This is a genomic window from Shewanella sp. HL-SH8 (genome assembly GCF_051165765.1).
GTDB lineage: Bacteria > Pseudomonadota > Gammaproteobacteria > Enterobacterales > Shewanellaceae > Shewanella > Shewanella glacialimarina.
The window spans coordinates 1997057-2112399 of record NZ_CP195039.1 but is presented as its reverse complement, the minus strand read 5'-3'; the positions used below and the strand labels follow the sequence as shown (position 1 = coordinate 2112399).

Sequence of the window (115343 nt, the reverse complement as noted above, 5' to 3'; positions counted from 1 at the left end):
AGCAATTGTCGAATCAGCACAGTTGTTTAGTGTTGCATAATATTGTGCTGACTAATCCAATGGCAGAAGACATAGGTAGCCACCCTTTTGCGGTGAGTGCTGAAGCGTCATGTCAAATCACAGTCGATCACAATCAATTAATTGAACAACTTAGCCAGCTTAATGCTATCGGTCAGCCCGGTGATAACACGCCAATGATCATCGAATTTAACCGACTGTATCTGAATAAATACTATGTGTTCGAAACTCTGGTTGCCCTTAAATTACGCCAACTTGCCAGTATTAATATACTTGCCGACAACCCATTACTGCCTGGCTATTTAGATGATTTATTCCCACCACAAATCCATAATAGCCATCAATTCGATTGGCAAAAAATAGCCACAGCAACCGCGCTAACCAAAGCGCTTGCCGTCATTACTGGCGGCCCGGGTACCGGTAAAACCACCACAGTCACCAAGTTACTCTTGCTATTACTGACTCAGCAGAATATGACCATTCGATTAGTGGCCCCAACAGGTAAAGCGGCAGCTAGACTGAGTGAATCAATCAAAGCCTCGAAAAATCGTTTAAGACAAAGCTTAACCGCAAATCAGCAACCTCAAGCACTATTGACCGCATTAGAGGCGATACCCGAAGAAGCCGCTACGTTGCACCGTTTACTCGGTGTCATACCGCATTCCCATCAATTTAGGCATAACAAAGACAATCCATTGCGACTTGATTTGCTGGTCATTGATGAAGCATCAATGGTCGACTTACCTATGATGAACAAAATATTAAGCGCACTGCCGGACAACGCCAGGTTAATTTTATTAGGCGATCAAGATCAATTAGCCTCGGTTGAGGCCGGAGCCGTGTTAGCTGATATTTGCCAGGGGCTAAAACAAACTGCACAAACTGCAAAAGCTGACATTAACGTTGGCATCAAAGCAGATCAAACCAATCTGGCGCCTTGGCGTATGCATTATAGTCAGCAGCAAGCTGACAACATTAAACGGCTCACTGGGCAAGATGTAAGTCAGTTTATTGATACCCTTGACGATAACAATACTCAAAATAATTCTGACTCGCATAATACTAACAGTCAGTTTGGCGACAGCTTATGTATGTTGATGCATAGCCATAGATTTAAGGGTGATGCGGGTATTGGTCAGCTGGCAAACGCGGTTAATGACGCGAATGTCAGCCATATCCGTCAAGTGTGGCAGCACGGTTATGCTGAACTGAACTGGTTTGAGCATCAAACCCATTCCAATAAAATTAGCGCCAATCAAATCAGTGCTAATCAAGACAACACTGGCAAACAACAGTTATTAGCCTTGTCCGTCAGCGCTTATCAGCCCTATTTACAGATGATTCAATTCAACCAGAATGTGTTTAATAACAATGTTGCTAATACGCCTGTTTATGGCGCTGAACAAATTATTGAGCAATATAATCAGTATCGTATGCTGTGCGCCATGCGCGCATCTGAGTACGGTGTCGATGGGATGAATATCGCGATTACTGACAGTTTGCGCCAGGCTAAACTTATTCAACCAAAGCAAGAGTTTTACCTTGGGCGACCAATCATAATTCAAAACAATGATTACAATTTAGGCCTGTTTAACGGTGATATTGGCCTGATTTTACAGGACCAGCAAAACCCGGCTCGGTTAATGGCACACTTTATCCAAGCTGATGGCAATTTATTAAAAGTGTTACCCGCAAGACTCCCTAAACATGATACCTGCTTTGCCATGACGGTACATAAATCCCAGGGCAGTGAGTTTGATCAAGTCAGCTTTGTGCTGCCGCCAAGGCCAAGTGTAGCGCAGTGGCAACTGCTGACCAAAGAGTTGGTATATACCGCAATTACTCGGGCAAAAAATCATTTCTATTGTTTAGGCAGTACCGCAGTATTTGAGCGAGCAGCAAAACAAGTCACCACCCGAGCATCAGGGTTAGCGCTGCGTTTATGGAATATCGACTAATGTTGAAATACCATTAATAAAGCCGGTTTAACTAGGGTCTATTTAGCTAAAGTGCCTCTTGTTTAAGTTGAGTATGCTTTACCTTAAATAACCTCTAAAAAAATTAACATTGATGTTATTTAAAACTGAAATATTGTTAACCTCCACTTGCCATGACCCAGTGTGGATCTTTATCATAAGCAGGTCATTTCAGGGCGCATTCATCTAGCCCAATTTTATTCATTTTTAGGAGCAAGCATGCCAAAAATTAATCTGCTACTGTTATGTGGCGGTGGCGGCGCAGAACACGATATTTCATTAATGTCGGTTAAGTTTTTTGAGTCATCACTGGCTAAGTCAGATAAATTCTCGGTACTACGTTTAGAGCTAGATAAGCACGGACATTACAAAAACCAAACCGGTGATGTATGTGAGCTAACTAACCGCCGTGAAGTGCGTTTCGAAGATGATGCTATTGCAGCATGGCCTGTGGATTATGTTATTCCTTGTATTCATGGTTACCCTGCTGAAACCGGCGATATTCAATCTTATTTTAACTTAATTCAGTTACCCTACTTTGGCTGCGAATCAGAAGCATCGAGTAATTGTTTTAACAAAATCACCGCAAAAATGTGGTTTAGTGCTTTAGGTGTACCTAATACGCCGTATATTTTCCTGCATCAATATGATGATGACGCGATAGCCCAAACTACTGCAGCGTTTGATAAATGGGGATCGTTATTTATTAAAGCAGCATCTCAAGGGTCATCTGTCGGCTGTTATAAAGTCGATGATAAAACTGACATTGCCAACATATTAAAAGAGGCGTTTAGCTATTCACCCTATGTGATTGTCGAGCAAACGATAGTTGCCAGAGAGCTGGAAGTGGCCGTCTATGAATACCAAGGTGAAATCGTGGCGACAAAACCGGGCGAAATTGTCTGCGACAGTAATAACTTTTATACTTTCGATGAAAAGTATGCCACTAACAGCAAGGCTAAAACCTTTATCGAAGCTATTAATGTCCCCGATGAGATTAGCGAACAAATTCGCGCTTATGCCATAAAAGCCTTTAAAGGGATGAAACTACGTCATTTATCGCGTATTGACTTCTTCTTAACCGCTGACAATCAAATTCTATTGAATGAAATTAATACCTTTCCGGGTTTAACGCCTATTTCAATGTTCCCTAAGATGCTTGAGCATCATGGCCATGATTTTAGTATCTATTTGACTGACATCATTGATTCACAGCTGAAAAGTTAATTGTACGCATTCTTAAAAGGCAATCTGCTTAGGTTGCCTTTTATAACTCCAAACCGTACTTTCTATTCAATTGCGCCATATAACCACTTCTATACAAAAATAGTAGTGCATCATTTAACAATTTCTGGGTTGATTCTAGTAAATCGTAATGGCAAGCCATGGCTCTAATTGAAGTATAAAAAATCAATTCAGGTTCAATGAATGCTAGGCCTTCATTTTTCATTAATGCTTTAGCACTGACGATATCCGCAGCCCAAAAATTAATACGCCCACGTTCAAGCTTCTTAATATTTAATCTATCATTATTAGTTAATTCAACTTCATAGCCTGAATTGATCAGATACTCGCCTATGCCGCTGCCCAGAAAGCTGCCAATACTTGAGGATTTAGCATCACTGAGGGTAATAAGTGGATCGAGCAGAGGTTTACGGCTAAACAAACCATATCGAGACAGCATCACTGGACCTATCCAACTAAAATGCGTTTCACGTTGCTGATTTCTTTCAATCGGGAGTACACAGGTATTTTTATCCGATGCAGCCATCGCCATACCCCGTTTGAGTGGATAAAATAATACTTCATATTCCATACCTGCTTGGTTAAATAAAGCCTCAATAAGCTCGATTACCAAACCTTGTTTTTTGTCCTCATTTTGCGATGCAAAGGGAACTTCTGAATAGGTAATAATGGTCAGCTTTTCCGCTTTCAAATAATTTGAAAACAGCACAACCAATAAGACTACTTGTAATATTAAGCCTTTAATGCCAAACAAGAATAGCCTCCTCATAGGGTAAGGTACGCCCTTGTTCTTCCGTTAGTATTTCACTTTTGGGTGAACCCGGCTGAGATAGCCAATATTCTGCGGGTTGGCTTGCATTCATTTTGGGAGCACATTGGATATTAACCATCGATAACTCAAGCTGGGACAAATGCTTATCCATACGTTCAGCTAATGCATCTAGACCTTGTTTTGAAGTGTATGTGCCATTGACAATTTGACTAATATATTGCCACCAGAACCCTGCCATATTAGCGTAATCGGGAACATTTGTTCCTGTAGGAGTCCAAACATTTCGGGCTTTACTGCGATAAAATTCAACCAACCCACCAAGATAAGGTGCTTTTTGGGTCATGACTTTTGATTCAATATCCGACAATCTAATTGGCGTTAAGCCTTTAAGCGTCTTTTTCAGTGATACTGATTTTGACACCACAAACTGGGCATACAGCCAAGCGGCTAATTGCTGTTGCTTGGGGGTATTTTTCAAAAATGTCCAGGAGCCTGTATCTTGATAGCCTGACTTCATGCCTTTTTGCCAATATTTACCCACAGGAGAGGGAGCCACTTTCCATTTAGGTATACCATCTTGATCAACTATATCTAAACCAGGATCTGTTAAGTCTCCGACAAAAGCGGTATACCAAAATATTTGTTGAGCAACCTGCCCCGTTGCAAGCCATCTACCCGCCTCTGAAAAGGTTAAGCGCTTAGCTTCTTCAGGGGCATATTCCAGCCATGATACAAATTTATCAATAGCATATATAGCCGCTGGGCTATTAAGCGCGCCACCACGTTCAACACTTGCCCCGACAGGCTGGCATCCTTCAACTCTAATCCCCCATTCATCCACTGGCATACCATTTGGCAAGCCAATATCCCCAACGCCCGCCATTGACAGCCAGGCGTCGGATATTCGCCAACCTAATGACGGATCTGTCGCGGCATAATCCATGTGACCATAGACTTTTGTGCCATTGATTGAGCGAATGTCTTCACTAAAAAAACGGGCGATATCTTCATAAGCTTGCCAATTTTGAGGCACTCCTAATTGATAACCATAATTTTTTTTGAATAAAGCTTTGTAGGTTGGATTTTCGAACCAATCACTACGATACCAATACAAATTAGCAAATTGTTGATCCGGCAACTGATAGATCACACCATCAGGGCCTGTAGTGAACTGTAAACCAATAAAATCGTTAAGGTCCAAAGTAGGTAAGGCATATTTCCCAGAATCTGATAATAACAATTCATTAATGGGCGTAACTTGACCACTGCGAAAGTGGCTACCAATAAGGTCACTATCATTAATATAGGCATCATATAAATTTAACCCTGTCATCAGTTGAGCCGACAGTTTTTTAATCACATCATCTTCGCCCGTTAACTCATGGATAACATGGATACCGGTTAATTGATAGAATGCTTTGGCCAGTACTTCAGATTCATATATATGGGTATTTATACGCTCAGATACGACTCGAATAGTCATACCTTTAAAGGGTATGGATTGAGTGGCAAACCAGGCTAACTCTTGCCGCTGTTGCTGCGGGCTTAGGGTTGTAGGTTGTAATTCATCGATAATCCAATCCGGGATTACGATGGGAATAGATTCGATAGATAAATGTGTCGCGGTTACAACTGAATTTGAGTCTAATTCAGTTTGAGCAAATGACTCAGCTGTGAACGTAGTCCACAACAAGCCAATTAAAATAGCCGCATTCAACACTGATATTTTCACACCGATAATATCTCCTTCGAGAATACAAAAAATATCCCTATCAATATGATGATTGACAATTTCTCTTGGTAAATTGGTATTAATTTATCATAGCTTATTAAAAATATAATGGGTTGCTATCTAACTAGTTTTTACTGATTAAAGTAAAAAAAGACCAGCAAGCTGGTCTTTTATGATGATGTATTAGCCTTAACGGTTAGAAACCTTCTACACCCGCCATATCAGGTAATTGGTGTGCAATCCCCTTATGACAATCGATACAGGTTTTCTCACCGCTTGCCAATGACGTTGAATGCATTTGTGACGCACGCTTTGATTGACGAGTAAAGTCCATATAATCAAAGTTATGACAGTTACGACATTCAAGTGAGTCATTTGCCTTCAGACGAGCCCACTCATTTTCAGCTAGGTGACGGCGTTTCGCCTCAAACTTTTCACGGGTGTTAATTGTACCAAACACCTTGCCCCACACTTCTTTTGAAGCTTGCATTTTACGGGCAATTTTATCGGTCCAGTTATGCGGAACATGACAATCAGGACAAGTTGCACGCACACCACTTCGGTTCGTGAAGTGAATCGTGCTTTGTAATTCCTGATAGACGTTATTCTCCATCTCATGACAACCGATACAGAATTTCTCTGTGTTGGTCACCTCAAGCGCAGTGTTAAAACCACCCCAGAAAATTACCCCTGCTACAAATCCACCTAATGTCAGAAACCCAAGGCTGTAATGAACGCTCGGACGGTTTAGTACCTTCCAAACAACTTTTAGCTTTTCAAACAAATTAGCCAACATAGTCACTCCTAATGCTTAGCAGGTGCTGTAGCATCCATTAGATGATCGAGGTCGACAAAGTCATTTTCGACCAATAGTTTGGCATCTAATTGAATCACATGACACTGGGTACAGTTATAACGTCTTGGAGAAAGCTCAGCCAAGAAGTTGTTATCTCTGTCCATGTAGTGAGTCACGCTAACCATAGGTGCTTGAGAGTGGCCAGTGCTATTGCGAGCATGGCACTGCATACACTTATTGACCTTTAAATCTAATTGGTAACCATCAATCTTGTGAGGGATCAAAGGTGGCTGCATTGGATAATTACGCATTTGCTTTAAATCAGTATTAAGCACTTGCTGCATTGCTGGCGGTATTGGTTCGATATTAATTGGCGCCAAACGTAAGGTATCAATCTGGTCTTCAGGCACACTGGTCGCCAGTACGCTGAATGATAAACCTAAAATCGCAACCATTGACGCAACTTTGATAATGTTCATGTGTCTTCCCCTTATGCCTTCATAATCTTAATGGCACACTTTTTAAAGTCTGTTTGCTTAGATATTGGATCGGTAGCATCTAAGGTCACTTTATTAATCAGTTGACTTGCATCAAACCAAGGTACAAACACTAAGCCAACAGGTGGCTTATTACGACCACGAGTTTCTACACGTGTCTTAATTTCGCCTCGACGCGAGATGACTTTAATTTCATCACCACGGCGCAAACCACGTTTTTTAGCATCTTCAGGATGCATAAAACACACTGCATCAGGGAAAGCTTTATAAAGCTCTGGTACACGCTGAGTCATTGAACCTGAATGCCAATGTTCAAGCACTCGACCCGTTGATAGCCAAAGGTCGAACTCTTCATCTGGGGCTTCCGCTGCGGGTTCATAAGGTAATGCGAAAATAACCGCTTTACCGTCTGGTTTACCATAGAATTCAAAGCCTTTGCCAGCTTTGACATACGGATCTGAACCTTCACGGAAACGCCATTTGGTTTCTTTACCATCAACCACAGGCCAACGAAGACCGTGCTCTTTATGATATGTGTCAAAATCAGCTAAATCATGACCATGGCCACGACCAAAGGTAGCATATTCTTCAAACAGCCCTTTTTGAACATAGAAACCAAACGCTTCATTTTCATCATTGAGGAATTTAGGATCTGCATCAGCAAGTGGGAATTTTTCGACATTGCCATTTTGATACAAGACTTCATATAAAGTCTTACCTTTAAACTGCGGATTTGCTGCCAATACCGCTTCAGGCCACACTTCGTCAGTGGTGAAGTATTTAGAAAACTCCATTAACTGCCATAAATCGGACTTAGATTCACCCGGTGCTTTGACCATTTGATGCCAGAACTGGGTACGGCGCTCTGCATTTCCGTAAGCGCCTTCTTTCTCAACCCACATAGCTGTAGGTAAAATCATGTCTGCAGCTTGGGTGGTCACTGTTGGATAGGCATCTGACACCACGATAAAGTTATCTGGGTTACGGTAACCCGGTAAGCCTTCTTCGTTTATATTAGGGCCAGCCTGCATGTTATTGTTAACTTGGACCCAGTAACAATTTAGATCGCCATCTTTAAGGCGGCGGCTTTGCTCAACGGCATGAAACCCAGGTTTTTCTGGAATAATACCACTTGGGATTTTCCAAATGTTTTCAGCAATTTTTCTGTGCTCTGGGTTAGTCACAACCATATCAGCAGGTAAGCGGTGCGAGAAAGTGCCCACTTCACGTGCAGTACCACAAGCTGAAGGCTGGCCAGTAAGAGAGAATGGACTGTTACCAGGAGTAGAAATTTTACCCACAAGTAAGTGAATGTTGTACATCAAGTTATTACACCAAACACCACGAGTGTGTTGGTTAAAGCCCATGGTCCAAAATGAGGTCACTTTAATTTTAGGATCAGCATACAGCTCGGCAAGCTCAAGCAGTTTGTGCTCAGGTACACCCGATAATTTACTGACCGATGTCACATCGTAGTCAGCAACAAACTTTTTAAACTGTTCAAAATCGATTGGGGTTGAATCGTTTGCGGTATCTGCGTTTTTAGACTTCATCTGGGTAGGATGAGTCGCACGTAGGCCATAACCAATGTCAGTGGTGCCTTTACGGAAATTGACATGCTTATTAACGAAATCCCAGTTGACCTTGTCATTTTGGATAATGTAATTAGCAATGAAGTTAAGAATAGCCAAATCTGTCTGCGGGTTAAACACCATTGGCAAATCAGCTAAATCAAATGATCTGTGCTCAAAGGTCGATAATACCGCGACTTTTACATGGGGCGCGCTTAAACGACGATCTGTCACTCGAGTCCAAAGGATCGGGTGCATTTCTGCCATGTTAGAGCCCCATAATACGAACGCGTCAGCCGCTTCCATATCATCGTAACAACCCATTGGTTCATCAATACCAAAGGTACGCATAAAACCAGCAACAGCAGAAGCCATGCAGTGACGTGCGTTAGGGTCGATGTTGTTGGTACCAAAGCCAGCTTTCATTAGCTTAACGGCGGCATAACCTTCCCAAACAGTCCATTGACCAGAACCAAACATGCCAACAGCAGTAGGTCCTTTTGCCTTAATGGTTGCTTTCCACTTTTGTGCCATTGTTTCAAAAGCCGTACTCCAGCTAACGGGAGTAAACTCACCGTGCTTGTCATACTTGCCATCGGTCATACGTAACATAGGCGAAGTTAAGCGGTCACGGCCGTACATAATTTTGGATAGAAAATAACCTTTAACACAGCTTAAACCACGGTTAACTTCACTATTCGCATCACCATGTGTCGCAACGACTTTACCATCACGGGTTGCAACCATCACAGAGCAACCTGTACCACAGAAACGGCAAGGGGCTTTATTCCACTCAAGTTTGGTTTGTTCTGAACTGGTAATGAGGTTACTTGCAGCTGCAGGTAATGCTAATCCAGCGACACTCGCTGCTGCCATTGCGGCATTAGCTTTCATAAAATCACGTCTATTCATTTTCATATCTCACCCTCTTCAAGCTCTTCACTTTGGTGGTAAACCATGGTCGCTGTTAACACGCCGGGTAATGCATTAATTGTCGAAATATCATCCATTAATGATTTTTGGCTTGTACCTTCAATCACCACAACAAGCTTGACGTCATTGTTTGCTGAAAGCTCTGCGTTTTTGATTGCCATAATTTTTTGTCTAACGTCAGCCATTTTGTCTGGATGTACTTGGACAATTAGACTGGTTACGTGAAGTTCATTGCTCATTAATCACACTCACATGTTTATTTTTAATTTTTATATTAACCAACGCCTGGTGGGCCCGTTAAAATTTGGCTAAACCAGATGCTAAAGCCTAGTGCACTGACAAGCAGGACCGATAAAATAGGTGCAAGGAAGACCGTCAAGAAGATAAAAATTTTCAATTCGAGACTTTTTTCACTTTTAGTGTCTTTACTCATGGAGCCTCCAAGAGTGGTTGGAATGGGGACTTAATCAATAAGTCATTGTCATCATTTTGCTTTACGTAAATGTTACCGCTAAACCGTTTACAATCTATATACTCACAAATTGGTAAACATGTGTTTACTTGATCTAGATCATTAAAATAGACAAACTATTAGCAACTCTCAGTTTCTAAACACAAACATCGACTAAATAGACAGAATTCCAATGACAGAACCACGTGTTTAAGCGTAGCTTAATTTAGCTTTATCGCTACCACCGAAGGGTGATTTAGCTCTGATAGATAGTAAAAATGTGAGCTGTATTTGAAAACAGCGTTGGGGGAATCGCTTACTAATGTGAATAAGCCCTCGATTGAATGTCAATTATCAATTGAATCTTAAAGGGGATCAAAATTGTCATCAGCAAGGTCGTTAACACTCTCAACGACAAGGTGTTAAGAGTGTACGTGGAAGTTATTATGGAAGTCGTTGTAGAAATGGTAGTAAGGATTAGGCCATTGAGTAACGCAGCACTTTTAACGATTTTTGCTCGTCAATATCAGCAAAAATATCAGGATTAGCAATACGCTCCACATAGTGTAATTGTGGTGCAGTCTCACTCACTTGCTGCATTAAAAAATCACAGCCTAATTCCGGTGCATTTAAACACAATAACACCTCACCATCTGCTGCGAGTAAGCTTGGTAAGCGTTTCAATAAGCGCTCATAATCCTTGGTCGCCACAAAACTGCCCTTTTGGTTACTTGGAGGGTCAGCAACAATCAAGTCATAGGGACCCAATTTAGTCAGCTTACCCCAGGATTTGAAAATATCATGACCAAGATACCGTACACCTTGTGGTAAATTATTCAGTACATGATTTTGTTTACCTATACTGAGGGCACCTTTGCTCATATCCATATTAACCACTTCATCCGCGCCACCAAGTAATGCCGCGACCGAAAAACCACAGGTATAAGCGAATAGATTTAATACTTTTTTGCCTTTCGCATGCTGCTGTACCCAGCGTCGGCCATTTGCCATATCTAAGAATAACCCATGATTTTGTCCACGCATGATATGGACATTAAACAAGGCGCCCTGCTCTGTTACCACATGATTATCTGGCACACTGCCACAAACCAGCTCTGTCACAGTTTGTCCGCCACTTCGGTGTTGAAATACCAAATTCAACTCTTTACTGTCAGCTTGCTGATGATACTGTTCGGTGATGGCCGTAAACAAGGCTTGCTGTTCTGGCTCATCCAATGATTTAAAGCTGGTCAGCAGTAGCACGGGAGGATACCAATCGAGACACAGGTGTTCTTCACCTTGGAATAAACCACCACGGCCATGAAACACCCGCTGAACTTCATTATCAAAAGTAAATTGACTCAAGGCTGTTATTAATCCAGACATAAATATACTGTATTCTCTTATCTTTTTATTTTAAATTGGATTCATTTTGGCTATTAACATTTTAATATTAAAAGTATATTAGCTTATTGATATCGTTTTAGTAGGGCTATTTGGCCGTACTTATATAGTGGTAAATATGAGTGACTCAGTTAGAAACATTAGCTCTTTTGACTTGGTTCATCATCTGTATCATCCAGCTTATTCACCGCAGCGATTGATTCACCCTCCACATTGTCAACTTCTACTTCTTCGCTACTGGCTTGTGCCTCAGAGTCTAATTCGGTCATTTTATCTTCTGCATCGTCGACATTGTCTGCTAATAAAATAGCTAACCACATACCCGACTGACTCGATTCCATGCCAATTTTAACCACCATGGTCAGTGGGACTGATAATAACATCCCAACAGAGCCCAATAACCATCCCCAAAAGATTAATGACAGGAAAACCACTAAGGTTGATAAGCCTAAACCTTTCCCCATAAACTTAGGCTCAATCACATTACCCATCACCATATTGGTGCCAAAGTAAAGTAATCCTGTTGCCCCTGCCGCGCCGGGACCAAACTGAATAAAAGCCAATAGCACAGCAGGGATAGCGGCAATAATAGACCCTATGTTAGGAATGTAATTAAACAAAAAAGCGATAACGGCCCATAACAATGCATAATCAACACCTATAATCGATAAGCCAATGCCGACAATCACACCTGTTGCTAAACTGACTAACGTCTTAATCATCATGTATTGATTAACTGAATTTAAAAATTTATCGATTTGCTTTAAACGCATATCAGGATCATCTAGCGCCAGATGGAATTTTTTAGGCATGTCTTGTGCTTCGAACAACATAAATACAATGGTCAAAATGATTAAGAATAAATTAGCCATCACATTACCCACACCAGAAAGCATATTAGTGGTCATGCTTAGGGCCATACCGGGATCAAAATACTCTAATACTTTATCTCGGGAGATATTAATATTAAACGACTGGAGTTTATCGAGCACCCATGCAAACTGCTCTATTAATTGGGCACGATAAACTGGCATTTGCTTTGAAAATTCATTCACTGAACTGCCGACTAGACTTGCTAGCCATAAACCAATTAGCACAATGAATAACATCAGCAGCATCACAGCTAGCGCTTTAGGAATTTTGAACCGACACATTAACGTAATAGCAGGATTACAAATCATTGCTAAAAATGCCGATAACACAAAAGGCACTACAATAGGACTGGCCGTTTTAATGCCCGCAAGAATAATCACTACGCATGCCATTACAATGAAACTGCGAACCGCCATAGACGATTGATGTATACCCTTCATAGAAGAAAAATCCTTGTTGCTACCGAAGTGCTAAATTAGTTATGTTAAGCTTACTCATTGAAAAATCTTTATTACTAGAAAAATATTATGAAACCAGAAACCGCTATTATACGCATTAAAAATCTTCGTTTACGTACCTATATCGGCATTAAAGAAGATGAAATTCAAAACCAACAAGATGTCATCATTAATGTCATCATTCATTACTGTGCAGACAAAGCTCGCAATAGTGATAACCTAGCAGACGCTCTCAATTATCGCACTATAACAAAAAAAATCATTGCCTTAATTGAAAACAATCGTTTCTTATTACTGGAAAACTTGACCAACCAGACCCTAGAAATAGCCAGTGAGCATCATTGGGTTGAGTTTGCTAGTGTTGAAATTGACAAGCCACATGCGCTTAGATTTGCCGACTCAGTATCAATGGAGCTTTGTTATCAAAAGCCTACTTAACAGTATTGAGCACGTTTGGTATTGATCAACTCAAGATTATAATGCGTATGTTACTGTATACTGCATTTAAAATTATTGGCTAGAGTGGCATATGAATATACTAATCACTGGTGCAACCGGCTTTGTTGGCAAACATTTGGTTGCCAAACTGGCTGAACATAAATTAACTGTCCTCTCCCGCGACATTAATCAAGCCGCAAAAGTATTAGGCACCCATCATACTTTTATTGAAGACATTAGCCAGCGGAGCCATTTAGATAACTTCGATGCGGTAATCAATTTAGCTGGCGAACCGATTGTGGCAAAACGCTGGACTAAAAACCAGAAGATCCGCATTTGCCATAGCCGTTGGGATATTACTCAAAAGCTAAGTCAATTAATCGCTTCAAGCCAACGCCCCCCAACAACATTCATTAGTGCTTCAGCTATCGGTTATTACGGCAGACAAGGCCAGGAACCAGTTGACGAACATAGCCAATTTCATGATGAGTTTAGTCATCAAATATGTCAAAAATGGGAACAACTGGCCCTTGAAGCAGACTCATCAACCACTCGAGTATGCATACCTCGCATTGGTATAGTGCTGGGTAAAAATGGCGGTGCATTAAGCAAGATGTTACCCCCATTCAAATTAGGCCTAGGTGGCCCAATTGGGAAAGGCAAACAAGGAATGAGCTGGATACACCAGGATGATTTAGTGGCATTAATTATGTGGATGTTGACGACCCCAACAACACGGGGAATTTACAACGCCACAGCCCCAAATCCTGTTAGTAACGCCGAATTTTCATCTGCCTTGGGCAAAGCATTAAATCGCCCAGCAAAAATTATCGCCCCACCTCTAGCGTTAAGATTAGCCATGGGAGAAATGTCAGAATTACTCACAGAAGGTCAATATGTACTGCCAACCCGTGCGTTGTCAGAAGGATTTACATTCAAGTTCACCGATGTAAATTCAGCATTAGCGGCCATAGCCTAATACCTGTGGCACCCGCTAACTAACATTGTTGCCAAGCTTATCTGTTTAATGCAGGTAAGCGAACAATTTATCCTAAAGCTTACATTAGCGATTTAATTAAACGAATAATGTTTTGATAACGTGTTGCCAGTACACGATGTTGCTTATTCACTAAATATAATGGCTCAAAAACGATTAATGCTTGTCCATCCTTATTTTTTGCTATTTGAATATCTCCCTGTTGCACAAAACTTCTTACCGCAAACTCAGGTAATACAGTAAAGCCAAGTCCGTTAGCGGCGGGTAATAATATTTGATTAAGCTGATTAACATAACCTTTTGTTTTTATTGTCATAGTCGATTCGGCTTGAAAAAAAGCAGCCTTTAATTGATGCCAATAATAATGGGCATCAGGATGCTCTATCATCCCAAGCAGGGTTAATGACTCAAAGTTGATATTAGGTTGATACGGTTTTCCTGCCACCATTTTAGGTAATACCAAACACAAAGACTGAAGACCTATCTCTGTACTCATTAGCTCAGGTTGCACCACATTTTGAGTAACAATACCTAAATCTAATTGATTGGCTAAAACACTTTCAATAATTCGTTTGTTAGGACCCGCTTCCAAATACATGCGTAAATCAGGGTGATTTTGTTGCTCTTTGAGCAAGTAAGGGTATAGCAAAGACGCCATTGAGCCAGAGCAGCCTATTTTACACTCGCCTGAAAAGGGCGTATCGACAGCTAAATTGTCAAGTAATGCCTGCTGCTGGCTTTGCATTAAGCACGCATAATGATAAACGGCTAGACCGGCCTCAGTCAGTTCAAATCGTTTACCTATCCGATTAATCAATGCACTACCCACCTGCTGTTCAAGCTTTTTAATATGTTGGCTCACTCCGGGTTGAGTCATAAAAAGCTTTTCCGCCGTTTGGGTAAAATGCCCAAGCTCAACTAAAGAGATAAACGTGGTTAACCACTGTTGATTTAACATTCCATCACCTCCTATTCATAACACCAGATAACTCACATATAGCGCTGTTTAAACATCCAACAAAAAATAATAACAAAACATTATCATAATTAGTATTTATGATAATTTTTAAATGAAGTTATTTTTAAATACACTAACCTCATTGAAACAAAACATCCGTAACAGTAGAGGTTTTTATGACAAACAATTATCCACGAAGTTTTTCACACATTGGTATCTCAGTGCCCGACATCAAGGCGGCGGTAAAATTCTATACTGAGGTGTTAGGTTGGTATTTAATTATGGAACCCACAGAAATTATTGAAGATGACAGTGCTATTGGTGAAATGTGTACCGATGTGTTTGGTGCTGGCTGGAAATCATTTAAGATTGCCCATATGTCTACCGGTGACCGAATTGGCGTAGAACTGTTTCAATTCAATAATCAGGAAAACCCAGAAAATAACTTTGAGTACTGGAAAACAGGAATATTTCACTTCTGTGTTCAAGACCCTGATGTTGAAGGTTTAGCAGAGAAAATTGTTGCCGCTGGCGGTAAAAAACGTATGAAAGCGCCCCGTTACTATTACCCTGGTGAAAAACCATACCGGATGATTTATATGGAAGACCCATTTGGTAATATCTTAGAAATTTACAGCCACAGCTATGAGTTACATTATGCCAGTGGTGCTTATAATAAGTAGGTTTATCTAGAAATTGAGATCAAAAAAGCTCAAGCCATCACGGCTTGAGCTTTTTATTATTACCACCATTTCGTGATTGAAATTGTGGTAATGGACTCGTATTAGAACGGCATTTTCATGCCTGGTGGTAATTGCATACCGCCAGTCACTTCAGCCATTTTAGTTTTCTGATTTTCTTCAACACGACGAACGGCATCATTACATGCTGCTGCAATTAAATCTTCCAGCATTTCTTTATCGTCTTCCATCAAACTTGGATCAATTTCAACACGACGCACATTGTGTGCACCTGTCATGGTGATTTTAACTAAACCCGCGCCAGACTCGCCAACAACTTCCATACGGGCAATTTCTTCCTGCACTTTAGCCATTTTGTCTTGCATCATTTGGGCTTGCTTCATTAAGTTGCCCATGCCGCCTTTTCCAAACATAATCTTTTCTCTTTCTCTATTAAATAATCTGAGTTATAGCAAGTCGCCAAAATTAACCTGATTTTACTGAAATTAATCAGATTAGCAAACGGGTTAATATAAATTTGCGAACTTGCTAACCTATTAAAAGCTAGGTTTAACACTTAATGGTTATTGTCAAATGTCACTATATCTAAGCTATGAATTGTATAACAAGTGAATTTTTGCCCATGAAAGGACTTACCCAAGTAATGCGGGAATTTGTTCCGCCACGGTATTAAGCTGCTCTGGTGGATACACCACTGAATCATCGTCTAATTGAGCTGCAAGCTGATCTATCATCCACTTTACACTGTCATCTGTCAGTATCGATTGCTTAGCTTGTAATACTAATTCATGGTGAAAACGTTTACGTAACTCTAGCGGTGTTTCCCGCTGTGCATCTTGGCCAATATCAATATTCACTTGAATATCTTGTTGTAAAAACGCCGATAACCCAGCTTGTAATTGGCCAATAGCAATATCTGCACACAGATGTTTTTGATCCGGTTTTAGGGTCAGTTGTATCGGGTTTGATACCTCTTTACACAAAGAGTTCACCCCAAGCTGTCTAACGCGCCCACCAACTTTAACTTGTACCATGACTTGATACCAATGTAAATCGACAGTATGTCCAGTAATTTTATGGCCGATAACTGTAGGGTAACCAATAGCAGGTGTCGTTTCAGCCACAGGTTCAACTTGTACATGCTGCTGAGTATCTACATCCGCCATTTCGACATGATTAGTTATCGTATCATTGGAATCAATACCAACAGGTGTCTTATGCTGCTCAAGTGATGGTTCAGTTGGCACAGACGATATAGCTGGCTCTGAAGGTAAACTTAAAGGCTCACTTTGCGATAATCTTGACTGGACTTTTTCTGCCAGCTCTTCATCTGTTGGTGCTTCCCAAGGTGGCCTGTCATAAACGGTATCAGCTTGATGGGCGTGAGTGTTTTGAGTTGGTATAGTTGTTGTCGCTGGAGAAGTAGACTCTGCTATGACAGTTTGCGGCTCTTCATCTTGGGCCAATGATTGCTGCGGTGCTATTTTATCATTACTTTTAAGCTCAAGGGTGCTAACACTGCCCAGCTTAGATTGCTTAGCTTGCTGTTTATCTGCGGCTTTTTTATGTGAAGCATCGACTTCATCCTGCGCTTTATGGGCAATAACTTCAGCCAATAAAGTGTCTCTACTGGCTAATACGAGATCGAGAATGTCATCTAATGGGTCATCATCCAACTCAACCAATCCATCGGTATTGTTTATTATGCCATCATGTTGCTGAACTGATGAACTGACGGATGGATCTAATTGTTCACTATCAGCTATAAGCCCTTTTGTTGGCTGAAGCGGAGTAAGTGATGCATCTCCAGCAGAGTGCTGATTATAAGCAAGATAATCTTCATAGTCGCTATTATCTTGACCGTCATCGTCACCGTATTGAATATCACTATAGTCACCATAGTCGGTGGTAGAATATTGATCATTTGATTGATCGCTTGACTGGTTATTATCAATAAATTCAGGCTCAGCTGCAGCCGTAATAGTGAGTTCCGTTTCAGATTGAAGGCTTATGTCAGTCTGACTATCACTTTCACTGTCAATTATCTTGGTAGCAGTGCTATTGCTAGCAAAGCCCATACTTTCAGCCTGATTAAGCACCATGGCCTGCTGGGCAATTAATTCTGCCGCCGCATCATCTTCATTATCAACGACAGCCTTATCGTCAAGGTCATCTTGAGGTTGAGGTTGAGGTTGAGGTTGAGAGTGCGAATGAACAGCTAACGGCGTGCCTTGCTCAGCCACTTTTTTAGTATCACTGGCTTGAGCACTAATATTTTCAATACTGGCGTGTTCTAAACTAGTGATCTCAATACCCGTCGCTTCTTCAGTATCAGCGACTAAAGGTTGTTGAATAACATTTTCAGTTGCGAACTTTGGGCGAGTCTCTATGACCTCTTGCGATGTTAACGCGGCCTCAGTCAAATCGACTTTAGCAGCTGTGTCAGTCACCCAGCGTTTAGTCTGTTTTTCTGGCACAAATGCAACTGCGCGCAATAAAGCCATCTCTAAACCTGATTTTGGATCTGGGGCAAAAGGTAAGTCTTTGCGTCCAGCCAGTAACATTTGATAGTAGAGCTGAATTTGCTCAGCGGATATTTGCTGGGCAAAAGCCAAGATCTGTTCGCTGTATAAAGATGACTGCGCCGCTGCTGGAGCAAATTGAGTCAAGGTGATTTGATGCAGTAATTCCAATAAGCTGCGCAGTACTTCTTGCGCATCAGCACCAAATGCTAACACCTTTGAAACGGTTTGCATTAAAGGTTCAATATCGGCATCACACAGGGCTTTTAACAGTGCAATAACTTGCTGCTGGTCAATACTGCCCAACATGGTTTGTACCTGTTGATGCATCACTTGGCCAGAACCAAAGGCAATGGCCTGATCGGTCAAACTTAATGCATCACGCATACTGCCATTGGCTGCTTTAGCTAATAACGTCAGCGCCTGGTTTTCAAAGGGTAATTGCTCTTGGGTTAAAACAAAATCTAACTGTTTGGCAATTTCTTCTTGGGATAAGCTTTTTAAATTGAACTGCAAACAACGTGACAGCACGGTAACAGGTAACTTTTGCGGGTCAGTTGTCGCTAATAGGAATTTTACGTGTTCGGGAGGCTCTTCTAAGGTTTTAAGCAAGGCATTAAAACTGCTACGAGAAAGCATATGAACTTCATCGATTAAGTAGACTTTATAGCGGCCACGTGAAGGACGATATTGGACGTTATCTAATAATTCTCGGGTGTCATCTACTTTGGTTCGTGAAGCAGCATCCACCTCAATTAAATCGACAAATCGACCTTGAGCGATTTCTTCACAACTTGAACATACGCCACAAGGATTTGCCGTCACGCCTTGCTCACAGTTTAAGCCTTTGGCAAACAGGCGCGCTAAACTGGTTTTGCCGACCCCACGGGTGCCGGTAAATAAATAGGCATGATGTAAACGTTGCTGACTTAATGCGTTAGTCAGCGCTAATAACACATGCGCTTGACCGACCATTTGTTCAAATTTGGCAGGGCGCCATTTACGGGCTAACACCTGATAAGACATGCAATTCCCCAAGCTAAAAAGTTCGGGAATTGATCCCGCTAATTATGCCAAACAATAACATGCAAAACAGCCACAGGCTATTGTTTGGCGGCTATTAGCTGGCTTTATCAACAATTCAATCCTTGTTAATAAAGCTGCTTACTCACCTTCAAACTCACATAAGCTTAATACTTCTATGCCCATGCCTTTTAAGCGTGCTTCGCCACCAATTTCAGGTAATGAAATAACAAAGGCTGCATGTTTAACTTCACCACCTAATTGGCGGATTAGCTTAACCGTTGCTTCAATTGTGCCACCTGTGGCTAATAAATCATCAATCACTAACACTTTGTCATCGGCATTTATCGCATCAATATGAATTTCTAAAGTGTCTTTGCCGTATTCTAGTTGATAACTTTGGCTGATGGTCTCGCGCGGTAATTTACCAGGCTTACGCACCGGCACAAAACCGATACCGAGCTCAAGCGCTAAAGGTGCGCCAAATAAGAAACCGCGTGCTTCAGTGCCTACCACCTTGGTAAAACCTTTAGATTGATAATGTGCAACTAATAAAGCAATAGTGGCTTTGTAAGCTTCAGCATTTTCTAAAAGGCTGGTGACATCGCGAAACATGATGCCCGCTTTAGGGTAATCAGGAATGGTTTTAATGCTTTGCTTAATCAGCGCTAAACTGTCTTTATTCATCATAATGAGAACTCTTTAAATGTGATTGCAATAAAAAAGCCCCACTGGGGACTATTTTAATTATAGAAGCGATCTTAAGCCTGTTGTCTATGGCTTGCAACTGTTGTGCAATTATTCTGTTAACTCTGGGATCTGCCACAAATAAAGCAACAAACCACACAACATACAAAACAGCATCGCTTTCACCCAAATAATGGGCACTATAGTGATACTTAACGCAAAACTTAATGTGGTCATTATCATCGCGCGGCGCTTTAAAGATTTATCCATTGCCCGCTTAGTTTGCCAATTATGTAATGCTTCAGAAAACCAAGGGTGTGTCATTAACCATAGGTGCAGTTTGTCACTTGAACGCGCAAAAAAAAATGCAGCCAATAGGATAAAAGGCACTGTTGGCAATACAGGCAGGATAATACCGATGATGCCAAGTATTAAACTAAGTAGTCCTACGCAAAGATATAAGCCGCGCTTTAGTATCATACTTAGTCACCCTAAAATAAAAAACCACTCTACATGAGTGGCTCTGGTCTTGCTGGTTATTATAACCTAATGTCTGGTCTAAATTAAGCCAGATATTTTTAACCAAGTTAATGTGGCTGGCAGTGTCGGAATAAGTAAAACAGCAATAAAACCAATTAAATAAAAAATGTTGAATGGATCTTTAAACGGCTCGCTCATGATATTTCCTTCGGCAAAAGAACTTGGTTATGTTTGACCTGTGTTCCAGTTAACATATCGCGTTATATATTACGCAAAAAACGTGAACAGGATCACAACGGCGGCATTTTACTGGGAATCATTGACAATAAAAACCTTAAATATTTTATGGCCTTTATTGTCAATATTATCGACTGGTAACGACAATGCCTTTTTCAACCATTTGCGACAACAATTGCACACATCCATTGGTCAATACCTCGGTTTGCATCTGTGGGTATTGCTCTGTTAACCAAGTGACTATTTCAGCTAATGTGAAGTTCTGCTGTTGCTGATTTTTCCCTGTTAAATCGGTACGCTGTGCAACTAATGCTAATACCTGTGCGGTTAATGGGTTCAACTGTAAGAATGCCACCTCATCGTCAAGGTCACGGTAAACACAAAAATATTGCGGTTGCTCAGGCGGTTCAACTGGCTGATAATCTACACTAATATGTTGCACATCAAATTGGTATTGCGCCACTTTTGCACAGGCTGATATTTGCAACGGGCAAGTCGCTAACTGTTCAATGGTTAATGCTTGCTGTGTTAGGCTAGCTTGAGTGGTGGCAACCACTAATTCTAACCATTCATAATGCGCCAACTCTAATAGAAAAATCGGGTCAGTCGGTTTTAATTGATACTGCTGTAAAAACGCTAAAAACTCGCCTGCTATTTCAATAAATATCGGCGTGTGACAATCATGCTCAACAAAAAACTGTTGTACTAACGCAAGCCAGTTTGATTCATGGTACAGAGTTTTTACAACCGGAAATGCGCTAGAAATAAAGCCATTAATATTATTAAAGAATAACTCACGGTAAATCGTCATACGTCTTGGCTCAATACCTTCAGGTAATGGCTGGCTAGGATCACGTATATAGTTCATAAAGCCCTGTTGAATGGCAGTAAATTCCATTAGGCTTTCCTCACTGTTAGTGCAGCTGTTGCTTGCTGTTGAAATGTATGTATTTGGTTGATTTCTTGCAATAATATTTCTGTCGGCGGTATATTAAAATCACGTTCTAACAAGGTGGGTTTGACTCCATGAATGCGATAACACTCCTGCAATAATGCCCATACAGGATCGATAATATCTGCCCCATGAGTATCAACCATTAAGTCAATATCTTCTTGATAATGTCCCGCAATATGCAAGTAGGCGATACGTTCTGTAGGCATAGCTGCTAAAAATGCATTAGCGTCATATTGATGATTAACGGAATTAACATAAATGTTATTCACATCGAGCAACAGTTTACAATCAGCCTCAGCCAGCACAGCATTAACAAACGCTAGCTCGGTCATCTGCGCGCCCGGAGCGGCATAAAAAGACACGTTTTCAACAATAAAAGGTCGCTCTAAAATATCTTCAACTTGCTTTATACGTTTGGCAGTGTGGATAACCGCCTCTTCGGTAAACGGTATTGGCATTAAATCGTACATATGCCCAGCCCCAGAACAATAACTTAAATGTTCTGAGTAAATTTCAATCTTATGTGAGTCCAAAAAGGTTTTAATATTTCTGACAAACTCAGTATCAAGCTGTGCTGGGCTGCCAATCGACAACGAGAGCCCATGACAAAAGAAGGGATGACGTTCGGTAAGCTGTTTGAATTGGCGCGCATATTTGCCGCCTAAGGTCATCCAGTTTTCTGGTGCCACTTCAAAAAACTCTATCGCTTTAGGAGTAAGCTGACAGAACTCGTCCAACATTTCCCGCCTAAGACCTAAACCTACCATTGCATTAGGCATTATTTGATGGGCAGCAGACATAGACAAATCCTTACAACAAAGTACTTATTTACAATAAACATAAGGCCTGAAAACAGGCCTTATTTGGAGAATAATTGTTTAGATAAATTTGTGGTTATTTGTTACCACCACACTTACCTTCACCACATTTACCTTCTTTGGCTTTTTCAGCAGTTTTTTTCATGTCGCCGCCACACTTGCCTTCGCCACATTTACCTTCAACTGCTTTTTCAGCACTTTTTTTCATGTCGCCGCCGCACTTGCCTTCGCCACATTTACCTTCGGCTGCTTTTTCAGCGCTTTTTTTCATGTCGCCGCCGCACTTGCCTTCACCACATTTACCTTCAGCCGCTTTTTCAGCTGTTTTTTTCATGTCAGCGCCGCATTTACCTTCACCACATTTACCTTCGCCACCATCTAATTGGTAACCTTGGGTCAGTTGCTCGAATCCAAATGGGTTTGCTTGTGCTTCTGTTGCCATGCCAGCACTCATTACTACTGCGCCTAAAGCCACTGCTAAGGTAGTTTGCTTAATTGAGTTCATGTTTTGATTCCTTGTAAATAAATTTTGAATGATGACCAACATCATTGCTGGCTTGCATATAAAGACCTAGCGACTAAATAATAAATTTCAAAAAATTTAAAATAATTTTAACTTGATCAACATTTGCCATTCCTAAAGCTGTTAGGAATTAACAAAGCTGCTTAATCATAGAGCATATCCTGATGGTTTCAATACGTTTTTAAAATTTAAGCTTAAGCCAGTAAAACTAACACTGGCATCATCCGAGTTTCAGGTTAAAATGACGCCCTTTATTTTTAACCTGTGAGAATGCTGTGCGACTTGTATTAGCGCCGATGGAAGGCGTAGTTGATGATTTGATGCGCGATATTTTATCCACTATTAACCCTTTTGATTTAGTGGTTACCGAATTTGTGCGTGTGGTGGATCAACTATTACCTGAAAAAGTCTACTATAAGCTATGCCCTGAACTGCACAATAATGGTTTAACACCTAACGGTACACCGGTAAGAGTGCAATTACTCGGTCAACATCCTGAGTGGATGGCTGAGAATGCTGTTCGTGCGGTTGAACTTGGCTCCCGTGGTGTAGATGTTAACTTTGGCTGCCCAGCAAAAATTGTTAACAAAAATAAAGGTGGCGCTGTCTTACTTCAATACCCTGATAGTCTTCATAATATTGTAAAAGCCATGCGCAAAGCCGTACCAGCTGAACAGCCGGTTACCGCTAAAATTCGTTTAGGTTACGAAGATAAGTCACTGTTTATGGAAAATGCTCTAGCCATATATGAAGCAGGTGCGAGTGAAATAGCCATCCATGCCCGCAGTAAAGTTGATGGATACAAGCCACCTGCTTATTGGGAATACATCACTGAAGTTAAAAAACGCTTGCCTATACCTGTTATTGCCAATGGCGAGATATGGAATGAAGCCGATGCAAAACGCTGTATGGAAGTGACTGGCTGTAGCGACATTATGATTGGCCGCGGCGCAATTTCATTGCCTAATTTAGGGGCGTGTATCAAAAATGGTAGCCAACCTTATACTTGGGCTGAAACCTTAGATTTACTGCTCGGTTATACCGATAAACAATTGAGTGGTAAAAAAGCAGATTACTTGCCTGCACGGATTAAACAATGGTTTTGTTATTTGAATAGACAATACCCACAAGCAGATGATTTATTTCGTGAATTAAGAGTATTTAAAACCGCCGATGAAATTGTATCTGTGTTAAACAAAGCACAACACGAACTCAATTAGATATTGGTTACTTTTCTCCTACCAACCTTTTGGGTAATTGTCTTTGTCGCATGTGTAGATTAACAAAATTTAATCCACACATGCTGTTTGATGGCTAAAATCTGACTCAGAATTGATCTTCATCATAACTCAGGATTTTCTAGCCCGTAAAATGGCATGCTATATTGATTATCTCTAATAAAGGTTATGTGGTGAAAAATCAGGACATTCGAGCGCAATTATCAAAAATTGAGATAGCGCTTAGATCAGAAATTGGTCTTGGGCTTATTCAGCAGCATCTTGCAGATCTGCAGCTCAATATTATTCAGCAAATGGATTTATCTAACCTTATTGATTATCTTAGCGAATTAAAGCTTACCGATTGTGGCTCATTTGAGCGCCTAATGCGCTTAGACGCCGCATTATGCCAACTTGATTTAGGCTTATATGGTTTATGTTCAGATTGTGAATCAGAAATAGAAGCATCACGCTTACAAAGCGATCCCACTGAACAACGCTGTAGTATCTGCGCCTCCCGTTATAATCAGGAACATCGACATGAATTGCGTTTAAATCATTAATACTAAGGTTATGCCCCAAATTTAATCACTTAACAATATCCCTGATTTAACTAACAACAGTCTGATTAAGTGCCCGAAAGGTTGATTAATACCGCTTAACTTCCAACAATTAATAACAAAAAACCTCCATTAACGGAGGTTTAATTAATATTAATCACAGTGTCATTCACTGTAAATGAACTGACTATTTAATAAGGCGACTCACTTCATGTTAGGCACTGAATTTAGCATTATTCTGGCTAAATTATCAAAACGCGCTTCTCTTTGTGCAAGGTCGTTATTCGGTTCACTAAACCCTTGAGCTAACACTCGCCAAAAAGGTTGCTCAACAATAGGATTAAACAGGGCAATCAGCACAGAACCTTTTTCATACTCGCTATCCACGCCTTGAGTCGCAAGACCGGGAACTAAACCCGCTTTAGCGAGAATTTCTGCATCGCTCATTTCTGACTCTAGCGCGATACCAAAACCAATCGTCATTTGTGGAGAGTCAGTAGTATTTACCACTAGATATCCTTTTTCAGCCATTATCTTATCTACTGAGTCACGTAACTGAGTCTTTAAGGTTTGTTCATCTATTTTATTGGCTGTATGGACTGAAAACATGCTTGCATGCCAGGCATAGGTTTTGGCAACAGAAGATAAATCACCGCTAGTAACCATAGTAACGCGGCTTGTTGGAATCGACTCGATATTGGAGGCGGAACACGCTGTTAGCATAACCATGCAAACAGAGAGAATAAACTGACTAAAGTGTTTTAACATAAATAATGGCCCTATTTTCGCCACCTTTGACTCAGATGACATTGTGCAGTGTTAGTGCAGTGTTTGATACAAAATCGCGAAAAATATTCGAGTCAATTAACCCGATAAACTTAAGATAACAATAATTTATTAACGAGTATCTATTCTTGTAAACTTTTTATTAGATTGTCATTACGTTACTGGTTAGAATGCCAGCCATTAATGTATTGATCCGGATAAATTGACTCAAAATGGAACTGGTCTTCGCCATTGCATTGTTTGCATTCTCTTCAGGTATCACCCCTGGCCCTAATAACATCATGTTAATGACATCAGGTGTTAACTTTGGTATTAAACAAAGTGTACCTCACCTTCTTGGCATTAGCCTTGGATTTCCGCTAATGATCCTTGCTGTAGGCTTAGGCATGGCAGCGGTATTTCAAACCTACCCCATCTTACATACCATCATCAAAGTGCTAGGGATAAGCTATTTGTTATACCTCTCATGGCTTATTGCCAATAGCAGTAGCAAGATGGAAGGTAAAAAAATCAGCAAGCCTTTTAGCTTTCTACAGGCAGCGGCTTTTCAATGGGTAAATCCCAAAGGCTGGATTATGGCTGTGGGCGCAATAGCCACATTCACCACTGTACACCAGGATCTCACACCTCAAGTTATCACTATTGCCGGTGTGTTTTTGTGTGTCGCATTTCCCTGCGCCATCGTTTGGCTTGGCTTTGGTGTCGCCTTAAAGCGCATTCTTAAAAATGAACGCCAACAACGAATATTTAATATCAGTATGGCAATATTACTCGTGGCATCCATCATTCCGATGGTCATTCCAAACCATTAAAAAGATAGGCTAATTTATGTCAGATTTACATCCATGCATTGCTGAATCAGAAAATTGGGTTAAGCGGGTAATTGTAAAATATAATATTTGCCCATTTGCACGACGTGAAGTGGAGCGCGGCACCATTAGATACTACGCCTGTGAAGAAGCTAAAGTAAAAAAGGTGCTTGAAGCCTTTGTGATGGAATGTATTTTACTTGAACAGCAACCAGACATTGAAACTACGCTGTTTATTTTGCCCCGAGGATTTGAAGGCTTTTATCCCTATCTTGACCTAGTTGATTTAGCCAACGACCTTTTAGTTGAGCAAGGATTTGAAGGAGTGTTCCAAATAGCCAGTTTTCACCCTGACTATTGTTTTGATGGTGAACCTCAAGATAGCCCAGCCAATTATACTAATCGCTCCCCTTACCCAACATTGCATCTTATCAGAGAGGCCAGTATGGAAAAGGCCTTAGCGGATTATGATGATCCTGAGTCAATACCAGAGCGAAATATCGAATTTGCTCAGCGTAAAGGGGGCGAGTTTTTTATTAAGTTGCTTAAAGAGTGCCAGCAGTAAGTTCTCTTATCGCGACATAGTCACGATAGCGTCAAGCCCAAGCCTTAAGGAGTTACCTTGAGGCTTTTTTATTAAAAAAATACACCTAATGCATTGTCTTAATCCATGCTAGTAAATAAGCTGGATAACAACTAATAAGCAGTAAATCTTTACAGCTTTATAACAATAAAAATGCATCACGCTTGTTTGATTTATATCGTGATTCGGTTAGCTTAGTCAGCGATTACCGATCTAATAACCGTAGCAGAAGGGATAAGGACATGAATAAGGCACTCGTTTCATTGTGCGTCTTAAGTAGCATAACCGCCACAGCGGCCTTTGCGGAACAAGCAGTAGTACAACAAACAACAGTAAAGGCAGCATTAATGGCAGAGCAAACAGACAGCTTTCAATGGCTTGAAGAGGTCGAAGGTAAAAAGCCTTTGGCTTGGGTAACTGAAAAAAATGCCCACAGCGCAGCAGCCATAAAGTCTTATAAAGGTTTTGAAACCTTAGTAGATAATTCACTGGCTATTTTAAACAGTAAAGACAGGATCCCCTATGCCGAACGCAAGGGTGAGTACCTGTATAATTTTTGGAAAGACGAAACCCATGTTCGTGGCATATATCGCCGTACTAGCTTAGCCGAATACGTAAAAGATGACCCTAAATGGGAAACGGTTTTAGACATAGATGCCATTGCCAAAGCCGATGATGTCAGCTGGGTCTTTAAAGGCATTAATTGTCACACCCCTGACAATACGCTGTGTTTAGTATCACTTTCCCGTGGCGGCGCAGATGCGGTTGAAGTGCGGGAATTTAATCTAAAAACTAAAAGCTTTATTAAAAATGGTTTCTTATTACCCGAAGCAAAATCTGATCTCACCTGGTTAAACCAGGATCAAGTCTTTGTCGCGACAGATTTTGGCGGCACCGAAGGCATGACAGATTCAGGCTATGCTAGCGTAGTCAAACTTTGGCAACGCGGCACTGCCTTAGATAAAGCCAGCTTTATTTATCAGTCAGATAAAAGCTCAGTCGCCGCAGGCGCTCAGGTACTGGATGATGGTGAATCGAAAATAGTGTTAATTGGCGATTATCATACTTTCTACACTGCCAGTCACTTTGTCTATGATCAAGGCAAACTCACTGAATTGAATATTCCCAAAGACGCTGAAATTAAAGGCTACTTCAAGGGTAATATCTATCTTGAACTTAAAAGTGAGCTAACCAGTCAAAAACTGGCTCAAGGGGCTGTCGTTTATGCGCCTGTCGCCTCTCTTATTAGCGCCAAACCAGAATACCAGTTATTAACCGCCCCTGATGCCCATTCAGCTATCGCGCAGGTCGCTTTTAGCAAAAGCGCGGTATACGTTAACTACCTGGAAGATGTAAAAAGCAAACTGGTACGTTTTGAGCCCAAAGCAGACAGCAGCTGGGTACAAACTCCGGTGGCATTCGATGCTAACGGCAGCCTGACTATTTTTGACATAGAGCAAGACAGAGATGATTTCTATGTCGATTACAACAGCTTTCTCGAGCCTTCTAGCTTGTATGAAGTGCAAGGTAATACATTAGCGATTAATAAACTAAAGTCGCTGCCACAACAGTTTGATGCTGAAAGATTTGTTACTGAACAATACTTTGCCACCTCAAAAGATGGCACTAAAGTACCCTACTTTGTGGTGATGGATAAAAACCTGAAGTTCAATGGTAAGAATCCAACCCTACTTTACGGTTACGGCGGATTTGAGATTTCACTTCGCCCTAAATATTCAGCAACCATAGGTAAAAACTGGCTAGAACAAGGCGGTGTGTACGTATTATCAAACATACGCGGTGGTGGCGAATATGGCCCAGCTTGGCACCAGGCGGCGTTAAAGCAAAATCGTCATAAAGCCTATGAAGATTTTGAAGCCATAGCAGAAGATCTTATTAGCCGAAACATCACCTCAAGCCAGCATTTGGGCATTCAAGGAGGCAGTAACGGCGGCCTATTAATGGGCGCAGCGCTGACTCGCCGCCCTGACTTATACAATGCTGTGGTATGCCAAGTACCGTTATTGGATATGAAACGCTTCAGTCAATTGTTAGCGGGAGCTAGCTGGATGGGCGAGTATGGTAATCCAGATATCGCTGAAGAATGGGCTTATATTAAAACTTATTCGCCGTACCATAATTTAGATAAAAGCAAAAAGTATCCTAAGGCCTTCTTCACCACCTCAACCCGTGATGACCGTGTCCACCCTGGGCACGCCCGTAAAATGGTCGCTAAAATGGAGTCTATGGGAATTGATGTGCTGTATTACGAAAATATGGAAGGTGGTCATGCTGGTGCAGCAGACAACAAACAAGCTGCCGAGCTTTCAAGCTTAGTGTATGCCTATTTGCTACAGCAGCTGAAATAACGGCTAAAGTCACAGCTAAGATAGTTGCAACGCTAATCACGCTATTTTTGTCGTGATTAGCAAGCTGTATTAACAGTCTGTACTCGCAATCCATAATAACCAGCAAAACACAAAACCAGTCAACTGACTGGTTTTTTGAGCCAATTATTTAAACAGAACAATATAGCAAAGGGGATTACATTTGTTTCGGTTAACTAAAATACTTATATTTATCATAAACTAAACATGTTTATCTCTGTGATTAAAAATGACCTTTTAATAAATGGCCATCTCATTTCCTCCATAAGATAACAACCAACCGCAGAAAAGATTAATACTTTTAACTTAAAAATCAAACCACAACCCCCACCTTAAGGCTGACAAAAAAGTATTAAAATTAGAATAAGAAACACCTAAACTATTGATAGATCTTAAAATTAATGAATTTCGCTAAAAGCAACCAACTTTCCACCCCCTACTTTATTACTAATACTGTAATTTATTCCAGGATCTGCAAGTCGGCTTTTACGCTCAATATGTAAACAAATTGTTACTTAATCAACCTAAACCCTAACTACCGCACTACAACAAAAAGACAAATATGTCACTTTTTAATCTATTTTGGATAAGTCTCGACATTCATGGAGGCAACAACAATATGGAGAATCAAATGATACAAAAACATAAAATAGCCCTTGCGGTATTGGCAGCTCTGAGCACACTTCCAATTCAATCCCAGGCAGCAGAATTACTTTTAGTCGACAGTTCAAAAGCGATTAAAGATAATTATATCGTGGTATTTAATACCCCTAGCGTGTTGAATCTTCAAGACGTATCAGCCTTAGCTGACTTTTCAACTCAGCAAGCGAATATACTGGCCACTAACTACGATATTAGCGTAGTAAAAAACTTTGGTAGCGCATTAAATGGTGTATTAATTAATGCCAATGCCAAACAAATTGCTGAACTTCAAAATGACCCCAAAATTAAATACATAGAACAAGATCAAATGATGTCTATTTCGCCAGTAATAGAAGCCAATAGTAATCAGGGTAATCCTACCTGGGGGTTAGACAGAATAGATCAGCGAGATTTACCCTTAGATAATAACTATCACTATGATTTCGATGGTTCTGGTGTCACAGCTTATGTGGTTGATACTGGAGTACTGACTAGCCATAATGAATTTGGTGGCCGCGCAAGTAGTGGTTATGATTTTATTGATAATGACTTTGATGCCACTGACTGTAATGGTCACGGTACACATGTAGCGGGTACGATAGGTGGTTCAAGTTACGGGGTTGCCAAAAACGTTAACATCGTCGGTGTTCGCGTACTAAATTGTAGTGGGTCTGGCAGTAACTCAGGCGTCATTGCTGGTATTAACTGGGTCAAAAATAATGCCTCAGGCCCTTCTGTAGCGAATATGAGTTTAGGTGGCGGCGCATCACAAGCAACCGATGATGCGGTGAATGCTGCTGTTGCAGCAGGTATCAGCTTTGTTGTCGCTGCGGGTAATGACAATAGCAATGCTTGTAATTACTCTCCTGCTCGTGCAGCCAATGCTGTCACAGTAGGCTCAACAACAAGCTCTGACTCCCGTTCAAGCTTTTCAAACTATGGTACTTGTCTTGATATTTATGCCCCAGGTTCAAGCATTACTTCAGCTTGGTATACTTCAAATAGTGCAACAAATACCATCAGCGGGACCTCAATGGCTGCTCCCCATGTAGCCGGTGTTGCTGCGGTTTATCTTAATCAAACTCCAACTATGACGCCAGCCCAAGTGACAAGCTTACTGACCACGCGTGGCAGTGGCGGTAAAGTATCTGATGCAAAAACGGGCTCACCCAACACACTGCTATTCTCGTTAGACGAAGTGGGTGGTTGTGGTACTAATTGCCCACCGCCAACAGATACTGAGCTTTTAGATGGACAAGCTATTAGTACTTCTGGGGCTCAGGGTTCAGCGAACTACTATTTCATCGATGTGCCTGCAAATGCTTCAAGTCTTGCCATTGCATTAGCTGGAGGATCTGGTGATGCGGACATTTATGTCAGTCAAGGTGTCAAACCGACAGTGAATAGTTATCAATGTCGCCCCTATAAAACGGGCAATAATGAAAGTTGTGATTTTACCAATCCAGCTGCGGGTAAGTGGTATGTCATGGTACAGGGTTATGCTGCCTACTCAAATACTAACCTAATGGCTGACTATAGCATAGGAGGCGGCACCAGTTGCTCAGGCAGTGATTGTCTAGTCAATGGCGTAGCAAGAACAGGCCTAACTGGCACTAGCAGTTCGCAGACTTTCTATAAAGTCGTTGTACCCGCAAACAAAACATTGACTGTAGCGATGAGTGGTGGCAACGGCGATGCGGATTTATATGTTAAAGCCGGTAGCAAACCTAGCACGAGCAGTTTTGATTGCCGTCCATACAAAAATGGCAATAATGAAACCTGTTCACTAGCCCCTACAGTGGAAACCACCTACCATGTAATGATGTTAGGATACACTAGCTATTCGGGTGTAAGTTTAGTAGCAAGTTATTAATATTTGATAAATATTAATAACTAAAAATGAAACTGCCGCTTATTTCTGACTAGCAGTAAGCGGCAGTTTTAATCTTATATTTTTGATTCATGGCTGAGTTAAAACAACACGTGTATCACTCTAGCTTGATGAAAAGTGCACTTCAGTAATTAACCTTGTGCACTGATACTAAAGTTTCACAAAAAAGCAGCCTTAATCATGCTGCACAAATCAAGGTACAGTAAAGCCTTACATATCACCTGCAACGGGTAATCGAATATAAAACCGAGAACCACAGCCTGGTTCAGAGTTATAGCCAATGCTGCCATTCATTGCTTCAATAAGCTCCTTACACAGTGCTAAGCCTAAACCAGTACCGCCTTTAGCTTTAGAACTACTGGCGTCGGCTTGGGAAAACTTTTCGAAAATTTTACTTTTAAAGTCTTCTGATATACCGGCTCCTTGGTCTTGTACGGCAATCTCAACCTCACCAGCTATTATCGTCGCGGACAAAGTAACACTTCCAGTGGGTGGTGAAAATTTGACTGCGTTAGAGAGTAAATTGGTTAAAATTTGTAACAAACGATGCTCATCAACAAATAGCCAAATCTCATCCATTGACTCATCCAGTTGTAATGCCAAAGTGATTTTATGCAGGTCTGCGTATGGCTGATGATCATCAATCGCTCTTTGCAAAAGCGGCACTATATTTAATCGCTGCATTTCAAATAACATTTTACCTGCCGCAAGTTTTTCAATGTCTAATAAGTCATTGATCAAGCGACTAAGTTGCTTACAGTTACTGCTTGCTATATCTATCAGCTTCTCCGCTTTAGCAGGTAAAGTGACAATTTTTCCAGACTGTAATAAGTTTAACGCGCCATAAATAGACGTTAAGGGGGTACGAAGCTCATGACTTACCGTTGAGATGAATTCATCTTTCATTTGCTGTAATTTCATTCTGTCGGTAACGTCTTGCACAGATCCTATCATGAGAAGATCTGGATTTTTATCTTCAGTAACCAATTGCCCTAATTCATGTACCCAACGCACTTCACCGTTAGGCTTAATGATGCGGTGAACCACGTTGTGAATACCTGTCAAGCGTGCCTGCTGCTCACTTTTTTCCACTTTATCAATATCGTCAGGATGAACAGCGCTTTTAAACAGTGTCACACTCGGCACGATATCCTGTGCGTCAAAACCAAAAATCTGATAAATAATCGGCGACCACCATAAGGTTCCATGTTTAAGCGATGCATGCCAATAACCAATTTGAGCTTGCTCACTGGCTAAGTCAAGACTTTGCTGGGCAACATTAAGCTGTAAATTGAGTTCCTCAAGTTTGAGGTAATATTCTTTAGTCTGGGTAATATCATGAATATAACCATGCCATAAAGTACTGCCGTCGGGCATCATTTCTGGTGTAGCTTTGCCAGATAGCCACATCAGTGAATTGTCATCCCGGTAAACACGATATTCCTGTTCCCAGATAGCCTGTTGTTGACTAGATTGCTCAATACTGTGACCAACAGCAGCTAAATCTTCAGGATAAATTTTGGCAAATGCATTTGATGCATCGCTAAGAACCTCTTCCGGTGTTACACCATAAATATCTTTAATTGCATCACTAGCATAAGGAAACGCACTGCGTCCGTCAGGCCATAACTGGAACTGATAAACTACACCAGGAAGCTGCTGGGTCAATTTTATCAATTGGTCCTGCAGCTTATTTTCTTTAGTAACATCCATGATAAAACCATCGAGAAACTGCACAACGCCGTGACTATCATATTCGGCAGCGCCATGCTCTTCCACCCACATAACTGAACCATTATGATGCAACACACGGTAAGTGATTACCCAGCTAGATAGATTCAGTATCGCTTTTTCAACAAGATTAACTATCAGTACCCTGTCTTCTGGATGAATAACACTTGCATAACTGCGCACCGCATTATCGATAAAATCACTAGCAGAATAGCCTATAAGCGAGTAGATATGCTCGCTCATAAATAGCATAGTCCAGTGCTCATCGGCTTTACATCGGTAGGTCACCCCAGGGATATTGGCGACCAAAGTCTTAAACTGGTCTCGGCTGTGCATTAATGCTAACTGGTTATGCTTTTGTGTGGTGATATCTGCATGGGTGCCGTACATCATAAGAGGCTTGCCATCAGCAGTGTATGAAACCACTTTACCCCTGTCATGTACCCATACAAAGTGGCCGTCTTTATGTTTCATTCGACATTCAATATCATAAAACTCGGTTAAACCATTAAAATGCTCTTGGAGTGAGATATTAGAATTAGCTAAATCATCTGGATGTGTCATAGCTATCCAGGTTTCTATCGAAATGGGTTCAAGCTCCTCAAGCTGATAACCAATAATCTCAGCCCAGCGCTCGTTATAAACCGTTTCACCGGTTTCAATATTCCATTGCCAAGTCCCTATCCTCGTTCCTTCTAGAACTGAGCGATAAAGTAACTCACTTGCCGCTAATTGATTATGGGCCTGCTCTTGTAATCTATCGTAAATTTCCTGTTCAACACTCTTAGCAAACCCGAATGCAATCTGGCGCTCTTTTTCAGTAAATTGGCGAGGTTTGCTATCAATAAAGCAAAGTGTGCCAATATTTTGCCCTTTAACCACTAAAGTCACACCAGCATAAAAGCGAATAAATGGCGCGTCTAGTACTAAGGGATTATCTGCAAATCGGCTATCAAGTAAGGTATCTGGAACTTCAAAAATGCCCTTTGATAAAATGGCATGGCCACAGAATGAGATATCTCGGCCGGTCTCGCAGGCATCAAGACCTTGTTTAGATTTAAACCACTGCCGGTCGGTATCAACCAATGATACAAGCACGATTTCTGTATCTAGGCACAGTTTTGCTAACTGGGTTAAGCGATCAAAACGTTGCTCTGGTAGCGTATCTAGCAACCCGGTATTTTGTAATACGATAAGTCTTTCTTTCTCGCAGGTTGGCAACTGAGGAGTTTGCATCAGTTACTCCTGATTATTTGTGTCTTGTGATGCAAAGTAAGCCTGATAAATAGATTCCAATTTATCGCCAAGGCTCATTGCATCGAAGGGTTTTTCAATAACAGCAACTGCGCCAGCATTCAAATATTCTTGCTTTTCCGACTGCTGAATACGCGCTGTCATAAAAACAACCGGGATTGTTTGGCAATGGGGTTTTTTACGAATTTCAGCCAGCGTTTGTAAACCATCTATACCCGGCATCATGGCATCTAACAATATTAAGTCTGGCGTAAAGTGCTCCACCTGTTTGATGGCCTCATAACCACCATCGCAAGATACTAAAGTAAACCCAGATATATCAACCAGAGCCATTTCGACGATAACTCGAATTGTCTCAGCATCTTCTACGTGTAAAATTTTCTCTAGTGGCATGCAGGCTCCAGTATGATGGGGATCCCCAAAAAATTGAGTTAAACTGATTTACTAATTATTGTATGATAATTTCTTTATAGCAAACTAAGTTGTTGAATAAAATCATTGATTCACAATAGCTCAGGATTATCTATATAGATAGATATAAGTGCTGGATTCAGCAACAAGATATCGATTAAGCTGCTATTATCTTTACATATAGTAAACTTAAAAAGTCATCATAAGCCGAGAACCATAGTTATGAAAACGAATAAAGAGCCTGTTAATCAGCATTCGGTCAATGACATTGATGAAAATATCACAGATAAGTGTAGCTCAGAATCGACAACTAAGACGCTCGAAAATTTACTACAACCTTTTGGGGGGAATGAGAAATTCTATCGGCGCTTAATCAGCGTTTTTGAAGACAATTTGGAGCAACAACTGCAAAATTTGGCATTGATGATCGCGCAAAAAAATGCCAAAGAAATACTGGGAATTGTCCATACTCTTAAAGGCAGTGCAGGATCAACGGGCTTATCATCATTGTATCGCGACTTGTGTGAGTGTGAAACTAAGCTAAAGCAAGCTTATGACTCTAATGCTTCAGCCTTTGACATGCTTTGCGTCGACCTAGCTGAACAATTACGTTTTGTAGCAAAAACGGAACTATCGAGTATTCATGAACTTTTACTCAATCAATCACAAATAAAACCCTCAGAGACAGCACCGCAGCAAGCTGAATATACCGTCACTGAACTGAAGTTAATCCTAGCTGAACTTAAACAACACCTGGACGATTTTAATCTCAAAGCTGTCGATATCGCTGAGCTACTTCAAAGTAACCGAGCCCAGAAGTTATCCCTTGAGCACAACTTCACTGCGTTATCTGATGCTGTAGAGGTACTTGATTTCGAAAAAGCACTTATTGAATTATCTTCCCTATCTGAAAGATTGTAGAACTCGCTTTACCTCACAGGTACTATCCCCAAAAACAATGCAGTATAGGCAAAGTTTTATAATTTTATTGCACTCAACGAGTAGACCAAAGGCATCGCTTGGTTATTTTTAATCATCTGATAACGTGGGACTTCACTACTTTCATCCAAGCTTAGCCCTGCAAAACAATTATAAGGGCTATAGTCAAATTCATTAAAATGCTTAAGCTGTAAACCCGCAGCTGATAATGCATTAATCACATCGCTTATCGGATGTGCCCAAGTAACCACAGTATGTTCAGTACCATCACAATTTTCAGTATAAGTACCTTCTTGTTCTATATCCGGTTGAGCGCGATTAAAATAACCATAACCTTCCACTACGTCATTAAATGGATGAAACTCGACCATATAAAATAATCCACCCGGCTTTAAACTATTGACTATGGTTTGCGCCCAAAGGGTTAAATCAGGTAACCAGCAAATTACCCCAAATGAAGTAAATACAATATCAAACTCAGGTTTAACTAATTCACCAAATTGATAAACATCATGGCAAATAAACCGAGCATCAACATTAATTGCAGATGCAAGCTCATTAGCCTTTTCAATCGCACTATCCGATAAATCGACACCGGTAACAATCGCACCTTTTCTGGCCCACGATAGGCTGTCCAAACCAAAGTGACATTGTAAGTGAAGCAAGGTTTTGCCGTTAACGTCCGGGTAACTCATGCGTCTCAATTTCAGTTAATGATGATGCGCCATTTAAAAAACCGCTTACGTCGTAAAATTTCGAGGCTACGTGTACCTGAGTTCGAGCATTCCAGGTAGCTTTATTACTGGAGAGGTAATCTTTACATAAATCCATTGAACGTTCCCAAAATAAAACCGAGCATATGCTCGGCTTGTATTTTACTAATATTAATAGTAATAGTGATAGTGGTAGAGGTAGTGGTAGTAAACCTATTTTGATAAGGTAAATTTACTGACGGTTCCCGACATAACACTGGCATCATTTAGCAGTTGATCATTCAACTCAGAAATTTGGTGAGCTATATCTTGAGTATGTTGATAAATTTCACTAATTTTTAATGCGTTACGATTAACTTCTTCCGCAACAGCAGATTGCTCATGTGTAGAAGTCGCTATTTGCTCATTCATTCTATCTATCACACCTACATGCTCTACGATAAGGCTAAGCTCTTTACCTGCATGCACTGCTTCATCCACACTTTTATCAGCTTGTTCTTTACCACGTTCCATCGCTTTAACCGCCAGTGCAGCGCCCGCTTTAAGCTTATCAGTCATCGTTTTAATATCTTCAGTCGATTTTTGAGAACGTTGTGCCAATGTACGTACTTCATCTGCAACAACAGCAAAACCTCGTCCTTGATCTCCCGCCCTTGCGGCTTCAATAGCAGCATTAAGTGCCAATAAATTTGTCTGCTCAGCAATAGAGCTGATCACATCCAAAATAGTGACAATATCATGCACATCTTGATCTAAATTTTGAATTGCTGTGGCGGCATCACTAATCTCATTCGCTAACGCTTTAATCGCATAGCTAGTTTTACTCACATCACTATTACCCAGTTTAGCCTCTGAATTAGCTTGAGCTGATGCTTCTGATGCTTGCACGGCATTAGCCGCAATTTGGGTAACGGTAGCACTCATCTCGGTCATCGCTGACGCGACTTGCTCAGCTTCAGCAGAACCTTCTGATACATCTGTTTGCATTGCACTGGTAAAGCCATTCATCTTTTCTACAGCATTGACCAAACTGAGCGCATTTTTCCTCACTTGCATGATAATATTTTCAAATTCCACCATCATGCTGTTAAAGGACAATGCCAGCTGGCCAAACTCGTCAGAGGTTTGATGGTCAATGCGAGTGGTTAAATCAAAATTAGCCCCTACATGAGTAATGGTTTGTTGTACTTTTCGTAAGCTAACATGTAAATATTTAGCAATACTTAGAGTCACAAGCACAACAAATGACAGCGCTATAATTAACGCCAGTAATGAAGTAAACATTTGCTGGGAGGCATAATCTAGCTTAGATTGCGCCAATTGCTGTAGCCTTTGTGCCAATTTTTGTTCGATATCGGCAAGAATATTTATTCTAACAGTTGATGTTTTAAACCAATCTTCTGGGTTTTGTTGTGCTATTGCATCGGTATTTTGCGAAAAACCGATATTGCGCATATTATCAACATCTGTAAACGCCGCTGATTGTAATGCGTCTTTATATAATTGCCCATCTTCGCTTAATGCCGACGCGATAAAACGCTCAGCATAGGTATTTTGCTCCGCAACTAGCGTGACAAATTTTCGGAACATTTCAGGCTTAAAACCTTGCTGGCCAAAGGTCGTACTTAATACCGCACGTTCAATACCTGCGCGCTCTTTAGCTTGTAAAAATGCAGCAAAAGATTTTAATCGTAGCGCCAACTCACTAATACTGGTTTCATCAGCTGCATTGTCGACCATAGATAATAGTAACGTATTCATGTGGGTGTAATATTTAACTTCATCTGCAACCGAAATGGTTAATGAATCAACAGAGACCCGCATCTTCTGCAGTTGTTGTAATGATTGAGTCACTTGAGATAATTTATCGCTAAATACTGGTGGTAAATCAGAGCTTTCTACAACATCATGGAATATACGAATTTGTTGATCAGTCAGCTGCCGCTGTTTTGGCAGAGCATCTTTGAAAGATTGACCATTAGAGCCAATAAAACCCGCGCTCATTCCGCGTTCTTTTTGCAGTTCATGCACAAAAGCACTATTGGTTACCGCTAACTCAGTTAATACTAGAATAAGATTGAGTTGTTGCTTTGTTTGATATTGATTATAGACAAACATACCGCCATAAATAATGGAAATAAGTAAAGGGGGAAGTGCCAAAAATGCTAGCTTTTGGGAAATTTTAAGATTACCAATCCATTGCCAATTCATAAAAATCCTTATTTATTCGTAATTAACACATATATTTATAATAGACTATATCGACTAACACCCTGAAAAACTAAAGCAAAAACATGTTATAAGTAAAATAATTGCTTAAAATGTGATATGTATCGTGTAATTACTCTAGTTGCTGACAAAAGGTGATGATCAGTTCAGGCCAATCATCAACATCTGCCATGCTTTGGGCAATATGCAATGTTGCATTAGGCAGGATCTCAGCTAAGGTTTTCGCACAGGACAAAGGGTGCGTTTCATCACCGTCCCACGCAAGGATTAAACAAGGAATATTAAGCTTAGCTAATTGCTCATGTGTTGGAAAATCATTCTCAGCTGCGGCTAAAAACAGCTGTTCAAGGCTACCTCGCTTCATACTTTTTAAGCCATCAAGCATGCCCAAAACGCTGTGTTTATGAGCGTCAATCAGCCACGAAGGCAGCATTCTATCAATATGTTTGGCATTAATTTTAGCCAACCCTTTACCACCAAGCATTTTGGCGGCTTTAGCAATTTTGTGATAATACTCTTTTTGCTTAACCCTTAATTCCCAGGCGGTAGGCGGGTTCATCAAAATCAGCCCTTTAACCCATTCAGGATGAAGAATGGCGCTAAATAAACTGCTCGCACAGCCCATTGACTGACCGCCTAACACGACTGCCGTATCACCAAGCACCTTAGTGCCGAGTTGATAGGTATCTTCAGCAAGGCTTGTCCAAAGATAGTCTGATTTGTTATTTGTTGTGGCAGATAAACCATGACCAATAGCATCAAATCGCAATAGGGTGAGTTTTTTAGGGAATCGATGCCAAGCATAAATCCCTAACGCATCTTCACTTTGCATGCAGCCAAGCAAACCATGAGACCATATTAACGCGGAGCCCTTACCCGTTGAGCGATAATTAAATTGATTAATATCAAAAGGGTGTGTCATGGCAAGCCTCCTTATATAGGGTTCACAATGTGTTCAGATTTTTTAGCCAGTTACGATTTCAATTAATCGATTAATAAAGGCTTCAACCGCTTTTTCATTATCAAACTTAAAGGCTAAACCGTAGTGAATTTCTGATAGACCTTTATTGCGTCGAGTAGGAAAACGGGTCATTTGCGCATTATGATGATAATCATATTTTGCATGTACACCTTCAATAGTAGCTAATTCGCTGGAAAATACCTCAAAGGCGGGTCGAATAATCAACAAAGGGGTTTTGGCATCAAGGTGTAAATACACCGCCTCTTTTAACTCTGGCAGCATATATTCGGTAACGTTTTTGATATTAAAGTTACTGCGGCAATTTACATTTGTTAGTGCTTGAATAGCTTGTTCGTGGGATAGGCTCATAAGATCCTCTGCATCATTAGTAATAACTCAAGTCTACCGCCCTGAAAACAAAAAGCCCCGAACTTTCGTTCAGGGCTTGAATATTTTGGCGCGAAAGCAATTATTTAGCTTTCAATGCCTCGGCTACCAAGGAACTCATCATAAGTACCTTTGAAGTCATTAATACCATCTTTGGTTAATTCAATAATACGTGTTGCTAAAGACGATACAAATGCACGGTCATGGGACACAAAAATTAATGTGCCTTCATATAGCTCTAAGGCATTGTTTAATGACTCAATCGATTCCATGTCCATGTGGTTAGTCGGTTCATCAAGTAATAATATATTTGGTTTTTGCATAATTAGCTTACCAAAATACATACGGCCTTTTTCGCCACCAGATAACACAGTCACTGACTTTTTGATATCGTCAGAACCGAACAACATACGGCCTAAAATACCACGAACAGATTGGTCGTCGTCATTCTCTTTGCGCCACTGGCTCATCCACTCAAACAAGGTCATGTCATTAGCAAAATCAGCTTCGTGATCTTGAGCATAATAACCAATGTTATGGTTTTCAGACCACTGAATCGTACCTTCATCCTGTGGAATATCATGGACTAGTGTGCGCAACAGTGTTGTTTTACCAATACCGTTTTCGCCCAAAATAGCGATGCGCTCGCCCACTTCAACCATCAAATCAAGTTTACTGAATAATGGTGTGTCGTACCCTTTGGCTAGGTTTTCAACCACTAGCGCATTACGGAACAATTTCTTTTCTTGTTCGAAACGAATAAACGGGTTAACACGACTTGAGGCTTTAATTTCATCAAGTTTAATTTTATCTATTTGTTTAGCACGTGATGTTGCTTGCTTGGCTTTAGATGCGTTAGCAGAGAAACGTGCCACGAAGCCTTGAAGCTCAGCAATTTGAGCTTTTTTCTTCGCATTATCAGATTGTAAACGCTCACGAGACTGCTGCGCTGCAGTCATGTATTCATCATAGTTACCAGGATAAACTCGCAGTGCACCGTAATCTAAGTCAGCCATGTGAGTACACACTGAGTTTAAGAAATAACGGTCATGCGAAATAATAACCATAGTGCTGTTACGTTGATTCAACATATCTTGTAACCAACGAATAGTATCGATGTCCAAGTTGTTGGTGGGCTCGTCAAGTAACAATAAGTCTGGATCTGAAAACAACGCCTGAGCCAACAAGACTCGAAGTTTAAAGCCTGGCGCAATTTCACTCATTAAGCCAAAATGCTGATCAGTGCCAATACCGACACCCAATAATAAGTCACCCGCGCGAGATTCAGCGGTATAACCGTCCATTTCAGCAAATTCCATTTCAAGCTCAGACACCTTGATGCCGTCTTCTTCACTCATTTCAGCTAAAGAGTATATACGGTCACGTTCAAGCTTAACTTCCCATAATTCTTTGTGGCCCATGATCACAGTATCAATGACACTAAATTCATCAAATGCGAATTGGTCTTGACTCAATTTACCCATACGCTCATGTGGATCTAACGACACATTACCGCTTGATGGTTCTAAATCGCCGCCAAGAATTTTCATAAAGGTTGATTTACCACAACCGTTTGCACCAATTAAACCGTAGCGGTTACCGCCACCAAATTTAACTGATAGATTTTCAAACAGTGGCTTAGCACCAAACTGCATCGTAATGTTAGCTGTAGTAATCAAAATGAAATTCCAAATCGAGTATGAGTGTTAGCGCAATAAACCTAAGCTTGGTAACTATAAGCTAAATGGCTAACAGGATAATTAAAGTAACCGTTTTGCCTGACGCTATAAGAATAAGCAATATAGGACAAAGACAGGCAGAATCAAGCGCGACATTTTAGAGATTTTTGCACTATTTATCAACCTAAGCGAAATGATAGCTTAGCGAATCATAAAATGACGTCCTGTCTACTGAACGTCATCAATATCTAAACGTTATTTTAGCCTATTTTTAAATATTCAATTATATAATCAAGTCCACCAGTTATTGCCGCAACTTGGGCATCATTACATTCTTTAGCCGTTACATTAGGGCTATCCGGGTAAACTTCTGTTGTAGTATTAAAATGATTATGGGTAATACCAGCGCATAAACTGAGTTTTTTAACCGGATAATTAATTACCCCAAATTGCTCAATAGGCACCTCAATTAATTGGCCGTCATCATCTGGCGCGATATGGGTTACTTTAGCCACAGCATCAATAATTGCTTTTTGAAACTCAGGCGTTGGATTTTCAGAGTCGCCGACTAAATAAAAGCCATCAGGAATAATACCCGCCTCATACTCTTTACCATCTCTTGCTGACAGTAGTGGTCTAAATTCACATTCGTCTGTGTCGGTAGTTTCATGCAAATCAATATGTGCGTACACCTCACCTAATGAGGCAACAAAAGCCATTAAGGCTGCAGACTCTTCGGCAGGGCTATCAGCATAAAATGAGCGATTCGGGTCAATTGCTTTAGGGTTCCAACGATTGACCGTTTCATATCCCCATGGGCTAATACAAGGCGCCACGGCAATATTAAAATATTGGCTATAGTGCGCGGCTTTAGTGTCTAAAAATTGAATGGCACCATGAACACCACTGGTTTCATAACCGTGTACCCCACCGGTAACCAGTATGGTCTTTTTAGTGGCAGTCCAATTTTTAGTTTTAAAGGCAAACAAAGGATATTTAGCCGCATCAAATGTTAGTGCGCCATAATTAACCTGTTCAAACTCTGCTGATAAAGCGGCAAACTTGCTGATCACTTCACCTTGATAACTGCGCTTAATGGTAACTTGGGCTAACCATTGTGCTTTCTCTGACTCATCCCAAGGTTGCCCCGGCGTGCCAATTGGAAAAACTGCTTCTTGTGTCATAAACCCTCTATCATGCGACTAAACTAAATGGAGACTTAACTAAAGGTTACTTAGATAATCTTTCAGGTCAGCATATTAACCGATTGAGTTAGGCAAATCGATCAATCGCCTAAGTAAGTCTCCCCATCGCTGTAAACCATCGAAAAGAGTAAAGCTGTAATTAATATATTGCCTAGCAACTGCTAGAGCCAATCTAGCTATTATTGGAATGGATTCACTTGATCTCAAACTTGCCCAATGTTTTAAAATCAAATAGATAAACAATATAAATAAAAGTGGTTACTATAAAGGCCACACAAAAAAAGGAAGGCGAACAAAGCCACTGAAGCAGAAAATGTATAAATAAACCAAAGTCCCGACAAAACATCATGACAAGATCGTCAAAAACTCAACATAAAATAGTGACTTTAATTATATCAACACCCCGTTATTGTTGAGGTAAAACTTGGTGGAACATTATTACGAGCTGAAGAATATCGAATCTTACAGGTATTAGGATCAGGTGCCAGTTTGACTTTAACTTCTATCGCACCCAATTGCCCGCTACAATTACCACCCACCCAAGTAAAACTAGCGTCAGTTTCAACGGCTTTAGCGATTCCATTCGGATGAGGACAGGGATACCCACAACGCAAAGTAATAGACTCACTTCCTACTTTAACCACAGGGTCTATAGCGCAATCTGTCTTATTTTCTATTCTCGCTTTCACATTGACTAACTCAGATGCTGATCGCATAGCCCCTTCTAAAGATTCAAGCGAGGCAATACGCGCATCGCCACTGATATTGATAAACTTAGGTGCAGCTGCAACGGCTAAAATACCTAAAATAATAATAACGACAACTAACTCGATTAAAGTAAAACCTTGTTGTTTTTTAGGATGATACATATGTATTAATCTCTATCTACTTTATTTAGGGCGTTTTAATAAACCAAAAGAAGCCAAGCTGCCCATTGCATTAAACCCTACTGTTTATAACAAATCAGCCAAGTTAACAATATTACCCTACTAGCAAATAAGGCATAGGTAAAATTAGCGCGATATCAATTATCAACAATTTACATCAGCTAAGCTATACCAATAGCAAATAATCCAGCTCATTATTAGGTGTCGCTTGCGGGGTTTTGCACATTATCAATGTAAATACCCTAACCATTTAAGTTACTTATTACGCGCGATTAACACCAGTGAGATACCACTTAAAATGATTGCCCCGCTTGCGATTAAATGCAGGCTTAATGTTTCATGATTAAACACAACACCTCCAACGGCGGCAATAAAAGGCACACTTAATTGCAGTGCAGCGGCTTTTGATGGAGTAAGCCCTGTTAACGCCTTATACCAAATAGCGTAACCAATACCTGAGGTCAGCGTACCGGACACTATGGCTAATATGACTCCATCATAATGCGCACTTTGCAGTGTATTGCTTAATGTTAATTGCACTGAATTAACATTCATTGCCAAACTTAATATGGCCAACACGGCCAGCATTAAAATCATACTTCGGCTAAAGTAATCGGCAGAATCTAGTACCGGAGAGTGACTTTGTCGCCCAAGTAAAGAATACATTCCCCACGCCACACCACTTAATGCCATGAGTATCATCGACCAATATTGAGGCGTGCCGATATTAGGCCACAACAAATATCCAAGCCCGATAAACGCAATAACACTGCCGATAACTTCAAATGCCGTGGGCCTTTGCCCTTGAATAACCGCAACCACATTCATTGATAATTGTACCGCACCAAATAAAACCAGCGCTCCCGTTGCGGTATCTAACGACAAATAAGCGATAGAAAATAACCAAGCATAGGCCAGTAAACTTAACGCCCCTAACCACTTACGCCAGTTGTAAAATGGATGATGTTGATAAGAATGCTGCTTAAGGGAGGTCAACGAGTCTGATAACTTGGCTGGTTTTTGTTGATATAAATGCATGCAACCAACAATAAACCACAGGGTTAATGCACCTGATAATAATCGAATTAAGGTGAATGAATCGGCATCAATTAAGCGGGCTTCACCCCCGCCTAGTGCCATACGGCTTAATACAGAATTAGCAGCAAACGCCACCAATGCTATCAAGGTTAAAGCTGCCGTGATAAGCGATGATGGCGTTGAGATTTTATCGGACAAGTTAACTTACCTTTTAAGGATTTTTATTTTTAGTGAAGGTGAATTTATTAACAAACCAACCAATTGTGGCTAATTGGCGAGTTTGTGATAAGCCAAAGTAAATACAGATCCACGGCGATATAAGCAAAAACCAGGGTAAACCCGCAGTCGAGCGACCACTAAAAAACAGATACAAAAAACCAGCGTAGATCACAATCACACCCAATATACCCACAAGCAGCATGACCTTTTTAATCCACACTTCTATCATTGTAATGTTCACTTTAGTCCCTTTATAAAAATGTTATCAATAGCAATATTATGCTTATACCTATGCCAATAAATAAGTTTGGCACACACAAAAGCCGAGCTAGGCTCGGCTTTGGGTAAGCATAATAACATGCTTAAGTTTACAAGCGAATGCCGCCGTCAATTTCAACTACACGGCCATTTACATAATCGTTTTCAATGATAAAACCCACGGTAGAAGCAATTTCAGGTGCTTTATCTAAACGTCCTACAGGGCCGTTAAATTAAACAAACAGTTTACATTGAAATGTTTAAAACTTTAGCTGAAACAGAATGTTGGTTAGTCCATACTATGGCTGAAAGTTAATCAGTTAAGACTTAAGCATTTATTGCCCAAAGAATTGACTCCTAAATACGCTTTAATGCCTGGCTATGAACACCTTTTGAGTGAACGATAACAATAATGACAATGTGTAGTTAACACTCTGCATCGGCCAAAAATACATCATCCATTATCACAAGTCGTTTAATCAATTCCCGCTGACTTATCGGAGTAAACACTATGAGCCAATACTTGGCTAACCTATTAAAAATAACGATCCTATTTTTAGGCGTAACAATATCATTTTCAATTTTTGCCCACGGGGTTGATGAAACAACTCAGCAGTTTTTAACCGAAAACCAAGGGGTTTCAATTGTGCCTTTCATTTATATTGGCGCAAAACATATGCTCACAGGTTATGACCATTTACTGTTTCTTGTTGGGGTTATTTTCTTCCTCTTTAGGAAAATAAAAGATGCCACCCATGATTTTGAAGTCATAACATAACTCCTTTCGTTTTAAGTTACTAACACTGGCTATAATTCTCTAAATCAATAGGTTTAGCCGAGCGATTAAAATAATGTGGTCTCAATTGCCGCAAAGTTGCTAATAAGCTAAATTCAACACAGCAGAAAAGCGTGATATCAATCAAGTATGAGATAAATGGTTATCGGGAGGATAAGATTAGAAAGTTAATGCTTATGCACACAACCATCGCTGACAGTTGGCTGCACCTTGTCGTCGCTTTCGGTCTAAATGTTCACAATAGTCAGTTAATGCAGGTAAAGCCCCTACTGCACCTTTAAATAATGCGCCAAATTCGGTAGTTATTTTTAACCAGTTCTCAGCAGGTATATTTAGTCTATTGAGAATATTCTGGCTACTTGAGCTAATGGCACCACGCTTATCTTGTCGAATTATCCTGCCGGTATCTTCAACCAGTACGATGTAGTCTTTTACGCTGAACATTAACCCATTAGGCATGTTCAAACGCTCATTACCCACAAAAGGCAATAATTCTGTGGGTTGCTCACCTTTTATCGCTGAATTTATTCGACGCTGAATACTGGTATAGTCTGAGGTTTCAGGGGTAGCAGCCATTTTGGCGCGAATAGGATTCAAATCGACATAGGCCATACAAGCTAATACTGCGGCTTCATCTAATAATGCTTGGGACCTGAACCGACCTTCCCAGAAGCGACCTGTGCATTTATCTTCTTTATTAGCCATTCTGGCTATTGGCTCACTAAGCGAGCGCATAAACCAGCTGATATCGATTAAGCGTTGGCGATATTGGGTGATACTGTCATTAACCGTCTTTAATTCAAATTCATTCAGGTCTTCACCTTTTACAAACTTATGTGTCAGTAAGGTACCTTTAAAGCCTTTGTGCCACTGCATCAGTACGTCTTTATCTGACCAGTTTTCTGCTTTGGCTTCATCGACTTTAACCACTACATGCAAGTGATTACTCATGACGACATACGCACAAATATCAATGGCGAAAATTGTCGCTAATTCAAGAATACGAGCATCAACCCATTCGCGTCGATGTTCAAAGTTTTCGCCTGTTGAGTTATCAAAACCACACAAAAAAGCTTTACGCACGACCCGCGAGCAGCAGTGATAATAAGGCGTGTCATCTAAGCTAACGATAGTTTGTCTTGGTCTGGCCATCTTCAAATACCATTTAGGAAGGGTAAATAAAGCGTAGTTGAGTGTTTAATATTTAGCCAATAATTTTGGGTGGCCATGTTATTAATAAAAATAAAAGATGCCACCCATGATTTAATAAAAATAAAAGATGCCACCCATGATTTTGAAGTCATAACATAACTCCTTTCGTTTTGAGTTACTAACACTGACTATCATTATCTGAATCAATAGGTTTAGCCGAGCGATTAAAATAATGTGGTCTCAATTGCCGCAAAGTTGCTAATAAGCTAAATTCAACACAGCAGAAAAGCGTGATATCAATCAAGTATGAGATAAATGGTTATCGGTAGGATAAGATTAGAAAGTTAATGCTTATGCGCACAACCAGCGCTGACAGTTGGCTGCGCCTTGTCGCTGCTTTCGGTCTAAATGCTCACAATAGTCAGTTAATGTAGGTAAAGCCCCTGCTGCACCTTTGAATAATCCGCCAAATTCGGTAGTGATTTTTAACCAGTTTTCAGCAGGTATATTTAATCGATTGAGAATATTCTGGCTACTTGAGCTAATGGCACCACGCTTATCTTGTCGAATTATCCTGCCGGTATCTTCAACCAGTACGATGTAGTCTTTTACGCTGAACATTAACCCATTAGGCATGTTCAAACGCTCATTACCCACAAAAGGCAATAATTCTGTTGGTTGCTCACCTTTTATCGCTGAATTTATTCGACGCTGAATACTGGTATAGTCTGAGGTTTCAGGGGTAGCAGCCATTTTGGCGCGAATAGGATTCAAATCGACATAGGCCATACAAGCTAATACTGCGGCTTCATCTAATAATGCTTGGGACCTGAACCGACCTTCCCAGAAGCGACCTGTGCATTTATCTTCTTTATTAGCCATTCTGGCTATTGGCTCACTTAAGGAGCGCATAAACCAACTGATATCGATTAAGCGTTGGCGATATTGGGTGATACTGTCATTAACCGTCTTTAATTCAAATTCATTCAGCTCTTCACCTTTTACGAACTTATGTGTCAGTAAAGTACCTTTAAAGCCTTTGTGCCATTGAATTAGCACTTCTTTATCTGACCATTGTTTTGCTTTGTCAGCATCCACTTTAACCACTACATGTAAATGATTGCTCATAACGGCATAGGCACAAATATCAATGGCGAAAATTGTCGCTAATTCAAGAATACGGGCATCAATCCATTCGCGTCGATGCTCAAAGTTTTCGCCTGTTGAGTTATCAAAACCGCACAAAAAAGCTTTACGCACCACACGCGAACAGCAGTGGTAATAATGTGTATCTTCTAAGCTAACGATAGTTTGTCTTGGTCTGGCCATCTTCAAATACCATTTAGGAAGGGTACATAAAGCGTAGTTGAGTGGTTAATGTTTAGCCAATAATTTTGGGTGGCCATGTTATTCGTTTGTGTTTGCTGTAAACGATGATTTGACAGTTAAATGACAGACGAAGTAGATGAATTTGTTGATTGATTTTAATTTGACTGCAAAAGCAGTCAAATAAGTTAGGCTCGCCTATTGACTGGCGGAAGGCTCATATGTGTTATACGTAATATACACCAAACTAAAATATACTGTTCTTACCTTTGATCGTGAACATTTCACCGATAATTAACTCTGTTTTAGTTAACTCGTAAGGTACGACAACGATAACTGAATAACCACTAACGTGATCTAAATCTACAGCAATTGAATCAGAGCCATTAACCATAACGTCATAAACCAAAGCTGATGCAATAATTTCTTTGGCTTTAGCTGAATCGATGTAGTGATTTTTAAGTAAGTCGATTAATTCTGATGATTTAGGTCTTTCTTCACCATTTGAAGCAGATAGGTTAACTTGTTCGCCATTTGGTTTCATTATTTCACCAAATGGAAAGAACTCTTCATTTTCCAACAAAAGTTGTTTAGCTATTGGAAATACAGCATCAAATAACTTTTGAGTTTCAACTTTTCCTTGTTCCATATTACTTCCAAAACAATTAAAACTTAGGATTAAAAATATTGCAGCGAGCTTAGTATTCATAATTACGTATAACGCCCCAAGCAGCGGAAAACGCGAACGCTTTGGCGCAGCCAGTGAGTGGTTTTCCGATGACTTGGTTTGTTATATGTCATTATGCTTATCAGCCAGATTATAGTAAGAAGAGTCTATTTTTCTCATCTCCAAATAACCAAATAAAATGCTTAATGGGCATATAGTAAGGATTATCACGACTGACAATGTACTCATCGCGTCTTCTGAAAAAATGGACTCAATTACAAGCACCATAATTAAAACAATAACTCCGCCATAGATGAAAAAATCTTGCCGCTTTGAGATCTTCAAAAGAGACAGATTGTTTAATTCTACTGAACAACTAGGGCATTTAAATACGGTACAATTCTTTGTTTCAACTCTGTCATTTAGATGTAAATAACCAAACTCTTCCCTGCATTCTGGGCATTTCATTGAGTCGACCTCTTTGACATATAACGCTCAAAGCAGGCGTGCGTTTACGCATCGCCCTGCCTTTGCTTGTTAAGTTTTGTGCCCGAACGAAGCCCAAAACCTAACCATGTTGTTAAAATATGCAGGGCAAGAAAAACCCCGACACCAAAATTAAGACTAAACAGAAAACTAGCTAATATGCTAGCCAAGCCAAACACGACAAGATTTTGTATCCAACCAATTTTTATATCTTTTTCGTTTAACTCACACCAATCCCACCAAAGGATATTCCACCACAAACTAGCTGCGGCGATGTACTCCAATAACCATCGATAAAGCCCTGTAACGCCTCTTCGCTTTAGCTCGGATTCTAAACCTTGAATGTACTCGTCATCGTGTTGCGTATCTAAGTAACGCTCACCAATGATTGAAAAAGTGCTTCTGTTCATAATGAAAACTTAACAGCTTACTGAACGACTCGACCGATAAAGCCGAGCGTTTAAGTTATTGATTAATATCATCCTACATTTGCTAGGTCTTTGAAGTAAAGCAATTTAATGACTGTTACACTCAAATATAAAACGTAAACTGCGCGTTAAAAGTACCTGCGGCCAATGTAAAAAATAAATCAAATAAGATCAATATATTAGAATAGTCCGGTTCTTATCAATACCGTCCTTTAGACTGCTTTTTGTTCACATAAGGGGTGGGGACTTGCTTGCGGCGTGCCTTAGACGAATTGGTATTAAGCAGCAGACTAAATGAAGGTAAATACTCACCAGCAAAAAGCCGAGCTAGGCTCGGCTTTGTTTAACGATAATACCAAGCTTAAGATTACAGGCGAATGCCGCCGTCAATTTCAAATACACGACCATTTACATAATCGTTTTCAATGATAAAACGTACGGTAGAAGCAATTTCATGGGCTTCACCTAAACGTCCTACAGGAACCATTTTCGTCATGCGCTCTAACGCTTCAGGCTTCATCGCTGCGGTCATTTCAGTGGCTATAACACCCGGCGCCACTGCGGCTGAACGGATATTATAACGGGCTAGTTCTTTGGCCCAACCGACAGACATTGCTGCAACACCTGCTTTTGATGCTGAATAGTTAGATTGCCCCATGTTACCCGCTTTAGCTAGGCTTGAAATGTTGATAATCACGCCCTGCTGGCCAGTTTCAATCATGGCTACAGCAGCTTCACGGCCGCACAAAAATGTGCCGGTTAGATTGACATTAATGACTGACTGAAATTTTTCATAGGACATACGGTCAGTTACTTTACCGTCTTTTGCTTTAACCATTAAACCATCGCGCAAAATGCCCGCGTTATTGATTAACACATTAATATGCCCAAAATCTTCGCGAATAAAATTGAACCCCGCAACTACATCTTCTTCGTCGGTAATGTCGAACGCATAACCTTGCACTTCAGTTATTGCACCTAAGTCTGCACACGCTTGCTCAAGTTTTGCTTGGTCTACATCGATAAGCGCCAATTTTGCACCTTGGGAGGCTAAATCATGCGCCATAGCAAGACCTAAACCACCCGCGCCACCTGTGATGACGACAACCTTATCTTTTAATTCCATTACCGAGTCCTTTTACTTTTTATTTTGATTGGCAAATTGTTCAAAAATGCTAGAAAAATCAAGACGACCATGACCTTGACGAGCATGGTTAACATATAAACTACGCGCTAATGCGCCCATTGGGGTACTTGAGTTTGAACCTAAGGCAGCTTGTTGTGACAAGCCTAAATCTTTCACCATTAGATCAACCATAAAACCACCTTGATAGCCTTTTGATGATGGCACATTTTCCATCACGTCAGGACAAGGGTTATATTTTTCAAGCGTCCAGTTTCCGCCGCTGCTGACTTTCATGATATCAGACAATACTTTAGGATCTAAACCGTTATCTATGCCTAATTGCAAAGACTCGCTAGTGCCAACCATTAATACTGATAACAGCATGTTATTACAAATTTTAGCAATTTGACCTGCGCCGACCTGGCCTGCATGGAAAATATTTGCCCCCATTACCGTTAATACCGTTTGTGCCTGGGTAAAAGCCGCTTCTGTGCCACCGCAAATAAAGGTCAATGTCCCTGCTGCTGCGCCTGCTGTGCCACCAGAAACAGGAGCATCCATAAAGGCGAGGCCTTTTTCAGCGGCTTTAGCGCCGACTAATTGCGCTGTGGCGGCATCAATGGTTGAGCAGTCAATTAATAAGGTGTCTTTACCGACAACATCTAATAAACCTTTATTGTTGTCATCACCCATATAGATACTTTGAACGTGTTTGCCCGCTGGTAACATACTAATGACATAGTCGGCTGACGCCGCTGCGCCACAAGCTGTTTTGGCGCTTAATGCGCCTTGATCGGTTAATGTTGCTACGGCCTGTGGATTAAGGTCAAATACCGTTACCGTCATGCCCGCTTTAATTAAATTGGCCGCCATAGGGCCGCCCATGTTACCTAATCCAATAAATGCTACTGTTGCCATGATCAATTCCTTTTAAAAGTCTTTTAATGGGTGGTTATTCGCTTGCCAAGGTGAAGTCAATAAGGCCGATAGGGCGTCATCTGTGACGTCTGCCACATCAGTAAAACGCCATTGTGGATTACGGTCTTTATCAATAAGCAGCGCCCTTACTCCTTCACAAAAATCGCCATGAGAGCAACAGTTAACGCTGACACCTAGCTCCCATTTAAAGCAATCTGCTAAGTCTAATTCTGTACCCAGTGCTGCTTGAGCAAACACTAAATGCCAGCTTAATGGGCTGCCTGCTAATGCGGTTTTTTGTGCCCGTTTAAGCCAGTCTAGTTCGGTTTGTAAGCTAGACAATTGATGGTGAACATCTTCAATACCACCTGACATGAGCAAATTAATCTGTTGCTGGAATTGTTCTAGCGGACTGTCGCCAAGTGCCACAGAGACTTTATTTTGCATCGAGGATAATAACTGCGTCAGCGCTTGATGATTCACTTGTGCGTTATCATTCCAGTGAATATCGGCTAGGGCATCAAATAGCGGCTCTTTATCGTCACTGGCTAAAAAGTGATTACCAACATTGACATACATGGCATCTGCCGCGTTCATGTTGTACGCCGTTAGCCCTAAAAATAGCCCCGTTTTACCTGGCATGCGATTTAAAAAGTAGCTGCCACCCACATCAGGGTATAAACCAATGGTCACTTCAGGCATAGCTATACGGCTGCGCTCAGTTAATACGCGATGACTGCCGCCGGCCATTAAGCCTAATCCGCCGCCCATCACAATGCCATCGCCCCACACTAGTACTGGCTTACCAAACTGATGCAGTAAATAATCTAACTGATATTCTTGGGTGAAAAACTCACAGGCTTCGTCAGTCATTTTATTGGGTGTGGCGACGGATGCATGGTAAATAGCCCGCACATCTCCACCGGCGCAAAATGCTTTATCACCGCTACCATCTAATACCACCATGGCGATATCATCATTGGTTTGCCAGTGCTTCAGCTGTTTAGTCATCGCTTGCACCATATCGATATTCAGTGCATTAAGCGCTTTTTCGATATTAAGCGTGACAACGCCAATAGACTTACCCGATAGTGTGCCGAGAGTTTGAAATATGACATCTTGAGTCATTAGCAGTTTCTCCAGTTTGGTTTACGCTTTTCGAGGAAAGCATTAACACCTTCGGCTTGATCTTCTGTGTCAAATAGACCGATAAAAAGCTCACGTTCTAAAGGCAAAGCCTGTGTGCGTGGCATTGTGCGGCCAGCTTGAATTAAGGTTTTACATACCGACACACTGCTAGGTGATTGACGCGCCACTTTTGCCGCCAGCGCAATAGCCGCTTCTAAGGCTTGACCTTGCTCGACCACTTCTTCTACCAAACCAATTTTTTCAGCTTTAGCAGCATCAATGCGTTCGCCACACAAAATCATCCGTTTTGCCCAACCCTCACCCACCAATGCGGTTAAGTTTTGTGTACCACCAGCGCAAGGTAATAAACCCACACTGGCTTCAGGTAATGCCATTTGAGCCTGCACTTCAGCAATGCGAATGTCGCAAGCTAAAGCCACTTCTAAACCACCGCCCATGGCATAACCGTTAATCGCCGCAATTGACACGCCACGAAAGGCACTTAATGCCTCAAATGCGGCACCAAAATGCTTGGCCATCGTCGCTGCGTTGCCTTTGTCGCCATCGGCAAATAAATTTAAGTCAGCACCGGCAGAGAAAAACTTCTCACCTTGACCAGTAATAACCAAAGCATAAATCTCTTTATTATCATTTAACTCAAGCACTTTAGCGGTTAGCGCTTGTAAGCTTTGTGCCGTCCAAGTGTTAGCTGGCGGGTTATTCATTTTAATAATGGCGGTGTTACCGTCAATACGTACCCAAATAGCATCTGTTGTCATTGTGATAGCCTTATCGTCCGTTGAAATTGTCTGGTTTGAATAATTCGCGACCCGGTTAACGAATGGGGTGAGCATTTTCATCCAGTAATCGACGGGCAATAATCAACCGCATAATTTCGTTGGTACCCTCAAGAATTTGATGCACGCGCACATCTCGGAAATGACGCTCTAACGGATATTCACGAATATAGCCATAACCACCATGAATTTGCAGTGCCGCGTCACAAACCTGAAAACCAACATCAGTTGCAAAGCGTTTTGCCATGGCACAATAAGCGCTTGATTCAGGGTCTTGCATGTCTAATTTAAACGCCGCTAATCGCACCATTTGGCGGGCAGCAACTAATTCTGTCGCCATATCAGCTAACTTAAATTGTAATGCTTGAAATGCCGCTAACGGTTTGCCAAATTGCTTACGCTCATTCATATATTGAGTGGCGCGATCAAGTGCAGATTGCGCCGTACCAATAGAACAAGTGGCAATATTGATGCGCCCGCCATCTAAGCCTTTCATCGCAAAGGTAAACCCTTGGCCTTCTTCACCTAAAAGATTAGTCACCGGGATGCGGACATTTTCAAAACTGATTTGTCTTGTTGGCTGTGCATTCCAGCCCATTTTATCTTCCGCTTTGCCGTAAGATACACCCGCTGCATCGGCCGGAATAACAACCGCTGAAATGCCTTTAGGGCCTGCTTCGCCAGTGCGGCACATCACCACTAACAGCTCGGTTTCACCGGCGCCAGAGATAAACACTTTTGAACCATTAATAATGTAATCATCACCGTCCGCGCACCGCTTTAGTTTGCAGTGATGCGGCATCACTGCCTGAACCCGGTTCAGTTAAACAATATGAGGCTAATAGCTGACCTGTGGTGAGCGCTTCTGACCATTGACTGCGCACTGTCTCAGAACCCCAGGTTGTCACCATCCAGGTGGCCATATTGTGAATAGTCAACATGGCAGTGGTTGCGGTGCAACCGTAAGATAACTCTTCAAAGATAATTGAGGCATCTAAACGTGATAAGCCCATGCCGCCTTCAGACTCTGGTGAATATAATGAGCAAAAGCCCAGTTCACCAGCTTTTTGAATCACGTCTTTAGGGAAGTGGTGCTCTTCATCCCACTTAGCCGCAAAAGGAGTTAATTCATCGGCGGCAAATTGACGGGCAAGATCAGCAAATTGGCGTTGATCTTCATTTAAATTAAAATCCATTGAGGGACTCCTAATTTGTTATGTTTGATGACTCTTGGGTCATTTGTTGGCAGGCCAAAGGGAATTTAACCTGCCATTAGGTCTTGTTATTATCTTAAATCTAATCGAAATATAAGCTTATTTAAGATTAATGCTCATATTTGGACCGCTAACTGCGTCCGTTTCAAACCAACGTGAAGTAATGGTTTTAGTTTCAGTATAGAAACGTACCGCTTGCTTACCGTATGCGTGTTGATCGCCGTAAAAACTGCCTTTCCAACCTGTGAATGAAAAGAAAGGTAAAGGCACAGGAATTGGCACGTTAATACCCACTTGGCCGACTTCTATTTCGTGTTGATATTTGCGTGCAGCGCCACCCGATGCGGTAAAGATTGAGGTGCCATTGCCGTATGGACTGTTATTCACCAATTCAATCGCATCATCTAAATTGTCAGCTTCCATACAACATAAAACAGGGCCAAAGATTTCTTCTTTGTAGATGCTCATGTCTGTAGTGACTTTAGAAAACATGGTTGGGCCAACCCAGTTACCTGACTCATAGCCTTCAACGGTAAAGTCACTGCCATCTAGCAAGCATTCAGCCCCTTCTTGTTTGCCTTGTTCGATTAAGCTTAATACCCGTGTTTTAGCCGCAGGGCTAATCACTGGGCCATAGGCCGCATCAGCATCATTCCATAAGCCTGGACGTACTTTGGCTAAAGCTTCTTTTAATTCTGGGATCCACTCTTTGGCTTTACCGACAAATATCGCCACTGAAATGGCCATACAGCGTTGACCCGCCGCGCCAACAGAAGCGCCAACTAAATTATTAATCACATGTTGTTTGCTTGCATCAGGCATGATCACGCAGTGATTCTTTGCCCCAGCAAACGCTTGCACACGTTTAAGGTTATCTGTACCTGTTTTGTAGATGTATTGACCTACCGCCACAGAGCCGACAAACGAAATAGCCTTGATGGCTGGGTCACGCAGTAAAATATCAACCGCCACTTTGTCACCATGAATAAGCTGTAATACGCCTTTTGGCGCACCTGCTTCAACAAATAACTCCACTAAACGTTGTGGTGTCATCGGGTCTTGTTCAGACGGTTTTAAAATAAAGGTGTTACCGCAGGCAATGGCTAATGGAAACATCCATAAGGGGATCATCGCAGGGAAGTTAAATGGCGTAATACCAGCACAGACGCCAAGCGGTTGGGTGTAGCTGTAGGTATCAATATTGCGGGCAACGTTTTCAACGGTTTCGCCCATCATTAATGAGGCAACATTACACGCGTGTTCAGCCACTTCAATACCGCGCCATACATCGCCTTTAGCATCTTCAAAGGTTTTACCGGTTTCTTGGGCTAGAATAGTGGCGATTTCATCGTGATGTTCTTTTAGAAGATGCTGGTAACGCAACATCACACGGGCACGTTCTGATACTGGCACTTCTTTCCAGGTTTTAAACGCTTCCTTGGCACTGTGAATGGCTTGTTCAACTTCGGCGGGTGTCGCCGCGTTGATTTTAGCAATCACACTATTATTGATAGGGTTAGTCACATCGATATTTTGCGTACCAGTACCTACTGTGAACTCGCCATCAATATAATGTTTTACTTGTATGGTCATAATATTTCCCTTTGAACCAGATTAAATCGGGGTAAGCATTAATGGCGATGATGTTGTATTTATCCCAATCACTTGGTATCGGGTTATTGCTCATTAATGCTTGTCTTGTTGAATGTTATGTTTTCTAAATCGTACTCAGCGTCAAGCGCTTTATACTTATACTTTATACTTCAATCGCCATGGCAACCGCTTCACCGCCGCCAATACATAATGACGCGACACCACGATGTAATCCGCGGGCTTTTAATGCGTGAATTAGAGTCACTAGCAAACGCGCACCAGAACAACCAATTGGATGGCCTAACGCACATGCGCCGCCATTAACATTGACTTTATTGGCGTCTAAACCAAGTTCAGAAATCGCTAACATAGTCACCATGGCAAACGCTTCGTTGATTTCGAATAAATCAACATCATCTTTGGTCCAATCTACTTTACCAAGCAATTTGTTCATCGCGCCTACTGGTGCTGTGGTAAACATGGCTGGCTCTTGTGAGTGTGTGGTGTGACCTTTGATAGTGGCTAAAACCGCTAAGCCTAAATTGGCGGCTTTTTCACGGGTCATCAGCAATAACACCGCGGCACCGTCAGAAATTGAGCTAGAGTTTGCCGCCGTTATCGTACCGTCTTTGGTAAACGCTGGACGTAAACTGGGAATTTTTTCAGGACGGGCATTACCCGGTTGTTCATCGGTGTCGATTACAATATCGCCACGACGGTCACTGACCGTTACAGGAGTGATTTCAGCTTTAAAGGCACCTGAGTTAATCGCATTGTTGGCTTTTTCAAGTGACGCTAAAGCAAAGGCGTCCATTTGCTCGCGGGTTAAGCCAAAGTCATCTGCGGTTTTTTGGGCAAATGTGCCCATAGCGCCACCAGTGTAGGCATCTTCTAGGCCATCTAAAAACATATGGTCCATCACTTTGCCATGTCCCATACGCATGCCGCTTCGTGCCTTATCAAGAAGGTACGGTGCCTGACTCATGCTTTCCATACCACCAGCAATAACCACTTCACTGCTACCCGCTTTAATTAAATCATGGGCTAACATGACGGTTTTCATTCCTGAGCCACAGACTTTGTTAATCGTAGTCGCACCAACTGAAAGCGGTAAACCTGCGCCTAATGTTGCTTGACGAGCTGGCGCCTGACCTAAACCTGCAGGTAATACACAACCCATTAGCACTTCATCAACACTGGCAGAAGCGATACCAGATTCGGCAATTAAACCTTGAATAGCGGCGGCCGCCAAGGCTGGGGATTTCACTGATGACAATGCACCTTGAAAGCCCCCCATTGGGGTGCGCTTTGCTGCAACAATGACGATATCTTGAGCCTGATTGGCCATTCCAGCTTGCTGTGAACTCATAACTACTCCAATAAAAACTAATTATCACAAAAAAACATGATATCACTTTGACGTTTACGCGAACGTAAAGCAAGTAATAATTAGTCTAAGAAGTGGATGAATTTCGGTCCATGTGTCAGTGAAGATTTACACCAATAAATAGACGCTTAATCAAGAATAATTGAACCTAGCGTTATCACGGGGAGTTGAGAGAAAAATTAAACACTTTCAAGGTAAAGTTGAACTTGATTTCGACCTTGATTTTTAGCTTGATACATCGCCAAATCAGCTTTTTTAACCAAATCGGCAAAATGCTGCTCACTTGAATCATGGTCCCAATTTGAATAGGTGCTATTTGAGGCAACAGCAACACCCAAACTAATAGTAAACCCAACGGTAACGCCACTAAACTTGAAAGGCTGTTCAGCTATCACGTTCCTTAAACGCTCAGCAATTTGCATGGCTTCATTGGTATCAACATTGGGCAGAATGCATAAAAACTCTTCACCGCCTATCCTGCCAATAATATCGGTTTGCTTAATATAACTTTGACTACGACCTACTGCGGCAGCTATCGCTTTATCACCAATGTCATGACCAAATTGATCATTTATTTTTTTAAAGTGGTCAATATCAAACATTATTAATGCTAAAGATTGATGGTGTTCTTGGCATTGTTGTAAACGTTTTTGTCCTTCTTGGAAGGTAAACCTGCGATTCGCGATACCGGTTAAAAAATCTGTTTGTGCACGTCGAATAAATTGTCTTCTCGAATAAATTAAGAAAATCACCAACACAGCTAAACTTGCGGCAATGACGATAAAAATAAACATAGATAACTTGGTTATTCTTTGCTTATCTATTTGACTGTTTAAGTTTAATTGATTTATCGACAACTCTTTTTCAAGCAATTGATTCTCATATTGAGTCATTTTAACATTATGATTGAGTGAAGCTAACACCACATCATTGGAAACGGCCTGTTCGATATGATTTTTTTCAACAGCTATTGCAGAAAACAAATACTCTAACGCAGTAAAATAATCGCCTTCAGAAGAGTAGTATATCGCTCTAACTTGCTCAATTAAGGTTGCTGATTGGCCATTAAGACCATCTGAATTAAGAAACCGCTCTGCTGTTTGCCCTGCCGATGCAATATCTTGATAATGAAATAAGCTTAGTGCTAATAAGCCTAAGTTTTCAGTGACAAATAAAGCTTCCTCGGCTTCTGTTGAAGCATCATTGGCCATTTCAAATGATTGAATTGCAGATGAATATTCTTGTCGCCCAAGGTGGTAACGACCTTGATTGAAGTAATAGAAAAATGGCAGGTCTTTATTATTTTTCATTTGCACCATTAACGCTGACATTTGCTTGAGGTAATCGTCGGCACGTTTCCATTTAGTCAGCATAATCGCTTCGCCAACTAGATTGTGTAACATGTTAAACATACTCTTTTTATCATCCGCTTGCTGCCAATGATTGAATGCCTGTTGAAAGTATTCTTCCGCTTGCCTGTGCAGGTGATTATCACGATAAACCGCGGCAGTCGCATTAAAAATCATTGCCAATTTATCGGGCGCTAATTGATATTTTTTGGCAATATCTAAGGCTTCGGATAAGTGCAAAAGGCCGATATCAAAATTATCCGCTTGGTTAAAGCAATAGGCTGTTTGCGCTAATGCATGGACTAATAGGTCTTGATCTGATTGTTTCCGGGCTAATTTGACTGCGTTAATTCGATCAGGACAATACTGTTTATAATCGTTGGTCTGCAAGGACACTATAAGAGAACGAGCCAGATAGGCTTTAACCAACAGAGAGGGTTTAGGGGTGGCTAACAGTAAATCTATGGCTTGCGAGTAACTGTCAAAAGCCTTATCAAGTTGCTTATTTTGCTGTTGCGCTGCGGCAAGGTGAAATAATAACTGGGCTTTTTCTTCAGCTGAGCCATGGCTAATAAGCGAGAGTTGTTGAATAATATAGTCAATTTTCTTGGCTGGTACATCAATGCGAGTTAAATCTTGTTCAATTAAGCTTAAATCAGGTGAATTTGCCGCAATACTTATTGACCCATATAGGTAAGCCAATAACGCTATGCCTTTAAAGACAGCACAGTAACGTACAAACTGGCGAGTTATAATTGCCGCTAAATTGAACATAACCTTAAATTCATCTCAAAAGATCAACCGTATCTCTAACATAGCGCTAATTTAAATCAATTGGAAACACCTATTTAGACATTATCAGCAATTAATTTTTAGCCCTACTCAATAGCGATTACCCTTTAGCTTGCTTACTTTCCCACGGTGTCATCTTGCTCATGTCCGATAGGTCATACGGCGTTAACTGGTAAACATAATAGTTAAGCCAATTACTGACCAGCAAACTGCCATGGCTGTGCCAACGTGCTATTTGATCCTGGCTTGGGTCATCGTTACGATAATAGTTTAAGGGAACATTTGGATTCAAACCTTGGGCTAAATCACGTTGATATTCATCGTTCAAAGTGCCTTTTTGGTATTCAGGGTGTCCCATAACGAATAGATTTCGGCTATCACGGCTTAAAACGATATAGGCACCAGCTTCAGCTGACTCAGCTAAAATTTCAACGTCATTATTGCGGCGAATGTCTTCAATGTTAATTTCGGCAAAACGCGAATGTGGTGCATAAAATTCATCATCAAAACCACGTAGTAAAGGATGTGGTTCAGTTGCCCTAACATGATTAAACACACCCGAGCGTTTTTGGTCTAATAAGCCACGGTTTATGCCATATAAGTGAAATAATCCCGCATGTGCCGCCCAACACAAAAACAATACCGAGGTCACATGCTTTTGGGACCAATCGATAATTTCTTTAATGTGGTCCCAGTAGACAACATCTTCAAAGTCAATTTGCCCTAAAGGTGCACCAGTAATGATAAGCCCATCATAATTATTGTGTCTAACGTCTTCAAAATCACGATAAAAGGTATTCATGTGGTCAACCGAGGTATGTTTAGACTCTTTATCATGAATACGTAGTAAATCGACGCCAACTTGTAATGGTGTATTACCCAGCAAACGAAGCAGTTGGGTTTCTGTCTCAATTTTATTGGGCATCAAATTCAAGATAAGCACCCGCATAGGACGAATGTCCTGATTTGCTGCGCGAGTTTCTGACATCACAAAGATATTCTCTGACTCTAAAATACCTGCTGCGGGTAAATCATCTGGAATTCGAACCGGCATACTACATCCCTTACCTAATTATTAATCGACAAATACCGCTAAAATTATCGCTTTACCAGATCAACAACCACTGTTAATGGTTGTGGATTATTGATATCTACGGGATAAGATTGCGTATTAATAAACCACAATTCATCGGCAACAGTGATCCGTGCACTGATGGCATAACGATGACCTGTTTTAAAAGCATCCACTGGTACTAAAAACTCGAAAGGCGTGACACCTGTTACCGGGCTAATTTCGTATTCCGCTAAAATTTCAGCCTTAACATCTTGCAATGACACGTCCTGTAATTGGATTTGGATCACAGAATCAGCAGGTAGTGCAATGCGTTGTTTATATAACACTTCACCTACTATTTGGCTATTTTGAGGCGAGGTTTGGCACCCTGATATAGCCGCAATCATCGCTATAACGCACATTATCTGTTTAATCATGACTCACCTGCTTTTATTAAGTGACGTCGCATTATAATACATCAAGACGTCTAGAAGTCTACACTTCCGATATTGAAAAATTTTCGTGCTTGTTATCCACGGAGGTTATTTCTATCATAAACCTATCTTTAGGAAATTGAGCACCAATTACCCCATGACCACCATCGCAACCGCTATGATTATTGGTGCTAGCTCGCAGCTAAGTAAAGAATTAGCCAGCCAGCTTGCTACTCAAAAGGTAAAATTGTTGTTATTTATGCAACAACCAGAGCTGTTAACCGAATTTGCTAAAACACTGCCAGTATCAGTAGAGGTCTTACCGCTTTCGATTGCCGAGCCAGCAAAGCTAATAGAGCAAATAACCACAGCATGGCAACAGGAAAATGGCGCCCATTTGGTGATAGTCAATACCGGCATGAATGGTTACGATGCCACCCTTCCCTGGCAATTAGAACAAGATATTATTGACGTTAATGTAAAAGGCTTTGCCGCTATTTGTCACTGTGTATTCAAATTGATGATCGAACAAGGTTACGGTCAGTTGGCAGCGATTAACTCAATAGCAGGGCAGCGAGGCGGGCCAAGCATGGCTTATCATGCGTCTAAAGCCTTTGCCGCTAATTATTTTGAAGGCTTAAGCATGCATGCGCAGCGTTTAAAGCTACCTATTACCATTAGTGACATTCAATTAGGCTTGTTGGATAAAGCAGCATTGCAACAAAATCAGTTTTTATTAGCCCCTTTAGATAAAGTCGCTAAACAAATTTTGATTGCTTTGCAAAAGGGAAAACGCCGGGTATATGTGACCAAACGTTGGCGTTTTGTTGCTTGGTTAAATCGCTTATTACCCGAGTATATTTATAATACTCGTCATTGGAAGCCGAAAAAAAACCAGCGTAAATAACACCATTACGCTAAACGAAAATAGGAGCCATTTGGCTCCTATTTTTATACAGCTTGATTACGTGTTATTAGAACTTGTAACCAACGCTAACCATATAAACCCATGGGTTGATGTCGGTATCAACTGAAAGCGCTGTGCCACCAGCAGTGAAGTTTACATCGGTTGATATATCTGCATACCAGATAGAAGCATTAACTAACCATGCTTTATTGATATTGTAGTCTAAACCTACTTGTGCTGCTAAGCCCCAAGAATTGGTTAAGCTCAGGTTATCTAGGCCTAAATCTTTTGCCTCTTGAGTAAAGTCATTATCAAAGAAATTAGTGAAGTTAACACCTACGCCAACATAAGGACGTAATTTAGATTGAGCATCACCAAAATAGTACTGTGCTACTAAGGTTGGTGGTAAATGCTTAGTTTCAGCAATCTTACCTAAAGCCCCTAATGATACTTCATGACTAAATGGTGTTGCCGCTAGTAATTCAACGCCCCAGTTGTCAGTTAGCATATAACCAAAGTTCAAACCGATTTGCATGTTGTTATCAACACCAAACTCAGCCACATCAGCAACAACTGGGCTAGACTCATTTGGAGCTACCACAACCGCACCCGCTCTGAAAATAAAATCCCCTGCTTGATGAGCAACTGCTACAGAAGAAACACCGGCAGATAATAAACCTGCTGCAACTAAACCTAGGGCCATTTTTTTATTCATCTTCATACTCCATTAGGGTAACAACTAGATGCTTTACAATACATCCTTAACATTTGCCGTCACTCTGCCAGAATTATTTATTAACATCATTGATTTAGATCAATGATTCTAGCTACACATTTAGGGGTATAACTAAATGATAAATTTCCTTGATTTAGATCACAGTTAATTAGCTACACACACCTTTAATTCCTATGTAAATAAACATGTCGCTGCGTCAATAAATAAGCTTGATGTCCGAGTTAAAATCATCCTTGTAATAAATATTCTTCGGCTTTTTCAATACTGCGAGGTTTACCCACAAGCATTAAAATATCATTACGGCGAAATACCCAGTCATCTGGTGCGGGCTCAATTTCAGAGCCTTTCCTGCGCACGGCTCGAAGCTCAACTTCCAATTGATGCCATGGAATGTCAGCGACTTTTTTACCAACACTGCTGGCGCTGGTACTTAACGACACTGCATGCAATAAGTCCAAAGTAAAATCGGTTTCGGTGCCGGAGAAAAAACCATGTAAGTATTGATAATGGTTACGCCTTTCAGATTCAAGCCGCTTAATAATACGCGGTAAAGGTACTCCGCACTTATAGAGCACTTGCGACACTAACATCAGGCTGCCTTCAAGCGACTCAGGTATAACCTGTGTTGCCCCTGCCTCTTTAAGCTCTTTAAGGTTAGAGTCATCTCGGGTGCGGATAAGAATTTTAGCATCAGGGGCTAATTTTCGACTTACCGCTAACGCCTCCTCTGCTTGACGCTCTTCGGTGAATGTCACCACAACCATGCTGGCCTGGCGGATCCCAATTCGCTTTAAAATGCCCATTTTACAGGCATCGCCAAAATACACCGGCTCACCTGCTGCTCGAGACTCTGTAACACGAATAGGATCAAGGTCTAACACAATGTAATTAATCGCTTCGGTTTTTAAGAAGCGTGCAATAGTTTGCCCTACACGGCCGTAGCCTAAAATCACCACAAAGTCTTCATCATCGCCGCCAGGTAAAGTAATGGTTTGCGACTCCATGCTTTTAGATGGTTTTCCGCCCTTAAACTTCTTGGCAATATCGACACTGTGACGGATTAACCAGGGGGCAAATGACATTGAAATAACGGCTACTGCAACTAATACAGTGCTAACTTCATTGTCTAATAACTGATAGTTAACTGCCAAGGCCAACAACACAAAACTAAACTCACCGACTTGCCCCAAACTGATGGCTGTGCTTAATGCCACTTTGGCGTGTTCACCCGCCAGCTTTAACAAGCCATACACGATTATTATTTTAAGTGCGACAACGGCAATCAAGATGGTCAATATTTGCCACCAATATTGCATCACCAAATTAAAGTCCAGCATCATCCCTATCGAGATAAAAAATAGCCCCATCAGCAAATCTCTAAATGGGCGAATATCGGCTTCTAACTGGCGACGATACTGGCTTTCTCCAAGTAGCATACCGGCAATAAATGCCCCTAATGCCATCGATAACCCTACCCACTGGGTAAATGCCCCCGTCAATAAGGCAACAACTAAGGTCGACAACACAAATAACTCATTTGAACGTGAGCGAGCGACTTCATCAAAAATACGCGGCAAGACCCACTTACCAAATGACATTAATCCCAAGAAGGCCAAAATACCGGTCAGCAGAGCATACGCAATGCTATTTAAACTCATCTGGCTGCCATCATTTGCCAGTAAGGGTAATAAAATTAACATGGGTACTACGGCTAAATCTTGAAATAGCAAAACACTGACCGACAACTCGCCGTGGCGTCGTCTTAGCCAGCCTTGCTCGTTCATTAGTTTCAGTACAATGGCGGTAGAAGATAATGCGATAGCCGAGCCAATAACCACAGCAGCAACCAAATTCTGACCTAATAGATAAGCCACACCACCGGCTATAAAAGCGGTGACAATAACTTGCGCACTGCCTAAGCCAAATACAGTACGGCGCATTGACCATAAACGCGGAACAGAAAACTCAAGGCCTAAGGTAAACATCAGCAGCACCACGCCAAGCTCGGCAACATAATGCATTTCATGTTGAGTAAACCAGTGAAAACCACTAGGTCCGCTGATCACACCCGTCAAAAGATAAGCAAGAATAGCAGGCAGTCCTACACGCCCTAAAATAGCAATCGTCGCAATGGCGATGACTAGCATGAACAAAATATGAATAAACATATTGTTTTCCATAGGCAAAAAACTCCTTGTCAAGAAACTGTCGAAAAGCGTTACATCTTGTTTATCAGAATGACAACTAAATTACAAACACTTAAAAAACATAGGAAAATCACTTTAGGCATACAACTTGCTTAATACCTGTATCACAGTGTAACGTTTTGGAGTAACCCTATGGACTTTGCTATTGCAACCGAACTTTTCCCAGAAGAATATGGGTATAGGTCAAACACCTATCTACGAATGGAGCCTGAACTTGATCTAGTCCAAGTCATCCAGCAATTACATGCAAGTTTAGATCCTCGGACAGTATTTGCCTGTTATGGCAAAATTGTCGGTCAACATTTGCCGATAAAAGCCCTGCAACTGTTCACTGCAGATCAGAAGTTTACCTGGGGACGTCACAATGGTATTGAGTTAGTGCGTCATATCAAAACTGAATCTGACACGCTAAAGATACATTACTATCTTTCTGTGCCGCTCAGCCCAATACAGATGAAACTACTTAACCATATTGAAGCATTAACTCTGCAGCCATTTAGTAATGCACTTAAGTATCAACAGGTATCTAACCAGGCTATGTTTGATGCATTAACAGGACTTGGTAATCGTTATTACTTTAGAAAATCGATGCATAAAAGCATTGCCAGAGCGCAGCGTAAACAAGGCCATGTGTCGTTAATCGTATTAGATTTAGATAAATTTAAACAACTTAATGACCAATTTGGTCATACTGTTGGCGATAAGGTACTCACAGGCTTTGCCGCACTAATTAATGATGCCATACGAGATACCGATCAGGCATTTCGCATTGGTGGCGATGAATTTGTCGTTATCACCGAAGGTGGATCACCCGCTGCAAGCTTAGTATGCCAACGCATTATTGATAACTTACCTCTACACCCAGAGTTAATGGAATATAATGTTAAGTGTAGCTTAGGTATTGCTCAGTCGCGTGCTAAAGAAGATTTGACAACACTTTATGAGCGCGCCGATAAAGCCATGTACAGTGCAAAAGCTGCTGGCAGAAACTGTTTTAGAATTTGTGCTGACACGCAATAGCTAGCATAAAAATCATCACAATGACCACAGCCTTACTCCTCTGTGGTCATTGTTGAGATTATCAGTCACATATTGATTTGGTATCGGTATTACAAGCCTCTAAGCTGAATACGCCTTAAAAATTCTGTCATTACTCTATCGTAAACTAAATCCCCCAAAAACAAATCCTCTACCCCATGATCAATGCTCGGATTATCGTTAACTTCAATCACAAATGCTTTACCGTCAATTTCTTTTAAATCGACACCGTATAAACCTGCACCAATTAAATTAGCCGCCTTACTGGCCGCATCAATCACCTGCTGCGGCACCATCTTTAAGTCTACACAATCAAAGTCACCACTGCTCACACGGCCGCTTTGATGATGTTGATAAATTTGCCAATGGCCACGACTCATGAAATAGCGACAAGCATAAATAGGCTGACGATTTAACATACCAATACGCCAGTCATAATCTGTTGGCATAAAGGCTTGGGCTAAAATAAGCGCACTGTGTTCAAAAATTTTATTCGCTTTTTCAATCAAGGTTTCTCTGTCTTTAACTTTTAGTACTCCAAGCGAAAAAGCCCCATCAGGCACTTTAAGCACCGCGGGCAAACCTATGGTTTCAATAACATTATCGACCCAGTTTTCATCAGACTTTTTAAAGATTAAACTTTTAGGAACCGGCACTTTATGTCGATTCAATAGCTCAGTTAAAAACACCTTATTAGTACATTTCATAATGGATTCAGGGTCGTCCATTACCACTAACCCTAACTGCTCTGCCGCTTTGGCAAATCGGTAAGTGAAGTTACTAATATTAGTGGTTGAGCGAATAAACAAGCCATCAAACTCACTTAAGCGGGCTAAATCGCGGGAGCCAATTTGTACTAAATCCATACCGATACGGTTAGCTGATTTAGTAAATAATTTAAGCGCGGCCTTATCTGATGGTGGCATTTTTTCATCTTCATCCACCAACATCGCAATTTCATAGCGATATCGCTTAGCCGCTTTAGGTAACTTCCATACCTTTTGCGAAAACACTTCTAAGTACTTAGCAAACAAATCCTGCTCAACGTCCGTTAAGTTTTGAAAGGCCGCAGGTTCAATAGTATCCACTTGCCATTTATCTGACTGTTTAGATAAGCGCACTTCTAAAATAGGTACAGTGAATCGTTCAAAAATTTTACGGGCGATTTTTTCTAATGCTGGGTTGTCACAATAACCGAAAAAGATTTTCATCGAGATATCATTAACGGTAGCGGCTAATTTATCTAATCCGGACTGAGGCAGGCTAAAAAATCGGTCTTGGGACAAATCATTAATGGTCATAACCCGAGGTATAACTCTGTGCCCACGCGCTTCAGCCATTAACGAACAATAATATCCGGTGCTTAAATAATCATAACTACGGCACAAGTTAATCACTTGCATAGCACCTTTATCTGAGTAGGCGCCCATATTTAAATAATCGTGAACAGTGACCATGTTGTCACATGGAAGATAAGGACGCCAATCACTTGCGTCATCGGTAACAATTAAAAACTGAGCCATAAATATCTATTGCCTCTTGTGTGGTTTAGCGCGTAAATTAAGTCACTATCGTGTTTACCAATCCGAGCCTACTCATGCTGCTGCGTCAAGCTATTCTAAGCGACCTCCCCCAACTCAATACCCTTGAAACGAATGCGTTTAGTGGCGACAAAATCAGTTCTCGACAAATGAAACGCTTTATTAATTCACCATTAGACTGCTTATTAGTCGCCGAAATCGACGGTATCATCGCCGCTTATGCATTGGTGCTTTTTCATCGTGGTACTCGCCTAGCAAGGCTGTATTCAATTGCCGTAGCGGCTGAATTTAGAGGCCGTAACATTGCCTTTGAACTTGTTACCCGCTGCGAGCAAACGGTGGTCGAACGTGGCTTCATTACATTACGCCTAGAAGTAAGAAACGACAATATCGCCGCCAAAAATCTTTATTTAAAAATGGGTTATAAGGTACTAAAAACCTTAGTGCATTATTACGATGATTTGGCCGGCGGCGTGCGCATGCACAAACGCTTAGACCCACCAGGGCCAAGTAAAGTCATCAAGATGCCTTTGTTCGTGCAAACCACTCCTTTTACCTGTGGTGCCGCCTGCCTAATGATGGCCATGAGCGCCGTAAATCAGCGTTACCAACCTAGCCGCATTGATGAGTTAAGCATTTGGCGTGAAGCCACCACTATTTTTATGACCAGCGGCCATGGGGGTTGCAGTGTGCATGGTTTGGCTTTAGCAGGGGTAAAACGCGGGTTACAGCTTGAGGTTTACAGCCAATCCACTTCTGTGCCTTTTATTGACAGCGTACGTGACAGCAATAAAAAAGAAGTAATAACCCTAGTGCACAATGAATTTTGCCAGCAACTGACCAGCCAGAGCATTCAAATGCACAATGCATCGCCAAGTTTGGCTCAGCTTCGAGACTGGATAGATAACGGCTATGCGGTCTTACTGATGATCAGCACTTACCGCTTTAATGGCGAAAAAGGCCCGCACTGGGTCATTCTAAGCGGTTATAACGAGCAGTTTATGTTTATTCACGACCCATATGTTGTCGCTCAAAAAGATGCAATTAATGCCGCTTATGTGCCAATAAGCCAATCTGAGCTGGCGCAGGTAATGCAATATGGCAAACAGAAATTAGTGTCTTGTCTAGTGGTTAAATCGGCGTTGGCTTAATCGTTAAGTTTTTTATGGCCTACCGCCATAGCTGGCTTTTTCAAATTTCGTTTGAATTGTGAACGCAAGGTTCCAGCTTCATCAGACTAAATTTACTGCCATTCAGGTAGTGTTGTTGACTTGGGATCCAGCTTTATTTCACGTCATTCCGGTAATGCTGTTGAGCCGGGATCCAGCTGTTTCTTTTGTTGTTTGTGCTTATGACCTGCGGCCACTAACGTCGTGGCGCTGGACCCACACCAGACCAAGAGGCCATCACAACTCCAACGAAAGCTAGCGAGGCATCCATGCCAGGCTCACGGGTTCTCGGAATAAAGAGTCTCGATAATCTCAATTCAAACGTTAAACCCCAGCTTTTTCTTACTGTATTGTTACGAATGAAGTTAAATCGAAGATGTGAAAATTTCGGGTGCAGATGAGCCAGCGAGTATCCAAAACAGGGCGAAGTTTCACTAAGTGAAACATTTTTAAGCGAGAGGCATGAATCCCGAGCTGGCTGTTTAACATGGATGTTATTAGTTTGGTTATGCCACACGGGTGCTGATTTGAAAATCAAGAGCCAGCGGCTCGCTGGATAATCTGCAAATAGGGTAGCTCTTTCACATCCATGTGATCACGACATTCAGTTCATCCTGAACATCCCTGCAGCAGGGCAATGGATTAGATTGAAGTCACAGACTGACTTAACCTACTCAATATAACTTGTATTAAAACATTGAATTAAAGCTATAAAGTAGATTAAAGTAGATTAAAGTAGATTAAAGTATCAAAAGTTAAGGATAAAGTTGGGAAACCTCGAGCACAATCATCGAGCTCACCATTTAGGGAAGATAAAGCCATTCAATAACATGCGTCTATTGACTACCCTAAAATGTTTACCCTGCCCTCCACTAATTTCGTCGTTATTAATTCGTCGTTATTAGCAATTAACTAGAAATAGCTTGTGAACACAACTCTGATTTTTGGATCCAAATAATTATTTTTAATTAATATTTCCATCATTTGGTTTACCCTAGAAAGCCTATACTTCAGACTATTATTAGAAACATCAATATCTTTGCATTCACCAGCAAGAAAAACCAAATACTCAATCTGCTTTGCAAGCGTTTCTACACGAGCTACAAAATCTGAATCCAAAATGCCTTTATTAAGAAATAAGTCAACGTTATATTCATTTTTCATTGCTTCAGCAAAAATAATCCAATGGCCAAACTTTGCTAGGTTAGCAATAGTAATTATTTTATCTTGAGAAAGCTGAATACCTATATCACCTGTTTCCTTGGAAAGATTGCATTGAAAACTAATACCTTGATCATGGAGGCGTTTGGTGACATTTTCTGCAATATGATGAGCATATATTGGCTCAATGATAAGACTAATTATAAAATCAGAGCAAGCTCTAAATTCTGCTAACGCCTCAGACTTTAATGTAGTTTTCTTTTGTAATCCTAATGAATCTGTATGTTGGTGGTATAAAAACCAAATTGTTGTAACAGCAACTAGAGGAGATACTAATGCTCCTATACCAGCCAACATAGAAAAAAACTGACTCCACCGTTCATGATCTTCACTTAAAACGTTTCCAAAATAGCTTGAGTAAACAAACAGAAAGATACAAACAACAGCTGCATATAACAGTAACGACCCTTGTATTATTTTCTTCACTAAAGTTTATTCCTTGTTACATTGCTCAATTATCACATAGACGCATTACGCCTGTATTTGCGGTTGGTTTGGAGCACAGCGGAAAATCAGTCCGACAACATGCACTTGTATACGCCCAGCATGGGCATAAACTAACGAGGTGAAAGTCCTCTGTAGGAAGACTACCGATCAATAACATGCTGTTATTAAACGTTAACTACTAGCGAATGGCAAGGGCTTATCTGCGAGAATCGGTCTATAGGAAGCCGCTAGCAAATTCCCGAGCTGATGAACAAGAACATCAAAATTTGTCGGATCAGGGTAAACTTTTATAAAATGAACCTTCCAACCCGCTTTTGTCCAAATGCAAGGTTAAATATGCCAATACGGTCTCGACTGTTAATTTTGCCAAATCCGGCAGGCTACTCAAATACTGTAAAGGCTAACCATGAGTATTTGCGAGACGACCGTCCGTCCCATGGATGGGTCGGCCGAGCTATAGGGATATACTTGCGCGTGTCGGTGAGCAAATGTCATGGTAAGCCTGAAGATAGAGTTTCAGCCAGCTCATTGTTGTCCAAAAATGAGGTTAAATCGAAGAGGCAATAATTCAGGTGCAGATGAGCCAGCGAGTATCCAAAACACTGTTTTGGTTAAGCCCACATGGAAGCTGATTTAAAAATCAAGAATTGGCATCTCGCTGGATCATTTGCAATAAAGGTCGCTCTTTCACATTTATGTGATCACGACATTCCGTTCATCCTGAACATAGGCATGCAGCAGGAAATAAGTCCCCATGAACTGTTGGGCTAGCCAAACTCACAATTAAAACAAACAGATCCCTTGCTGCCCAGCTTGGGCTAAATAGCGCTTTTGGCAGGAAGCCAAGCCACTCATAATTTGAAATAACGACATCACTCTTTATTATTCTAATTTCGATTAGCACATCTGACATTTCAAACAGAAAATTAACTGGGATAGCTCATTCTATTGACTGCTAATAACAGTAAATAGTCTTTTTGAGCTTGATCAATACAGCAGGAAATTATCTTTTTTACAAAAAACAAGTGTTAGATTAACTTAAGTATCTGTTATTTAGCATGTTCGTGTGTCACATTAGCGATAAGGGAAATACTAACGATTTAAAAATTAAAGGAGTAACTTAATGTTGAGATTCTTTTTACTCAGTTTATTTATATTCATCTCTGACTTCGCTAATGCGGACCAAGACATACATAAATTAAATGAGAAAGTTAAACACAAAACCCAGGTGATGATTTTTGGCAGCATTCATCTCAATAGTATTGAAAACAAACTCAATAGAGATACGCTGTTGCCTATTCTCGATTTACTCGAAACTTATCAGCCAACCGCCATAGCAGTAGAGTCATTAAGAGGTGAGGATGTTATCACCATGCAAAATGGCTCGACAGAATATAAAGAGATTTTGACAAGTTATGTCGGTGAGACGTTACTGTCGTTAGCAAAAAAAGAGCAGCAAATCCTAGCCGTTTCGTCAACTGAAGCAATCATTAAAATGAATGTTCTTTTAGAAAATTCCGAACTGAATGTAGAGCAAACCGTTGAAGTGATTAAAGTCGCTATTGCTGGATATTATCCGGATACAGCTGCACTACACTGGCAGTATTTAAATAAAACTTCAGCAGCTCATTCAATATCACCTGAGTTACAGCTTTATCTCAATCAGCGCATATCAAGCAATAATGAAAGAATCACCATTGCCACCGCTTTAGCCTCTAAGATAAACCTAAATCGTCTTTATCCAATAGATGATCACCTAGATAAAGATATGTACCCAAATATGGTTGAAAAGTTAATGCCTTCATATGAAAAATCCAAATATGCAAAGCAACTTCTTGAAAGTGAGTATATCAATAAACCGCAGATACTGAGAGACCAAGCCCTGAAATCAGGTAATTGGCTACCCTTATTTTTATGGATAAATAGTAAAGAATATAATGCCGATGTTATTAATAAAGATTGGATTCTGTTTGCTGACAAAGATTTAGATCCGAAAGCTGGTTTAGCAAGGATTGCGCTATGGGAAATAAGAAACCTTAATATGGTGTCGAATATTATGCGGGTTGTCGCAAGTCATACTGGAGAAAGAGTCATTATCGTTGTTGGTTCTACACATAAAGTCTTTTTAGAACAGTACTTGTCTAACATGATAGGAGTCGATGTTATTCAATTCACTGAACTAGTCTCTAAATAGCACCAGTATTAATACCTGTTTCCACTATCACCTGGCCGCACCAATTTGAGCCTGCTAGCTCTGATCATGTGATTTTAGTGCTCCGAGACCTTGGTAGGCAAAGTTAAACACACCAATCATTAATAGTTGAATTAGGTACATACGGTTACTAAAATGCAATGTAGTTTTCGATCTCAAGCTATTGCAAAGTAAGCTATTTATTTACAATGGAAAGAGTCTACATAACCTCAACTCGGGTTAAGAGATGGGCTCAATAAGCTGAATTCAACAGATTTAGCTTATTTTCTAGCAAACTTGTCGTTTGTTTTGAAAACAAGGCGTATTAACACGTCAATAACTGGCCTATTGCACGTGCTCTTGTGTAAAAAATAACGCAGTTAGCAAGACAAAGGGCTGTTTGGTAAGCGTTCATTATCCCGAGCTGAGGTTACATCTGCATATGGACATTGATAGCTCTGACTATGTAGTATATTTCGTCACGACAATACGATATAAACAAACCGTCAGAGCGATATCATTCCATTACTCTAGCTAAAAGTTCCATCAGCTTAAGATTGCCACAAATCAACATAACAAAACCATTAACGCGTTGGTTAGTTGAATCATTCCTTCGAACTCATTTTTGACCAAACATGGATTAACACAAAATTTTTATCTTGTACTTGTATAGATCTTTTTCTCACCGTAATAGATTCCGCTAAATTGAAAATTGCTGATGTTTATAAGCAAGCGAGTATCCAATCACATTCACAATTAAAACAAACTGATCCCGTTTTGCCCTGATTGGGCTAGATAGCGTTTATCTACCCATAATCCGATAGCGCCAACTAAGACTTCGTCATAAAACACTAATGGAATATGCTGGCGACGCCAGGAGGGGATATTGCACTCTTGCCACAGCTTCTTTAGCTCACGTGGTTTAACGCGATGTGAACTGGCAAATTGGGGATGGCATTTAATTGAACCTGTAGCACCAAAACGAATGGTCACTTTACTGCTGGTTAATGGTAAAGCGAGTAAAGGCTTATCAGCAAATGTTTCTATTTTTACAAGACATTGATGTTGACCAACATCCATCTTTAACACTGTCACATCGCCGTTTATAAGGCTGATAACGTCAGCACTTAGTTGGGCTGATTCTGGCGTATCAAGCTCACCGGTGTTAAGCACATAAGCAACTCCAGCAAAGCGTTTAACTTGATAACTGCCCCATTGAATTGACACATTAGCATCGTCTTTGGCAGCTAACAGTTGTGACAACATCTGCTGTAATTGTGCTTGTGACGGTAAGCTAGCCCCACAGTGAAGTAAATATCCGCGGAACAGTAATGCTTGCCAGGCTTTTGTTAATTGTTCAAAACCTGCGAGCTTAAAGCCACTTGATTCAGTAAGTAATGCATCATCATCGCTTGCTAACACTAGCCATTGGGGTAAGCGATGACTGACTTCATCATCAATAACTTGCTGTTGCTCGGCGCACAAGGCTGCACTTCTGGCTGCGGTTGTGGCGATACTTGGCCAGCGTTGTTTTAAGCGTGGGATAATGTCTAGACGCAGAAAATTACGATCATAACTGTCGTCTTGATTACTTTCATCTTCAATATGGGTCAACTGCTGTTGAAGGGCAAATTGCTCTATTTGATCTCGGCTGATGTCTAATAATGGTCTCACTAACCAAGCTTGCTTATAAGCTTGTATGGCGCCCATTGCACCAAGTCCTTTAGGGCCTTGGCCGCGCTTTAATGCTAGCAATAGCGTTTCGAGTTGATCATCTTGATGATGGGCGGTAAGTAAAATATCACCTGGATTAAGATAACGGTCAAATGCTTGATAACGGGCGTCTCGCGCTTGCGCTTCTAAACTTTGCCTTGGGCCTTTATCAACGCTAACGCGCTCAATTTGTACTGGCAATTGGTAATGCCCTGCGCGGGTTATGCAGTGTTGCACCCAGGTATTGGCATTGGCGCTGAGCCCATGATGTATATGAATAAGTAAACAGGCAATGTGTGGATGTTTGTGTGCAAAGGCACTCAGTCCATAGGCTAAGACTTCTGAATCAACCCCGCCACTGTAAGCCAGTACTAACTTAGCCGCAGGGTCACCCTGCACTGTCGTCAATTGATAAAGAGGCATTACCGCTTGTTCTAGCAAGCTCAGTAATTGCTCTTTGGTCATGTGCGCTGAAGCTAAACTATTTGAAGCAGGGTTACTCGAAGCTAAGTTATTCGCTGTCATGGTGCACGCCTAGTTAAAGACAATTTTAACATTAGTGGAACCCAGTTGTGTTTCTAGGGCCAGCATCAAATCATCTGATGGATTAACGCGCCATTCATCACCTAGCACTAACCTTCCTGCAGCTGCATTTTTGGTATAATTTATCACTACTGGCACAGCGCCTGATTTCCACGGCATTAGTATTTGCTGAAAATTCGTTAACCATTCGGGCGATAATATATCTGCATGGATATTGAGTTCAACCGCTTTAGCAAAATGGCTTCTTGCTTCACCAATTTCAATGATATTACGGCCATTCATGCGATTGCCACCGGCAAAATCATCATAGCTAACATCACCTTCACAGATTAAAATACGATCTTTTTCAAGTAAATGGCCGAATTTTTCAAATGGTTCAGTGAATAACATCACCTCTAAGCGAGCACTTTTATCATCTAATGTCACCAAGCCCATCTTTGAGCCGCGCTTGGTGATCATCACGCGGGTGGCAACCACTAAACCCGCCACTTTGACCGTTTTACCGCGCTCAGTCGGGTGAATGTCTTTTAAGCGAGCTGAAGTATATTGTTTCAACTCAGCTAAATACTGATTAATCGGATGGCCGGTCAAGTACAACCCTAGGGTATCGCGCTCCCCTTCTAACCATATTTTGTCTGGCCAAGGAGTACATTCAACAAAATTTTGCTTATTATCGTCTGGCTCGTCATTAAGCAAACCAAACATATCATGTTGACCGATTTCTTGCGCTTTCGCGTGTTGCGCTGCTGCGCGAATGGCTTCAGGTAATGTGGCCATCATTGAGGCACGATGCGGGCCAAGATCATCTAATGCGCCGGCACAAATCAGTTTTTCGATAACCCGTTTATTGAGTTTTTTTAGATCGATACGGGCACAAAAATCAAATAAATCGATAAAAGGTCCATCTTTGCGCGCTTCAAGAATAGAATCGACAGGGCCTTCACCCACGCCTTTAATCGCACCTATGCCATACACAATATTCAAGTCATCATCAACGGTGAACTTGAATTGACCTTTGTTCACATCGGGCGGAATAAGCGGTAATCCCATACGCTCGCATTCATCAACCAAGGTAACAATTTTATCTGTGTTATCCATATCAGCCGACATTACCGCGGCCATAAATTGCGCTGGATAATGGGTTTTAAGCCACAATGTTTGGTAAGAAACTAATGCGTAAGCAGCAGAATGCGATTTGTTAAAACCATAACCGGCGAACTTTTCAACCAAGTCGAAAATCTTCATCGACAAGTCGCCGTCAACGCCGTTATTAATCGCACCTTCTTTGAACGTGCCACGCTGCTTAGCCATTTCTTCGGGCTTTTTCTTACCCATAGCTCGGCGAAGCATGTCCGCGCCGCCTAGGGTATAACCCGACAGCACCTGGGCAATCTGCATTACCTGCTCTTGATACAAGATAATGCCGTAGGTCGGTGACAGTAATTCTCTTAACGATTCATGCTGATATTCAGCATCGGGATAAGATACGGCTTCACGACCATGTTTACGTTCGATAAAGTTATCTACCATGCCTGATTGCAAAGGCCCTGGGCGGAAAAGGGCTACCAGTGCAATCATGTCTTCAAAACAATCGGGCTGTAGACGTTTAATCAGATCTTTCATGCCGCGAGATTCTAACTGGAATACTGCGGTGGTTTCATAACGTTGTAGTAATTTAAAGCAAGCGGGATCGGCCAGCGGAATCGCTTCGATGCGAACCGGTTCTTTACCTTGTTTGGCTAGGCGCGGATTGATCATCTGCAATGCCCAGTCAATAATGGTTAAAGTACGTAAACCCAAGAAGTCGAACTTAACTAAACCGGCGGTTTCTACGTCATTTTTATCAAACTGAGTGACCGGGTTTAACCCTTCGGCATCACAATATAGTGGCGCAAAGTCCGTTATGCGAGTCGGTGCTATCACCACACCACCGGCATGCTTACCCGCGTTACGCGTCACACCTTCTAAGCGGCGACACATGTCGATAAGCTCTTTGACATCTTCATCAGCGGCGTAGGCTTCAGGCAGCGCAGGTTCAACTTCAAACGCTTTAGCCAGTGTCATGCCGGGTTCTGCGGGGATCATCTTTGTCAGACGTTCAACAAACCCATATGGATGACCTAATACACGGCCAACATCGCGTACAACCGCTTTAGCCGCCATAGTACCAAAAGTAATAATTTGCGATACCGCTTCACGGCCATACAGCTCGGCTACATGGTCGATAACCTCATCGCGGCGATCCATACAAAAATCGACGTCGAAATCGGGCATGGATACACGTTCAGGGTTTAAGAAACGCTCGAACAGTAAATCATATTCAAGGGGATCTAAATCAGTAATTTTAAGCGCATAAGCGACTAACGATCCCGCACCTGAACCACGACCAGGGCCAACGGGAATACCTTGATCTTTACCCCATTGAATAAACTCCATCACAATTAAGAAGTAACCCGGGAATCCCATTTGGTTGATGACTTTTAGCTCAATCTCTAGGCGTTCATCGTACTCAGGCCTTCTTTGGGCTCTCACGGTTGGATCTGGAAATAAAAACTCAAGGCGCTCTTCTAACCCTTTAACTGACGCGGCAACCAAGAAGTCTTCTATTGATAGGTCGCCCGTTGGAAAGTTCGGCAGAAAGTATTCATATAATCTAATGGTAACGTTACAGCGTTTGGCTATTTCGACACTATTGCTAATCGCTGAAGGAATATCTTTAAAAAGCTCACACATTTCATCTTCGCTGCGAAGATACTGGGCGTTACTGTAGGTTTTAGGGCGTCTAGGGTCTACTAGGGTATAGCCATCGTGAATAGCGACGCGAATTTCATGCGCTTCAAAATCATCGGCTTTTAAAAACACCACCTGGTTGGTAGCAACTACAGGAATGCCTGTCTTGGCGGCAAGTTCAACCGCCATGTGTAGATAGCGCTCTTCATCTGCACGGTCGGTGCGAATGAGTTCAAGAAAATAGCGATCACTAAAATGCGTTTGATAGAAGTTGACGAGGTCGTCAACTTGGCCTTGGTTGCCTTTTAATAAAGCTTTACCTATATCGCCCTCTTTAGCACCCGATAAAAGCAAAATCCCTTTGTTATAGGTCACAAGCCAGTCTTGATCGATAACGACTCGACCATCAACTTGACCGCGAAGATAGGCTTCACTGATTAACTGAGTGAGGTTTTGGTAACCGTCGTTATCCATTGCAATAATGGTAAGTGCACATAATTCTTTTTCAAAACCAGGCACTCGCATCCAAAAGTCAGCACCGACAATAGGTTTAATACCCACTGCATGTGCGCCACCATAAAACTTCACTAAACCACAAAAGTTGTTTTGATCTGTCAATGCGATCGCGGCCATCCCCTGCGCTTCTGCTGCTGCTAAGATAGGTTTCACCTTAGCGACACCATCTGTCATGGAATAGTCACTGTGGACACGCAAATGCACAAAACGAGGATCGGACATAAATAAAATTCTTATTTTTCGAAGGAAAAAAGATACAAACAATGCAGTTGAAATTATTAATCACACTAGCAAACATTCACATTACAGCCAATGCTTATTCAAACGTGAAACTATCGAGATTAACACCTAGAAATAAAGACGGCTAAGATTTAAATGGCTTCATAGCGGTATGATTTAAAATCATTAGGATCTAGGTAATTACTTTGCCGTGTTAGCTAAACATTCTGCAACCGGTTTAAAGCTTTTTCGATGTTCATCTATGGCACCGAACTTTGCAAGTGCTTCAAAATGTGCTTTTGTAGGATAGCCCTTATGCTTAGCAAACCCATATTGAGGATACTTGGCATCAAGCTCATCCATCTCTTTATCTCGGGTCACTTTAGCAATAATGGATGCAGCACTGATTGCAGCAACTAAGCCATCGCCTTTAATAATTGCATGGGCAGCAATGCCAAAATCAGGTACGCGATTACCATCGACTAATACGCGTTCAGGTACAATATCCAAGCCAGCAACAGCACGTTGCATGGCTAACATGGTCGCTTGTAAAATATTAATTTGATCAATTTCGGTCGGAGTTGCCCGGCCAACACTGACCGCAAGCGCATTGGCTATAATATCTTGATACAGTGAGTTGCGCCGTTTTTCAGTCAATTTTTTAGAATCGTTTAAACCAATTATGGGTTTAGTGGGGTCTAAAATAACCGCGGCGGTAACCACATCTCCCACTAAAGGACCACGGCCAACCTCATCAACACCGGCGACAATACCCTCTGAAATTATCGCCACTTGCTCTGGGGTGATCTGTTTTATCACTTGCGGTAATGTCGACATATTTGGTTATCCTACTCATTAGCCTCAACAGATTACTGCGTTGGCAATAAGGCCACTACAGCATCGGCAGCACGTTCGCTGGCGTTACATTTAAGTAATTGATGTAACTGCTCAAATTTTTCATTCAGTGGCGAAAAATCTTGATTAAGTTGTTTAATCACCGCATCTGCAATTAACTGCGGCTGGCAATTGGCTTGCATCAATTCAGGCACTATTGTTTCGTTAGCCAGTAAGTTTGGCAGCGAATAGTTTTTGATTTTCATCATGCGAATAGCAATGGCATACGTAATAGGGCTAACGCGGTAAGACACCACCATAGGGCGCTTGACCAACATAGCTTCTAATGTCGCGGTGCCTGATGCTAATAAAATGCAATCTGCAGCAGCCATCACTTCCCTTGATTGCCCCTCAATAAGTTCAACCTCTAAATCTGGCGCATGTTCAGCCAATGCGGCTAAAAACTGTTGCCGACGCGCTTCATTAACTAATGGGGTAACAAACTTTATATCGGGAAACTGTTGTTTAACTAACATTGCTGCTTTAACAAATGGCTCAGCGAGTTGCTTTAACTCCCCTCCACGAGACCCAGGTAAAACTGCCAAATATTCTGCATCAGGATCTAAATTAAGCAACTTACGTGCTACAGCTTTATCACTTTTAAACGGAATATCATCAGCTAAAGTATGGCCTACAAACGTACAGGGTACGTTATGTTCGTCATAAAAGGCTTTTTCAAATGGCAGTAAAGACAGCACCATATTAGTGGCTTTGGCAATTTTAAAAACCCGTTTAGGACGCCATGCCCATACTGAAGGGCTAACATAATGAACAGTTTTGATGCCTTTATTTTTAAGTTTAAACTCAAGGCCAATATTAAAGTCAGGCGCGTCGATACCAATAAAGCAATCAGGCTTGATAGCAGTAATCTTATCTATCAAAGTAGCACGCACTTTCAATAGCCGTGGCAAGCGCGATAGCACTTCAACAATGCCCATCACCGCTAATTCCTCTATCGAAAACCAAGACTGAAAGCCTAACTTTTCCATGCGAGGGCCACCAATGCCAACAAACTGTGCATCTGGATAGCGTTGCTGTAAGGATTTGATTAAACCTGCACCTAAAATATCGCCGGAGATTTCTCCGGCGACCATGGCAAATATACGGGGTTTTGAATCGTTCATTAGATCACTTAACGAATAATGCCACGGGAAGAGTTAGTAATAAAATCAACCATGGCTTGAACATGGGGGTCATTATCAGCATCAGGTTTTATTTCGGCTAATGCTTCTTCAAGGGTTAAATTTTTACGGTATAACGCTTTATATGTACGGCGTATAGCATGTTGGGTTTCTTTACTAAAACCACGACGCTTTAAGCCTTCAACATTTAATCCGCGTGGAATTGCTGGACTACCAGCGGCCATCACAAAAGGCGGCACATCTTGGAAAATAGTTGATGAGCCTGCGGTAAATGCATGGGCTCCAATATGCACAAATTGATGCACGCCGGTCATGCCACCTAAAATAACATGATCATGTACATGGACATGTCCTGCTATAGAGGCGTTATTTGCCATAATGACATGGTTACCGACTACACAGTCATGTGCGACATGCACATAAGCCATTAACAAGTTGTTTGACCCTATACGAGTCTCGCTATTGTCTTGCACTGTACCACGGTGGATGGTGACAGATTCACGGATAATATTGTTATCACCCATAATTAGACGAGTCGGTTCGCCTGCATACTTTTTATCTTGGCACTCTTCACCTACTGAGGCGAACTGAAAGATACGGTTACCTTTACCGATAACCGAAGGTCCTTTGATAACTACGTGCGAGCTAATCCAAGTATCATCGCCTATTTCTACATCAGCACCGATATAACTCCAAGGTCCAATGGTGACATTGTTACCAATTTTGGCATCTGGATGAACGAAAGCTAATTTATCTATCACGTTTGAATCTCTCTTCGGGCACACATAATTTCAGCAGAACACACAACAACGCCATCAACGCGAGCTTCGCCTTCAAAAACACCAATTCCACGACGCTCTTTAATCATTTTCACATGGAAATGGATTTGATCGCCTGGCTCAACAACGCGTTTAAAACGCGCTTTGTCGATACCCGCAAAGTAGTACAACACATTAGGCAGCGGCTCTGTACTCATAGTTTTAAATGCTAATAAGCCTGTAGCCTGAGCCATTGCTTCTAAAATCAATACACCCGGCATAACAGGCGCAACAGGAAAATGACCTTGAAAAAATGGTTCATTAATTGTCACGTTTTTTAACGCGTGTAAATGGTCACCCACGGCGTAATCTAACACTCGGTCAATCAATAAAAATGGATATCTATGGGGAAGATACTTAAGGATTTCTTTAATATCCATTGTGTTTAATTCGTTCGACACTCTTGTTTCCTTAACAGGTTCAATGAGAGGTTTAATATGACAGTTAATCTTGTTTTTGCGTATTCTCAAGCTGTTTAACTCGAGCAAACAATTCATCCAATTGACGGAAGCGCACGGTATTGCGTCGCCATAACTTATTCTCCATTGCTATGGTAGCAGAAGAATATACACCTTTATCACGAATAACACTGGTCACATTAGTGCCACCCGAGATATGCACGCCATCAGCAATACTGATATGGCCTGAAATACCGCAACCACCACCTATAATACAATATTTACCAATCGTTGAACTGCCGGCAACAATGGTTCCGCCAGCGATAGCAGTGTTTTGACCAATCACCACGTTATGGGCAATTTGAACTTGGTTATCAATAATAACACCGTCATGAATTTCGGTATGGGATAACGCGCCTCGGTCAATACTGGTAGAAGCACCAATTTCAACACGGTTTCCAATTCTAACACCCCCTGTTTGAGGGATTTTTATCCAATTACCATGCTCGTTGGCATAACCAAAGCCATCAGAGCCAATAACCGATGCGGAATGAATAGTACAGTCGGTACCAATATGGACATTATGGTATAGAGTCACATTAGCCCATAGGCAGCTATTTTGACCAATAATGCTAGACTCGCCAACCACAGAGCCAGGACCTATTTGCACATTATCACTTAAAATAACATTGGCACCAATCACAGCATTTGCGCCAATTGACACATTTTCACCGAGTTTAGCACTAGCATCTATTTGTGCACTTGGATGAATACCAACAGCCGCTTTAGGCGAGGTATCAAGTAATTGTGCCACACGCGCAAAACCGACATAAGGGTCAGCAACAATAATTGCTGTCCCTTTATAATCTGCTGCATCTTTTTCAGTAAGCAATACCGCACTCGCTTGAGTTGCCTCAAGTTGAGCACGGTACTTACTGTTGGCTAAAAAAGATAATTGGCCTTCTATTGCATCTTCTAAAGTGGCTACACTCATCACAATTTGGGTATCATCACCGCGAACTGTGGCATTTAGCAGTTGGCCAATTTCTTTTAAAGTCACTTGTTGCATAGTGTTTCTCGCCTTAAATTCGGGCTTATTTACCTTTACTTAACGCTTCAACCACTTTACCGCTAATATCAGCGTCTGGCTTAACAAAAATAACTGCACCGCGTTGTAATACCATGTCATATTTTTCTTTCTCAGCAATGGCATTAATCGCTTTTTGAACTTGTACTAACAGTTTATTTTGCTCTTCACCTTGACGACGACGCATGTCTTCGTCAAGCGCTTTACCTTTTAATTGAAACTCTGACTTTAGCGATTCCATTTTACGAACCATTTCAGTCTTTTGAGTCTCACTCATTAACGCACCATCACGTTGCTGCTTTTCAACCAATGAACGCATTTCTTCCTGCATTTTTTGGACTTGAGCAACACGATCACCAAATTCAGCTTTTAATGATTTTGAGATTTGTTCACGTTGTGGCAATTGTTCAAATACTTCGCCCATATCCACTACAGCAATGTTTTCAGCGTGCGCCATGATTGGTGCAGCTAAAAAAGCCAATGTCACTAATGCGCGATTTACCATCTTTTTCAAAGTAGACTCCTTGTTAATAAATACTTGTTCAGCAAAGCCTGCTGAGTTTATTTGTTTTAGAACGTTTTGCCAATATTGAACGAGAAAATCTCTGTTTCATCATCTTCGTATTCTTTCAGCGGCCATGCCAAACTAAAGACCATTGGGCCCATAGGAGACAACCATTGCACACTCATCCCCCATGAAGCACGAAGACGAGCAGGATCACTGTAATCTTCAAGCTTATTAAATTCTTCCGATGGAAGATTTCGATAAGATTCATAGTCAAACTCGGTATCCCACACGTTACCGGCATCAACAAAGAAACTGGTACGAACTGAATTGGTATAAGCTTCATCAAGGAATGGAGTAGGAACGATTAACTCCATACTTGCTGTTGCGATGGCATTACCACCGATAGAGCGGCCCTGGCTAACCTGAATTTGATTAGGCTCTCCAGGTAAGCTACAGCCATCACCTGAAGCATCTGGAGCACATGACTCACTGCCACGCACTAAATAGAAAGATCTAGGACCAACAGAGTTGGATTTAAAACCACGCAATGAGCTACTGCCACCTGAGTAATAGTTTTCCCAAAATGGTAAAATTTGATCGTTATCATTAAACTGACCAAAGCCGTTGGCATAACCTAAACGTGCGCGAGTCAAAAAAACAAAACTGTGGGTACGCGTTAATGGAAAGTAGAAGTTAGTATCAAAGTCAGTTTTAAAATATTGTAGATCAGACCCAGGTACCGTCATTTTACCATTCAAACGCTGTGACGAACCATCCGTTGGGAAGGTACCACGGTTTAAGGTACTTCTAAACCAACCACCATTTAGTTCAAAATTATCAAACGATAAGTCAGAATTTGGATCTTCACTGTCACGATAAACATTATAAAAACGCAATGCCTGCTCGTAAGCAGATATTTCAGAAATGGCATTATGACGATACCCAACACCACCGTTTAAGCGATTATATTCATTTATAGGAAAACCTGAATTTAATGACACACCATAAGAGTTGTTCTTGTAGCGCTCTAAGTTTGCTTCGTTTGCATCAAACTCGCTCCAGTAAACACTGCCCCCTAAACTCACACCATCTTTAGTAAAATAAGGGTCAGTAAAGGAAAGATTAGCGCTTTTTGAATACTTGTTTGTGTTAACACTTACACCAGCTTGATTACCTGTACCAAGAAAGTTGTTTTGCTCAACACCAAACTGCAAGCTTATACCAGATTCAGTACCATAGCCTACACCAGCATTAAACGAGCCTGATGGCTGCTCTTTGACCGACACAGCCACATCAACCAAATCATCACTGCCTGGTACTTGTATTGTCTCAGTATCAACTGTCTCGAAATAACCTAAACGGTTCAAACGAGCTTTGGACTGCTCAATTTGAGCGGAATTCAACCAAGCACCTTCCATTTGACGTAACTCGCGGCGCATGACTTCATCTTTTGTGACTGTGTTACCGGTGAAGTTAATTGAGCGAACATAAACACGTTTACCTGGCTGAACATTGACATTTAAGACAACTTCTTTATTTTCATCGTCAATTTCTGGGTATATTTTCACTTCTGGATAAGCATAACCAAAACGGCCAAGGTACTTACTGTACATTTCTTCGGTGTATGTCACATCCGCACCGTTATACATACTGCCAGCTTTAAGCGGCAATATTGCATTCATTAGCTCTTCTCGGCCCATTAAATCGCCGGTGAGATTGACTTCTTTAATTTTATATTTTTCGCCTTCATCGACGTTGATCGTAATGTAGAGTCCTTTACGGTCAGGGGTCATAGCAACTTGCGTTGAAGTCACATCAAAACGAATATAACCTTGATTGTGGTAATAAGTTTTAATGGTTTCTAAGTCAGCTTGTAACTTTTGTTTTTGATAGCGACGTTCACCAAATAAATCCCACCATGCAACAAAGTCTTTCAACTCAAGCATGCTAATCAATTCAGAGTCAGTGAAAACCGTGTTACCAACCACGTTAATTTGACGAATTTCAGCCGCTAGACCTTCGGTAAAATTAAACTGCAACTCCACTCGATTCCGCGGTAAGTTAACAATTTGAGCTTCAACTTTTGCGCCGTACTTACCGACACCATAGTAGAAATCTTGTAAGCCCTTTTCGATGCCTGATAACATTGTGCGGTCTAAAGACTCACCAATTTTGACACCAGAACCATCAAGACTCTCTTGAAGCTGCTCATCTTTAATATCTTTGTTACCTTCAAACGTCACCGCACTAATCGTCGGGCGCTCTTTAACGGTAACGTACAACACGCCATTTTCATGACTGACATTAATGGTTTCGAAATTAGTCGAACCATATAAGCTTTTTATCGCCTGTTGTATTTTAACTTGATCAACTGTGTCACCGACTTTAACCGGTAAATTTAACAATGCAGCTCCTAATGCTACACGCTGTAGACCTTCAACTTGAATGTCTGTGACTTCAAATGGTTGGAATGTATTTGCCCAACCGCTTCCCGCATAAGACGCACCGACGAATAACATCGAGGCAAAAATTTTATTCAATCTCATAGAGCACTTCTAATTATTTGTCTGTCCTGCTCAGAGTCGGGCAAAATCGTTGAAAAGCGCTACGCTCATCAACATTAGCAGCAAAGCTGCGCCGAACCTGAATCCAATTTCCTGTACCTTTTCAGGCACAGGCCTACCCGTAATCACTTCAATAAAGTAATACAGCAAGTGTCCACCATCTAGCACAGGTAAAGGCATTAAGTTAATAATGCCTAAGTTAACGCTAATTAGTGCGATAAACCCAAGAAAGTACACCAATCCGTAATTTGCACTGGCTCCTGCACCTTGCGCAATCGAAATGGGACCACTTAAGTTTTTCACCGACACATCGCCGGTAAATAATTTGCCGATCATTTTGAAACTAACCACCACTAGCTGCCACGTTTTATCAGCTGCGGCGGAGACGGAATCTATCATGCCATATTGTAACTCAAAGCGCATATTTTCAGGCCACTGCGCCGCGGTAGGACTAACGCCTATAATACCAATGACGTCGCCGCTATCATTTTTTTGAGCTTGAGGAACAACTTCAACTAAACGCTGCTCACCTGCCCGCTCAATTAACATAGCTATTGGTTTATTGGCTGACGTTTGTATCACATCAACAAACGCATTCCAATCTTTGTAATCTTGTTGATTAATACTTAAAATTCGATCGCCAAGCATTAAACCAGAAATTTGTGCTGCGCTGCCATCACTTATGGCGGCTATAACGGGCTCAATACCAGGTCTAAATATACCTAAGCCTATAGCGGTAATGGGTGACTCTTTCTCTGGATCAAACTGCCATTGACTAATATCTAATTCGTAAGTAGTTCCAGCGACCTCGCCCCCTTCCAATCGAGATAATGGTGCAAGCGTAATATCGACTTGCTCATTACCTATGTGGCCCACCAAGGCTAAGTTGACTTCTTCCCAATTGCGTACCTTCTGCCCAGAAACGGCAATTATTTGTTGCGGTTCTGACAGTTGAATAATCGCAGCAGGAGAATTTGCTTTAGTGGTATCAATGACGGGTTTAACTGACGGCACACCGATTAAGTACATGCCATAAAGTGCAATTATTGCAAAAATAAAATTAGCCATAGGACCGGCTGCCACAATCGCAATGCGTTGCCATACATTTTTACGGTTAAATGCTTGGTCAAGCATTTCCTCTGGCACAGTATCAACCCGTTCATCGAGCATTTTGACATATCCACCTAATGGGATCATTGCCACCACATACTCGGTGCCATCTTTACCGACTTTACGCCAAATAGCTTTACCAAAACCAATAGAGAATTTTTCGACTTTCACGCCACACTTACGTGCAACCCAAAAGTGGCCATATTCATGAACGGTAATTAAAATGCCTAAAGCGACAATAAACGAACCTAAATTCCAAAAAAAATCGAACATCTTGCTCCTGATTACGCCAAGGTTTTTATCGCTAACATCGCTTGTGTTCTTGCTTCGCCGTCGAGGCGAATAATATCTTCAATTGAATTCAATGCCGCGGGACTGACTGAAACAAGGCACTGTTCATTTATTATTGCGATATCTGTAAATTTAATTCTACCTTGTAAAAAAGCTTCTACCGCAATTTCATTAGCGGCGTTTAACACTGTTGTCGACTCTTGGCCTTGTTTACATGCATCAATCGCTAACTTTAAACAAGGGAAACGATTAAAATCAGCTTCAAAGAAACTTAACTGTCCGACTTTGAAAAAATCTAAAGGTTCAACTCCAGCCGAAATTCTTTGCGGATAGCTCATACAATGAGCAATCGGCGTACGCATATCAGGATTACCCATCTGCGCGATAACGGAGCCATCTTTATATTGCACCATTGAGTGAATAACGCTTTGGGGATGGATAACTACTTTTAACTGTTCTGGACGAGTATTAAACAGCCAGCGCGCTTCGATATACTCTAACCCTTTGTTCATCATTGAAGCTGAATCAACGGAGATTTTTCGTCCCATTGACCAATTGGGGTGGTTACAAGCTTGCTCTGGACTCATGTGAGGAAATGACGCTAAATCTGCAGTTAAGAACGGACCGCCTGAGCCTGTTAATAAAATATGTGAAATCCCTTCTCCAGCAATATCGCAATAACCTAAATTAGCTTGCACAGCTTCAGGCATACACTGAAAAATAGCATTATGTTCGCTGTCTACGGGTAATATTGTCGCCCCTGATGTCTTTGCGGTGTGCATAAAGAGTTCACCAGACATGACCAGCGCTTCTTTATTGGCTAGTAGCACCCGTTTGCCCGCTTTTACTGCTGCAAAGGTTGATACAAGCCCAGCTGCGCCGACAATTGCAGCCATAACAGTATGCACTTCTTGGCTGGTCACCAATCCAATCAAATCTTGCTCTGATGTGGTGACAATGGTTTTGCACCAAGCAGGTAAAGATGCTTTGAGTTTTACAGCGGCCTGCTGATTAACCATGTGAGCATAAACAGGTTGATGAGTCACACATAAAGCATGCATTTTCTCAACACTAGAATTGGCAACTAAGGCGTAAACACAAAACTTGTCAGCATTTGTTGCTATTACACTTAAGGTACTTGCGCCAATAGAGCCCGTTGCGCCAAGGATAACCATATTTTGCATCAAAATTACATCCACATCGCAATGTAAATGAGCGTGAATACAGGCAATGCAGCAGTTAGGCTATCAATTCTATCCAAAATACCACCGTGACCAGGCAAGATACTGCCTGAATCTTTAATTTCTGCCACACGTTTAAACATACTTTCTGATAAATCACCAAATGCAGAGGCTAATGCGGTAATAAGGGTCACCACAACTAACAGTCCGACCTCTTGCTCAGGAGAAACATACATCACAGCAGCAACGATTAACATAGTGGTTAACAATCCACCGGCTAAACCCTCTAAGGTTTTTGCTGGACTGACGCTTGGCATCAACTTATGTTTACCTAAAGTGCGCCCAGCAAAATAAGCGCCGGTATCGGTTGCCCAAACCACTAGCATGACAATAAACACTAACCAACCACCAAAATAAGGCTCAGCATGACTGCTTAATGACTTGAGAGCGATTAAGGACACAAAGCAAGGGATCAACGTCAATTGGCCAAACATGGATTTAAACATGTGGCTATCGCGCCAGAATTTAGCACTTTTAGGAAAACTAACCACCAAGATAGTGCTGAATACCCACCAGACAACACCAATACTGATAATCGCTAAAAACATTGGATTAATATGACCTTTAAACCAAAGACTGTCGGCAGGAAACATTACATTAATGACGACCAGTAAAATGGTAACAGTGACGGTAAATGACCACTGGGTAACATTACACTCCTTATCAATAAATCGGCCCCATTCTTTTGCTGCAATCGCAAAGATGGGAACTAAACACCACGCAAAATAAACCGTAGGTACCCAGAAAATACCGGCTAATACTAGTGGGATTAAACAAAGTGCTGTTATTATTCGTTGTTTTAGCAAAAAAATAATCCTTTTAAAAATTATAGCGTACGTATTTCTTCGATTTGACTTCCGGTCAGACCAAAACGACGCTGGCGGCTGGCAAACATTGCCAGTGCATGATGAAAAGCTTTCTCATCAAAATCAGGCCACAGTGTTTCAGTGAACACGAGTTCAGCATAAGCGGCCTGCCATAAAATAAAATTACTGATGCGGTAATCACCGCCTGTTCTTATCATTAAATCAACTTCGCTTTGATTTTGCATGCACAAATGTTGATTTAATGCCTCTTCGGTCATCTGACTGCTGCTGATTTCGCCACTTTCGACTTTTTCGGCTAACTTTTGAGCTGCTTGCATGATATCCCAGCGCCCGCCATAGTTTGCAGCAACATTTAAAACAAGACCTTTGTTGTGTTTAGTTTTGTCTTGAGCTTGTCCAATTTGAGTTTGTAATCTAGCAGAGAATCGACTGATGTCACCAATAATATTAAGTCGAACTTGGTTTTTATCCAGACGTTTAATTTCACGTTGTAATACGCTAAAAAAAAGTTCCATCAACAAACTGACTTCTTTATCGGGTCTACGCCAATTTTCACTCGAAAAGGCAAATAAAGTGAGTGATTCTATGCCTAATTGACTCGCTGCACTGACAATACGTCTTACCGCTTTAACGCCGGCTTTATGGCCCACCACTCTTGGCATGCCTTTGTTTTGTGCCCAGCGGCCATTACCATCCATGATAATAGCAACGTGTTTAGGCAAAGACTGCCTAACGATGTCAGATAATTGTCCAGGTAAACACTCTGATGAAGCTAAGTCAGAAGGTAAAGCAATACCTGATCCGTAATCATTTGTAGATGACATTAACAACAACCCTATAAAAAACAAACGCCGTGTAGTATACACTTACACGGCGTATTAACTCTAGCGTTGAACGCTGAAGTTTAAACTTCCATTAGCTCTTTTTCTTTCGCGGCTAAAAGTTGGTCAACCTGCTTAATAGCAGTATCGGTGAACTTTTGCACACTGTCTTCACTGCGACGCACATCGTCTTCAGTGCAGTCTTTGGCTTTTTCAAGTTTTTTCACTTCAGTAATTGCATCACGACGAACGTTACGAATAGCAATACGACCATTTTCAGCTTCGTTGCGTACCACTTTGATAAAGTCTTTACGACGCTCTTCAGTTAGCGCAGGAAGCGGTATACGCATTGATGTGCCTGCTGTCATAGGGTTTAAACCCAGATCAGAAGACATGATGGCTTTCTCTACTGCTTGAACTAATGTCTGGTCAAACACTGTCACGTTAAGCGTACGAGAGTCTTCAATACCAATGTTCGCCACTTGCTTAAGAGGGGTCATCGAACCGTAGTAAGAAACTTGAATAGAATCTAAAAGGCTAGGATGTGCACGACCAGTTCGCACTTTAGCCATTTGATTTTTACTTGCATCAACACATTTTCCCATGCGCTCTTGCGCATCTAACATAATTGTTTCAATCACAATAATTTCCTTTTTTCACAAATATTTTTTGAGCTGATAGATAAAGAATGACACAGACATTAGATCAGCTCAAATAAGGATTGCACTCTATTTAATGCAATAATGAAGTTATTTTGGGCTACTATTTTTTTGACTACTAATAATAGTGCCTTCACCTTCGCCCATAATCACGCGTCGAAGTGCGCCTGGCTTGTTCATGTTAAACACTAAAATAGGTATATCGTGATCACGCGCCATTGTAAATGCTGCAAGGTCCATTATCTTAAATTCGGACTCTAACACTTCAGCATAAGTGAGCGAATCATACTTAACCGCTTCAGGGTTTTTCATTGGGTCCGCAGAGTAAACACCGTCAACTTTGGTCCCTTTTAAGACCACTTCTGCTTCAATTTCAATACCGCGTAAGCAGGCAGCAGAATCGGTAGTACAAAATGGGTTACCTGTACCCGCGGCGAAAATCACTACTCGGCCAGACTTAAGTAAACTAATCGCCTCAGCCCAGTTGTAATCATCACAAACACCCTTTAACGGAATGGCTGACATGAGACGCGCGTTGACATAAGCACGGTGAAGCGCATCACGCATCGCTAAACCATTCATGACTGTTGCTAACATTCCCATGTGATCACCCACTACACGGTTCATGCCTGCTTGCGCAAGACCTTCACCCCGGAATAGATTACCACCACCAATAACCACACCAACTTGAATACCTAACTCAACCAGCTCTTTTACTTCTTGAGCCATACGATCAAGTACTTTAGGGTCGATGCCGAAGCCTTCTTCGCCCATTAATGCTTCACCGCTTAATTTAAGCAGAATACGTCTAAATGCAGGTTTTGGATTGGTGCTCATAATTTTGATCCTGATCATAACAAGACCGCAGCGATTGCTGCGGTCTTAGGGTCTTTTAAAGAAAAAGCGATTACGCCTTTTTAGTGGCAGCGATTTGTGCAGCTACTTCAGCAGCAAAATCTTCTTGTTTCTTTTCAATACCTTCGCCAACTTCTAAACGAATGAAGTTAGTTACTGTCGCTTTTTTCTCTTTAAGAACTTCGCCAACAGTTTTCTTTGGTTCCATGATGTAAGCTTGACCAGTAAGAGAGATCTCACCAGTAAACTTCTTCATACGACCAACAACCATCTTCTCAGCGATTTCTTGTGGCTTGCCTTCGTTCATGGCGATTTCTACTTGTAGAGCTTGCTCTCTTTCAACAAGTTCTGCAGGTACATCTTCAGGATTAACGAATTCAGGCTTAGAAGCAGCAACGTGCATTGCGATATGCTTTAATGTTTCTTCATCAGCTTCACCAGTAACCACAACACCGATACGGTCGCCGTGACGGTAAGAAGCTAAGTTAGCACCATCGATGTACTCAACGCGACGAATGTTGATGTTTTCACCAATTTTAGTCACTAGTGCAACACGTGTTTCTTCAAACTGTGCTTTTAAGTCTTCGATGGTCACTTTTGATGCAGCAGCAACATCTAGTACTGCGTTAGCAAATCCTAGGAAGTTTGAGTCTTTTGCAACGAAGTCAGTTTGACAGTTAACTTCTAATAGCGCAGCGAAACCTTCGCCATTCTTAATTAGAATTGCACCGTCAGCAGCGATGTTACCCGCTTTTTTAGCAGCTTTAGCAGCGCCACTTTTACGCATGTTATCAATCGCTAGCTCGATGTCACCGTCAGTTTCAGTCAGTGCATTCTTACAGTCCATCATGCCAGCGCCAGTGCGGTCACGAAGTTCTTTAACTTGGGCAGCAGTAATCGCCATTGTTAAATCCTCTAATTTAGTTGGTCTAATTTTACATTATAAAACAGGGGCCATTAGGCCCCTGCTCACCAATTTTTTATTGGCAAATAAGGGGGATGGTTAACCATCTCGCCTTATTAAACAGCTTCTACGAAACCGTCTTGTTCAGCTTGAACAGCGATATCTTGACCACGGCCTGAGTTAGCGGCTGCAGCAACAGATGAAGTGTACAAACGAATTGCACGCATCGCATCATCGTTACCAGGAACGATATAGTTAACGCCATCTGGAGCAGAGTTAGTATCAACAACTGCAACAACTGGGATACCTAGGTTGTTTGCTTCTTTAATAGCGATATGCTCATGGTCAGCACCGATAACGAATAATACGTCAGGTAAGCCGCCCATGTTTTTGATTCCGCCTAAAGATTTTTCTAACTTGTCTAACTCGCGTGAGCGCATTAACGCTTCTTTCTTAGTTAGCTTGTCGAAAGTACCGTCTACAGACTGGCTTTCTAGCTCTTTAAGACGCTTGATTGACTGACGAACAGTTTTCCAGTTTGTTAACATGCCGCCTAACCAGCGGTGATCAACATAATACTGGTCACAAGAAATTGCAGATTCTTTGATAGCTTCGCCAGCAGCGCGCTTAGTACCTACGAATAAAACTTTACCTTTTTTAGAAGCAACATTGCTAATGAAAGCTAAAGCTTCATTGAACATTGGTACAGTGTGCTCAAGGTTGATGATGTGTACACCGTTGCGAGCACCGAAGATGAAAGGCTTCATCTTTGGGTTCCAGTAACGTGTTTGGTGACCGAAGTGAACACCAGCCTGAAGCATTTCGCGCATTGTAACTGTAGTCATTTTATTTACCTTAATGTAATAAAGGGGTTAGACCTCCACGCATCCCATTTCTCGACCCTTAGCAACCTATTATGGCTTTAAGAGCACCCCGAAAAATGTGCCGATACGTGTGTGATTTAGTATTTAAGTTAATTGCCATGTATAATAGCCGCAAATTTTGACAGTTTGTTGAAAATAGAAAATTTCAGCTACTCAAAAGTAGAGACTTTTTCTATAAAGTTCCACAAACAGCAAACAAGAACTTACACATAACGGCGCGCTTTATACCATAAACAGCTATCAAATACAAATTTTTGCGTGTAATTGATGACTAAAAACGTGCCTTTTTTGAACGTTAAAAACCAAGAGAAGATTCATGAGTATTGTGATTAAGAATGCCGACGAAATTGAAAAAATGCGCGCAGCGGGTAAACTCGCAGCCCAAGTTCTGGAAATGATCGTGCCACACGTTGTTGTGGGCGCGACAACTGATCAGTTAAATGCAATTTGTGCTCAATATACTGAAGAGCAAGGTGCTATTTCAGCGCCGCTTAATTATCATGGTTTTCCTAAGTCGATTTGCACTTCAGTCAATAATACTATTTGTCACGGCATCCCTTCTGATTACGTATTAAAAAACGGTGATATATTAAACATTGATATTACAGTGATAAAAGACGGTTATCATGGCGATACCTCAAAAATGTTTTTAATTGGCGAAGTGAGCCCTAAAGACAAACGCTTGTGCCGTATTGCACAAGAAAGTCTCTACCTTGCAATCCGTCAAGTGCGTCCAGGTGCAAAATTAGGTGAAATTGGTACAACCATCGAAAAATTCATCAAGGCAAGCAAATCAGGACTTGATAAGTATTCTATCGTGCAAGATTATTGTGGTCATGGTATTGGTTCAGGCTTCCACGAAGAGCCGCAAGTTGTCCATTATAAAAATAATGACAAAACCGTGATTAAACCCGGTATGTGTTTCACTATTGAACCTATGATTAACGCTGGTCGTCACACATCGATATTAGATAAAAATGACAACTGGACTGTGACTACCTCAGATGGTAAAAATTCGGCTCAATGGGAGCATACGCTACTCGTCACCGAAACCGGTGTTGAAGTGCTTACCTTACGCGACGAAGAAGATTTTCCGAGAATCATTAACTTTTAACTCTTAATCAGTCAAGGATATCAATGAATACCGCGCTGGCAGCTAAAAATACTTTACTTGAACTTAACCAGCGCTTAGTTGAGCAATATAAAGCGAAACATCCTATCGCAGACATTGTTAGCCAACGCAGCGCATTTATAGATAACTTGCTCCAAAATGCTTGGGTTGATTGTCAATTAGACCAATATTCGATGACATTAATTGCAGTAGGTGGGTATGGACGGGGCGAGCTACTGCCCTATTCTGATGTCGATTTATTGTTTTTAGTTGAACAGGATGAAATATGTCAAAACACCCAGGCTAAACTCAGCGAACTCATCACCTACCTTTGGGATGCAGGGCTTGAAATTGGTCACAGTGTCAGAACTGTTGCGCACACCATTGAGCAAGGCAAAGCTGACATTACCATCGCCACCAACTTAATTGAAGCGCGCTTTTTGTGCGGTAACACGCAATTATTAGATGTGTTATATCAACGCATTCGCCAGGATGACTTTTGGCCTTCAGCTGATTTTTATAATGCAAAAAAAGAAGAGCAAACTCTTCGTCATTCAAGAGCGAGTGCCTTTGACCTCGAACCTAATATTAAGACTTGCCCAGGCGGGCTTCGAGATATTCAAACCATCGCCTGGGTGGCTATGCGACATTTTGATGCGGCCAACTTAACCGAGTTAGTTGAGCACGATTTTCTTGAGCCATCAGAGCTGGAAGAGCTTATAGAGTGCCAAAATTATTTATGGGAAATTCGCTTTGCTTTGCACATTAGTGCTAATCGTAATGAAAACCGCTTATTATTCGACTTGCAACGACAAGTCGCCAGCCTGTTGGGTTATCAAGATGCGACTCAGCTAGCTGTAGAACAAATGATGAAACGCTATTATCGCACAGTAAGGCGAATAATGGAGTTGAATCAAATGCTGTTGCAACTATTCAAACGAGCAACGCTGGGGCATATTAAAGCGCTTGAAATTCAAAAAGTTAATGATAATTACCAACGCCGAGGTCATTACATTGAAGTATTGAACGATGAATTATTTAACCAATATCCAGAAGAAATTTTGCGTTTATTTTTGCATTCAATTAGAAACTCTAATATTGAAAACATTTATGCCCCAACCTTACGCTTATTGAGAAAAGCTCGCCGCAGCTTAACGGGTCCACTGCAAGATAATGCCGCTTGTCGTAAAGTGTTTATGGAAATATTAAAACACCCTCGCGGTATTATTGCGTTTTCGATGATGCATAAACACGGTATTTTATCATCATATCTTCCCGCTTGGAGAAGCATTGAAGGACAAATGCAGTTTGACCTATTCCATGCCTACACTGTAGATGAACATACCCATAGATTATTACTGAACATTGAGCGCTTCTCACAAGCCGAGCAAAAAGATGAGTTTCCACTTGGCGCGGTACTGATTAACCAGTTGCCCAAAAAAGGCTTACTCGTATTAGGTGCTATTTTTCATGACATAGCGAAAGGCCGCGGCGGCGATCACAGTAAACTCGGAGCCCAAGATGCGCTCGATTTTTGTAAACTGCACGGCTTAAATGATCATGACGGCCGTTTAGTTGCCTGGCTTGTGGAAAATCATTTAGTGATGTCTATAACCGCTCAAAGACGGGATATTTCAGACCCCGATGTAGTGGCAGCCTTTGCCGATAAAGTGCACGATGCCGCGCACTTAAGTTATTTGTATTGTTTAACTGTCGCTGACATTTGCGCGACCAATGAAAAAACCTGGAATAATTGGAAAGGCTCTTTGCTGCGAGATTTATACTTCTCGACCCAACGGGTGCTGGCAAGAGGTAAAGAAAAGCCAGTAGATGAACAAGCTAGAGTTGACGAAGTTCAGGCTAAAGCGCAAAAAGAACTGTTTCGTCGTGGCCTAAAAGATAAAGATATGCAGGCATTATGGAGTCGATTTAAGCCTGAGTATTTTTTACGTCACCAACCTAATCAAGTCGCATGGCATACCGAAGCGATTATTAAACATAACCAAGATGAACCCTTGGTATTAATGTCAAAACACACCACCCGTGGTGGCACTGAATTATTTGTTTACAGCAAAGATAGGCCCAAACTATTCGCCACCGTAATGACTGTTTTGGACAATAAAAACATCAACGTACATGATGCAAATATCATGACGTCATTTGATAATTTTGCACTAGACACTTTCGTTATTTTAGAACAAGATGGCGAGCCTATTTTACAGCTGTCACGCATACAGAGTATCAGAAAGGCGCTTGAAAAAGCCCTTGCAAATGAAAACCCTAAATTACCTAAATTTAGAAAACTTGCGCGAATAATGAAGCCCTTTAATGTGCCTACGCAGGTCAGTTTCTTACCGAGTATTCGTCAAGATACCAGTATGATGGAACTAATAGCGCTTGATTCGCCAGGGTTATTAGCAAAAGTGGGTGATATTCTTTACCGCTGTGAAGTGACTTTATTAGCAGCCAAGATCACCACCATTGGCGAACGGGCTGAAGATTTTTTCATCTTACAAACACAAGATGGCCAGGCGCTAAATGAAGCGCAACAACAACATTTATCTTATGCGCTACATGTAGCGTTGAATCAATCTAGTTAACTAATATGATATTGGGAGAGTTCCATGGAGGCATTACGCCAACGAATAGAGGCGGCATTTGAAGCACGTCAAACTATCACCCCTAGCACGGTAGAGCCAAGTGTACGTGCTGACGTAGAGACAGTGATAAACATGCTTGATAAAGGTCAAGCACGTGTGGCTGAAAAAATCGATGGCGAATGGCATGTTCATCAGTGGTTAAAAAAAGCAGTATTATTATCATTCCGTATTTTTGATAACGGTGTTATCGAAGGTGGTGACACTAAATATTTTGATAAAGTGCCACAAAAGTTTGCTGACTATGATGAAGCACGTTTTAAAGCTGAAGCTATCCGCGTTGTCCCGCCAGCAACGGTCCGTAAAGGCTCATTTATCGGTAAAAATACCGTATTAATGCCATCATACGTTAACTTGGGTGCCTATGTTGATGAAGGTACTATGGTTGACACCTGGGCAACAGTTGGCTCATGTGCACAAATTGGTAAAAATGTTCATTTATCAGGTGGTGTTGGCATTGGTGGTGTATTAGAGCCATTACAAGCAGGACCAACTATTATTGAAGATAACTGCTTTATTGGTGCCCGCAGTGAAATCGTTGAAGGTGTTATTGTTGAAGAAGGCAGTGTAATTTCAATGGGTGTTTATATTGGTCAAAGCACACGTATTTTTGATCGCGAGACCGGTGAAGTGCATTATGGTCGAGTGCCTGCAGGCTCTGTAGTCGTTTCTGGTACCCTACCGTCAAAGTGCGGAACTTACAGCCTATACGCCGCAATTATTGTCAAAAAAGTAGATGCTAAAACCCGTGGAAAAGTCGGTATTAACGAGTTATTACGTATTGTTGATTAATTTAGAACATCAACTAGCATGTTCTATTCTAGTTGACAACAAAGGCTCTTAGGAGCCTTTTTTAATTCCTTAAAATCAAATTCATCTGTTTCTGAACATTTAACTTTGCATAGAACGCTCTTCATCCAGCTCATTCATCAATGCATTGGCTAAAATTTTCCATGTCACAATGCCGATAACCTGATTATCAATATTTTGTACCACTAGATAATCAGTATTGTTTTTTTCCATTAAAATTTTGGCGTCTTTTAAAATCGTGTTAGCAGCAATAATATTAATTTTATGCTCCATTACCTGGTGAGCACGTTTATTGAGCAAACTACGGTCAACCAATCGTTCTGCTGCAGTATCTAAAAAGGGGCTATGCCAAAAAGCTAACGTCTTTTTATCGATAACACCTATGGGTGAACGACTTTTTTCTGACAAAACCACAGCGACATTCATTTTCGCCTTATTTAACATGTTTTGTGTATGCTCAAGTGTATGATACTCCTCAATGATAACCGCTGGATCCAATGATAAACTGCCAACATAATCGGCTGTTTTAAGATCGTGAATAGCCAGAATATCTAAACAAGCATCAACCACATGGGCATCAAATATCTTGCCTCGGCCTTCCATTAATACATCATTTAACGCTGCCATTCCCATAGACGGTCGATAAGGTCGATGGCTTAAAATAGAGTCAGCAACATCCGCAACAGCGATAATTTTGGCTTCAAGAATAATATCTTTCTCTTTTAAGCCATAAGGATAACCTGAACCATCTAGGCGCTCATGGTGTTGTAAAATCATCTGTTTAATGGGCCAGGGGAATTCGACTTCATCAACAATTAACGCTCCTTGCACAGGATGCTGCTTAACTAGCTCATACTCAATTGCCGTCAATCTGGAAGGTTTAGCGAGAATTTGACTTGGTATGGCAAGCTTTCCAATATCATGAATTAATGCCCCTAACTTTAATCCCTCTAGTTGATCAGCAGGTAAGCCCATTTTTTCACCCATTAAATAACTTAGCTGCGCGACTGATTTTTGATGGCCTGCGGTATAAGCATCTTTTAGCTCTAAGGCTTCTGAAATCGCACCAACAAGCTGCACTAGAATGTGAGTCATTTTTTCTTTTTGGTCTTTGATAATGACTGACTGCTTAGACATTGCATTAATAGTGCGAGGCAACTCGACACAGTGCCAAAGAATAGTGGCGTAAATACTGAGCGACTTAGCATCTACATGAGTATAAGATTTGTCCCTATTACCCACACCAATAATACCAACCACTTTTTTACGATATCGAATAGGCACACAGAGGTGATTCTTGAATGCAAAATAGCCATCTTTTTGCATTCTGACTGAATTATCTTGGGGCTCATTATCAATTGTCGCTTGCTTGGTTTTAATCGTTTCAGCCCAAAGTCCTGAATCTGCGAGATAATGCTGATTATTTGGAATGGCAAAAAACTGCTTCACTTTATCGGTCCACGCTGTGCGAACAATTTTATTATGTTTTTCATCATAAATGTGTAAATAGCCCACTTGACTATGGGTAAGTGCAAGACCTTGTTGCAGTGCCGTTTTGAATACCACATCGGATTTGGCTGTAATAACAGCCTCAATTTGTTGTAACCAATCATCGCTCGACTGAATGGCTAAATTGTAATCAGGGTGGAGTTCCATTAGCCATTTTTCATCTAAATCTAATTGGGTTAACACCATGCACCAGTGGTCAGCACTGTCGTCAATTGGCAATATAATAGCCTGTTGTGCATGGCCTCGTTCATCAATAAAGTGCAACAGCTGTTTTGTGGTTCGATTAGTTAAATCAATCAAGGTTAATTCTAGGGTTGGAAACGCGGCTGACATGGGCTGTTTTAAGATAGAGGCGATGGGTTTCTTAACTTGTGAATATAAAGCTTCACTTAATTTTACTATCTCTAAGCGATGATTGAACATAGCCCATGACAATTCGAGCCCTTTGGGTAGCTCAGCGTGTTTCAAAAAAAAGTCGTTCTTTTGACGCATTCTGTACAATCCTTGTCTATTTATACCCTCTACTTATCTTAGCCTATAAATTATTTTTGGCTAATAATTTATAACAAAACAGTTATTTAGCCCTATAAAAAAGCCTACATTTTATTGTAGGCTTGATGTTTGAGTAAAATATTAACTGTTAAAATACGACTGTCTTATTACCATAAACGACCACTTGTTCGTTCAGGACTAATTGCAGAGCTTTACTGAGTACACTTTTCTCCACATCTCTACCTTGATGAGCGAGCTCTTCTGCACTGTAGCTGTGATCAACAGAAATAACATCTTGCTTAATAATAGGCCCTTCATCTAAACAGTTATTAACAAAATGGGCTGTCGCACCAATAATTTTCACCCCTCGGTCCCAAGCTTGTTTATAAGGTGAAGCACCTATAAATGCGGGTAAAAATGAATGGTGAATATTAATAATTCTGTCTGGAAATTGTGTCACAAATTCAGGTGTTAATACCCGCATATATTTAGCTAAGACAAGATAATCCGCTTCGTAGGGCTTAATTTTCTCCAGCATCGCCTGCTCATGTTCTTCGCGATTTAACCCTTCATGACTTACATAATGAAAAGGAATATCAAATTTTTCAGTTAAATTTTGCAACACATCATAATTCCCTACTACGGCTGCAATTTCTACATCTAAACCACCGTAGTATGACTTCATTAATAAATCACCTAAACAATGTGCCTCTTTTGTTACCATTACCACGATTCGTTTTTTACCCGCATCGACTAGTTTTAAATGGTTTTTAGCGGGTAATACGGCTTTTAATGCACTGATAAATTCAGCATCATTAATCTTGCCATCTAATACTGTGCGCATAAAAAATCGCCCTTGAGCATGATCAACAAACTCAGTATTTTTAATCACATTCAGATGATGGGCAAAACACACGCCGGTTATTTTTGCAATTAGCCCTTGAGCGTCTGCACAGTCAATAATGAGGATTTTTCTGGTTACTGTCGATTGCGCGATGTGGTCGCTCGCAGTCGTTTCTGATAATGCCATAGCTAAGTCTCTACTAAAAATTCTTTACTCGAGTCTGCCATTAAACTGCCATGATTTGGTAACTTTTATACTGAAATTGAATAAATTTTCACTAAAAAAAGTCTAAACTAAACATTAAGCATAAAAAGTGATGCATTATTATCAAAAATGAAGCTTATCGACGGGAGTCTATGTATTTTTGTAAAAGCTTTCTCAGGGTTTCTGCTTTTGTGCCATAGACCACTTGCACGCCTTTACCAACCACCACGACCCCTTTTGCTCCCAAGCGAACTAAACGTGCTTTATCAATTAAAGCTGAATCAATTACGCTAACTCTTAATCGCGTTAGACATGCTGACAGCTCAATAATATTATCTCGCCCGCCTAAACCTGCCACCATCCCCCTTAAACTTTCTTTTTGTTGGGGTAAAGCGCTTGTAGGAGTCAGCCTTCCTGGGGTTTTCAAGTTAAAGCCAATAATACTAATACGAAACAAACTGTAATAAACAACGGCCGTTAATGGACCTAATATCATAAACCAGAAACTATTACTCGATTGGGGAAACAATAAACTAAAGTCCACTAATCCATGGGAAAATACAATGCTGTGGTGAACATCGAGCAGTATACAAATACTGTAGGCCATACCCGTTAACACCGCATGTACCAAAAAAAGCAAAGGGGCGACAAACATAAAAGCAAACTCAATGGGCTCGGTAACACCGGTCAGCCAACTTGCCATACCTGAAGATAACATAATACCCGCCACTCGATTTCGTTCAGTTTTGTCCGCACAACGCCATATGGCGAATGCCGCAGCAGGTAAGCCCCACATTTTAATTAAATAGCCTCCAGCAAGATTACCCGCCATGGGATCACCAGCTAAATATCGACCGACCTCACCACGTACCAGTTGTCCATCATGCCAAAAATGACCAAACTCTAAGTAAAATGGCGCATTCCATATGTGGTGTAGTCCTAATGGGATCAGTAAACGCTCAACAAAACCATATAATCCAAATGCAACCGAAGGGTCTTGATAAACTGCCCAATTAGATAGCAGTTCTATATTTGACGATAAGGGAGGCCAAATAAAAGCAAGCACGCTTGCCAGTATCATAGCTAAAGGCAAAATAATTAAGGGTGCGCTTCGCCGACCTTCAAAAAATGAGAAGATAGCTGGTAAGGTTAACTTTTCACTCATCTTAACCGCGATATAGGTTATAGCACCGACCAACATGCCACCCGCTATACCAGTATCTATGGTTTCGATACCCCACATTGGCCTTGAGGGTAATTGATAAAGTGAACTCAGTGCGCCCATGGTTGAGATAAACACACCAAACCCAAAAACGGCAGAAAAAGCTGCAAGCCCCTGATCTTTACAAAATCCAATTGCAATCGCGACAGCAAAAAGCAGTGGCATCATAGTAAAGATTAGGTGACCGACGGAAGAAAAGATTAAATTAACGGCTTCAGGAATAAAGGGTAAGGGATTAGCCGTTATACCTAGCATAACCCCAGCGGCTGGTAGTATAGCAATCGGGATCAATAAAGCCTGGCTTAATCGCTGTGCGAACTTAAACCATTGCTGGGTAATGACGTGTTTAGAAAATTTACCTATAACATGTCTGCATTAGCTGCGGCTTGCCAAGTTGTTAGCCATTCAACTGCATCTAACTCAGGTTCCATGGTTTCGGTGGCATCGATTTCCAATCTGGGGGTTAATGCCTGTGCGCCAAGCTCATTTAATAGCTCATCAAACTGTTTTGCTGCGCCGCAAAAGGTGTCGTAACTTGAATCACCTAGACCAACAATGCTGTATTTCAATTTAGGTAAATAGGGCGCGGCAGATTTCATTTGTGTAAACCAAGGTTGAATATCTTCCGGTAAATCACCTTGGCCTGTGGTTGAGCAAACAACAATAAGATAATCAGATTCGGCAGGAATAAATCCTGCTAGCTCATCAGGTTGCTTTAAGGTGGTTGTAAAACCCATCCCAGTAATTTTTTTTGCTAATGTTTCAGCGGTAAATTGCGCACTGCCATAAACAGTACCAAAAACAAGATTAACATTTGCCACTACTTTATCCTTCCTGTGCCATGATTTAAAAAATCAATTATATTATAACTAACATACTGTATAAATTTGCTTTGTAGCAAGTGGGTTTTATTGATGAATTTAAATAAGCATACTGGCTTCAGTATCTAAATCGTTCCACCCCAGTAAACAGAAAAGATCTAACCACTCTTGTTCTAGCTCAGTCTCTATGTGCATTGGCTCACCCGTTATTGGGTGGGTAAATTGCAAGCTTTTAGCAATAAGCCATAAACGGTTGACGCCAAAATGCTCACGCCCGAATTTATTTTGTTTACCATCGCCATGGGTGGTATCACCAATAATAGGATGACGTAAATGGGCCATATGGCGACGCAATTGATGCTTTCGGCCTGTTTTAGGTGTGAGCTTGACTAATCCGAAACGACTGGTTGGATAACGACCTGAACTAAACGGGATTTCACTATTAAGTAGCGGCTGATAAAAGGTCACAGCATCTTGAGCGGGTTTATCCGCAGCGGCAAATTTGTCAGCAACATCATCAAGTTCAACTCTTAAAGCATAGTCGAGCTCACCGCCATCATGCATATTACCGCGCACTAAAGCCAAATAGCGTTTAGTCACGGTATGATTTTCAAATTGCTCACATAAATTACGTGCACATTCACTGCTTTTGGCAAATAACAACACGCCAGATGTGGGTCGGTCTAAACGATGTACCGGAAAAACATGGCAGCCAACGAGATCCCGGGTAAGTTGCATAGCAAAAAAACGTTCTTTACGCGCCAAGTAGCTACGATGTACTAACAAGCCTGCGGGTTTGTGAATAGCGACAATGTGTTCATCTTCAAATAAAACGGCTAATTCTGGGGGGCTTTGTTGCTCTTCATCAGCATTTAACGTCTGTTCACCCTCTTGTTCTGGCTCAATATCAGCCATTAAAAGGTCATATAAATTGGAGTCGCTCATAGTCATTAGGTCGCTTATTGTCACCAGCCTGCGCTAATATTGATTAGTTAACAGTTGGTCAAATTGATCCAATAGTGCAATTATCTCTTGTCTGTCAGGTCGCGCTTGCCACACTTGTTGCGCCATTGGCGCAATCGCCATTTGGCTAGGTAACGAGCTTTGCGTGTCGATTAATTGCTGCATTTTAGGAATAAAAATAAATTGTAACCATTGCTCAAATGCTAAGGTATCGCATGCAAATGGAGCCGTACTTGCCAGCGCTATAGGGGAAGGAGGCGTTAATGACCATAGACCTAACAACTTGAGTTGCTGCTCTAATTTTACTAAAAAAGTCAGACTCGCTTCATAAAGCATATATAATGGCTCAAATACAATGGCAAAGGTTGAATATGATAACATTAGCCACCATTAATACCCACATATTGCCACGTTTTGTATAGCGAGTCCCCATGACAGAAATCACCACCCTTAGCCAATTTCTTGCCACAGCTAACACTCAATTCCAGGTTTATGATTTAGGCAGAAGAGTACAAAATATCGATATGATGGCATTTCATCAAATTGAGTCATTGGTTGCCCCCTACCCTTATCCCATTCAAGGCCATGCGCAGTTTGCGATAGTTTTTTGGCAGCAAAGCCAACAACCATACATTTGGTTTATCAAACTGGCCCTTGATGAACAGGGATTACTCTCCCCCGCGCCAAGACAACAATTTATAAAGATGATTTTAGAGGCGTTAGGCCGAGATCCGACGCAAGACCTGACGGATGAACAGCAACAACAATTGGCTAATCACCCATTCAGCTTTAAACCCAATCAACATAAATTGGCTATTTTTAATGCCTTAGTCAAAAAACAACTGGGCGAGCAAGCCTCAAATCAATATGAAATTGCAGCGCAGTATCTTGCAGGGCAAATGCCGCCACAACAATGGCAGCAAATTGGTATGCAAGGTTTAGCAGATGTGTGCGTGAGAATGTCATCATTTGACCACCAACAGGATATTATTAACATTTTGCCGCTGGCCCCTGTAGAAGTACAAGCGGCATTATGTAGTTGCTTTGAACACCTGCCGATTGAACAGCCCTTAGCTGACGTATTGGTAACATTATTTGATCAGTCTCCAGTAGAATATAAGGGGCTATTTTTAAAAGCGTTGGCATCAAATACAAAACTCAGTCAACAGGCAATACATAGATTAAATGCTCAAGATCAACTTGATGAAACTATGCTAATCACAATAGCAGCGCGTAATTGGTTAGCATTGAAAGATGACACCACCCGCAAATTCTTTTTAGAAGCGCTGGCAAAACAGCCACAAAGCTTTTTTAATCAAGTTTTTGCTGATATTGTTGCCATACCAAGCCTGCGTAATGCTTTACTAACAGATTTGCGTAATCCAGATCGCAGCGAACAACTCTCCCTCGCCATTGGCGGTTTATTTAAGGCAACAAGCCTATGATGTCTGATTTTTTAATAATGGCGGCACTGATTGTCACCGCAGCTTTCTTCTGGCAGTTACGCAATATGGCTGAACTGAGCCGCGTTTTCGCTGAGCAGGCTTGTGGCAAACAAAAAGTGCAGCTACTTGCAATCGCTATGGAATCTGCTCGCCCAAGTTTAGGCGGGCAAACTGGCTTATGTTGGCGAGCTAAGTTTATGTTTGAATTTAGCACTGATGGGATGAATCAATATCAGGCGCATATTAATATGCATGGAAAAAGAGTCACTAAAATAGACTGGCCGATTTTCCCTGAACCTGAATGGTTTGATGCACCAATGTCACAGGGAAAATTTGGCGGCTGCGGCACTAAAACAAGTTGTGATTCAGGTAAGTGTCATTAGCTATCAAACTGATGTTAACAGACTGAGTTAGACCCATCATGATTCACTCACAAAATGCTATCTTAACGGGTAGCATTTTTGTTTGTGATAATGGCTGGCTAATAGTTGTGGATTCATTCTAGTGCGGTAACGAATTGAAAACTCATTTAAAAACATGCAGACATAAAAAAGCCCCGACGCAGTGTCGAGGCTTTCTTATCCATCACTCAATCTCGATATAAATATCAAAGTGAGTCTAATAATGGTACCCGAGGCCAGACTTGAACTGGCACGCTTATTCAGCGAGGGATTTTAAATCCCTTGTGTCTACCGATTCCACCACTCGGGCAAACTGTGACGAATTGAATTTCAATTCGTAGAATCTATTGTCAACTTAACAACTTAGGTTGTGCCGCTGAACTTGCTGCACACTTTACTGTTTTTTTGAAATCACGCAACTATTAATTTTAATCAAACGATTCAAGTGACTTAAAAAACAACAAACTGAAGTGTTTTTATTCATTAACCGCTAAAAATTAAACAGCAAGTCTAATACCCATGCTTTATTAGGGCGTTGGTGTTATCGGTCACTCGAACTAAGCATGACAACGCAATGATGATAAAATAAAACCTACCACTATAAAAAAAGGCCGCTAATGCGACCTTCTTTTGATACCAACTAAATTAACTAATTAGCTACGTTGACGAGTCGGCTTAGTTTTACCGCCGACCACTTTAGTCTTACGTACAGCACGACGAATTTTGGCACTTTTCACTTTCGAGCGTGAAACACTGTGTTTATCGTGTCCGATTAGTGAACGGGTTTCAACGTCTAAGCTAGCCAGCTGACGCAAATAGTTCACTTGGTCTAATGAAAGTTCTAACCACCCGCCACGCGGCAGTGATTTAGGTAATTCAATCATGCCATAGCGAATACGGATCAGGCGGCTTACTTGTATTTCTTGTGATTCCCATAAACGACGCACCTCACGGTTACGACCTTCACGTAATGTCACATGCCACCACTGGTTTATGCCTTCACCACCGGCAGGTTTAACGCTATCGAACATGGCTGGGCCATCTTCTAGTGTCACACCGGTACGTAAACGCTGCACAGCAGCCTCTGGTACTTCACCAAAGGTACGCACGGCATATTCACGCTCAACTTCGTTCGATGGATGCATTAAGCGGTTAGCTAACTCGCCATCTGAAGTAAATAACAATAAACCTGAGGTGTTAATATCTAAACGTCCAACGGCAACCCAGCGTGAGTCACGCATGTTAGGTAAACGTTCAAAAACCGTTGGGCGGCCTTCAGGGTCTTTGCGCGAACAAATTTCACCTTCAGGTTTGTGGTACGCCAACACACGACAAATAACTTCGTCTACTGACTTTAATGCAATCGCGCGTCCATCGATACGTATTTTGGCACTAGCCTCAACACGGTCACCAAGATTTGCAATTTCACCATCAATACTAACTCGGCCTGCAGCAATCCATGCCTCCATCTCACGACGGGAGCCATGGCCTGCACGGGCCAAGACTTTCTGCAACTTTTCGCTCATTAGTATTACTCTTTAGTTTGCTCTTACGAGACTTGTTCTTGCGAGGTTTGTTCCACATTTTGTGGTGCCTGTTGGGCTTTTTCAAACATCGCTTGAAGTGACTCAATATCATTTAGCTCAGGTAAATCAGCTAACTTTTTTAAGCCAAAATAAGATAAAAAATTGATGGTGGTTGCATACAGTGCAGGTCTACCCGGCACCTCTTTATGTCCGACCACTTTTATCCAATGTCTATCAGCTAAACTTTTAATGATGTGACTGCTGATCGCCACACCTCTTATTTGTTCAATATCGCCCCGGGTAACGGGTTGTCGATAGGCAATCACGGCTAAGGTTTCCATGGTTGCACGAGAATACTTTGGCGCTTTTTCTTGCCAGAGTGGCTGTAAAAAAGGGCTGAGTATTTCTTGAGTTTGAAAACGATATCCACCAGCAACTTGCACTAATTGAACACCGCGTTCTTGGTATTCTTGCTGTAATTCATCTACAGCGGCTTTAATTTTCACCCGTGACACGTTGAAATCAGCCAGTACGGTTTCTTTCAACGCTTTAATGGTCATCGGCTTGGCTAATACAAATAAACTGGCTTCGATTAATTGCTTCAATTGAGTCGGGTTTATTTGCATCATGGTTTACACTTATTTAACGTCACTTGGCTTTAATATAAATGGTGGCAAAAGGCTCGTTCTGCACCACATCCACTAATAACTCTTTAATCAATTCCATTAACGCTAAAAAACTTACCACCACACCGGCACGGCCTTCTTCAAAATCAAATAACTGCTCAAAATGCAGGTATTCGTTACTGGATAGCTTAGCTAAAATTTGGCTCATTCGCTCTCGGGTGGAAAGTTGCTCGCGCTTTACATGGTGATCTTCGCTCGCGTCAATGCGTTTTAGTACCTCACCAAATGCACGTGCTAATTCTAACAAGGTCACATCGGGTGGTACAATAATAGGCTTGATGTTGGGTGCTTTGGCAGCACTAACTTGAAATACATCCCGCTCTAGTCGAGGTAATTCATCTAAATCGTATGCAGCCTGCTTAATCACTTCATAGGCTTTCAACTGACGAATAAGTACAACTCTAGGGTCTTCTTCCTCATCATTTTCTGTCACCATTTTAGGCAACAACAAACGTGATTTAATTTCAGCTAAGGTTGCTGCCATCACTAAATAATCGGCTGCTAGCTCAATTCTCGCCTCAGTTAACACTTCAATATAAAGTAAATATTGCTGAGAAATTTGCTGAATGGGTAAATCAACCACATCCAACTTTTGCTTGCGAATTAGGTATAAAAGCAAATCTAGCGGCCCTTCAAATGACTCTAGAAATACCTCTAATGCTTCTGGGGGAATAAACAAATCACTGGGCATAACGTCTAACGCTTTGCCGCGAACTATGGCTAATGGAAGGCTTTGTTGATGACCCTGCATAGCGCTCCGTTTGTTATGATTATTAGTGCGTAATGACTGTTTCTTCGCCCAATAAAACAGGCCCTAAAAGCGAACGCGCGATTATACGCATTAATGGATAAGGATTAAACAATTATCTACTCTATCGCTAATTGCTATTCAAATGCCGCCGTATCGCCAGCACCATAACGTAGAATGTTAATCTCACCTTCTGACATGTCAATTACGGTTGTTTGCTTTTCAGGCAAGTAACCACCCAATACGATGCCTTCAACTTGATGCTCAAGAATATCGCGAATATGTTCTGGATCAGACTCAGCATGCTCTTCATTAGGCATCACTAAACTGGTCGACATTAAAGGTTCACCCAAGGCTTCTAATAATGCTTGTAAAATCAAGTTATCCGGTACACGAATACCAATAGTGCGTTTTTTCTCACACTGTAAACGGCGAGGCACTTCTTTACTGGCTTTAAAAATGAAGGTGTATGGCCCAGGGGTGCAGCTTTTTAGCAAGCGATAAGCCTGGTTATCAACTTTTGCAAAATTGGCTAACTCAGACAGATCACGACACATTAATGAAAAATTTTGGTCATTATCAATCTGGCGAATACGAGCCATACGGGTCATTGCATTTTTATCGCCAATCATACAACCCAGTGCATAACCTGAGTCGGTTGGGTAAACGATAACCCCACCCTGCTTTAAAATTTCCACAACTTGATTGATTAATCTAGCTTGTGGGTTTTCTTCATGTATATAAAAAAATTGGCTCATTACCGTTCCATCCAAGATGCTGATTGCCAAACCCAAGTCACTCCTTGGGGTTGATATAAATTTTTACCTAATTCTATCCAGTTGCTTATAAAATGAAAATCACTGCCCAACGAGCCCATTAACTGGTGTTGGTGGCATAAGGCAAGCAAGTTATTTCTGTCATCAATCGTTTGCTGGCCAAGCACGACTTCCATGGCGCCGCCGCCTGCTTCAGCAAAGTCTTTAACAAGTTTTTTAAGCCACTTTGCCGAGAGTTTATAACCGCTCGGATGCGCTAATACAGCAACACCACCCGCTTGATGAATCACGTTGATCGCATTTGCCATATCACCCCAGTTATTAGGGACATAACCTGTTTTACCACGGGCTAAGTAGCGTTTAAAAACACTGGGCATATCACTAGCATAGCCGTTTTCAGCCAACCATCTTGCATAATGGCCTCGACTTAACGCCGCATCACCGGCAATGGCTTTGGCGCCTTCGTAGGCACCTTCTATGCCGGCTTTGGCTAAGCGTAAACCAATCTCTTGGGCGCGAACTTCACGCAGTTCACGTTGTGATGATAAGAATTCAAGTAACGCAGGCTGGGTTTTATCAATATTTAAACCCACAATGTGGATGTCAAAATTATTCCAACGGGTGGATATTTCGGTACCATCAATCAAATTTAATGGCTGTGCCTGTTGACTGTTAAATGAATGTGCTTCCGCTAGACCATCAATAGTGTCATGATCAGTAATTGACAACATTTGCACGCCTTTTTCAAGCGCGCGGGCAACAAGTTCTGAGGGTGATAACATGCCGTCAGATGCAGTTGTGTGGCTGTGTAAATCGGCCAAGATAGATTCTGTATTCATGCCGATATTGTACTTGATACTCCAAATAAAAGCTTTGTGTATGTGTAAATAAATCGCTAAATAAGAGCAAGATACCGCAATAAAACCATCTATAAGCGAATTTATTAGTCATTTATTAAAATAATGAATAATATTCAATTGACATTAAGCGCCAGCTAAGGTTTCCTATAGGCACTAAAACACACTTACTTAGATGACTTGCATGACACACTTTATCGCTTCTCAAAACATTACATGGTGGTGGCACTTCCCAAATTATCGGGTTGTGTGAAGCGTTGCGCTCATTTTAAGAGACAAAATTTTACAAGAAAGCCCGCAGAGATGTGGGCTTTCTTGTTATTTGGCCCACGCTCAGAGGCTGAATAATGATAATAATTTAGCGATGTATTTATTTAAGCGGTCATTCATTTCCCCTTAGATAACTCAATCGACTCAGAATCAAACGAAGGCAGTACTATGAAACATGATCAAATAGCCCAGGTTAACACGGTAAAGCAGCCATTGACCTATCATGCAGACCCTTTAAGTCTTTATGAGCATGTCACCCAAAATGCGCCACATACTATGTTGTTGGAATCAGCTGAAATTGAGAGTAAAGACCATCTTAAAAGTATCGTATTAACCCACGCAGCATTAATGATCCGGTGCGATAGTTATCAGCTAACGTTTACAGCCTTGAGTACAAACGGCCAAAGTTTACTCTGCCCTATAGATGAATACTTTGCAGCGCAATTTAGTAGTCACAATAAGTTAGCCGATAATAGTTTAGTTATTCAATTAACCAAGGCCACCAGTCTGCAAGATGAAGATGCCCGGTTAAAATCAACGTCTCCGCTTGATGGTTTACGGGCACTGGTTAACCATATTCATACCGACACATCGCCTCAATTTGAAGATTTATTCTTAGGCGGCGTGCTTGCTTATGATTTAATTGATACCGTTGAACCATTGCCTGCTGTGACAAATGCCAGTAACGAATGCCCTGACTATTTATTTTACCTCGCTGAAACCCTTATTTTAATTGATCACAAGCTACAAAAAGCCGATATCATCAGTCAGCAATTTAACCTGGATGCTGTAATCACATCACAGCTTACCGCCCAGCGTCAGCAGTTGATAACCCAATGCAAAACCATTGCCGCAGCAAAGCCGTTAGTGACTATCAACACTACAGAGACGGTTAACATTAGCGATGAAGAATACAAAAAGACCGTTATCGATTTAAAAGAACACATCGTTGCCGGTGATATTTTCCAAGTGGTGCCATCACGTAGCTTTAGTTTGCCTTGCCCCAATACACTGGGCGCTTATCGTGCATTACGTAAAACCAATCCTAGCCCTTATATGTTTTATTTTCGCGGCGCAGATTTTACCTTATTTGGTGCTTCACCTGAGTCAGCATTGAAGTATGAGGCGGCCAATAATCAAGTCGAAGTGTACCCTATTGCTGGCACGCGAAAACGCGGCAAAACGCCTGAAGGTGAAATTGATTTTGATCTAGACAGTCGTATTGAATTGGAACTGCGTTTAGATAAAAAAGAGTTATCAGAACATCTAATGTTAGTTGACTTAGCCCGCAACGATATTGCCCGCATCAGCCTAAGTGGTAGCCGCAAAGTCCCTGAGCTTTTGAAAGTTGACCGTTACTCCCATGTGATGCACTTGGTCAGCCGCGTAACTGGTCAACTGAGGGGAGATTTAGACGCGCTACACGCCTATCAAGCTTGCATGAACATGGGCACCTTAGTCGGCGCGCCAAAAGTACGCGCATCGCAATTGGTACGCCAAGCCGAGCAAGCACGCAGAGGCAGTTATGGTGGTGCAGTGGGTTACTTAAATGGCCTAGGCGATATGGACACTTGTATTGTGATCCGTTCCGCTTTTGTCAAAAATGATGTTGCCCATATTCAAGCCGGCGCCGGGGTAGTATTTGATTCAGACCCACAAGCCGAAGCCGATGAAACCCGCCAAAAAGCACAAGCCGTGATCACAGCCATTAAATTAGGAGGCGGACTATGAAAACCTCAAGCGGCTCAGAAAATAACAATACCAAAAACACGACTCAGAAAATGAAATTGTACTTACTCGATAATTTTGATTCATTTACCTATAACCTGGTTGATCAATTTAGAAGCCTAGGTTTCGAAGTGGTTATTTACCGTAACGACGTTAGCGCCGAATATTTGGCAGAAAAGCTATTGAATGAAACCCAGCAAGCCGCATTGGTGTTATCACCCGGCCCTGGTGCCCCGCACGAAGCAGGCTGTATGATGGCATTGATTGGTAAAGTAGCGGGCAAAGTGCCTATGCTAGGCATTTGTTTAGGCCACCAAGCCATGGTGGAATATTACGGCGGAAAAGTAAAGCGCGCACCTTTTGTGGTGCACGGTAAAGCCAGCCCGACAGTGCATAACGGTCAAGGTGTATTTGCCAACCTTCCCTCGCCTTTACCCGTTGCGCGTTATCACAGTTTAGTGGCCACAAGAGTGCCTGATTGCCTTGATATTATTGCTACCACAGATGATATGCCAATGGCGATTTTACATGATGCCCACAAGGCAGTGGGATTCCAATTTCATCCAGAATCAATTTTAACCACTCTTGGCAGTCAATTACTGACCCAAACACTGACGTATTTAACCACGACCTCGATGTCTCAAGGAGGCCAATAATGTCTATACCAACTGAATCAATGCAAACGCTGCTTGATAGCTTGTATCAAGGAAATGCGTTAACCCGTCAGCAAAGTGCCAGTTTATTTGCCAGCATAGTGGCTGGTGAAATGGACCCAGTCGCTATGGCGGGAATGTTAATCGCATTAAAAATGCGCGGCGAAACCATAGATGAAATCACCGGCGCTGCAGATGCATTACGCCAAGCAGCTAAAGCTTTTCCTCGCAGCAATCAATCTATTATTTCTGGAGTGGTTGATATTGTCGGCACCGGTGGTGATGGATTTAACACCATCAATATATCAACCACAGCGGCTTTTGTTGCAGCTGCAGCTGGCGCTAAAGTGGCCAAACACGGTAATCGCGGCGTATCAAGTAAGTCGGGCTCATCGGATCTACTTGCCCATTGCGGTATTGGCTTGACCATGACACCTGAGGCCTCAAGTCACTGTATCGACACGCTCGGATTATGTTTCTTATTCGCGCCGCATTACCATGCGGGAGTACGTCATGCAGTGCCAGTTCGCCAGGCGCTAAAAACTCGCACCATATTTAACATTCTGGGGCCATTAATTAATCCGGCAAAGCCTGAATTTATGCTGCTTGGGGTGTATTCTCCTAAATTGTTAGCCCCTATCGTTAATGTGCTCAATGCATTGGGCGTAAAACGCGCCATGGTTGTTCATGGTAGCGGCCTAGATGAAGTGGCTTTACACGGCGATACTCAGGTGGCAGAGCTAAACAATGGTAATATTCGCTTTTACACCCTAACGCCGGAAGAATTAGGCGTAACCAGGGCGGATATCAATTTATTAACCGGCGGTGAACCAAGTGAAAACGCCCAAATAACCGAAGCTATTTTACAGGGTAAAGGCGAGGCTGCACAACGTGATGCTGTGGCGATTAATGCCGGTTGTGCCCTTTACATCAGTGGTGTT

General features: G+C 41.4%; 97 protein-coding genes, 1 tRNA gene and 4 pseudogenes (2 of these 102 running past the window's edge). 25 read left to right on the top strand and 77 right to left on the bottom strand.

All coding sequences use genetic code 11. From position 1 onward, the window contains the following. A protein-coding gene (recD, locus tag ACRWQN_RS09390; protein WP_434940551.1) for an exodeoxyribonuclease V subunit alpha crosses the window boundary here: on the top strand, positions 1-1976 show its 3' portion. It extends 223 nt beyond the left edge of the window; the window shows 1976 of its 2199 coding nt (coding positions 224-2199); its start codon lies beyond the left edge, outside the window; the stop codon is at positions 1974-1976. Positions 1977-2213: 237 nt separating this feature from the next. Next, positions 2214-3221, top strand: coding sequence for a D-alanine--D-alanine ligase (locus tag ACRWQN_RS09385; RefSeq protein WP_434940550.1), 1008 nt, complete (start codon positions 2214-2216; stop codon positions 3219-3221). Positions 3222-3261: 40 nt separating this feature from the next. Here ACRWQN_RS09385 and ACRWQN_RS09380 read toward each other — a convergent pair whose 3' ends face one another. From ACRWQN_RS09380 to ACRWQN_RS09340, 9 genes are all read right to left on the bottom strand, one after another. Beyond that, positions 3262-3993, bottom strand: a complete 732-nt coding sequence (locus ACRWQN_RS09380; protein ID WP_434940549.1) for a substrate-binding periplasmic protein — start codon at positions 3991-3993, stop codon at positions 3262-3264. Beyond that, positions 3980-5743 (bottom strand): ABC transporter substrate-binding protein, encoded by a 1764-nt coding sequence (locus tag ACRWQN_RS09375; protein ID WP_434940548.1) that lies wholly within the window; start codon positions 5741-5743, stop codon positions 3980-3982. The genes ACRWQN_RS09380 and ACRWQN_RS09375 overlap by 14 nt, the downstream gene beginning before the upstream one ends. Before the next feature lie 196 nt (positions 5744-5939). Further along, positions 5940-6527 (bottom strand): cytochrome c3 family protein, encoded by a 588-nt coding sequence (locus tag ACRWQN_RS09370; RefSeq protein ID WP_226415953.1) that lies wholly within the window; start codon positions 6525-6527, stop codon positions 5940-5942. 20 nt (positions 6528-6547) lie between these two features. Continuing rightward, positions 6548-6994: a nitrate reductase cytochrome c-type subunit gene (locus tag ACRWQN_RS09365; protein WP_434940629.1), complete on the bottom strand. Its 447-nt coding sequence runs from the start codon at positions 6992-6994 to the stop codon at positions 6548-6550. 35 nt (positions 6995-7029) lie between these two features. Further along, positions 7030-9519, bottom strand: a complete 2490-nt coding sequence (gene napA / locus ACRWQN_RS09360) for a nitrate reductase catalytic subunit NapA (protein WP_434932022.1) — start codon at positions 9517-9519, stop codon at positions 7030-7032. A 2-nt stretch (positions 9520-9521) separates the two neighbouring features. After that, positions 9522-9779 carry a chaperone NapD gene (locus ACRWQN_RS09355; protein ID WP_226410234.1) on the bottom strand — a complete coding sequence of 86 codons (258 nt, stop codon included), beginning with the start codon at positions 9777-9779 and terminating at the stop codon, positions 9522-9524. A gap of 35 nt (positions 9780-9814) precedes the next feature. Beyond that, positions 9815-9973 carry a periplasmic nitrate reductase, NapE protein gene (locus ACRWQN_RS09350; RefSeq protein ID WP_226410235.1) on the bottom strand — a complete coding sequence of 53 codons (159 nt, stop codon included), beginning with the start codon at positions 9971-9973 and terminating at the stop codon, positions 9815-9817. A gap of 495 nt (positions 9974-10468) precedes the next feature. Further along, entirely contained in the window at positions 10469-11377 is a 909-nt protein-coding gene (locus tag ACRWQN_RS09345) for a class I SAM-dependent methyltransferase (RefSeq protein WP_434940547.1), read from the bottom strand. A 158-nt stretch (positions 11378-11535) separates the two neighbouring features. Next, positions 11536-12708 (bottom strand): AI-2E family transporter, encoded by a 1173-nt coding sequence (locus tag ACRWQN_RS09340; protein ID WP_434925871.1) that lies wholly within the window; start codon positions 12706-12708, stop codon positions 11536-11538. A gap of 87 nt (positions 12709-12795) precedes the next feature. Here ACRWQN_RS09340 and folX point away from each other — a divergent pair, with 87 nt between their 5' ends. Further along, positions 12796-13164, top strand: a complete 369-nt coding sequence (gene folX / locus ACRWQN_RS09335; RefSeq protein ID WP_434925870.1) for a dihydroneopterin triphosphate 2'-epimerase — start codon at positions 12796-12798, stop codon at positions 13162-13164. A gap of 91 nt (positions 13165-13255) precedes the next feature. Then, on the top strand, positions 13256-14143 hold the full coding sequence (locus tag ACRWQN_RS09330) for a TIGR01777 family oxidoreductase (protein ID WP_434940546.1): 888 nt from the start codon (positions 13256-13258) through the stop codon (positions 14141-14143). Between the two features lie 79 nt (positions 14144-14222). Here the strand turns inward: ACRWQN_RS09330 and ACRWQN_RS09325 are convergent, their stop codons facing one another. Further along, positions 14223-15119 (bottom strand): LysR family transcriptional regulator, encoded by an 897-nt coding sequence (locus ACRWQN_RS09325; protein WP_434940545.1) that lies wholly within the window; start codon positions 15117-15119, stop codon positions 14223-14225. A gap of 176 nt (positions 15120-15295) precedes the next feature. On the opposite strand from ACRWQN_RS09325, the gene ACRWQN_RS09320 reads away from it, so the two are divergent. Continuing rightward, the gene (locus tag ACRWQN_RS09320; RefSeq protein WP_434940544.1) at positions 15296-15802 is read left to right on the top strand and encodes a lactoylglutathione lyase family protein; all 507 of its coding nucleotides are present in this window, start codon (positions 15296-15298) and stop codon (positions 15800-15802) included. A 101-nt stretch (positions 15803-15903) separates the two neighbouring features. Here the strand turns inward: ACRWQN_RS09320 and ACRWQN_RS09315 are convergent, their stop codons facing one another. The 7 genes from ACRWQN_RS09315 to ACRWQN_RS09285 form a co-directional block, all read right to left on the bottom strand. Further along, positions 15904-16233: a YbaB/EbfC family nucleoid-associated protein gene (locus tag ACRWQN_RS09315; protein WP_226410242.1), complete on the bottom strand. Its 330-nt coding sequence runs from the start codon at positions 16231-16233 to the stop codon at positions 15904-15906. Between the two features lie 219 nt (positions 16234-16452). After that, positions 16453-19368, bottom strand: a complete 2916-nt coding sequence (dnaX, locus tag ACRWQN_RS09310; RefSeq protein WP_434940543.1) for a DNA polymerase III subunit gamma/tau — start codon at positions 19366-19368, stop codon at positions 16453-16455. A 138-nt stretch (positions 19369-19506) separates the two neighbouring features. Continuing rightward, positions 19507-20058 (bottom strand): adenine phosphoribosyltransferase, encoded by a 552-nt coding sequence (apt, locus tag ACRWQN_RS09305; protein ID WP_226415957.1) that lies wholly within the window; start codon positions 20056-20058, stop codon positions 19507-19509. A 105-nt stretch (positions 20059-20163) separates the two neighbouring features. Next, on the bottom strand, positions 20164-20532 hold the full coding sequence (locus tag ACRWQN_RS09300; protein ID WP_434940542.1) for a YbaN family protein: 369 nt from the start codon (positions 20530-20532) through the stop codon (positions 20164-20166). Positions 20533-20896: 364 nt separating this feature from the next. After that, complete coding sequence (locus tag ACRWQN_RS09295) at positions 20897-21667, bottom strand: HvfC family RiPP maturation protein (protein WP_434929977.1); 771 nt, start codon at positions 21665-21667, stop codon at positions 20897-20899. After that, positions 21667-22524 carry an HvfB family MNIO-type RiPP peptide maturase gene (locus ACRWQN_RS09290; RefSeq protein WP_434940541.1) on the bottom strand — a complete coding sequence of 286 codons (858 nt, stop codon included), beginning with the start codon at positions 22522-22524 and terminating at the stop codon, positions 21667-21669. Before ACRWQN_RS09290 ends, ACRWQN_RS09295 begins: the two co-directional genes overlap by 1 nt. A 94-nt stretch (positions 22525-22618) precedes the next feature. After that, complete coding sequence (locus ACRWQN_RS09285) at positions 22619-23047, bottom strand: HvfA family oxazolone/thioamide-modified RiPP metallophore (protein ID WP_434929980.1); 429 nt, start codon at positions 23045-23047, stop codon at positions 22619-22621. Positions 23048-23340: 293 nt separating this feature from the next. On the opposite strand from ACRWQN_RS09285, the gene ACRWQN_RS09280 reads away from it, so the two are divergent. Together ACRWQN_RS09280 and ACRWQN_RS09275 are read left to right on the top strand one after the other, a co-directional pair. Then, positions 23341-24285, top strand: a complete 945-nt coding sequence (locus tag ACRWQN_RS09280; RefSeq protein ID WP_434940540.1) for a tRNA-dihydrouridine synthase — start codon at positions 23341-23343, stop codon at positions 24283-24285. Between the two features lie 191 nt (positions 24286-24476). After that, positions 24477-24845 carry a TraR/DksA family transcriptional regulator gene (locus ACRWQN_RS09275; RefSeq protein ID WP_434940539.1) on the top strand — a complete coding sequence of 123 codons (369 nt, stop codon included), beginning with the start codon at positions 24477-24479 and terminating at the stop codon, positions 24843-24845. Positions 24846-25046: 201 nt separating this feature from the next. Here the strand turns inward: ACRWQN_RS09275 and ACRWQN_RS09270 are convergent, their stop codons facing one another. Further along, entirely contained in the window at positions 25047-25610 is a 564-nt protein-coding gene (locus ACRWQN_RS09270) for a DUF4136 domain-containing protein (protein ID WP_434940538.1), read from the bottom strand. Positions 25611-25840: 230 nt separating this feature from the next. Here ACRWQN_RS09270 and ACRWQN_RS09265 point away from each other — a divergent pair, with 230 nt between their 5' ends. The 4 genes from ACRWQN_RS09265 (at position 25841) to ACRWQN_RS09250 (ending at position 31922) form a co-directional block, all read left to right on the top strand. Next, a complete protein-coding gene (locus ACRWQN_RS09265) occupies positions 25841-26440 on the top strand; it encodes a LysE family translocator (protein WP_434925861.1) in 600 nt (199 codons plus the stop codon). 16 nt (positions 26441-26456) lie between these two features. Next, positions 26457-27002 (top strand): DUF1415 domain-containing protein, encoded by a 546-nt coding sequence (locus ACRWQN_RS09260; RefSeq protein ID WP_434940537.1) that lies wholly within the window; start codon positions 26457-26459, stop codon positions 27000-27002. Between the two features lie 260 nt (positions 27003-27262). Beyond that, on the top strand, positions 27263-29389 hold the full coding sequence (locus tag ACRWQN_RS09255; RefSeq protein WP_434940536.1) for a prolyl oligopeptidase family serine peptidase: 2127 nt from the start codon (positions 27263-27265) through the stop codon (positions 29387-29389). 649 nt (positions 29390-30038) lie between these two features. After that, a complete protein-coding gene (locus ACRWQN_RS09250; RefSeq protein ID WP_434940535.1) occupies positions 30039-31922 on the top strand; it encodes a S8 family serine peptidase in 1884 nt (627 codons plus the stop codon). Between the two features lie 228 nt (positions 31923-32150). Here ACRWQN_RS09250 and ACRWQN_RS09245 read toward each other — a convergent pair whose 3' ends face one another. Then, positions 32151-34907 (bottom strand): PAS domain-containing protein, encoded by a 2757-nt coding sequence (locus ACRWQN_RS09245; RefSeq protein ID WP_434940534.1) that lies wholly within the window; start codon positions 34905-34907, stop codon positions 32151-32153. Positions 34908-34910: 3 nt separating this feature from the next. After that, positions 34911-35318 (bottom strand): response regulator, encoded by a 408-nt coding sequence (locus ACRWQN_RS09240; RefSeq protein ID WP_434940533.1) that lies wholly within the window; start codon positions 35316-35318, stop codon positions 34911-34913. Positions 35319-35558: 240 nt separating this feature from the next. Between ACRWQN_RS09240 and ACRWQN_RS09235 the strand changes: the two genes are divergently transcribed. Continuing rightward, the gene (locus ACRWQN_RS09235) at positions 35559-36257 is read left to right on the top strand and encodes an Hpt domain-containing protein (protein WP_434940532.1); all 699 of its coding nucleotides are present in this window, start codon (positions 35559-35561) and stop codon (positions 36255-36257) included. Between the two features lie 56 nt (positions 36258-36313). Here ACRWQN_RS09235 and ACRWQN_RS09230 read toward each other — a convergent pair. The 10 genes and pseudogenes from ACRWQN_RS09230 to ACRWQN_RS09185 all read right to left on the bottom strand — a co-directional run. After that, a pseudogene (locus ACRWQN_RS09230) lies at positions 36314-37106 on the bottom strand (class I SAM-dependent methyltransferase). A gap of 95 nt (positions 37107-37201) precedes the next feature. After that, entirely contained in the window at positions 37202-39199 is a 1998-nt protein-coding gene (locus ACRWQN_RS09225) for a methyl-accepting chemotaxis protein (protein ID WP_434940531.1), read from the bottom strand. 130 nt (positions 39200-39329) lie between these two features. Next, positions 39330-40139 carry an alpha/beta fold hydrolase gene (locus ACRWQN_RS09220; protein WP_434940530.1) on the bottom strand — a complete coding sequence of 270 codons (810 nt, stop codon included), beginning with the start codon at positions 40137-40139 and terminating at the stop codon, positions 39330-39332. Between the two features lie 42 nt (positions 40140-40181). Continuing rightward, positions 40182-40547, bottom strand: coding sequence for a hypothetical protein (locus ACRWQN_RS09215; RefSeq protein ID WP_226410258.1), 366 nt, complete (start codon positions 40545-40547; stop codon positions 40182-40184). Between the two features lie 104 nt (positions 40548-40651). Next, complete coding sequence (locus ACRWQN_RS09210; RefSeq protein WP_434925851.1) at positions 40652-42244, bottom strand: ABC-F family ATPase; 1593 nt, start codon at positions 42242-42244, stop codon at positions 40652-40654. A 260-nt stretch (positions 42245-42504) separates the two neighbouring features. Beyond that, positions 42505-43428, bottom strand: coding sequence for a M14 family metallopeptidase (locus ACRWQN_RS09205; RefSeq protein ID WP_434940529.1), 924 nt, complete (start codon positions 43426-43428; stop codon positions 42505-42507). Positions 43429-43844: 416 nt separating this feature from the next. After that, positions 43845-44318 carry a type II secretion system protein gene (locus ACRWQN_RS09200; RefSeq protein WP_434940528.1) on the bottom strand — a complete coding sequence of 158 codons (474 nt, stop codon included), beginning with the start codon at positions 44316-44318 and terminating at the stop codon, positions 43845-43847. A 273-nt stretch (positions 44319-44591) separates the two neighbouring features. Further along, the gene (locus tag ACRWQN_RS09195) at positions 44592-45572 is read right to left on the bottom strand and encodes a DMT family transporter (RefSeq protein WP_434940527.1); all 981 of its coding nucleotides are present in this window, start codon (positions 45570-45572) and stop codon (positions 44592-44594) included. A 13-nt stretch (positions 45573-45585) separates the two neighbouring features. Then, the gene (locus tag ACRWQN_RS09190) at positions 45586-45822 is read right to left on the bottom strand and encodes a hypothetical protein (protein WP_226415963.1); all 237 of its coding nucleotides are present in this window, start codon (positions 45820-45822) and stop codon (positions 45586-45588) included. 139 nt (positions 45823-45961) lie between these two features. Further along, positions 45962-46075 (bottom strand): annotated as a pseudogene (locus tag ACRWQN_RS09185) (short chain dehydrogenase); the annotation flags it as partial. A 287-nt stretch (positions 46076-46362) separates the two neighbouring features. On the opposite strand from ACRWQN_RS09185, the pseudogene ACRWQN_RS09180 reads away from it, so the two are divergent. Then, a pseudogene (locus tag ACRWQN_RS09180) lies at positions 46363-46587 on the top strand (HupE/UreJ family protein); the annotation flags it as partial. A 234-nt stretch (positions 46588-46821) separates the two neighbouring features. On the opposite strand, the gene ACRWQN_RS09175 reads toward ACRWQN_RS09180, so the two are convergent. The 14 genes and pseudogenes from ACRWQN_RS09175 to ACRWQN_RS09110 all read right to left on the bottom strand — a co-directional run bounded on the left by ACRWQN_RS09175 (position 46822) and on the right by ACRWQN_RS09110 (position 62501). Next, positions 46822-47799: a transposase gene (locus ACRWQN_RS09175; protein WP_434940526.1), complete on the bottom strand. Its 978-nt coding sequence runs from the start codon at positions 47797-47799 to the stop codon at positions 46822-46824. 351 nt (positions 47800-48150) lie between these two features. After that, on the bottom strand, positions 48151-49128 hold the full coding sequence (locus ACRWQN_RS09170) for a transposase (protein ID WP_434940525.1): 978 nt from the start codon (positions 49126-49128) through the stop codon (positions 48151-48153). Between the two features lie 244 nt (positions 49129-49372). Then, positions 49373-49774, bottom strand: coding sequence for a hypothetical protein (locus ACRWQN_RS09165; RefSeq protein WP_434940524.1), 402 nt, complete (start codon positions 49772-49774; stop codon positions 49373-49375). A 530-nt stretch (positions 49775-50304) separates the two neighbouring features. Continuing rightward, entirely contained in the window at positions 50305-50688 is a 384-nt protein-coding gene (locus ACRWQN_RS09160; protein WP_434925846.1) for a hypothetical protein, read from the bottom strand. Between the two features lie 385 nt (positions 50689-51073). Further along, entirely contained in the window at positions 51074-51832 is a 759-nt protein-coding gene (locus tag ACRWQN_RS09155) for an SDR family oxidoreductase (RefSeq protein ID WP_434925845.1), read from the bottom strand. Positions 51833-51844: 12 nt separating this feature from the next. After that, entirely contained in the window at positions 51845-52750 is a 906-nt protein-coding gene (mmsB, locus tag ACRWQN_RS09150; protein ID WP_434930001.1) for a 3-hydroxyisobutyrate dehydrogenase, read from the bottom strand. A gap of 12 nt (positions 52751-52762) precedes the next feature. After that, complete coding sequence (locus ACRWQN_RS09145) at positions 52763-53878, bottom strand: enoyl-CoA hydratase/isomerase family protein (RefSeq protein WP_434940523.1); 1116 nt, start codon at positions 53876-53878, stop codon at positions 52763-52765. Further along, positions 53878-54657: an enoyl-CoA hydratase gene (locus ACRWQN_RS09140; protein ID WP_434940522.1), complete on the bottom strand. Its 780-nt coding sequence runs from the start codon at positions 54655-54657 to the stop codon at positions 53878-53880. The genes ACRWQN_RS09145 and ACRWQN_RS09140 overlap by 1 nt, the downstream gene beginning before the upstream one ends. A 55-nt stretch (positions 54658-54712) precedes the next feature. Then, positions 54713-55871: pseudogene (locus tag ACRWQN_RS09135) on the bottom strand (acyl-CoA dehydrogenase family protein). A gap of 117 nt (positions 55872-55988) precedes the next feature. Beyond that, complete coding sequence (locus ACRWQN_RS09130; protein ID WP_434940521.1) at positions 55989-57482, bottom strand: CoA-acylating methylmalonate-semialdehyde dehydrogenase; 1494 nt, start codon at positions 57480-57482, stop codon at positions 55989-55991. A 163-nt stretch (positions 57483-57645) separates the two neighbouring features. After that, on the bottom strand, positions 57646-58830 hold the full coding sequence (locus ACRWQN_RS09125; protein ID WP_434932023.1) for a thiolase family protein: 1185 nt from the start codon (positions 58828-58830) through the stop codon (positions 57646-57648). A gap of 218 nt (positions 58831-59048) precedes the next feature. Continuing rightward, positions 59049-60992, bottom strand: coding sequence for a tetratricopeptide repeat-containing diguanylate cyclase (locus tag ACRWQN_RS09120; RefSeq protein WP_434940520.1), 1944 nt, complete (start codon positions 60990-60992; stop codon positions 59049-59051). 118 nt (positions 60993-61110) lie between these two features. After that, positions 61111-62064 carry a homoserine O-succinyltransferase MetA gene (metA, locus tag ACRWQN_RS09115; RefSeq protein WP_434930006.1) on the bottom strand — a complete coding sequence of 318 codons (954 nt, stop codon included), beginning with the start codon at positions 62062-62064 and terminating at the stop codon, positions 61111-61113. 44 nt (positions 62065-62108) lie between these two features. Continuing rightward, entirely contained in the window at positions 62109-62501 is a 393-nt protein-coding gene (locus tag ACRWQN_RS09110) for a YbaY family lipoprotein (RefSeq protein ID WP_434925838.1), read from the bottom strand. Between the two features lie 154 nt (positions 62502-62655). Between ACRWQN_RS09110 and ACRWQN_RS09105 the strand changes: the two genes are divergently transcribed. Next, positions 62656-63405, top strand: coding sequence for an SDR family NAD(P)-dependent oxidoreductase (locus ACRWQN_RS09105; RefSeq protein WP_434940519.1), 750 nt, complete (start codon positions 62656-62658; stop codon positions 63403-63405). Between the two features lie 67 nt (positions 63406-63472). Here the strand turns inward: ACRWQN_RS09105 and ompW are convergent, their stop codons facing one another. Both ompW and ACRWQN_RS09095 read right to left on the bottom strand, forming a co-directional pair. Continuing rightward, on the bottom strand, positions 63473-64120 hold the full coding sequence (ompW, locus tag ACRWQN_RS09100; protein ID WP_434925836.1) for an outer membrane protein OmpW: 648 nt from the start codon (positions 64118-64120) through the stop codon (positions 63473-63475). 248 nt (positions 64121-64368) lie between these two features. After that, positions 64369-66321: a monovalent cation:proton antiporter-2 (CPA2) family protein gene (locus tag ACRWQN_RS09095; RefSeq protein WP_434940518.1), complete on the bottom strand. Its 1953-nt coding sequence runs from the start codon at positions 66319-66321 to the stop codon at positions 64369-64371. A 159-nt stretch (positions 66322-66480) separates the two neighbouring features. Here ACRWQN_RS09095 and dgcS point away from each other — a divergent pair, with 159 nt between their 5' ends. Beyond that, complete coding sequence (gene dgcS / locus ACRWQN_RS09090; RefSeq protein ID WP_226410279.1) at positions 66481-67368, top strand: diguanylate cyclase DgcS; 888 nt, start codon at positions 66481-66483, stop codon at positions 67366-67368. 89 nt (positions 67369-67457) lie between these two features. Here the strand turns inward: dgcS and ACRWQN_RS09085 are convergent, their stop codons facing one another. Continuing rightward, positions 67458-68909: a RimK family protein gene (locus ACRWQN_RS09085; protein ID WP_434940517.1), complete on the bottom strand. Its 1452-nt coding sequence runs from the start codon at positions 68907-68909 to the stop codon at positions 67458-67460. Positions 68910-68959: 50 nt separating this feature from the next. On the opposite strand from ACRWQN_RS09085, the gene ACRWQN_RS09080 reads away from it, so the two are divergent. Next, the gene (locus ACRWQN_RS09080; RefSeq protein WP_434940516.1) at positions 68960-70078 is read left to right on the top strand and encodes a peptidase C39 family protein; all 1119 of its coding nucleotides are present in this window, start codon (positions 68960-68962) and stop codon (positions 70076-70078) included. 930 nt (positions 70079-71008) lie between these two features. Here the strand turns inward: ACRWQN_RS09080 and ACRWQN_RS09075 are convergent. Further along, on the bottom strand, positions 71009-71743 hold the full coding sequence (locus ACRWQN_RS09075; protein WP_434940515.1) for a hypothetical protein: 735 nt from the start codon (positions 71741-71743) through the stop codon (positions 71009-71011). Between the two features lie 1144 nt (positions 71744-72887). Here ACRWQN_RS09075 and ACRWQN_RS09070 point away from each other — a divergent pair. After that, positions 72888-73958: a DUF5694 domain-containing protein gene (locus tag ACRWQN_RS09070; protein ID WP_434940514.1), complete on the top strand. Its 1071-nt coding sequence runs from the start codon at positions 72888-72890 to the stop codon at positions 73956-73958. Positions 73959-74711: 753 nt separating this feature from the next. Here ACRWQN_RS09070 and tilS read toward each other — a convergent pair. From tilS to rpsB, 17 genes are all read right to left on the bottom strand, one after another. Further along, positions 74712-76091 (bottom strand): tRNA lysidine(34) synthetase TilS, encoded by a 1380-nt coding sequence (tilS, locus tag ACRWQN_RS09065; protein WP_434940628.1) that lies wholly within the window; start codon positions 76089-76091, stop codon positions 74712-74714. Between the two features lie 111 nt (positions 76092-76202). Continuing rightward, a complete protein-coding gene (gene dnaE, locus ACRWQN_RS09060) occupies positions 76203-79679 on the bottom strand; it encodes a DNA polymerase III subunit alpha (RefSeq protein ID WP_226410292.1) in 3477 nt (1158 codons plus the stop codon). Positions 79680-79877: 198 nt separating this feature from the next. Further along, the gene (rnhB, locus tag ACRWQN_RS09055) at positions 79878-80513 is read right to left on the bottom strand and encodes a ribonuclease HII (protein ID WP_434940513.1); all 636 of its coding nucleotides are present in this window, start codon (positions 80511-80513) and stop codon (positions 79878-79880) included. 32 nt (positions 80514-80545) lie between these two features. Continuing rightward, entirely contained in the window at positions 80546-81694 is a 1149-nt protein-coding gene (gene lpxB, locus ACRWQN_RS09050) for a lipid-A-disaccharide synthase (protein ID WP_434940512.1), read from the bottom strand. An 8-nt stretch (positions 81695-81702) separates the two neighbouring features. Next, on the bottom strand, positions 81703-82473 hold the full coding sequence (gene lpxA / locus ACRWQN_RS09045) for an acyl-ACP--UDP-N-acetylglucosamine O-acyltransferase (RefSeq protein WP_226410295.1): 771 nt from the start codon (positions 82471-82473) through the stop codon (positions 81703-81705). Further along, on the bottom strand, positions 82470-82931 hold the full coding sequence (gene fabZ / locus ACRWQN_RS09040) for a 3-hydroxyacyl-ACP dehydratase FabZ (RefSeq protein WP_434940511.1): 462 nt from the start codon (positions 82929-82931) through the stop codon (positions 82470-82472). Before fabZ ends, lpxA begins: the two co-directional genes overlap by 4 nt. Before the next feature lie 43 nt (positions 82932-82974). Then, the gene (lpxD, locus tag ACRWQN_RS09035; protein ID WP_434940510.1) at positions 82975-83997 is read right to left on the bottom strand and encodes a UDP-3-O-(3-hydroxymyristoyl)glucosamine N-acyltransferase; all 1023 of its coding nucleotides are present in this window, start codon (positions 83995-83997) and stop codon (positions 82975-82977) included. A 25-nt stretch (positions 83998-84022) separates the two neighbouring features. Then, positions 84023-84520, bottom strand: coding sequence for an OmpH family outer membrane protein (locus ACRWQN_RS09030; protein ID WP_434940627.1), 498 nt, complete (start codon positions 84518-84520; stop codon positions 84023-84025). 65 nt (positions 84521-84585) lie between these two features. Next, positions 84586-87069 (bottom strand): outer membrane protein assembly factor BamA, encoded by a 2484-nt coding sequence (bamA, locus tag ACRWQN_RS09025; protein ID WP_434925826.1) that lies wholly within the window; start codon positions 87067-87069, stop codon positions 84586-84588. 30 nt (positions 87070-87099) lie between these two features. Further along, a complete protein-coding gene (gene rseP, locus ACRWQN_RS09020; protein ID WP_434930016.1) occupies positions 87100-88470 on the bottom strand; it encodes a sigma E protease regulator RseP in 1371 nt (456 codons plus the stop codon). 11 nt (positions 88471-88481) lie between these two features. After that, positions 88482-89672: a 1-deoxy-D-xylulose-5-phosphate reductoisomerase gene (gene ispC, locus ACRWQN_RS09015; protein WP_434940509.1), complete on the bottom strand. Its 1191-nt coding sequence runs from the start codon at positions 89670-89672 to the stop codon at positions 88482-88484. Between the two features lie 5 nt (positions 89673-89677). Continuing rightward, positions 89678-90535: a phosphatidate cytidylyltransferase gene (locus tag ACRWQN_RS09010; RefSeq protein ID WP_226410301.1), complete on the bottom strand. Its 858-nt coding sequence runs from the start codon at positions 90533-90535 to the stop codon at positions 89678-89680. A gap of 20 nt (positions 90536-90555) precedes the next feature. Next, positions 90556-91380, bottom strand: a complete 825-nt coding sequence (locus ACRWQN_RS09005) for an isoprenyl transferase (RefSeq protein ID WP_434930018.1) — start codon at positions 91378-91380, stop codon at positions 90556-90558. Between the two features lie 80 nt (positions 91381-91460). Further along, the gene (gene frr, locus ACRWQN_RS09000) at positions 91461-92003 is read right to left on the bottom strand and encodes a ribosome recycling factor (RefSeq protein ID WP_226415966.1); all 543 of its coding nucleotides are present in this window, start codon (positions 92001-92003) and stop codon (positions 91461-91463) included. Between the two features lie 123 nt (positions 92004-92126). Further along, entirely contained in the window at positions 92127-92873 is a 747-nt protein-coding gene (gene pyrH, locus ACRWQN_RS08995) for a UMP kinase (protein ID WP_434925824.1), read from the bottom strand. 70 nt (positions 92874-92943) lie between these two features. Further along, positions 92944-93795 (bottom strand): translation elongation factor Ts, encoded by an 852-nt coding sequence (tsf, locus tag ACRWQN_RS08990; protein WP_434925823.1) that lies wholly within the window; start codon positions 93793-93795, stop codon positions 92944-92946. 116 nt (positions 93796-93911) lie between these two features. Beyond that, on the bottom strand, positions 93912-94640 hold the full coding sequence (rpsB, locus tag ACRWQN_RS08985; RefSeq protein WP_226410305.1) for a 30S ribosomal protein S2: 729 nt from the start codon (positions 94638-94640) through the stop codon (positions 93912-93914). Between the two features lie 355 nt (positions 94641-94995). Here rpsB and map point away from each other — a divergent pair, with 355 nt between their 5' ends. From map to dapD, 3 genes are read left to right on the top strand one after another with little or no spacing between them, the layout of a single operon-like run. Further along, complete coding sequence (map, locus tag ACRWQN_RS08980) at positions 94996-95793, top strand: type I methionyl aminopeptidase (protein WP_434925822.1); 798 nt, start codon at positions 94996-94998, stop codon at positions 95791-95793. A 23-nt stretch (positions 95794-95816) separates the two neighbouring features. Continuing rightward, positions 95817-98390 (top strand): bifunctional uridylyltransferase/uridylyl-removing protein GlnD, encoded by a 2574-nt coding sequence (gene glnD, locus ACRWQN_RS08975; RefSeq protein ID WP_434940508.1) that lies wholly within the window; start codon positions 95817-95819, stop codon positions 98388-98390. Between the two features lie 24 nt (positions 98391-98414). Beyond that, positions 98415-99239 (top strand): 2,3,4,5-tetrahydropyridine-2,6-dicarboxylate N-succinyltransferase, encoded by an 825-nt coding sequence (dapD, locus tag ACRWQN_RS08970; protein WP_235085501.1) that lies wholly within the window; start codon positions 98415-98417, stop codon positions 99237-99239. A 99-nt stretch (positions 99240-99338) separates the two neighbouring features. On the opposite strand, the gene ACRWQN_RS08965 is transcribed toward dapD, so the two are convergent. The 6 genes from ACRWQN_RS08965 to ACRWQN_RS08940 all read right to left on the bottom strand — a co-directional run bounded on the left by ACRWQN_RS08965 (position 99339) and on the right by ACRWQN_RS08940 (position 105648). After that, entirely contained in the window at positions 99339-101258 is a 1920-nt protein-coding gene (locus ACRWQN_RS08965) for an HD domain-containing phosphohydrolase (protein WP_434940507.1), read from the bottom strand. A gap of 148 nt (positions 101259-101406) precedes the next feature. Further along, on the bottom strand, positions 101407-102288 hold the full coding sequence (gene purU / locus ACRWQN_RS08960; RefSeq protein WP_434940506.1) for a formyltetrahydrofolate deformylase: 882 nt from the start codon (positions 102286-102288) through the stop codon (positions 101407-101409). A 154-nt stretch (positions 102289-102442) separates the two neighbouring features. Continuing rightward, positions 102443-103891, bottom strand: coding sequence for a PTS transporter subunit EIIC (locus ACRWQN_RS08955; protein WP_434940626.1), 1449 nt, complete (start codon positions 103889-103891; stop codon positions 102443-102445). Then, entirely contained in the window at positions 103888-104349 is a 462-nt protein-coding gene (locus ACRWQN_RS08950) for a flavodoxin (RefSeq protein WP_434940505.1), read from the bottom strand. Before ACRWQN_RS08950 ends, ACRWQN_RS08955 begins: the two co-directional genes overlap by 4 nt. A 99-nt stretch (positions 104350-104448) precedes the next feature. Further along, positions 104449-105264 carry a tRNA pseudouridine(65) synthase TruC gene (gene truC, locus ACRWQN_RS08945; protein WP_434940504.1) on the bottom strand — a complete coding sequence of 272 codons (816 nt, stop codon included), beginning with the start codon at positions 105262-105264 and terminating at the stop codon, positions 104449-104451. Positions 105265-105327: 63 nt separating this feature from the next. Then, a complete protein-coding gene (locus ACRWQN_RS08940; protein WP_434940625.1) occupies positions 105328-105648 on the bottom strand; it encodes a YqcC family protein in 321 nt (106 codons plus the stop codon). 95 nt (positions 105649-105743) lie between these two features. On the opposite strand from ACRWQN_RS08940, the gene ACRWQN_RS08935 reads away from it, so the two are divergent. Next, positions 105744-106757 carry a DUF3549 family protein gene (locus ACRWQN_RS08935; RefSeq protein WP_434940503.1) on the top strand — a complete coding sequence of 338 codons (1014 nt, stop codon included), beginning with the start codon at positions 105744-105746 and terminating at the stop codon, positions 106755-106757. Continuing rightward, a complete protein-coding gene (locus ACRWQN_RS08930; protein WP_226410313.1) occupies positions 106754-107140 on the top strand; it encodes a DUF3301 domain-containing protein in 387 nt (128 codons plus the stop codon). Before ACRWQN_RS08935 ends, ACRWQN_RS08930 begins: the two co-directional genes overlap by 4 nt. Positions 107141-107382: 242 nt before the next feature. Here the strand turns inward: ACRWQN_RS08930 and ACRWQN_RS08925 are convergent. The 6 genes from ACRWQN_RS08925 to rnm all read right to left on the bottom strand — a co-directional run bounded on the left by ACRWQN_RS08925 (position 107383) and on the right by rnm (position 111733). Beyond that, positions 107383-107468: transfer RNA gene (locus ACRWQN_RS08925), tRNA-Leu, on the bottom strand. Between the two features lie 343 nt (positions 107469-107811). Next, entirely contained in the window at positions 107812-108684 is an 873-nt protein-coding gene (gene rluB, locus ACRWQN_RS08920) for a 23S rRNA pseudouridine(2605) synthase RluB (protein WP_434940502.1), read from the bottom strand. Positions 108685-108707: 23 nt separating this feature from the next. After that, positions 108708-109310, bottom strand: a complete 603-nt coding sequence (gene scpB / locus ACRWQN_RS08915) for an SMC-Scp complex subunit ScpB (protein WP_434928996.1) — start codon at positions 109308-109310, stop codon at positions 108708-108710. A gap of 22 nt (positions 109311-109332) precedes the next feature. Next, positions 109333-110121, bottom strand: a complete 789-nt coding sequence (locus ACRWQN_RS08910; protein WP_226410315.1) for a segregation and condensation protein A — start codon at positions 110119-110121, stop codon at positions 109333-109335. A 134-nt stretch (positions 110122-110255) separates the two neighbouring features. Continuing rightward, on the bottom strand, positions 110256-110876 hold the full coding sequence (locus ACRWQN_RS08905) for an L-threonylcarbamoyladenylate synthase (RefSeq protein ID WP_226410316.1): 621 nt from the start codon (positions 110874-110876) through the stop codon (positions 110256-110258). Further along, on the bottom strand, positions 110876-111733 hold the full coding sequence (gene rnm / locus ACRWQN_RS08900) for an RNase RNM (RefSeq protein WP_434940501.1): 858 nt from the start codon (positions 111731-111733) through the stop codon (positions 110876-110878). The genes ACRWQN_RS08905 and rnm overlap by 1 nt, the downstream gene beginning before the upstream one ends. A 456-nt stretch (positions 111734-112189) precedes the next feature. Here rnm and ACRWQN_RS08895 point away from each other — a divergent pair, with 456 nt between their 5' ends. The 3 genes in view from ACRWQN_RS08895 to trpD are tightly spaced (at most 50 nt apart) and all read left to right on the top strand, a layout consistent with a single transcriptional unit that may run on beyond the window. Beyond that, the gene (locus ACRWQN_RS08895) at positions 112190-113752 is read left to right on the top strand and encodes an anthranilate synthase component 1 (protein ID WP_434940500.1); all 1563 of its coding nucleotides are present in this window, start codon (positions 112190-112192) and stop codon (positions 113750-113752) included. 50 nt (positions 113753-113802) lie between these two features. After that, positions 113803-114405 (top strand): aminodeoxychorismate/anthranilate synthase component II, encoded by a 603-nt coding sequence (locus ACRWQN_RS08890; protein WP_434940624.1) that lies wholly within the window; start codon positions 113803-113805, stop codon positions 114403-114405. Further along, on the top strand, positions 114405-115343 hold the 5' portion of the coding sequence (gene trpD, locus ACRWQN_RS08885; protein ID WP_434940499.1) for an anthranilate phosphoribosyltransferase. 138 nt of this gene lie beyond the right edge of the window; 939 of the gene's 1077 nt are visible here — the first part of the coding sequence; it begins with the start codon at positions 114405-114407; its stop codon lies beyond the right edge, outside the window. Before ACRWQN_RS08890 ends, trpD begins: the two co-directional genes overlap by 1 nt.

What these genes read in the sequence shown, in the direction of transcription:
- tilS (WP_434940628.1), bottom strand. Translation starts at nt 76,091, where the DNA reads ATGCCTCTTTATCAATTGACGACAGTGCAGGGTGACCCTGCGGCTAAG.
- ACRWQN_RS09140 (WP_434940522.1), bottom strand. Translation starts at nt 54,657, where the DNA reads ATGACAACAGATGCTATTTGGGTACGTATTGACGGTAACACCGCCATT.
- ACRWQN_RS09290 (WP_434940541.1), bottom strand. Translation starts at nt 22,524, where the DNA reads ATGTCTGCTGCCCATCAAATAATGCCTAATGCAATGGTAGGTTTAGGT.
- pyrH (WP_434925824.1), bottom strand. Translation starts at nt 92,873, where the DNA reads ATGAGCACCAATCCAAAACCTGCATTTAGACGTATTCTGCTTAAATTA.
- ACRWQN_RS09105 (WP_434940519.1), top strand. Translation starts at nt 62,656, where the DNA reads ATGACCACCATCGCAACCGCTATGATTATTGGTGCTAGCTCGCAGCTA.
- ACRWQN_RS09205 (WP_434940529.1), bottom strand. Translation starts at nt 43,428, where the DNA reads ATGACACAAGAAGCAGTTTTTCCAATTGGCACGCCGGGGCAACCTTGG.
- ACRWQN_RS09110 (WP_434925838.1), bottom strand. Translation starts at nt 62,501, where the DNA reads ATGATTAAACAGATAATGTGCGTTATAGCGATGATTGCGGCTATATCA.
- ispC (WP_434940509.1), bottom strand. Translation starts at nt 89,672, where the DNA reads ATGCAAAATATGGTTATCCTTGGCGCAACGGGCTCTATTGGCGCAAGT.
- ACRWQN_RS09155 (WP_434925845.1), bottom strand. Translation starts at nt 51,832, where the DNA reads ATGGAATTAAAAGATAAGGTTGTCGTCATCACAGGTGGCGCGGGTGGT.
- lpxD (WP_434940510.1), bottom strand. Translation starts at nt 83,997, where the DNA reads ATGCAACAAGTGACTTTAAAAGAAATTGGCCAACTGCTAAATGCCACA.
- dgcS (WP_226410279.1), top strand. Translation starts at nt 66,481, where the DNA reads ATGGACTTTGCTATTGCAACCGAACTTTTCCCAGAAGAATATGGGTAT.
- ACRWQN_RS09215 (WP_226410258.1), bottom strand. Translation starts at nt 40,547, where the DNA reads ATGAGCCTATCCCACGAACAAGCTATTCAAGCACTAACAAATGTAAAT.
- rnm (WP_434940501.1), bottom strand. Translation starts at nt 111,733, where the DNA reads ATGAATACAGAATCTATCTTGGCCGATTTACACAGCCACACAACTGCA.
- ACRWQN_RS09005 (WP_434930018.1), bottom strand. Translation starts at nt 91,380, where the DNA reads ATGTCATCTACAAATGATTACGGATCAGGTATTGCTTTACCTTCTGAC.
- ACRWQN_RS09385 (WP_434940550.1), top strand. Translation starts at nt 2,214, where the DNA reads ATGCCAAAAATTAATCTGCTACTGTTATGTGGCGGTGGCGGCGCAGAA.
- ACRWQN_RS09070 (WP_434940514.1), top strand. Translation starts at nt 72,888, where the DNA reads ATGTTGAGATTCTTTTTACTCAGTTTATTTATATTCATCTCTGACTTC.
- truC (WP_434940504.1), bottom strand. Translation starts at nt 105,264, where the DNA reads ATGGCTGATATTGAGCCAGAACAAGAGGGTGAACAGACGTTAAATGCT.
- ACRWQN_RS08910 (WP_226410315.1), bottom strand. Translation starts at nt 110,121, where the DNA reads ATGCAGGGTCATCAACAAAGCCTTCCATTAGCCATAGTTCGCGGCAAA.
- lpxB (WP_434940512.1), bottom strand. Translation starts at nt 81,694, where the DNA reads ATGAACGATTCAAAACCCCGTATATTTGCCATGGTCGCCGGAGAAATC.
- ACRWQN_RS08905 (WP_226410316.1), bottom strand. Translation starts at nt 110,876, where the DNA reads ATGAGCCAATTTTTTTATATACATGAAGAAAACCCACAAGCTAGATTA.
- ACRWQN_RS09225 (WP_434940531.1), bottom strand. Translation starts at nt 39,199, where the DNA reads ATGAATTGGCAATGGATTGGTAATCTTAAAATTTCCCAAAAGCTAGCA.
- ACRWQN_RS09295 (WP_434929977.1), bottom strand. Translation starts at nt 21,667, where the DNA reads ATGGAATTTACTGCCATTCAACAGGGCTTTATGAACTATATACGTGAT.
- ACRWQN_RS09130 (WP_434940521.1), bottom strand. Translation starts at nt 57,482, where the DNA reads ATGACCATACAAGTAAAACATTATATTGATGGCGAGTTCACAGTAGGT.
- ACRWQN_RS09145 (WP_434940523.1), bottom strand. Translation starts at nt 53,878, where the DNA reads ATGACTCAAGATGTCATATTTCAAACTCTCGGCACACTATCGGGTAAG.
- ACRWQN_RS08930 (WP_226410313.1), top strand. Translation starts at nt 106,754, where the DNA reads ATGATGTCTGATTTTTTAATAATGGCGGCACTGATTGTCACCGCAGCT.
- ACRWQN_RS08940 (WP_434940625.1), bottom strand. Translation starts at nt 105,648, where the DNA reads ATGCTTTATGAAGCGAGTCTGACTTTTTTAGTAAAATTAGAGCAGCAA.
- rseP (WP_434930016.1), bottom strand. Translation starts at nt 88,470, where the DNA reads ATGTTCGATTTTTTTTGGAATTTAGGTTCGTTTATTGTCGCTTTAGGC.
- ACRWQN_RS09270 (WP_434940538.1), bottom strand. Translation starts at nt 25,610, where the DNA reads ATGTTAAAACACTTTAGTCAGTTTATTCTCTCTGTTTGCATGGTTATG.
- ACRWQN_RS09120 (WP_434940520.1), bottom strand. Translation starts at nt 60,992, where the DNA reads ATGTTCAATTTAGCGGCAATTATAACTCGCCAGTTTGTACGTTACTGT.
- ACRWQN_RS09345 (WP_434940547.1), bottom strand. Translation starts at nt 11,377, where the DNA reads ATGTCTGGATTAATAACAGCCTTGAGTCAATTTACTTTTGATAATGAA.
- mmsB (WP_434930001.1), bottom strand. Translation starts at nt 52,750, where the DNA reads ATGGCAACAGTAGCATTTATTGGATTAGGTAACATGGGCGGCCCTATG.
- ACRWQN_RS09240 (WP_434940533.1), bottom strand. Translation starts at nt 35,318, where the DNA reads ATGCCACTAGAGAAAATTTTACACGTAGAAGATGCTGAGACAATTCGA.
- ACRWQN_RS09355 (WP_226410234.1), bottom strand. Translation starts at nt 9,779, where the DNA reads ATGAGCAATGAACTTCACGTAACCAGTCTAATTGTCCAAGTACATCCA.
- ACRWQN_RS09170 (WP_434940525.1), bottom strand. Translation starts at nt 49,128, where the DNA reads ATGGCCAGACCAAGACAAACTATCGTTAGCTTAGAAGATACACATTAT.
- ACRWQN_RS09315 (WP_226410242.1), bottom strand. Translation starts at nt 16,233, where the DNA reads ATGTTTGGAAAAGGCGGCATGGGCAACTTAATGAAGCAAGCCCAAATG.
- ACRWQN_RS08965 (WP_434940507.1), bottom strand. Translation starts at nt 101,258, where the DNA reads ATGCGTCAAAAGAACGACTTTTTTTTGAAACACGCTGAGCTACCCAAA.
- ACRWQN_RS09325 (WP_434940545.1), bottom strand. Translation starts at nt 15,119, where the DNA reads ATGTTAAATCAACAGTGGTTAACCACGTTTATCTCTTTAGTTGAGCTT.
- ACRWQN_RS09220 (WP_434940530.1), bottom strand. Translation starts at nt 40,139, where the DNA reads ATGACACACCCTTTTGATATTAATCAATTTAATTATCGCTCAACGGGT.
- ACRWQN_RS09285 (WP_434929980.1), bottom strand. Translation starts at nt 23,047, where the DNA reads ATGAACTCAATTAAGCAAACTACCTTAGCAGTGGCTTTAGGCGCAGTA.
- ACRWQN_RS09350 (WP_226410235.1), bottom strand. Translation starts at nt 9,973, where the DNA reads ATGAGTAAAGACACTAAAAGTGAAAAAAGTCTCGAATTGAAAATTTTT.
- ACRWQN_RS09165 (WP_434940524.1), bottom strand. Translation starts at nt 49,774, where the DNA reads ATGGAACAAGGAAAAGTTGAAACTCAAAAGTTATTTGATGCTGTATTT.
- folX (WP_434925870.1), top strand. Translation starts at nt 12,796, where the DNA reads ATGAAACCAGAAACCGCTATTATACGCATTAAAAATCTTCGTTTACGT.
- ACRWQN_RS09095 (WP_434940518.1), bottom strand. Translation starts at nt 66,321, where the DNA reads ATGGAAAACAATATGTTTATTCATATTTTGTTCATGCTAGTCATCGCC.
- glnD (WP_434940508.1), top strand. Translation starts at nt 95,817, where the DNA reads ATGAATACCGCGCTGGCAGCTAAAAATACTTTACTTGAACTTAACCAG.
- ACRWQN_RS09320 (WP_434940544.1), top strand. Translation starts at nt 15,296, where the DNA reads ATGACAAACAATTATCCACGAAGTTTTTCACACATTGGTATCTCAGTG.
- ACRWQN_RS09265 (WP_434925861.1), top strand. Translation starts at nt 25,841, where the DNA reads ATGGAACTGGTCTTCGCCATTGCATTGTTTGCATTCTCTTCAGGTATC.
- ACRWQN_RS09175 (WP_434940526.1), bottom strand. Translation starts at nt 47,799, where the DNA reads ATGGCCAGACCAAGACAAACTATCGTTAGCTTAGATGACACGCCTTAT.
- bamA (WP_434925826.1), bottom strand. Translation starts at nt 87,069, where the DNA reads ATGAGATTGAATAAAATTTTTGCCTCGATGTTATTCGTCGGTGCGTCT.
- ACRWQN_RS09330 (WP_434940546.1), top strand. Translation starts at nt 13,256, where the DNA reads ATGAATATACTAATCACTGGTGCAACCGGCTTTGTTGGCAAACATTTG.
- ACRWQN_RS09255 (WP_434940536.1), top strand. Translation starts at nt 27,263, where the DNA reads ATGAATAAGGCACTCGTTTCATTGTGCGTCTTAAGTAGCATAACCGCC.
- ACRWQN_RS09250 (WP_434940535.1), top strand. Translation starts at nt 30,039, where the DNA reads ATGATACAAAAACATAAAATAGCCCTTGCGGTATTGGCAGCTCTGAGC.
- purU (WP_434940506.1), bottom strand. Translation starts at nt 102,288, where the DNA reads ATGGCATTATCAGAAACGACTGCGAGCGACCACATCGCGCAATCGACA.
- map (WP_434925822.1), top strand. Translation starts at nt 94,996, where the DNA reads ATGAGTATTGTGATTAAGAATGCCGACGAAATTGAAAAAATGCGCGCA.
- ACRWQN_RS09190 (WP_226415963.1), bottom strand. Translation starts at nt 45,822, where the DNA reads ATGATAGAAGTGTGGATTAAAAAGGTCATGCTGCTTGTGGGTATATTG.
- ACRWQN_RS09365 (WP_434940629.1), bottom strand. Translation starts at nt 6,994, where the DNA reads ATGGTTGCGATTTTAGGTTTATCATTCAGCGTACTGGCGACCAGTGTG.
- dapD (WP_235085501.1), top strand. Translation starts at nt 98,415, where the DNA reads ATGGAGGCATTACGCCAACGAATAGAGGCGGCATTTGAAGCACGTCAA.
- dnaX (WP_434940543.1), bottom strand. Translation starts at nt 19,368, where the DNA reads ATGTCTTATCAGGTGTTAGCCCGTAAATGGCGCCCTGCCAAATTTGAA.
- frr (WP_226415966.1), bottom strand. Translation starts at nt 92,003, where the DNA reads ATGTTAGATGCGCAAGAGCGCATGGGAAAATGTGTTGATGCAAGTAAA.
- ACRWQN_RS08890 (WP_434940624.1), top strand. Translation starts at nt 113,803, where the DNA reads ATGAAATTGTACTTACTCGATAATTTTGATTCATTTACCTATAACCTG.
- ACRWQN_RS09085 (WP_434940517.1), bottom strand. Translation starts at nt 68,909, where the DNA reads ATGGCTCAGTTTTTAATTGTTACCGATGACGCAAGTGATTGGCGTCCT.
- tsf (WP_434925823.1), bottom strand. Translation starts at nt 93,795, where the DNA reads ATGGCGATTACTGCTGCCCAAGTTAAAGAACTTCGTGACCGCACTGGC.
- ACRWQN_RS09260 (WP_434940537.1), top strand. Translation starts at nt 26,457, where the DNA reads ATGTCAGATTTACATCCATGCATTGCTGAATCAGAAAATTGGGTTAAG.
- napA (WP_434932022.1), bottom strand. Translation starts at nt 9,519, where the DNA reads ATGAATAGACGTGATTTTATGAAAGCTAATGCCGCAATGGCAGCAGCG.
- rpsB (WP_226410305.1), bottom strand. Translation starts at nt 94,640, where the DNA reads ATGACTACAGTTACAATGCGCGAAATGCTTCAGGCTGGTGTTCACTTC.
- metA (WP_434930006.1), bottom strand. Translation starts at nt 62,064, where the DNA reads ATGCCGGTTCGAATTCCAGATGATTTACCCGCAGCAGGTATTTTAGAG.
- ACRWQN_RS09200 (WP_434940528.1), bottom strand. Translation starts at nt 44,318, where the DNA reads ATGTATCATCCTAAAAAACAACAAGGTTTTACTTTAATCGAGTTAGTT.
- scpB (WP_434928996.1), bottom strand. Translation starts at nt 109,310, where the DNA reads ATGCAAATAAACCCGACTCAATTGAAGCAATTAATCGAAGCCAGTTTA.
- dnaE (WP_226410292.1), bottom strand. Translation starts at nt 79,679, where the DNA reads ATGTCCGATCCTCGTTTTGTGCATTTGCGTGTCCACAGTGACTATTCC.
- ACRWQN_RS09125 (WP_434932023.1), bottom strand. Translation starts at nt 58,830, where the DNA reads ATGGCCAATCAGGCTCAAGATATCGTCATTGTTGCAGCAAAGCGCACC.
- ACRWQN_RS09030 (WP_434940627.1), bottom strand. Translation starts at nt 84,520, where the DNA reads ATGGTAAATCGCGCATTAGTGACATTGGCTTTTTTAGCTGCACCAATC.
- ompW (WP_434925836.1), bottom strand. Translation starts at nt 64,120, where the DNA reads ATGAATAAAAAAATGGCCCTAGGTTTAGTTGCAGCAGGTTTATTATCT.
- ACRWQN_RS08895 (WP_434940500.1), top strand. Translation starts at nt 112,190, where the DNA reads ATGAAACATGATCAAATAGCCCAGGTTAACACGGTAAAGCAGCCATTG.
- ACRWQN_RS08935 (WP_434940503.1), top strand. Translation starts at nt 105,744, where the DNA reads ATGACAGAAATCACCACCCTTAGCCAATTTCTTGCCACAGCTAACACT.
- ACRWQN_RS09340 (WP_434925871.1), bottom strand. Translation starts at nt 12,708, where the DNA reads ATGAAGGGTATACATCAATCGTCTATGGCGGTTCGCAGTTTCATTGTA.
- ACRWQN_RS09235 (WP_434940532.1), top strand. Translation starts at nt 35,559, where the DNA reads ATGAAAACGAATAAAGAGCCTGTTAATCAGCATTCGGTCAATGACATT.
- ACRWQN_RS09300 (WP_434940542.1), bottom strand. Translation starts at nt 20,532, where the DNA reads ATGATACTAAAGCGCGGCTTATATCTTTGCGTAGGACTACTTAGTTTA.
- rluB (WP_434940502.1), bottom strand. Translation starts at nt 108,684, where the DNA reads ATGAGCGAAAAGTTGCAGAAAGTCTTGGCCCGTGCAGGCCATGGCTCC.
- ACRWQN_RS09245 (WP_434940534.1), bottom strand. Translation starts at nt 34,907, where the DNA reads ATGCAAACTCCTCAGTTGCCAACCTGCGAGAAAGAAAGACTTATCGTA.
- ACRWQN_RS09160 (WP_434925846.1), bottom strand. Translation starts at nt 50,688, where the DNA reads ATGAACAGAAGCACTTTTTCAATCATTGGTGAGCGTTACTTAGATACG.
- rnhB (WP_434940513.1), bottom strand. Translation starts at nt 80,513, where the DNA reads ATGTCGACATTACCGCAAGTGATAAAACAGATCACCCCAGAGCAAGTG.